The sequence below is a fragment of the Aequorivita sinensis genome (assembly GCF_006346335.1).
Lineage (GTDB): Bacteria > Bacteroidota > Bacteroidia > Flavobacteriales > Flavobacteriaceae > Aequorivita > Aequorivita sinensis.
Genome location: NZ_VDMC01000008.1, coordinates 57,672 through 143,137, shown reverse-complemented (window position 1 = coordinate 143,137; position 85,466 = coordinate 57,672). Strand labels below are relative to the sequence as shown.

At 35.0% G+C, this 85,466-nt stretch carries 78 protein-coding genes, 1 tRNA gene, 1 pseudogene and 1 riboswitch (1 of these 81 only partly in view); of the genes and pseudogenes, 34 read left to right on the top strand and 46 right to left on the bottom strand.

From position 1 onward, the window contains the following. Positions 1 to 201 precede the first annotated feature (201 nt). Positions 202 to 274, bottom strand: a tRNA-Phe gene (locus FHP04_RS10205). Positions 275 to 420: 146 nt separating this feature from the next. On the opposite strand from FHP04_RS10205, the gene FHP04_RS10200 reads away from it, so the two are divergent. The 18 genes from FHP04_RS10200 (at position 421) to FHP04_RS10115 (ending at position 16,114) form a co-directional block, all read left to right on the top strand. Then, positions 421 to 1,164 (top strand): type III pantothenate kinase, encoded by a 744-nt coding sequence (locus FHP04_RS10200; protein WP_139856002.1) that lies wholly within the window; start codon positions 421 to 423, stop codon positions 1,162 to 1,164. Then, entirely contained in the window at positions 1,149 to 2,390 is a 1,242-nt protein-coding gene (locus tag FHP04_RS10195) for a porin family protein (RefSeq protein WP_139856001.1), read from the top strand. The genes FHP04_RS10200 and FHP04_RS10195 overlap by 16 nt, the downstream gene beginning before the upstream one ends. A gap of 18 nt (positions 2,391 to 2,408) precedes the next feature. Continuing rightward, positions 2,409 to 3,773, top strand: coding sequence for a tetratricopeptide repeat protein (locus FHP04_RS10190; RefSeq protein WP_139856000.1), 1,365 nt, complete (start codon positions 2,409 to 2,411; stop codon positions 3,771 to 3,773). 2 nt (positions 3,774 to 3,775) lie between these two features. Continuing rightward, on the top strand, positions 3,776 to 4,351 hold the full coding sequence (gene lptC / locus FHP04_RS10185) for an LPS export ABC transporter periplasmic protein LptC (RefSeq protein WP_139855999.1): 576 nt from the start codon (positions 3,776 to 3,778) through the stop codon (positions 4,349 to 4,351). After that, the gene (locus tag FHP04_RS10180) at positions 4,341 to 4,535 is read left to right on the top strand and encodes a hypothetical protein (RefSeq protein WP_139855998.1); all 195 of its coding nucleotides are present in this window, start codon (positions 4,341 to 4,343) and stop codon (positions 4,533 to 4,535) included. Before lptC ends, FHP04_RS10180 begins: the two co-directional genes overlap by 11 nt. 66 nt (positions 4,536 to 4,601) lie before the next feature. Continuing rightward, entirely contained in the window at positions 4,602 to 5,855 is a 1,254-nt protein-coding gene (locus FHP04_RS10175) for a hemolysin family protein (RefSeq protein WP_139855997.1), read from the top strand. Between the two features lie 87 nt (positions 5,856 to 5,942). Then, complete coding sequence (locus FHP04_RS10170; protein ID WP_139855996.1) at positions 5,943 to 8,057, top strand: peptidylprolyl isomerase; 2,115 nt, start codon at positions 5,943 to 5,945, stop codon at positions 8,055 to 8,057. 138 nt (positions 8,058 to 8,195) lie between these two features. Next, positions 8,196 to 9,101, top strand: coding sequence for a tryptophan 2,3-dioxygenase family protein (locus FHP04_RS10165; RefSeq protein ID WP_139855995.1), 906 nt, complete (start codon positions 8,196 to 8,198; stop codon positions 9,099 to 9,101). 77 nt (positions 9,102 to 9,178) lie between these two features. Further along, entirely contained in the window at positions 9,179 to 9,535 is a 357-nt protein-coding gene (locus FHP04_RS10160) for a DUF488 domain-containing protein (protein WP_179951781.1), read from the top strand. Between the two features lie 24 nt (positions 9,536 to 9,559). Then, a complete protein-coding gene (locus FHP04_RS10155) occupies positions 9,560 to 10,315 on the top strand; it encodes a DUF481 domain-containing protein (protein WP_139855994.1) in 756 nt (251 codons plus the stop codon). 106 nt (positions 10,316 to 10,421) lie between these two features. Beyond that, a complete protein-coding gene (locus FHP04_RS10150) occupies positions 10,422 to 10,760 on the top strand; it encodes an arsenosugar biosynthesis-associated peroxidase-like protein (RefSeq protein ID WP_139855993.1) in 339 nt (112 codons plus the stop codon). Positions 10,761 to 10,808: 48 nt separating this feature from the next. Continuing rightward, positions 10,809 to 11,888 carry an arsenosugar biosynthesis radical SAM (seleno)protein ArsS gene (gene arsS, locus FHP04_RS10145; RefSeq protein WP_139855992.1) on the top strand — a complete coding sequence of 360 codons (1,080 nt, stop codon included), beginning with the start codon at positions 10,809 to 10,811 and terminating at the stop codon, positions 11,886 to 11,888. Between the two features lie 3 nt (positions 11,889 to 11,891). Continuing rightward, the gene (locus FHP04_RS10140; RefSeq protein ID WP_246051412.1) at positions 11,892 to 12,428 is read left to right on the top strand and encodes a rhodanese-like domain-containing protein; all 537 of its coding nucleotides are present in this window, start codon (positions 11,892 to 11,894) and stop codon (positions 12,426 to 12,428) included. A gap of 40 nt (positions 12,429 to 12,468) precedes the next feature. Then, complete coding sequence (locus FHP04_RS10135; RefSeq protein WP_139855991.1) at positions 12,469 to 12,648, top strand: hypothetical protein; 180 nt, start codon at positions 12,469 to 12,471, stop codon at positions 12,646 to 12,648. A gap of 31 nt (positions 12,649 to 12,679) precedes the next feature. After that, on the top strand, positions 12,680 to 13,372 hold the full coding sequence (locus FHP04_RS10130) for a TIGR04282 family arsenosugar biosynthesis glycosyltransferase (protein WP_139855990.1): 693 nt from the start codon (positions 12,680 to 12,682) through the stop codon (positions 13,370 to 13,372). A gap of 22 nt (positions 13,373 to 13,394) precedes the next feature. Continuing rightward, positions 13,395 to 14,213 carry a purine-nucleoside phosphorylase gene (locus FHP04_RS10125; RefSeq protein WP_139855989.1) on the top strand — a complete coding sequence of 273 codons (819 nt, stop codon included), beginning with the start codon at positions 13,395 to 13,397 and terminating at the stop codon, positions 14,211 to 14,213. A gap of 413 nt (positions 14,214 to 14,626) precedes the next feature. Further along, on the top strand, positions 14,627 to 15,178 hold the full coding sequence (locus FHP04_RS10120) for a transposase (protein WP_139855988.1): 552 nt from the start codon (positions 14,627 to 14,629) through the stop codon (positions 15,176 to 15,178). A 54-nt stretch (positions 15,179 to 15,232) separates the two neighbouring features. After that, positions 15,233 to 16,114, top strand: a complete 882-nt coding sequence (locus FHP04_RS10115) for a sterol desaturase family protein (RefSeq protein WP_139855987.1) — start codon at positions 15,233 to 15,235, stop codon at positions 16,112 to 16,114. Positions 16,115 to 16,136: 22 nt separating this feature from the next. Here FHP04_RS10115 and gldC read toward each other — a convergent pair whose 3' ends face one another. Further along, positions 16,137 to 16,478: a gliding motility protein GldC gene (gene gldC, locus FHP04_RS10110; protein WP_139855986.1), complete on the bottom strand. Its 342-nt coding sequence runs from the start codon at positions 16,476 to 16,478 to the stop codon at positions 16,137 to 16,139. Continuing rightward, a complete protein-coding gene (gene gldB / locus FHP04_RS10105) occupies positions 16,478 to 17,434 on the bottom strand; it encodes a gliding motility lipoprotein GldB (protein WP_449369357.1) in 957 nt (318 codons plus the stop codon). The genes gldC and gldB overlap by 1 nt, the downstream gene beginning before the upstream one ends. 195 nt (positions 17,435 to 17,629) lie before the next feature. Here gldB and nadE point away from each other — a divergent pair, with 195 nt between their 5' ends. Beyond that, positions 17,630 to 18,418, top strand: a complete 789-nt coding sequence (nadE, locus tag FHP04_RS10100; protein WP_139855984.1) for an NAD(+) synthase — start codon at positions 17,630 to 17,632, stop codon at positions 18,416 to 18,418. Positions 18,419 to 18,550: 132 nt separating this feature from the next. Here the strand turns inward: nadE and dnaG are convergent, their stop codons facing one another. The 5 genes from dnaG to FHP04_RS10075 all read right to left on the bottom strand — a co-directional run bounded on the left by dnaG (position 18,551) and on the right by FHP04_RS10075 (position 24,490). Further along, complete coding sequence (dnaG, locus tag FHP04_RS10095; RefSeq protein WP_139855983.1) at positions 18,551 to 20,509, bottom strand: DNA primase; 1,959 nt, start codon at positions 20,507 to 20,509, stop codon at positions 18,551 to 18,553. A 180-nt stretch (positions 20,510 to 20,689) separates the two neighbouring features. Continuing rightward, positions 20,690 to 21,766: a hypothetical protein gene (locus tag FHP04_RS10090; protein WP_139855982.1), complete on the bottom strand. Its 1,077-nt coding sequence runs from the start codon at positions 21,764 to 21,766 to the stop codon at positions 20,690 to 20,692. Between the two features lie 159 nt (positions 21,767 to 21,925). Then, positions 21,926 to 22,705: a hypothetical protein gene (locus tag FHP04_RS10085; RefSeq protein WP_139855981.1), complete on the bottom strand. Its 780-nt coding sequence runs from the start codon at positions 22,703 to 22,705 to the stop codon at positions 21,926 to 21,928. Then, a complete protein-coding gene (locus tag FHP04_RS10080; protein ID WP_139855980.1) occupies positions 22,692 to 23,258 on the bottom strand; it encodes an RNA polymerase sigma factor in 567 nt (188 codons plus the stop codon). The genes FHP04_RS10085 and FHP04_RS10080 overlap by 14 nt, the downstream gene beginning before the upstream one ends. 254 nt (positions 23,259 to 23,512) lie before the next feature. After that, the gene (locus tag FHP04_RS10075; RefSeq protein ID WP_139855979.1) at positions 23,513 to 24,490 is read right to left on the bottom strand and encodes a polyprenyl synthetase family protein; all 978 of its coding nucleotides are present in this window, start codon (positions 24,488 to 24,490) and stop codon (positions 23,513 to 23,515) included. A gap of 166 nt (positions 24,491 to 24,656) precedes the next feature. Here FHP04_RS10075 and FHP04_RS10070 point away from each other — a divergent pair, with 166 nt between their 5' ends. Further along, complete coding sequence (locus FHP04_RS10070) at positions 24,657 to 25,094, top strand: T9SS type A sorting domain-containing protein (protein ID WP_262710115.1); 438 nt, start codon at positions 24,657 to 24,659, stop codon at positions 25,092 to 25,094. 51 nt (positions 25,095 to 25,145) lie between these two features. On the opposite strand, the gene rlmN is transcribed toward FHP04_RS10070, so the two are convergent. The 11 genes from rlmN to FHP04_RS10015 all read right to left on the bottom strand — a co-directional run bounded on the left by rlmN (position 25,146) and on the right by FHP04_RS10015 (position 37,828). Further along, positions 25,146 to 26,186 (bottom strand): 23S rRNA (adenine(2503)-C(2))-methyltransferase RlmN, encoded by a 1,041-nt coding sequence (rlmN, locus tag FHP04_RS10065; protein ID WP_139855977.1) that lies wholly within the window; start codon positions 26,184 to 26,186, stop codon positions 25,146 to 25,148. An 85-nt stretch (positions 26,187 to 26,271) separates the two neighbouring features. Continuing rightward, positions 26,272 to 27,930: a T9SS type A sorting domain-containing protein gene (locus FHP04_RS10060; protein ID WP_139855976.1), complete on the bottom strand. Its 1,659-nt coding sequence runs from the start codon at positions 27,928 to 27,930 to the stop codon at positions 26,272 to 26,274. A 221-nt stretch (positions 27,931 to 28,151) separates the two neighbouring features. Beyond that, positions 28,152 to 29,201: a tRNA preQ1(34) S-adenosylmethionine ribosyltransferase-isomerase QueA gene (queA, locus tag FHP04_RS10055; protein ID WP_139855975.1), complete on the bottom strand. Its 1,050-nt coding sequence runs from the start codon at positions 29,199 to 29,201 to the stop codon at positions 28,152 to 28,154. Positions 29,202 to 29,417: 216 nt separating this feature from the next. Beyond that, a complete protein-coding gene (locus FHP04_RS10050; RefSeq protein WP_139855974.1) occupies positions 29,418 to 30,683 on the bottom strand; it encodes a 3-phosphoshikimate 1-carboxyvinyltransferase in 1,266 nt (421 codons plus the stop codon). Next, a complete protein-coding gene (locus FHP04_RS10045) occupies positions 30,683 to 30,922 on the bottom strand; it encodes a hypothetical protein (RefSeq protein WP_139855973.1) in 240 nt (79 codons plus the stop codon). Before FHP04_RS10045 ends, FHP04_RS10050 begins: the two co-directional genes overlap by 1 nt. Continuing rightward, a complete protein-coding gene (locus tag FHP04_RS10040) occupies positions 30,923 to 31,249 on the bottom strand; it encodes a nucleotide pyrophosphohydrolase (protein WP_139855972.1) in 327 nt (108 codons plus the stop codon). Further along, positions 31,249 to 33,267, bottom strand: a complete 2,019-nt coding sequence (locus FHP04_RS10035; RefSeq protein ID WP_139855971.1) for a transglutaminase domain-containing protein — start codon at positions 33,265 to 33,267, stop codon at positions 31,249 to 31,251. Before FHP04_RS10035 ends, FHP04_RS10040 begins: the two co-directional genes overlap by 1 nt. A gap of 13 nt (positions 33,268 to 33,280) precedes the next feature. Beyond that, positions 33,281 to 35,182: a DUF3857 domain-containing protein gene (locus FHP04_RS10030; protein WP_139855970.1), complete on the bottom strand. Its 1,902-nt coding sequence runs from the start codon at positions 35,180 to 35,182 to the stop codon at positions 33,281 to 33,283. Between the two features lie 61 nt (positions 35,183 to 35,243). Next, positions 35,244 to 35,696, bottom strand: coding sequence for a D-aminoacyl-tRNA deacylase (gene dtd, locus FHP04_RS10025; protein WP_139855969.1), 453 nt, complete (start codon positions 35,694 to 35,696; stop codon positions 35,244 to 35,246). A 30-nt stretch (positions 35,697 to 35,726) separates the two neighbouring features. Beyond that, the gene (gene rsgA / locus FHP04_RS10020; protein ID WP_139855968.1) at positions 35,727 to 36,680 is read right to left on the bottom strand and encodes a ribosome small subunit-dependent GTPase A; all 954 of its coding nucleotides are present in this window, start codon (positions 36,678 to 36,680) and stop codon (positions 35,727 to 35,729) included. Positions 36,681 to 36,745: 65 nt separating this feature from the next. Continuing rightward, complete coding sequence (locus FHP04_RS10015; protein WP_139855967.1) at positions 36,746 to 37,828, bottom strand: bifunctional 3-deoxy-7-phosphoheptulonate synthase/chorismate mutase type II; 1,083 nt, start codon at positions 37,826 to 37,828, stop codon at positions 36,746 to 36,748. A 412-nt stretch (positions 37,829 to 38,240) separates the two neighbouring features. Here FHP04_RS10015 and gldA point away from each other — a divergent pair, with 412 nt between their 5' ends. Beyond that, positions 38,241 to 39,140, top strand: coding sequence for a gliding motility-associated ABC transporter ATP-binding subunit GldA (gene gldA / locus FHP04_RS10010; RefSeq protein WP_139855966.1), 900 nt, complete (start codon positions 38,241 to 38,243; stop codon positions 39,138 to 39,140). On the opposite strand, the gene FHP04_RS10005 is transcribed toward gldA, so the two are convergent. The 7 genes and pseudogenes from FHP04_RS10005 to FHP04_RS09975 all read right to left on the bottom strand — a co-directional run bounded on the left by FHP04_RS10005 (position 39,127) and on the right by FHP04_RS09975 (position 46,134). Further along, positions 39,127 to 39,876 (bottom strand): head GIN domain-containing protein, encoded by a 750-nt coding sequence (locus FHP04_RS10005; RefSeq protein ID WP_139855965.1) that lies wholly within the window; start codon positions 39,874 to 39,876, stop codon positions 39,127 to 39,129. The genes gldA and FHP04_RS10005 overlap by 14 nt on opposite strands. Positions 39,877 to 39,887: 11 nt before the next feature. Next, a complete protein-coding gene (locus FHP04_RS10000; protein WP_139855964.1) occupies positions 39,888 to 40,997 on the bottom strand; it encodes an acyloxyacyl hydrolase in 1,110 nt (369 codons plus the stop codon). Between the two features lie 129 nt (positions 40,998 to 41,126). After that, positions 41,127 to 42,068, bottom strand: a complete 942-nt coding sequence (locus FHP04_RS09995) for a pyridoxal-phosphate dependent enzyme (RefSeq protein WP_139855963.1) — start codon at positions 42,066 to 42,068, stop codon at positions 41,127 to 41,129. Between the two features lie 38 nt (positions 42,069 to 42,106). Then, positions 42,107 to 42,541, bottom strand: a complete 435-nt coding sequence (locus FHP04_RS09990; protein WP_139855962.1) for an OsmC family protein — start codon at positions 42,539 to 42,541, stop codon at positions 42,107 to 42,109. A gap of 119 nt (positions 42,542 to 42,660) precedes the next feature. After that, positions 42,661 to 43,740, bottom strand: a pseudogene (locus FHP04_RS09985) (aspartate kinase); the annotation flags it as partial. Between the two features lie 94 nt (positions 43,741 to 43,834). Further along, positions 43,835 to 44,809, bottom strand: a complete 975-nt coding sequence (locus tag FHP04_RS09980) for an alpha/beta fold hydrolase (protein WP_139855960.1) — start codon at positions 44,807 to 44,809, stop codon at positions 43,835 to 43,837. Positions 44,810 to 44,838: 29 nt separating this feature from the next. Beyond that, positions 44,839 to 46,134: an O-acetylhomoserine aminocarboxypropyltransferase/cysteine synthase family protein gene (locus tag FHP04_RS09975; RefSeq protein WP_139855959.1), complete on the bottom strand. Its 1,296-nt coding sequence runs from the start codon at positions 46,132 to 46,134 to the stop codon at positions 44,839 to 44,841. 116 nt (positions 46,135 to 46,250) lie between these two features. After that, a riboswitch (SAM riboswitch) is annotated at positions 46,251 to 46,369 on the bottom strand. Between the two features lie 357 nt (positions 46,370 to 46,726). Here FHP04_RS09975 and metK point away from each other — a divergent pair. Beyond that, a complete protein-coding gene (gene metK, locus FHP04_RS09970) occupies positions 46,727 to 47,983 on the top strand; it encodes a methionine adenosyltransferase (protein ID WP_139855958.1) in 1,257 nt (418 codons plus the stop codon). Positions 47,984 to 48,135: 152 nt separating this feature from the next. Here metK and FHP04_RS09965 read toward each other — a convergent pair whose 3' ends face one another. From FHP04_RS09965 to alaS, 8 genes are all read right to left on the bottom strand, one after another. Continuing rightward, the gene (locus tag FHP04_RS09965; protein WP_139855957.1) at positions 48,136 to 49,680 is read right to left on the bottom strand and encodes a M20/M25/M40 family metallo-hydrolase; all 1,545 of its coding nucleotides are present in this window, start codon (positions 49,678 to 49,680) and stop codon (positions 48,136 to 48,138) included. 146 nt (positions 49,681 to 49,826) lie between these two features. Continuing rightward, positions 49,827 to 50,474, bottom strand: a complete 648-nt coding sequence (locus FHP04_RS09960; RefSeq protein ID WP_139855956.1) for a response regulator — start codon at positions 50,472 to 50,474, stop codon at positions 49,827 to 49,829. Positions 50,475 to 50,555: 81 nt separating this feature from the next. Further along, complete coding sequence (locus FHP04_RS09955; protein ID WP_139855955.1) at positions 50,556 to 52,457, bottom strand: tetratricopeptide repeat-containing sensor histidine kinase; 1,902 nt, start codon at positions 52,455 to 52,457, stop codon at positions 50,556 to 50,558. Continuing rightward, positions 52,454 to 52,762 (bottom strand): hypothetical protein, encoded by a 309-nt coding sequence (locus FHP04_RS09950; RefSeq protein ID WP_139855954.1) that lies wholly within the window; start codon positions 52,760 to 52,762, stop codon positions 52,454 to 52,456. Before FHP04_RS09950 ends, FHP04_RS09955 begins: the two co-directional genes overlap by 4 nt. Before the next feature lie 111 nt (positions 52,763 to 52,873). After that, positions 52,874 to 54,742 carry an outer membrane protein assembly factor BamB family protein gene (locus tag FHP04_RS09945; protein ID WP_139855953.1) on the bottom strand — a complete coding sequence of 623 codons (1,869 nt, stop codon included), beginning with the start codon at positions 54,740 to 54,742 and terminating at the stop codon, positions 52,874 to 52,876. 193 nt (positions 54,743 to 54,935) lie between these two features. Next, a complete protein-coding gene (locus FHP04_RS09940) occupies positions 54,936 to 55,460 on the bottom strand; it encodes a hypothetical protein (RefSeq protein ID WP_139855952.1) in 525 nt (174 codons plus the stop codon). A 133-nt stretch (positions 55,461 to 55,593) separates the two neighbouring features. Then, on the bottom strand, positions 55,594 to 56,589 hold the full coding sequence (locus tag FHP04_RS09935) for a GSCFA domain-containing protein (protein ID WP_139855951.1): 996 nt from the start codon (positions 56,587 to 56,589) through the stop codon (positions 55,594 to 55,596). Positions 56,590 to 56,674: 85 nt separating this feature from the next. Beyond that, positions 56,675 to 59,287, bottom strand: coding sequence for an alanine--tRNA ligase (alaS, locus tag FHP04_RS09930; RefSeq protein WP_139855950.1), 2,613 nt, complete (start codon positions 59,285 to 59,287; stop codon positions 56,675 to 56,677). Positions 59,288 to 59,499: 212 nt separating this feature from the next. On the opposite strand from alaS, the gene FHP04_RS09925 reads away from it, so the two are divergent. From FHP04_RS09925 to FHP04_RS09905, 5 genes are all read left to right on the top strand, one after another. Then, on the top strand, positions 59,500 to 60,477 hold the full coding sequence (locus FHP04_RS09925) for a M23 family metallopeptidase (protein ID WP_139855949.1): 978 nt from the start codon (positions 59,500 to 59,502) through the stop codon (positions 60,475 to 60,477). A 48-nt stretch (positions 60,478 to 60,525) separates the two neighbouring features. Then, positions 60,526 to 60,855 (top strand): MerR family transcriptional regulator, encoded by a 330-nt coding sequence (locus tag FHP04_RS09920; protein WP_139855948.1) that lies wholly within the window; start codon positions 60,526 to 60,528, stop codon positions 60,853 to 60,855. A gap of 14 nt (positions 60,856 to 60,869) precedes the next feature. After that, positions 60,870 to 61,475 (top strand): LemA family protein, encoded by a 606-nt coding sequence (locus FHP04_RS09915; RefSeq protein WP_139855947.1) that lies wholly within the window; start codon positions 60,870 to 60,872, stop codon positions 61,473 to 61,475. A 101-nt stretch (positions 61,476 to 61,576) separates the two neighbouring features. Next, positions 61,577 to 62,038 carry a TPM domain-containing protein gene (locus FHP04_RS09910; protein WP_139855946.1) on the top strand — a complete coding sequence of 154 codons (462 nt, stop codon included), beginning with the start codon at positions 61,577 to 61,579 and terminating at the stop codon, positions 62,036 to 62,038. An 18-nt stretch (positions 62,039 to 62,056) separates the two neighbouring features. After that, a complete protein-coding gene (locus FHP04_RS09905) occupies positions 62,057 to 62,851 on the top strand; it encodes a TPM domain-containing protein (protein ID WP_139855945.1) in 795 nt (264 codons plus the stop codon). A gap of 67 nt (positions 62,852 to 62,918) precedes the next feature. Here the strand turns inward: FHP04_RS09905 and FHP04_RS09900 are convergent, their stop codons facing one another. Continuing rightward, entirely contained in the window at positions 62,919 to 63,878 is a 960-nt protein-coding gene (locus FHP04_RS09900; protein ID WP_139855944.1) for a YheT family hydrolase, read from the bottom strand. Positions 63,879 to 64,223: 345 nt separating this feature from the next. Here FHP04_RS09900 and FHP04_RS09895 point away from each other — a divergent pair, with 345 nt between their 5' ends. After that, positions 64,224 to 64,568: a hypothetical protein gene (locus FHP04_RS09895; RefSeq protein WP_139855943.1), complete on the top strand. Its 345-nt coding sequence runs from the start codon at positions 64,224 to 64,226 to the stop codon at positions 64,566 to 64,568. 56 nt (positions 64,569 to 64,624) lie between these two features. Here FHP04_RS09895 and FHP04_RS09890 read toward each other — a convergent pair whose 3' ends face one another. The 6 genes from FHP04_RS09890 to FHP04_RS09865 all read right to left on the bottom strand — a co-directional run bounded on the left by FHP04_RS09890 (position 64,625) and on the right by FHP04_RS09865 (position 70,626). Continuing rightward, positions 64,625 to 65,842: a bifunctional folylpolyglutamate synthase/dihydrofolate synthase gene (locus FHP04_RS09890; protein WP_139855942.1), complete on the bottom strand. Its 1,218-nt coding sequence runs from the start codon at positions 65,840 to 65,842 to the stop codon at positions 64,625 to 64,627. 114 nt (positions 65,843 to 65,956) lie between these two features. Continuing rightward, positions 65,957 to 66,775 carry an energy transducer TonB gene (locus tag FHP04_RS09885; protein WP_139855941.1) on the bottom strand — a complete coding sequence of 273 codons (819 nt, stop codon included), beginning with the start codon at positions 66,773 to 66,775 and terminating at the stop codon, positions 65,957 to 65,959. 95 nt (positions 66,776 to 66,870) lie between these two features. Continuing rightward, complete coding sequence (locus tag FHP04_RS09880) at positions 66,871 to 67,263, bottom strand: ExbD/TolR family protein (protein ID WP_139855940.1); 393 nt, start codon at positions 67,261 to 67,263, stop codon at positions 66,871 to 66,873. Further along, a complete protein-coding gene (locus FHP04_RS09875; RefSeq protein WP_139855939.1) occupies positions 67,263 to 67,982 on the bottom strand; it encodes a MotA/TolQ/ExbB proton channel family protein in 720 nt (239 codons plus the stop codon). The genes FHP04_RS09880 and FHP04_RS09875 overlap by 1 nt, the downstream gene beginning before the upstream one ends. Positions 67,983 to 68,148: 166 nt before the next feature. Beyond that, positions 68,149 to 69,375: a Glu/Leu/Phe/Val dehydrogenase dimerization domain-containing protein gene (locus FHP04_RS09870; RefSeq protein WP_139855938.1), complete on the bottom strand. Its 1,227-nt coding sequence runs from the start codon at positions 69,373 to 69,375 to the stop codon at positions 68,149 to 68,151. Between the two features lie 129 nt (positions 69,376 to 69,504). Continuing rightward, complete coding sequence (locus tag FHP04_RS09865) at positions 69,505 to 70,626, bottom strand: anhydro-N-acetylmuramic acid kinase (protein ID WP_139855937.1); 1,122 nt, start codon at positions 70,624 to 70,626, stop codon at positions 69,505 to 69,507. Between the two features lie 241 nt (positions 70,627 to 70,867). On the opposite strand from FHP04_RS09865, the gene FHP04_RS09860 reads away from it, so the two are divergent. Beyond that, positions 70,868 to 72,010: an acyl-CoA dehydrogenase gene (locus FHP04_RS09860; protein ID WP_139855936.1), complete on the top strand. Its 1,143-nt coding sequence runs from the start codon at positions 70,868 to 70,870 to the stop codon at positions 72,008 to 72,010. 242 nt (positions 72,011 to 72,252) lie between these two features. On the opposite strand, the gene FHP04_RS09855 is transcribed toward FHP04_RS09860, so the two are convergent. Continuing rightward, positions 72,253 to 74,136 (bottom strand): putative porin, encoded by a 1,884-nt coding sequence (locus FHP04_RS09855; RefSeq protein WP_139855935.1) that lies wholly within the window; start codon positions 74,134 to 74,136, stop codon positions 72,253 to 72,255. Between the two features lie 617 nt (positions 74,137 to 74,753). On the opposite strand from FHP04_RS09855, the gene FHP04_RS09850 reads away from it, so the two are divergent. The 3 genes from FHP04_RS09850 (at position 74,754) to FHP04_RS09840 (ending at position 80,416) form a co-directional block, all read left to right on the top strand. Continuing rightward, entirely contained in the window at positions 74,754 to 75,353 is a 600-nt protein-coding gene (locus FHP04_RS09850; protein WP_139856009.1) for a ribonuclease HII, read from the top strand. Between the two features lie 112 nt (positions 75,354 to 75,465). Further along, entirely contained in the window at positions 75,466 to 77,907 is a 2,442-nt protein-coding gene (locus tag FHP04_RS09845) for a hypothetical protein (RefSeq protein WP_139855934.1), read from the top strand. A gap of 235 nt (positions 77,908 to 78,142) precedes the next feature. After that, positions 78,143 to 80,416: a zinc-dependent metalloprotease gene (locus tag FHP04_RS09840; protein WP_139855933.1), complete on the top strand. Its 2,274-nt coding sequence runs from the start codon at positions 78,143 to 78,145 to the stop codon at positions 80,414 to 80,416. Positions 80,417 to 80,513: 97 nt separating this feature from the next. On the opposite strand, the gene FHP04_RS09835 is transcribed toward FHP04_RS09840, so the two are convergent. The 3 genes from FHP04_RS09835 to FHP04_RS09825 all read right to left on the bottom strand — a co-directional run bounded on the left by FHP04_RS09835 (position 80,514) and on the right by FHP04_RS09825 (position 82,109). Beyond that, on the bottom strand, positions 80,514 to 81,053 hold the full coding sequence (locus FHP04_RS09835) for a hypothetical protein (RefSeq protein ID WP_139855932.1): 540 nt from the start codon (positions 81,051 to 81,053) through the stop codon (positions 80,514 to 80,516). Positions 81,054 to 81,203: 150 nt separating this feature from the next. Further along, on the bottom strand, positions 81,204 to 81,944 hold the full coding sequence (locus tag FHP04_RS09830; protein ID WP_139855931.1) for a hypothetical protein: 741 nt from the start codon (positions 81,942 to 81,944) through the stop codon (positions 81,204 to 81,206). 6 nt (positions 81,945 to 81,950) lie between these two features. Then, on the bottom strand, positions 81,951 to 82,109 hold the full coding sequence (locus FHP04_RS09825; protein ID WP_139855930.1) for a YqaE/Pmp3 family membrane protein: 159 nt from the start codon (positions 82,107 to 82,109) through the stop codon (positions 81,951 to 81,953). Between the two features lie 218 nt (positions 82,110 to 82,327). Between FHP04_RS09825 and lysS the strand changes: the two genes are divergently transcribed. Beyond that, a complete protein-coding gene (gene lysS, locus FHP04_RS09820) occupies positions 82,328 to 84,019 on the top strand; it encodes a lysine--tRNA ligase (protein ID WP_139855929.1) in 1,692 nt (563 codons plus the stop codon). 107 nt (positions 84,020 to 84,126) lie between these two features. Continuing rightward, on the top strand, positions 84,127 to 84,783 hold the full coding sequence (locus tag FHP04_RS09815) for a YczE/YyaS/YitT family protein (protein ID WP_139855928.1): 657 nt from the start codon (positions 84,127 to 84,129) through the stop codon (positions 84,781 to 84,783). A 40-nt stretch (positions 84,784 to 84,823) separates the two neighbouring features. On the opposite strand, the gene der is transcribed toward FHP04_RS09815, so the two are convergent. After that, positions 84,824 to 85,466, bottom strand: the 3' end of a protein-coding gene (der, locus tag FHP04_RS09810) for a ribosome biogenesis GTPase Der (RefSeq protein WP_139856008.1). The gene runs 665 nt beyond the window's last position; only the last 643 of its 1,308 coding nucleotides appear in the window; its start codon lies off the right edge, out of view — the gene reads right to left on this strand; it ends in the stop codon at positions 84,824 to 84,826.

Below are 85,466 nucleotides of genomic sequence, written 5' to 3'. Positions count from 1 at the left end.
TGCAAAGATAAAAGCATTTAGGGCACAATTTAGAGGAGTGAAAAACGTAGAATTCTTTCTGTATAGATTAACAACGATTTTTGCATAAACACAACAATTGTTCTTGATCCAGCTATATACTATGTATATAAGTACGTTTATTAAAAATTAGAATTACTATATAAAACAAAAAACCCGAAACTTGCGTTTCGGGTTTTTAAGTGGTGCCTCCAAGAATCGAACTAGGGACACACGGATTTTCAGTCCGTTGCTCTACCAACTGAGCTAAGGCACCATTGTTTGAGACGGCAAATATAAAGCATATTTCGATTTCACAAAACTTTATTTGAAAAAAATATTGATTTTTTTTCTCTCTATTTAATATGTCCTTAACAATAAGTTAATTAGCATGTGTGTACTTTTACCCACTTAATAATGATTATGAATCTTGTAATTGATGTAGGAAACACTTCAATAAAGTTCGGAGTGTTTGATTTGGAGGCAATTAAGTGGAAAACGACTAGTAACGAGGATAGTTTTCTTAAAACCTTGGATGAAATTTCAAAAACATTTCCTTCTATTAAAAATTGTATTATATCATCTGTCGCTAATCTTTCAAAGGAACATTTATCTAAATTAGAAGAGAGTTTTGATGTTTTAAGTTTAAATCATCAAACAAAAGTTCCATTCAATAATAGATATGCTACACCTCAAACTTTGGGTATAGATCGTATAGCCTTAATAAGCGCAGCATCTTTTCAGTATAAAAATAAAAACGTATTGGTGATCGACGCTGGTACTTGCATCACTTATGATTTTATTAATTCAGAAAATGAATATCTAGGCGGCGCCATTTCACCAGGAATCACAATGCGCTATAAATCGCTACATACGTTTACAGATAAACTTCCGTTATTAGAAAAAGCCCATCCAAATTCATATATAGGAAACAACACTGCTAACTCTATACATTCGGGCATAGTGAATGCTGTTTTGTTCGAAATTGAGGGTTATATAGCTGAGTATAAAAAGGAATACGAGAATTTAACAGTTATTTTAACAGGAGGAGACACACATTTTTTGCGAGATAGTATAAAAAATGACATCTTTGCCAACTCAAATTTTTTATTGGAGGGATTGAACCATATTTTAGAATATAACAAACATTCATGTTTAGAAAAATAGTAATTGGTTTATTTTTGCTAATAGCCGGCTCTACAATGCTAGCTCAAGAAGGAACCACCTCGCCATATTCTTTTTATGGAATAGGATCGTTGAAATTTCGCGGAACTGCCGAAAACAGATCAATGGGGGGAATCGGTGTCTTCACAGATAGCATTCATATAAACTTACAGAATCCTGCGGGATATGCGGGACTACGCTTAGTGAACTTTTCAGTAGGCGCGAGCCATAAAGCTCAAAAGCAAAAAAGCGACACTGGTAGCCAAAACACTTCATCTACGTCATTAGATTATTTAGCTATGGGAATTCCTATGGGTAAATTCGGAATGGGATTTGGACTTCTACCTTACACTGCAGTTGGATATGACTTTTATTCGGAAGTACCAGACGGACTTACAGAATACTCAGGAAGCGGTGGTTTAAATAAAGTATTCCTTTCTTTAGCATATCAAGTTACACCTGAATTTAGTTTAGGAGTAGATGCTAACTACAATTTCGGAAAGATAGAAAACACTGCAACTACTCAGAAATCTGATTTACAATACGGAACTCAAATTTACAATAGCTCAGACTTATTAGGTTTCAGCTTTAATTTTGGTGCCCTGTATAAGAAAATGATTACAGACAAGCTTGAATTAACAGGTTCTGTAACGTATTCTCCTGGTACAAGTTTTAATTCAGAAAACTTTAGAAGAATAGGAACTGTAAACATCTCCCCTGTTGGGATAATTCCTATTGATGAAAGAGAAGTTGCTGTAGCGGATACCGACTTTACTTTCCCCTCACAATTAACTTTAGGAGCAGGATTAAGCAAACCTAAATATTGGGGAATTGGTGTTGAATACACCAACCAACAAACTAGCAATTTCTCAAATCGCACTTTTACCATAGATCAAGTAACTTACAAAAATGCATCTAAATTTAAATTAGGTGGATATTATATTCCTAATTACAATTCATTTGGAAACTACTTTGACAGAGTGGTTTACAGAGCTGGAGCACGTTTTGAACAGACAGGTTTAGCTGTAAATGGTCAGGACATAAACGAGTTTGGCATATCTTTTGGGTTAGGACTACCTGTAGGTCGATTATTCTCTAACATGAACTTAGGGTTTGAAATTGGCAAACGCGGAACCACCGACTTTGGATTGATACAAGAAAACTTTTTTAATACATATTTGAGTTTCTCACTAAATGACCGTTGGTTCGAAAAAAGATTATACGATTAATACAATAACAGCAATTCCATGAAAACTAAATTCATTTTACTATTTACCATTGTCTTATTAGCAACTTCAGCAAAAACATTTGCTCAAGCTCCTGATGATTGTGCAATTACCTTATCATACTTTACCGAGCCGGCTAGAATTAAAAATTACGAAGCCGCACTTCCTTATTACGAACAATTAATTAAAGAATGTCCAAACTACCATATCGCTACTTACCAATATGGTGTAAAAATGTTTGAATATTTTATTGATGAAAAAGGTGATAAAAGTAAAGTAAAAGACCTTATTCAAGCTTGGGAATTGAGGCTTGAAAACTTCCCTGCTAAAACTAAGGAAGGAGATGTTCTTTCTACTATCGCACAGTTAAAGTACGACAACAACATTGGAACTAAAAAGGAACAATTTAACGCTTTTGACACTGCTTTTAACAAGCACCCAGAAGATTTTACTAGTGGAAAGAGCTTGTACACTTACTTCTCTTTAGCTGTAGATTTACACAATTCAGGAGAAAAAGAACTTCAAGAAATATTTGATCTTTACGACCAAGTAACTGCTAAAATTGATTCTCAAAAAAACTCACTAGCTGAAAAACTTACTGTTTTATTAAACAAAGCTGAAAGCGGAACAGCGCTTACTAGCAAAGAAGAACGTGCTAAAGCTGTTTACGAAAACAACTTAAGTGTTTATACAACTGTAGAAGAAAGTGTAAATGGTAAATTAGGTCAGCTAGCTGATTGCCCTAACTTAATTCCACTTTACGAAAAAGATTACGAAGAGAAGAAAAACGATATCGATTGGATTAAGTCTGCAAGTAACAGATTGGATGCAAAAGATTGTGATAGCCCACTTTCAAACAAGTTAGCTGTTCGTCTTCACGAATTAGAGCCAAGTTCAACATCTGCTTACCTATTAGGAAAGCAAGCTGAAGCTGAAGGAAAGTCATCTAAAGCATTAGAGTACTTCAACCAAGCTGCTGATCTTGAAAAAGACAACTCTAAGAAAGCGCGTATCTACTACAGTATCGCTGAAAACTACCGTAAGAAAGGAAGTTTTGGTACTGCAAGAAACTACTACAACAAAATGTTAGAAGCTAAGCCATCTGCTGGTATTGCTTATTACAAAATTGGAGCTATGTACGCAGACAGCGCAAACGGATGTGGAACTACTGTATTCGAAAAGAGAGCTATGTACTGGTTAGCTGCCGATATGATGGATAAAGCTGCACGTGTTGATGGAACTATCGCTGGCAACGCTAGAGCTGCTGCAAGTAGCTACAGAGGACGTGCTCCACAAAAAAGTGATATCTTTAGCGAAGGAATGGCTGGAAAAACAGTTACCTTTAACTGCTGGGTTGGCGGTAGCGTTAGGGTTCCTAACTTATAAGAATGATCACAAGTATAAATATTGTTAAAAGCGTGATGGCCATAATTATGGTCATCACGCTTTTTGCATGTGAAAGCAATTATAAAAACGTAAAAAAACTCACACTTTCTGATGGCGCCCCTATCGCAGAAGGTGAAGGAATAAATTTTAAATACACAGATTCCGGCAAACTTATTACCAACCTTTTAGCAGAAAAACTACTAGATTTTTCAAACCAAAAATTTCCTTACAAAGAATTTCCAAATGGAATTGAAGTTAGATTTTGGGATAAGGAAGGTAAAAAAAGTACGGTGAATTCTGATTACGCTATTCAATACGACGGAACTGGATTAGTAGATTTGCGTGAAAATGTGGTAATTGTTACAGCAGATAGTGTTATACTTAAAGCTCAACAGCTTTATTGGGATCAAAAAAATCAATGGGTATTTACAGATCAACCCTACCAAATAAAATTCAAGGACGGCTCCTATAATAACGGAGGAAGATTTGATGGAAATCAAGACTTCACAATTTTTTCTTCACGAAAAAACGAAGGCGTCCAATTAATCGATAAAAATAAAACTGAAGATGTTAAGTAAAGCTTACTTGTTTTTTGAATACGCATACCTTGCCGTTGCATTGTTTTTTATATACGAAACCGTAAACAATTGGAGTGACGACAGAAGCCGTGCCTATTTATATTTGTTTTTCGCTGTAGTTGCAATTGGAATGTTTTTCTTTAAAAGAAACTTCAGGAAAAAGATGAATAACCAAGACAAATAATTCATTTTAAAATTACAAACTTGTAATTTTGAATATTGAATTTTAAATTCTGACCTTGAATAACCTATGGATTATAGCATTATAATAATTTTTACAATGTTAATTCTCTCCGCATTTTTTTCGGGGATGGAAATAGCCTACGTTTCTTCCAATAAAATCCATATCGAAATTGAAAAAAAGCAAAACAACTTTTTAGCTGGAGTTTTAAAAAAAATAACAAAACGCCCTTCAAAGTTTATTGCTACAATGCTAGTAGGAAACAATATTGCTCTAGTTATATATGGTTTCTATATGGGTGATTTACTCATGAATTATATTCCGCTCGCTGGATTTAGCGGTTTATTAATTCAAACCATTATATCAACATTAGTTATTTTAATGACTGCGGAGTTTCTTCCGAAGGTATTTTTTCAAATCTACGCCAACAACTTGGTGAAAATATTCGCGGTGCCCGCCTATTTTTTCTACGTTGTTTTTTCATTAATCTCAGAATTTATAATCTGGATTTCAGACCTAGTTTTAAAATTCGTTTTTAAAACCGAAGGAGATACTGTTCAATTAAGCTTTAGTAAATTAGAGTTAGGAAATTATATTTCTGAACAAATGGATATTGCCGAAACCAAAGAAGAAATGGATTCGGAAATTCAAATTTTTCAAAACGCACTAGACTTTTCTGAAGTTAAATCTAGAGAAGCTATGATTCCAAGAACTGAAATTGTAGCCGTTGATATTGATACATCCCCAAAAGAATTAGCTAAAATTTTTACTGAAACTGGGTTTTCTAAGATTTTAATTTACAAAGAAAACATAGACGACATTTTGGGCTATGTACACTCCTTCGAACTTTTCAAAAAGCCATCGACAATTAAAAAGGTATTGATGCCTGTGATTTTTGTTCCTGAAACTATGCTCATTAAAGACGTGCTTGCCGTTCTTAGCAAAAAAAGAAAAAGTATAGCAGTTGTAATTGACGAATATGGTGGAACAAGCGGAATTATTACTGTAGAAGATATTATTGAAGAACTTTTTGGCGACATTGAAGATGAACACGATAGCATCGCTTTAATCGAAGAAAAACTCGGAGAAGACCACTACAAATTCTCTGCACGATTAGAAGTAGATTACATAAATGAAAATTATGACTTAAATCTAAATGAAAGTGAAAACTACGAAACATTAGGCGGTTTGATAGTTAATTTCACCGAAGAGATTCCCGATAAAGGGGAAACCGTAGAGATAGATAATCACCTTTTCACTATACTAGAAGTATCTAGCACCAAGATAGAACTAGTGGAAGTTAGAAACATAGGCGAAGATTAGAAATTAAATAATCACCACTTTTTTCAATTTAGTTTTTATTAATGAGTTGAAAATGCTATTTTCGCCACCTATAAATTTGAACATCAAATGGCAATCTTAAACAGCATTAGAAAAAGAGGGATATTTCTTATCCTTATTATCGCATTGGCACTTTTCGCCTTTATTTTAAGCGATATTATATCAAAAGGAAGTACAGGACCTAAAGGTCAAGATACCATTGCAACGGTAAATGGTAACGAAATTCCAAGACAAAGCTTCATGGAGCAAGTAGAGGCAACCCAACGTAATATGGGACCTAATGCAAACGCTACACAAGCTATGAATATGGTTTGGGATCGTGAGTTACGCCGTGTAATAATGGAAGAACAAATTGAGAAAGTAGGTATTACTGCAGAAAAAGCTCAAATTGATAATGCTTTAAAAACTGCTTTAGCAAATAACCCTACATTCTTAAATGAGGCAGGACAAGTTGATGACGCTAAAATTCAAGAATATATTGCCAGCATTAAAGCTTCATCACCTCAAATGTATGCACAATGGCTAACATTCGAAGAGAACATAGCTAACAGTGTAGTTCAAACTACCTACAACAATATGATCATGGGCGGATTACGCGCTACTATTGCTGAAGCTGAACAAGAATACCATTATAAAAACGATAATTTAAATCTTCAGTATGTTTTAGTGCCTTACACTAAAATTGCTGACGAAGAAGTTAAAGTGTCTGAAGATGAGATTAAAAAATATGTGTCAGCTCACGCTAACGACTATAAGGTAGATGCTCAAGCAGATATCCAATATGTATTTTACGAAGAAACTCCTTCGGAATCTGATTCTGAAGAAGCTAAGGCTGGAATCACTTCTTTATTAAACGACAAAGTTGAGTTCAACCAAGACACAAAATCTAACGATACTATTCCTGGTTTTAGAAACACTAACGATTACGAAGAATTTGTAAACGCAAATTCAGACATTCCTTTCTTTGACCAATGGTTATTCAAAAAAGATCTTCCTGCATCAGAGGCAGAAAACTTAATAAACCTTAACAAAGGTGATGTTTACGGACCATTTAAAGTAGATAACTCTCTTTACCTAACAAAAGTTTTAGACACTAAGCAAATGCCAGACTCTACTGAGTCTAAGCACATCTTAATTAGATATGTTGGTACAATGCGTGCTCCAGAAACAATCACTAAAACTAAAGAAGAAGCTAGAAGATTAGCAGACAGCCTTTTAAGTGTTGTTAAAAGAGACAAATCTAAATTTGCTGAACTTGCTGAAGAATTTTCTGATGATGGGTCTGCAGATAACGGAGGGGATTTAGGAAACTCTACTCCAGGTAGAATGGTTCCTCCATTTGACGAGTTTATTTTCAACAACCCAACAGGAACTGTAGGTTTAGTAGAAACAGATTTCGGTTTCCACATTGTTGAAGTTGGAAAGCAATCAGCTGCTAAAAAAGCTCTTAAACTTGCAACGGTTGTAAAAGCTGTAGAGCCTTCAGAAAAAACAATAAACAACGTATTTTCTGACGCTTCCAAATTTGAGCTTGCTGCAAAAGACGGTGACTTTAACGAATTAGCTAAAGCTAGTAACCTTGAAGTAAAACCAGTAAATAAATTAGGTAAAATGGATTCTAATATCCCTGGTATCGGAGATAACAGATCAATTATCAACTGGGCTTTTGAAAAAGACACTAAGGTTGGTGACACAAAACGTTTCAGTGTACCAAACGGATATGTAATCGCTCAGGTTTCACGTAAGAACGAAAAAGGATTAATGAGTGTTGCAGATGCTTCTAGTAGAGTTATTCCAATTTTACGCAACGAGAAAAAAGCGAAAATGATTCGTGAGTCAATTACTGGTACTACTTTAGACGAAATTGCTAAAAGTCAAGGAGTAATTGTTCAAACTGCAACAGGTGTAAATATGGCTGCTCCAACAATTGGTGCAAGCAGAGAACCTAAAGCTGTAGGAATTGCTTTTGGTACTAAACCTGGTGAAACTACTGCATTGATAGATGGAAACAAAGGTGTTTACAAAATAAAAGTAACTGCCTTCAACCCTGCTCCAAAAATGGAATCATATGCAAATTATGCAAACCAAATGAGCAATCAAGCTGTACCTGGTGCTCAGAACGCAGTTTATAACGCACTTAAAAAGAAAGCAGAAATTGAAGATAACCGCGCTAACTTTTACTAGTCGCTAACTTCACATAAACTTTAAAAGCCCTGTTGCAATTTTTTGTAACAGGGCTTTTCTTTAAAAAGCATTTTTTAACAAACCATACTATAAAAATTCTTTATTTTTAAAAAAAAGAAAAAGACACATCTAATCATCATGGATAATAAAGAACTTATTGAAGCCCTTGTAGAAAAATACACCAATCTTGGTGAAAATCCTGAAACATACCTAAAAGGATTGCTACAAGCCAAACCAATTAATTATTGGGATTATATACAAGTAGACACATTGCTATCGCTGCAAAAAACTAGAACTGATTATAAAGACGAAGAGATTTTTGTAATGTATCATCAAGTAACAGAGCTTACTTTAAAAATGATGATACACGAAATCAAACAACTTTCAGAAGGTGAAAATCTTTCAGAAGATATTTGGATTACAAAACTAGATAGACTAAAAAGATACACAAGGATGCTTATCACCTCTTTCGATATTATGAAAGAAGGAATGAGCTATGAAGACTATAACATCTTCAGATCTACACTTACACCTGCTAGCGGATTCCAAAGTGCTTCCTTTCGCTATCTAGAACTATACAGCACTAAACTTGAAAATTTGGTGAATAGCAAGGGGCAAGAAAGATTACCTGAAAACCCGACTTTAGACGATTATTTTGAAAATCTATATTGGAAAGATGCTGGATATAATAGGAAAACAGGCAAAAAGACATTAACCCTTATCCAATTTATAGAAAAATACGAAGATGATTTTAAATCTTTAGCCAAGAAACTAAAAGGTAAAACTCTTGAAGAAAGAGTGATGCAAATGGACAACCCTTCTGATGAGCTAAAGGAAAAACTAAAACAGTTTGACCATTTTTACAATGTAGCTTGGCCATTAGTTCATTTGGATACTGCACAACATTATTTAGATAGTAAAGGTGAAAATAAGGCCGCTACTGGTGGTTCGGAATGGAAAAAATACCTGCATCCAAAATACCAGCAGCGTAAATTTTTCCCTAACCTTTGGTCTAAAGAAGAACTTGCTTCTTGGGGTGAATAACTTGGGTTGTTAACCAACAATGAGTTGGTAAAGGACAATAGTGAGGTTTGATAATGGGATACAAAAACTTATAGCTTGTGGAAATTCAAATTAAAAGAATTTATGAAGAAGCATCTAAGGATGATGGCTATAGGGTTTTAGTAGACCGTATATGGCCTAGAGGCGTAAGTAAAGAAGAAGCAAAACTTGACAAATGGATGAAGGAAATTGCTCCATCCTCAGATCTTCGAAAATGGTTCAATCATAAAGTAGAACGCTTTAATGACTTTTCAAAAAAATACAACGAAGAACTTGAAAAGCATACAGATTTGGTAACTGAGCTTCTTCAAAAAAGTGAGAAAAATAAACTTACTCTTTTGTTTGGCGCTAAGGACACAAAACACAATCAAGCAATTGTATTAAAGAAGCACCTTGAAAATAAAGTAGACAAATAATCGTAACCAATTACTTTCTTGACTATGAAGTATATTTTATTACCCTTATTCCTTCTATTATCTTTCAATATAAGCGCCCAAGTTATAAATGCCGAATCCTTTAGAAGAGTTACAGACACATCTGGATTTTCAGGTTCAACTAGTTTAGACTTTGCTTTAAAACGTGATGTTAATGACAAGCTGAGTATAAAGAATAACATTCACGTACAATACAAAATGAATCGACATTTAGTCCTTCTTAAAAATGAAATAGAATTTCAAAGAATTGAAGGTGATAAATTTGAAAACAGAGGTATTCAACATCTTCGCTATAACTACAAGCTTCTCCCAAACATAACCTGGGAAGTTTTTGGTCAAGGTCAATACAATAAAGTTTCTAAAATCGACTTTCGCGGCCTTGTAGGAACGGGACCGCGTTTCAAACTAACACAGCTAGAAGACTATAAATTCTATTTAGGAACTTTACTGATGTATGAACACGAAAAACGAGATGACATTCTAAATCCAATTAAAGAAGGGATAAGAGGTTCTGTTTACTTTTCCTTTAGTCTTTATCCTCAAGACTACCTAACCGTAATTAGCACTACCTATTACCAACCTATGCTAAAAAGTATAACAGACGATTATAGAGTTTCCTCTCAAACATCATTATTGGTTCATCTCTTCAAAAATTTTAGTTTTAAAACCACCTACACTTTTAATTACGATGAGATACCTGCCGAAGGAATCCCAAATTCCCAATACGAACTAACAACAGGGGTAGTTTATTCTTTCGATTAAAAGATTTGAAACTTTAGTTAACATCTATCGTTTTCAAAAACTACTTATCTATATTTACATTAAATGAAGATTCTACCATCTTCAAATACATAAATTTTATAATAAAATGGCTTCAGATAATTATTACGACCCTAAGGATTTAAGAAAATTTGGTAAAATCACTGAATGGAGCGAAGAGCTTGGTGAGAAATTTTTTGAATACTACGGAAAAGTTTTTGAAGAAGGCGCGCTTACCGCTCGTGAAAAGGCTTTAATAGCGCTAGCAGTTGCACATACAGAACAGTGCCCTTACTGCATCGATGCCTATACTAAAGACAGCCTTCAACGAGGTGTTACTAAAGAAGAAATGATGGAAGCCGTACACGTTGGCGCAGCAATAAAAAGCGGTGCAACACTTGTCCACGGCGTAATGATGATGAATAAAGTAAATAAGTTAGACGGATAAATTTCAACGACTACTGATTCTTTTATAGGAATTCAATTAAAACATTCTATGCTGAAAGAGAAAAAGAAAAAAAAACAACAATCACTTCACAAACGCAATAGTGATCTTGCTGTAGCGAATAAACAACTCGAAAAACTCTCCAATGGTATTTTTGCTAATGGAGAACTTCCTACTTTTTCTGAAAAAATAAACGAAACAAATCAATTTCCGCTACGACCAAAAGGTTTAGAAATTCTACAAATCAATGTTGGTTATATGTGTAATCAGGTTTGCGAACATTGTCATGTAGATGCAGGGCCAGACAGAAAGGAAATAATGACGCGGGAAACTATGGAGCAGTGTTTGGATGTAATAAAAAACACGGGAGCACATACCTTAGACCTCACCGGTGGAGCGCCAGAAATGAACCCTAATTTTCGCTGGTTTGTAGAAGAAGCTAGCAAAGTTGGTATTAAAGATTTTATAGTAAGAAGTAATCTTACTATTATCCGAGCCAATAAAAAATATCACGATTTACCTGAATTTTTTAAAAAACACAATGTTCACATTATAAGCAGCATGCCACATTGGACGCGTGGCAAAACCGACAAGCAACGTGGAGAAGGCGTATTCGACCAATCTATAAAAGCGCTACAAGAACTCAATGCTGTAGGCTATGGAATGCCAAATAGCGAATTACGGTTAGATTTAGTTTATAATCCTAGTGGAGCGTTTCTTCCTAGCAATCAAGCTAGCATGGAAAAAGATTTTAAAAAAGCACTACTTGAAGATTTTAATATCCAGTTTCATAACCTATTTGCGATTACAAACTTGCCCATTTCAAGGTTCCTCGATTACTTAATAGCTTCGGATAACTATGAAGATTATATGTATTCATTAGTAGATGCATACAATCCCGCTGCTGTTAAAAACGTAATGTGTAGGAATACCATTTCTATCAGTTGGGACGGATTTTTGTATGACTGTGATTTCAACCAAATGTTAGAATTAAAGGTAGCTAGCAAAATCCAACACATCTCTGAATACAATGAGGAAATACTTAACAACAGAAACATTGTAATTTCTCAGCATTGTTATGGATGTACAGCTGGTGCAGGAAGTAGTTGCCAAGGTACAGTTACTGAATAAATAATGAAACAGTTAAGCACAGGTGTTAGTTTATTTATGAAAAGTTTCATTTTCGTATTTTTCCTCTTCGGATTTAGTCTTGCAAGCGGTCAAACTCAAAAAAGTTTAGATATTCTATTGCAACAAAACAACTCAGGTAGTATCCCCTATATTTCTGTTGAGGAACTACAGAGTTTATTAATAGAAAACTCAGTAGTTATTTTAGATACACGAGAAGCAAATGAATTTAATGTAAGTCACATAACTTCAGCAAAAAACATCGGTTTTGAAAAGTTTTCATCGGAAGATAAGCTTCTTCAAAATTTAGATAGAGATACACAGATAGTTGTTTATTGTTCGGTTGGAATACGTTCTGAAAGAATTGGTGAAAAATTAAAAGATGTAGGCTTTTCAAATGTAAAAAACCTTTATGGTGGAATCTTTGAATGGAAAAATAAAGGCTATTCGGTTCTTGATTCTAAAGGGAATGAAACCGAAAATATCCACACATTTTCTAGACGTTGGAGTCATTATTTAAAAACTGGCAATCCTGTTTACTAAATCTTAAACATCACAGGATTTATATTATAATTGAATAAAAATGAAATCAAATAAAAACGTTTTATTATTAATTGGAGCTTTTATTCTATTAGGCATCAATTTAGGAATGGTGAATTGGAACAGTTTTGCTTCGGAACAAAATCTTGCGGCTGGCTTTGGAATTATCATAAGTTTGCTTATTATTTCCCTTCAGTTTAAAAAAATAAAAAAGCAGAATTAAGCTGATAAAAAACTATTTTGACTACTGACAAATGGCAATAATTAACCCAAATACTTCAGACGATGCCAATAGTATGGCTGCCGATTTTCACTTCCCTACTTCTAAAAGTGCATTGATTATTTTTACCCGAAATCCAGAATTAGGAAAGGTAAAAACACGCTTAGCTAAAACAATTGGGGATGAAAATGCTTTGGAAATCTATAAGTTTCTTTTAAAGCACACTGCTGAAATTACTGAAAATTTAAATGTAGATAAATTCGTTTTTTATTCAGAAAATATTCATCGAAACGATTTATGGAATCCAGATATCTTTAGAAAAAAACTGCAATCTGGAAATGAATTAGGAGAGCGGATGAAAAATGCTTTTTCAGATGTATTTTCAATGGGTTATGAAAGCGTAATTATTATTGGAAGCGATATGTTTGACATGGGTACTCAAGATTTAGAAACAGCTTTTGTATCACTGCAAACATCACCCTATGTTATTGGCCCTGCCTCTGATGGTGGCTATTACCTATTAGGAATGAAACAACTCAACACCAAAGTTTTTGAAAATAAAATTTGGGGTACTGATAGTGTTTTAAAATCAACGTTAAACGATTTAAGACAATTTAAGTACACCTTATTAGATGAAAAAAATGATATTGATTACTACGAGGATATAAAAGATGTAGAAGCTTTTCAGCAATTTTTACCACCTCATTTAGATAGTAATTTTATTTAAACAGTCAATAAAAAGTAACGATATGAGCGTATCAAAATTTATAAAAGAAGCGGCAGAATACCTTCAAAATCGCGGATTTGAAAAACCAGAAATAGGAATAATACTAGGTACTGGTCTCGGGAAAATAGTTGAGAAAATAGATATAATTACCGAAGTTAGCTACAATCACATTCCTAACTTCCCCACTGCGACTGTAGAGTTTCACAAAGGAAAATTAATTTACGGCACACTAGAAGGCAAAAAAATCGTAGTAATGCAGGGTAGATTTCATGTTTATGAAGGCTATACACTTCGCGATGTAACTTTCCCTGTAAGAGTTATGCATCTTTTAGGAATTAAGCGCCTTTTGGTAAGCAATGCAGCGGGAGCAATTAATCTCAACTTCAACAAAGGAGAAATAATGCTTATAGACGATCATATTAATTTACAAGGTGATTCTCCCCTAGCCTTTAGAGGTGTAGAAAAAATGGGCGAACGTTTTGTAGATATGAGCGCCCCTTATGATGCAGAAATGAATAAAATTATTGAACAAGTTGCTACAGACAACAACATAACGCTTCACAAGGGCGTTTACGCCAGCGTTGTAGGCCCGCAACTTGAAACCCGAGCAGAATATCGCTATTTAAAAATTATTGGCGCAGATGCCGTTGGAATGAGTACTGTGCCAGAAATAATTGTTGCAAACCATTTACAACTTCCAGTTTCGGCCATTTCAGTCTTAACAGACGAATGTGATCCAGACAATCTAAAACCAGTCAACATTCCAGATATTATTGCTGCTGCCAACAAAGCAGAACCAGATATGATAACATTATTTACTGAGTTAATTAAGCAGTTGTAAGTTGAAGTGCGATACCTATTCGAGACCTGTCAGGTTCAAACACGCAAAACATGTTGAATTCACATCCAATTCAGGAACCAATATAATTACTTAGTTTAGTGAGTTCAACAAAATATTGTATATCACAATCCAGACCTGTCAGGTTTCAAAAACCTGACAGGTCTAAACATCCAAAATATTTTGAATTTGCAGCCAAAACAAAATCTTACATAATAACTAAATTTAGCAAACTCAATAAAAAAATTTAATTCAAACACCAAACCTTACAGGTTTCAAAAACCTGTCAGGTTTAAACACGCAAAACTTATTGGGTTTGCATCTAATACAGAACCCGATATAATTAATTAATTTAGTAAGTTCAACAGTAAATTGTATTTCACAATCTAGACCTGTCAGGTTTCAACACGTAAAATATGGATTTTTTAGAAGAAACATATTTCTATCACATCTTCAATCGCGGGAATAATAAACAAGATATTTTTAAAGAAGATGAAAACTATTATTATTTTTTAAAATTAGTTAGAAAATACATTCTTCCTATTGCAGATATCTATTGCTATTGCCTTCTCAAAAACCATTTTCACTTACTAATTCAAATTAAAGAAAACGCAGAAAAACCATCTCAAGCTTTTTCAAATATGTTCAATGCATATTCAAAAGCATTCAATAAAAAATATGAAAGAGTTGGGAGTTTATTTCAACGACCATTTAAAAGAATAAGAATTTCTGAAGAAAAATATTTAAAGCAATTAATATTATACATCCATTTAAATCCTGAAAACCACAGAATTATTGATAATTTTGAAAATTATAAATTCAGCTCATATAATTCAATAATCTCCCCAAAACCAACAGCTTTAAAAAGAACAGAGGTTATTGATTTTTTCAACGATATTGAAAATTTCAAACTTATACACAGACAAAGAAAACCAATAAACGAAAATTTAGATTTTATAATAGAATAAACCAATTTCAAACCTTTTTCGCTTTAGAAAACTGTCAGCTTTCGTAGATAAACAATGGAAAAATACATAGAAATATTCAAGAATTCTTACTACGGATACTTTAATTATTTGTGGAAGGAAATCACTCATTTTCATTGGGAAAACTACTTCTACGGACTTATCCTTGTCTCCTTAATAGTTTGGGCATTGGAGTTACTTTTCCCTTGGAGAAAAGATCAGAAAATCTTCAGAAAAGATTTTTGGATGGACACATTCTATATGTTCTTCAACTTTTTCTTATTAAATCTGATTGTTCTTATTTTTCTTTCAAATGCAACCGCTGAGCTTTTTAATGATTTACTGAGTTTAATAGGGTTAAAGATTTCAGATTTTCAGCTTCTAGATTTAAATGCACTCCCATTCGGACTCGGCCTGCTTGTATTCTTTTTAATTACAGATTTTGTACAGTGGAATACGCATCGTTTACTTCATTACTCTCCATTCCTTTGGAACTTTCATAAAGTACACCATTCAATAAAAGAAATGGGATTTGCAGGACATCTGCGATATCATTGGATGGAACCCATAGTGTATAAGTCTCTACTATATATTCCTCTAGCAGTTATTGGTGGTTTTGATGTACAATCTGTAGCAATTGTACATTTTTCTGCTCTTACTATTGGGCATTTAAACCACGCAAACCTAGGCTGGGATTACGGTGTGTTAAAATATATTTTCAACAATCCAAAAATGCACATTTGGCATCACGCAAAAGAACTGCCAGAAAATCACCAATACGGTGTAAATTTTGGAATCAGTTTAAGTTTATGGGACTACCTATTTAAAACCAGTCACGTACCCCACGATGGTAGAGATATTGAATTAGGTTTTGAAGGAGACGAAGAATTCCCAAAAGATTTTATAAAGCAAACCATATACCCTGCAAAAACAAAGTAAGGTTTGCCTTATAAACTAAATCTTATTTTGTTTTTTTAAGCTCTAATTTTTCTGCAAAATAATCGCAGAAGTCACGCATTGTATCGCTCATTTTGTCATCGTTTGTAGCACGTTGAAAAGTATCAGCCATGGCGGTTAACGTTTGATGGAAGAAAATTTTCATCTCATCCATTGGCATCTCTTTTGTCCATAGGTCGATACGCAAAGACTCTTTGTTTTTATGATCCCAAACCGACAGCATTACAGCTTTCGATTCTTCATTTGTAACTCCGCCGTCTTCGGCTGTCCAATGTATAGTTTCAGGGATTTTATTTTCGTCTAAACCAACGTTTAGTCTTATTTCAGAATTGTGTTTTACAGCCATTATTTCTTTGGTTTGTATTTTGAATTATTAAATATTTCGTCAGCATCGGTAATCATTAATTGCTGAACAGTTGTATCATTATTATCCATATATGCGCGCACTATTTGCCAGCCGATATATCGTCCTAACATTCCTGGAGAGTCATTATCTATTTCTAAATAAAACTTAGAAAAAGGAGCCGGATTAATAAATCGTGCACCTAGTCTTTGATCGGTACTATAGAGCAATTCATTTTCTACAAAATAACGCCACATATAGAGTTCATTTTCCTCAGACCATTGTATTTCTTCTTCAGAATACCCCATTTTATCAGCATCTGAAGTTTTTGGAAGCCATACATCTTTTAAATATTGCATTTTTCCATAGTAAATAATTTGTCCTAAGAATGTGGAATTAGAAGGTGGCTTAATATATTCTCTTGAATAAACTTCAGCTACATCTTGAATGAGCTGTGAAGGCTTCATTTCCTTTTTAATATATTTATCAATCCCTCCATAAAACTCGTGCTCAGTACCTAAATAATTGTCTAATGCAAGAACTAACATGCTATCGGCAAGAATAACTTTATTTCTGTAGTCTACATCGGAAGTTACTGTAACGACCAAGGGAGTCGAAAACTGTGGGAAATAATATTTTATATGCTGAAATAACGGAATGATATCGTCTTCTATAAGTTGAGCTTCTGGAAAAACCTTAAAAACCTCATCTTCCAATTGATTTTGAAGGGTATCGGTTAATTTTTGTACCCAAATGCTATCGTGATATTGCACTGGGAAAAACTCCGGAAAACGCTGCTTTAAAACTGGTAAATCGGCAGGCGAGGCATCGGCAAACTCCTTGTCGAAACGTACAATTTGTACATCCATCGGGATTTGTTGAATTTCCTTTTCTAACTTACTATCGCTATTACACGAAAACAAAAGAACTCCAAAAAGAAGTAGAAAAATATATCGCATAGAATTAAAAATGTTTCTATTGGTTAACGCCATTGATTTTAATTAATTTTACCTTTATCAACTTTTTGACGTGCAAAGGTACCTTATTGTTGAATGAGTTTAAAAGTTTAGGGTTTAAAAGTTTTATGTAGTTACACCTCTGCTAAGGAAATAAATAGGCCTTAAATCAATATAAATTTTATAAATATCAAAAAAATGCAAACCGAGAAAGTAATCGAATATATCGTAAGTTGGCTAAAAGACTATGCCGTAAATTCAAAAACTGATGGTTTTGTGTTAGGTATAAGCGGCGGAATTGATTCTGCTGTTGTTTCAACATTATGTGCAAAAACAGGTTTGCCGACACTTTGTGTAGAATTACCTATTCATCAGGCTCCAAATCAAGTGAGTCGTGGGAGAGAGCACATCCAGTTTCTAAAAGATAATTATTCAAATGTTAGTAATACCGAGGTAAATCTAACTTCAGTATTTGAGGAATTCAAAAAAGAAGTTCCCCAAACTGAAGACGATAGTTTCCTCGATCTTTCCCTAGCAAACACTAGAGCGAGGTTAAGAATGACTACGCTTTACTATTTTGCAGGCTTACATCGTTATTTAGTTGCTGGCACGGGAAATAAAATTGAAGATTTTGGTGTAGGATTTTACACTAAATACGGTGATGGTGGTGTAGATTTAAGCCCTATTGCAGATTTGATGAAAAGCGAAGTTTACAAGCTTGGCGAAGTTTTAAATATTCCAGATTCTATAATGAAAGCCGCTCCTACCGATGGTTTGTTTGGGGATAGCAGATCCGATGAAGACCAACTAGGTGCAAGTTATGATGAATTGGAATGGGCAATGAAAATGACAGAGGCAGGAAAATCTAGTGCCGATTTTAACGGAAGAGAAAAAACTGTATACGATATTTATACGCGATTAAATCGTGCCAACAAACATAAAATGGTTCCGATTCCAGTGTGTGAAATTCCAAAAGAGTTACTCTAAAGTTTTTTTAATATAGCATTCGATATTCTTAGAAATAATCAGAAGACACTATATATTCAACTACATTATATCAATTTATTGATTCTCAAACTTGAGTTGTATTCGGAAATGAAATCGATAAATTAAATGTGCTTACACTACCCTATTCAATTTATTTGAAAGCACTTTTTTAAGGGTAAGATAATCCACGATTTCCTGTAAACTTGACTCTTTTTCAGGGTTATCATTATCCTTCATCATTTCTGATAAGTCATTTATCTTTTGAGAAACTAAATGACGTCGTAAATTTAAGATGGTCTCACTTACAATTTGGGCAATGGTTTTATCTTTTCCTTTTACATAAATCTCCATTCGCTCCCAATTGTGAAGCTCATAGCGTTCCTCTTCCATCAATACATGCGTTACAGCGGTTGCAAGTTCTGGTTCTAAATCGTTAATAAAGGTTTCTGCTTTGGCTTCAGGGTTTTGATTAAACCGATTTACTACTTCATAATATATCTTTTTAAACTCAGGATTTGTGAATTCAATTTCGTCATCCTGTAAGTCAAGATAAATTTTTTCATACACTCGAGCTTTATGGATTTCAGGTTTTAAAGAAATTTCTCCTTTTTCATCAGCTTCAAGTATTAAATCTTCAAAATCTTCTTCAACATTGCCATACAGTAGAAGAAGTTGGATGATTTTTTGCTCCAATTCAAATTGAACATCTATTTTCTTGGCTTTTTTCTCAGAGGAAACTACTTGAAATGCTTCCTGTTTTACATCAGCTTTTTTTGAAGAATCTTTTTTATCTTTTCGAAGTAATTGGGCTAAGGTATTAAACAGCACCTCTTCCGAAATATCCATGATACGCGAACACTCCTTAATATAAATTTCGCGTTTTATTACATCTGGAATTTTAGCAATACTGTTAACCATATCGTGTATGGTTTCAGATTTTTTAATCGGGTCGTTTTTAGCTTCTTTTGCTAATAATGAAGCTTTAAAAGTGATAAAGTCCTTAGAGTTTTCTTCCAGGTACAGGCTTAAGTCTTCCAGAGAATTTTTCCGTGAAAAGCTATCTGGATCTTCCCCTTCTGGAAAAGTACAGATTTTCACATTCATTCCCTGCTCCAAAATCAAATCTATCCCTCGTAAAGACGCGCGAAGTCCAGCGGCATCACCATCAAATAGAACCGTAATATTTTGAGTAAGCCTATTTATTAATCTAATTTGCTCTGGCGTTAAAGCAGTTCCAGAGGAAGAAACTACGTTGTGAATACCTGTTTGATGAAACTGAATTACATCGGTATATCCTTCTACTAAGTAGCAATTATCTTCTTTTGATATGCTTTGTTTTGCATTGAAAATCCCATAAAGAACTTTGCTCTTATGGTAAATGTCACTTTCAGGAGAGTTGAGATATTTTGCTGCTTTTTTATCTGAAGTTAAAATACGCCCTCCAAAACCAAGAGTACGCCCGCTCATGCTCAAAATCGGGAACATCACTCTTCCCTTAAAGCGATCGAATTGTTTTTCACCTTTTACAATAGACAAACCTGTTTTCTCAAGGAATTCAAGTTTATATCCTTTTTTAATTGCATGACTGGTAAATGCTTCCCAAGAATCTGGTGAGTAACCCAATTCAAATTTCTTAATCGTTTCATCGGTAAACCCTCTTTCTTTAAAGTATGAAAGTCCGATGGCTTTCCCTTCTTCGGTTTTTAATAAGGTATTATGAAAATAATTTTTAGCAAATTCACTAACTAAATAAAGACTTTCACGTTCGTTTGCTTGTTCTTTCTCTTCGCTAGATTGCTCGGTTTCTTCTATTTCAATTCCGTATTTCTTAGCTAGAAATTTTATTGCCTCAGGATAGGTAAAGTGTTCGTGTTCCATTAAAAACGACACCACATTTCCACCTTTTCCACTACTAAAATCTTTCCATATTTGCTTAACAGGACTAACCATAAAACTTGGTGAACGCTCATCTGTAAACGGACTAAGCCCTTTGTAGTTGCTACCAGATTTTTTCAATTGTACAAAATCGCCAATTACCTCCTCTACTCGAGCAGCTTCAAAAACATTATCTATAGTAGTTCTACTTATCAATTTATGGTGAATTAATAGTTTGTTGTTACCAATTTTGGATTTGTAAAAATAGGGATATTAAGAATGAAAAACCTAAGCCTTTACTATTTCAGTTAAAATAAAAAGAACCTACAAGGAGCCTCGCAAAAACCGGAGATACCTTGCAGGTTAATAAACAAACGAATAAAATGGAGATTTTGGCTACTCCAAATCAAGCCTTAGGCCCAATGAAACATTATGTTGATCCACAGCGTTATTTTTAAAGATGGTATTAAGGTCGTATTTAGCATAAATTGAAGTGGCCCCCCAACCTATATAAGCACTTAATCCATAAATAAAATTATTAGTGTTGTAATTAGCTTTCAATTTTTGTTTCTGATTTTCACCATCTTCTTCAAATTTAAGTTTTTGACGAGCACCTAAATTAATACCTCCGTAACCTCCAATCCCAAATTTGAACTGATCACGGGTTACATATCGAAAATAATCGTCGTGTTCAATCTTTTTGGAAGGTCCAAATTCAAAATGAATTGGAATTACTAGGTTGTCCATTCTAAATTTTGACTTTTTTAAATTTAGCGGATAGGTTTGAAGTTCCGTTTGTTCCCCAGTATCTACAAAAAGTCTGTTATCGGTTGGTTTAAGTCCGTTAAACTGAAATGCAAGACCATACCTAACTCGCAACCAATTAGAATTGTCGAAAACACGAGTTTTCCAAGTCCACCCTAATTCGGCAAATCGACTACCAGCAACTTTAAAATCTGAATCCTCCAAGGATTCTCCTGAAGTAACAACATTGTTTAGTCCAACCGCTATATAACCATCTGAAATTGTGCGTCTGTCATAAACCACTTTCTTTTCTTTACTTTTAACCGAAACCCCAAAAACCCGAGTGTTATTAGCATCTTCATTACCAAAACTGATAGCCACGTAGGCTTTATCTTCATTTTCTCCTAATTCCCCATTACGCTTGTACAATTCCATTTTATTGTCAACAATAGACAGTCGATTTTCTATATTTAATGCGTGTTTTTTAGCGGCGGCACTTTTTAAAATTTCGGCCTCAGCTTGATCGATGCTTCCTGTTTCAAGACGTTTATTAATATTTTCGACTTCAATTTTTAGAGCATTCTTTTCCTGTTGAACTATCTCTTTTTTAACACGAGAGAATTTTTCGACGACACTTAGTGAGTCCACTTGTTTTTCCTGAGCGTGTGAATAATTACTGGCAAGAAAAAACATAGTTAGGGCTGTTGAAATTGTGATTAATGATTTCATAATTGTTCGATTTTTGATTATTGATGAATGATTTTTTTTAGTCGGCAGTCTTTGGTTGGAAGACGATGGTTGGGGTAGTTTCACCTATTTAATAATGAAATTTGATTAAAATTTTAGAAATTTCAAGAACCTCTCGACTGCGCTCGAGGCATCACTTACTCAATCGTTTCTTTCAATAACTGCAGTTCTAATTTTTATAAAACCTTCGCCTAAAGCATCGAATACTTTATCGCGGAAACTCTTTTCTAGTTCCCATTCCACTTCCTGTAGCAAGGCAGTAGCATCTACTTTAGGTGTGTTGAGAATTTTTTGGGTTTGAATTTCACGGCGCGCTTTATTTAGCAGATCTTCAACTTCAGTTATACTTACCTCGTTATGGTTATGCTGTAATTCCTTTAGAGATGCAATTACCTCATCTACCTTGGCGTTAATAAGTTCTTCTTCCAACGACTTCTCCTTTTCGGTATTTGCAAGAACTTTAGTTTTATCAATTTCTTTATCAATTTCAGATTTTTTAGTACCCGTTGACAGAGGTGATTCTGGGCTTGACGTCTTTAAATTTGAATTTGAATTTGATTGCAATTTTTCTTTACCCTTATTTCCTTCAGGTTTGTTTACAACAGAATTATTTTGTGTAGAAACATATTTTTGAGCATCTTCACTATGCGGAATGATTTTTAAATCGTTATCAATTGTTTTTTCATCTCCACTTTCTGTTACAATTTCATCTTTAACTTCAATTGTATTAGTATAGAAAACTGAACTTAAAATGAGGATACCAATAACACTTGCCGCAACGTAATACCACAATACAGTTTTCTTTTGAGGTTGTTCTGCATCCAGCTTTACTTGTAGCTTATCCCAAGCCTTTTCAGAAGGCTTTAACTCCCTCGACTCTAACTTTTCACGAATATTATCTTCTAATTTATAAGGCGCCATAACTTAAGTTGTTTTGTTGTTTCACTAAATCTTGAAGCATTTTTCGAGCTTTAAAGAGCTGTGACTTTGATGTATTCTCACTTATTTGCAATAACTCTGCAATTTCCCCGTGTTTGTATCCTTCAACTGCATAAAGCACAAAAACAGTTTTATAGCCATCAGGAAGATTATCTATAATTTTCTGAATTTCATTAGTTTCCAACTCCGTTTTGATATAAGTTGAATGCTGGGTTGTATTATCAATTTCCTGTTCAGAAACAAAGTGTAATTTTTTGTCTTTCCGCAGTTGAGAAATACTTTCGTTTACCATAATTCTACGAATCCAACCTTCAAAACTTCCTTCATTATTATAGTTACATAAATGGGTAAAGACTTTAAAAAAACCTGAAAGCATTACCTCCTCAGCCAACTCGATATTTTTTAAATACTGTCTACAAACGCCTAACATTTTAGGGGCAAACATATCATACAGCTCTTTTTGAGCTCGGCGATCGCCATTACCTGCTTTGGCTATTAACTTTGAATAATTTTTATGTAATGAGATAATTTTCAAAATACGCTTCGCTGATTAGGGCTTCTATTTATATAGACGCAAGTTTTTGAGAAATGGTTGTCTGAGGAATGAAAAAGTTTTCTAACTTCAGCAATAGCGTACTGTAAGAAGCACAAAAAAAGAGCTAAATAAAAAGATTTGGTCGAGCCTGAAGCTTGATTATTAAAAAATCATCTTTAATTTGACTAAAGATTTTATTTAAAAATAAATATGAAAGTTTAATCGTTAGGCTACTGTTTTCTGAATACGAAATACTATTTCTTTCTATCAATAACGTAATTAACCATCAACTCTAGGGATTCTTTATAAGGAGAGTTTGGATAAGAATCTAAAAGCTGCAACGCCTCTTGCTGATAGTCTTTCATTCTAGTAACCGCATATTCAAGTCCGCCGTTGTTTTTCACGAAAGCGATCACTTCATTTACGCGCTTTTTGTCTTTATTGTGATTCTTTACTGAATTGATAAGCCATTTCTTATCCTTAGGTGAAGCATTATTTAGAGCGTAAATTAAAGGTAGTGTCATTTTCTGTTCCTTAATATCTATCCCTGTAGGTTTCCCGATATGTTCATTTCCGTAATCGAATAAATCATCTTTTATCTGAAACGCGGTTCCTATAAGTTCCCCAAATTTTCGCATTTTCTCTACCTCATCATCCTGAGCCATAACCGAGCGAGCACCCATTGCACAACAGGCGGCAATTAAAGTTGCTGTTTTCTGTCGGATAATTTCAAAGTAAACTTCTTCAGTGATATCGAGTTTACGTGCTTTTTCAATTTGAAGTAATTCGCCTTCACTCATTTCACGAACAGCGACAGAGATAATTTTAAGTAAATCGAAATCATTGTTATCAATAGAAAGTAACAAACCTTTGGAAAGGAGGTAATCCCCAACTAGTACGGCAATTTTATTTTTCCAAAGCGCATTTATGGAGAAAAATCCACGGCGGCGATTACTGTCGTCTACTACATCGTCGTGCACTAAGGTTGCTGTATGTATAAGTTCGATAACAGAAGCTCCACGATAAGTGCGTTCATTAACATTACCTTGCCCGGTCATTTTCGCGATAAGGAATACAAACATCGGTCTCATTTGTTTCCCTTTGCGATTTACTACATAATGTGTAATTCGATTTAGCAGAGAAACTTTTGAAGACATAGATTGTGAGAACTTTTTTTCAAAAAGCTCCATTTCCTTTTCAATCGGTAGTTTAATGCGCGAGACTATCTTCATAAAGCCCCAAAGATAGTTAAAAATGAATGATGATTTTCAAGTGAATTTAGCAGTGAATGATTTAAATAAATAAACATATATCCAATATTTAACACTGCTTTTAAAAGCCCATTCTCCTAACATTTCACATAAATCTTAATTAAATTGAGTTGGACCAAGTAGTGATATCAATGACCTAGGAGCTTCTAACGTTACTTTTACTGAAGTTTATGATGATCCAAATGATGCTGGAACTCAATACACTCGTACTTTAGATGTTTCAGAATTTACTGGTGAAACTATCTACGTTGCTTTTAGACATCACGATGTTACTGATATGGATTACATCTCTATAGACGATATAATGGTATCTGGAGTTTTAGCTGTAGGAACTAACGAATTTAAAGGATTCCAATATTCAGTTGCTAACAACACATTAAATCTTTCATCTAGCATTAAAATGAATAGCATTGCTCTTTACAATATGTTAGGACAGCAAGTTGTTTCTCAAAAATTAAACAACACTAATGAATCTGTAAACATTTCTGAATTACAATCAGGTGTTTACATTGCTACCATATCTATCGATGGAGCTAGCAAGTCATTTAAAATTGTAAAGAACTAATTTACATTTTAGCATAAATGGAAAAGAGCGGCCTATAGCCGCTCTTTTTATTTACTGTTTGTTCGCCAATTGTCCGCAGGCAGCATCAATATCTTTTCCTCTACTTCGTCTTACCGTAACAGGGATATAGTTGTGTTCTAAAGCCTCTATATAATCGTCGATAACGGTTGATGAAGCCTGTTGGAAATTCCCATCGTCAATCGGGTTGTATTCAATAATATTTACTTTACACGGCACATATTTACAGAAAGCCACAAGCGCCTGTATATCTTCCCATTTATCATTTATATCCTTCCAAACAATATATTCGTATGTAATTTTACGATTGGTTTTACTGTACCAATACTCTAGCGACTCTCTAAGGTCTTCTAAGGTGAAGCTTTTAGCAAATGGCATGATTTGCTCTCTGGTTTCTTGAACCGCAGAATGCAAAGAAACAGCAAGGTTGAATTTCACTTCATCATCAGCGAGCTTTTTAATCATTTTAGGTACTCCTGAGGTGGAAACGGTGATACGCTTAGGCGACATCCCTAAACCTTCGTCACTAGTGATCTTTTCAATTGATTCTAGCACGTTTTTATAGTTCATCAACGGTTCGCCCATTCCCATAAAAACAATGTTGGAAAGCGGTTTGTTATGATACAACCTACTCTCTCTATCTATAGTAACCACTTGATCGTAAATTTCATCTGGGTTTAGATTTCTCATTCGCTTTAACCTAGCGGTTGCACAAAACGAACAATCTAAACTGCACCCAACTTGCGAAGAAACACAAGCAGTAGTTCTGTTTTTAGTGGGTATCAACACAGATTCCACCACAAAGTCGTCAAACAGCTTTACGGCATTTTTTATAGTTCCATCACTACTTTTTTGAAAGTGATCGACTTTAATGTGATTTATAACGAAATTCTCGTTAAGATGTGCTCGCAGTTCTTTTGAAAGATTAGTCATATCGTCAAAACTATGACTTCCTTTACTCCATAACCATTCATAAACCTGCGTCCCACGGAAGGCTTTGTCGCCAATGCTAACAAAGAAATCTCTAAGTTCTTCTTTTGATAAGGCTCGTATATCTTTCTTCTGTTCTGTCATGCTGCAAAATTAGGGTTTTTAAAACAAAAAAGCCTCTTTTCCAAATTGGAAAAGAGGCTTTTGACTATATAGAAATTAGAGGAGGTTAGTGTTTAATTACAATCTTTTTTGTCATTGAATCGTTGTTGTCCTGGTTTACAAGGTAAAGAAAATAAATACCTTCCGATATATTATCTACTATTATTGTATTCATCGTATTCGATAATGATCCTGAGTTTATTTCTTGCCCTATTACATTAAACAACTGATATCTTAAATTAGGATAGCGATTGTTTAAAACTGTTAACGTAGTACTGGCAGGATTTGGGTAGATTAATAGTTTCCCCAAATCTTCAAAATCAGGTACATTAAGATTGTTTTGTAGAGTTTCTATACTTGTTTGTCCAGATTCAATTGGGTCTAACCAATCAACCAATCTAGTTTCAGGAGTTGTACCGGAATTCCAAGACACACCAAATCTACCATATAAATCGTAGCCGTTATTTGTTTCTAATCCTAAACAAGCTGATTCCCCAGCGTATAGCTGACCTATAATTTTACCGTTCTCATTAAATAATGGTGAACCTGAAGAGCCACTTTCCGTAGTTCCTATTTCCCAACCATTTCCAGACCCTTGAGACCCGCCTCCAATAATCCATGCTTTAGTTCCGTTGGCATCAATTTTTTGAGCCCCAGAATCGTCTCTACAAACTTTCATAATATCACCTTGAGGATGGTGTATCCCTACTTCAAACAATGGGTCGGTATCTAAATTATCCCAACCTGCAAAAGCAACGTCCCAAGAATTTGGAATGTCATCGTATAATTTCACAAGAGCAAAGTCGCTTAAGCTATTGTGGGCTTTTAATTCTGCACCACTTATGGTAAAGTTTGTTTGTATATCACTACTGTCTTCTCCAGTTCCACAAACAGGGTTTGGGCTTACCCAATTAAAACGCACAGTCCAAAAGGAAGGGTCACTATTATCAAGACAATGGTTAGCAGTAAGCAAATAAGGTGTTTTATCGTTTCGGGTGTTATTGATTAATGCAGACGAACATAACAATCCATTTCCAAGATTTAGTAAGGCAACAGATTTTTTTAATAAATCTTTTTTCTGATCGAAGTCATTACCAACTGAACAATTAACATCGTAATTACAATCGCCAGACTCATTTATTCCTCTAGAATTATTGAGCATAGTATTTATTGCAGTCATTCTGTATCCGTGAATCACACTCCTTAATTGAAGTTCAGGTTCTCCTTCTACGTTTGGAGGTTGGTAATATTCTATCCAAAGAATATCTCCTTCAACAAACCAAGTACCTATCCGGCCATCATCACGATTTTGATGACTAGTAAACGTTGAAGTTATATCGGTATGTTCATTATTAAAAAGTTGCAATCTAGAACCTGCAGGTAAATAAAACTTATCGAAATTCACGCTCAAATTTACCGCTTCTGAAGACTGAATCGTTGCCTGCCATATTTTACCTCCATTGGGTAATACAGTCCAAAGACCGTTATGTTGCATATCTAATCTAACAGGAATTTCAATACCATATCGCCAAGGCATGCTTTTATCTTGATCGTTTACCTTGTCTTCTCTATTTATAGTTTCAAAATCTATAGCAGGCAACTCTACTATACTGGGTGTGGATTCCATATTCAATCCCCAACTAACAGGTAGCGGTTCTCCATTACCTTGTGAAAAGGCGTAAAGAAAGGTGAAGCATAAAATGAAGAAAAGAGTAGTTTTTTTCATTCAAATATCCGGTTAGTCTTAAATAGAAGAGACTAAGGTAATTTTTTATTTCCACATTTGAAAACCAAAGACTTACAAATACGCTGTACTAACTTTAATTATTTGCAAAATATTCAAGATATCCCACAATCATGGTGATAGGATTAGGATAATATTTAAAAATTAGGAATAAAAAAAATCCCGATTTTAGGTCGGGATTTTTCTGATATCTTAAACAGTTATTAGATGATTAACATTGCATCACCATAAGAGTAGAAGTTATATTTTTCTTTAATTGCTTCCGCATAAGCTTCTTTAAGGAAATCGTGACCAGCAAAAGCTGCAGCCATCATCATTAAAGTAGATTTTGGAGTGTGGAAATTCGTAATCATCGCATTTGCTATACTGAAATCATAAGGAGGGAAAATAAACTTATTTGTCCATCCACTATATGGATTTAAGCGGAAGTTTGATGAAACAGAACTTTCTAAAGCTCGCATAGCAGTAGTACCTACAGCACAAACACGTTTTTTACGCTCTAGACCTGCATTAACTATATCTGCTGTTTCTTGACTGATACTCATTTCTTCTGAGTCCATTTTGTGCTTAGAAAGGTCTTCAACTTCAACAGAACTAAAAGTACCTAAACCAACGTGTAAAGTAACTTCAGCCATATTCACACCCTTAATTTCTAAACGCTTTAAAAGGTGTTTTGAAAAGTGTAATCCTGCAGTTGGAGCAGCAACAGCACCCTCAACTTTTGCGAATATCGTTTGGTAACGCTCAGCATCTTCTGGCTCAACTTCTCTCTTTATGTATTTTGGAAGTGGTGTTTCCCCTAATTCAGTTAATTTATTTCTGAATTCTTCATAAGATCCGTCAAAAAGAAAACGAAGTGTTCTACCGCGACTTGTAGTATTATCAATAACTTCAGCTACAAGAGTTTCATCATCACCGAAATAAAGTTTATTTCCAATTCTAATCTTTCTAGCTGGATCTACTAAAACATCCCAAAGACGCGTTTCTGAATTTAATTCTCTAAGAAGAAAAACTTCAATACGCGCTCCTGTTTTTTCTTTATTCCCGAATAATCTCGCTGGGAATACTTTAGTGTTATTTGTTACTAACACATCGTCTTCCTCAAAATAATCGATTAAATCTTTAAATAATTTATGCTCAATAGTTCTCGCTTTTCTGTCGAGTACCATCAATCTAGATTCGTCACGGTTTTCTGCAGGATATTCTGCTAATAATTCTGGTGGAAGTTCAAAATTGTAATGTGATAGTTTCATTCCCATAATGCGTCTTGTCTTAAGGTTTTTAAAAGGTTGCAAATATACAACCTCAAGATAGGCGTTGTCAAGTAATTAGCACTTTATTTTGATTACACCCTATGTTTGCTAGGCTTGCAGAGAGTCGTAAAAAGGTTTATTTGTTAAATGATTGCCAATATTATGGGTGCTAAAAAATCTAAAATTTTTATTTAGCAAGAAAACTTCAAATGCCATTTATGGAATTAAAGCTAAATCAATTCCAAATTTTTGTAAGTCATTCCAAAAATTTGGGTAAGATTTTGATACAACCTCTGCATTATTAATTGTGAGATTAGTCTTTAAAAATAATGGTGCAAATGCCATCGCCATTCTATGGTCTTGATAGGTTTCTATTACAGCATTCGTTTTTATTGAAGTAGCACGCTTTAGTGTTAATGAGTTTTCATCTACTTCTACTGTTGCACCTAACTTTTCTAGCTCAGTTTTTAAGGCTAAAAGTCTATCTGTTTCTTTGATTTTTAAGGTGTGTAGTCCTGTTAGTTTACAAGCAATTCCCAATCCAAAACAGCTTACCGAAATTGTTTGAGCTAAATCTGGGGTGTTTGATAAATCGAAGCTTAAACAATCTGGCAATCGAGTTTCAATTTTCGAAATTGTTATAGATTTCTCTACATCATTAAATACGGTTTTAACGCCCAATGCGCGATAAATTTCATCCAAAGCTGCATCGCCTTGTATACTGCCTTGTATATAACTCTTTAAAACTATCTTATTTATAGCATTTACCCCCGAAAGTGCAACTAAGCTATAAAAATATGAAGCAGAGCTCCAATCAGATTCTACAACTAGAGATATATCTTGAATGTTTTTTGTTGAAGAAATAGTTATTTCATTTTTGTTGAATTGGGCCTTTACACCTATTCTCGTCATCAATGAAAGTGTCATTTCTATATAAGGAAGTGAAGTGGTTTTTCCTTCTAATTTAACATTCAATCCATTTTGAAGCATGGGCGCCACCAGCATTAATGCCGATATATACTGACTGCTAACGTTAGATTGAATTGACACATTGGTTTTCTGAAGATTTCTTCCTTTAATCTTTAAAGGAGGAAAACCATCATTTTTAAGATATTCTATCTCAGCCCCTATGCTTCTAAGCGCATCTACAAGAATTGCTATAGGGCGTTCTTGCATTCGCTTACTTCCGGTGAGTGTGATTTCGGCACCTTCTTTTACAGCAAAATAAGCTGTAAGAAATCTCATTGCCGTACCTGCATGATGTACATCTACTTCTCCATTACCAACTTGAAGTCCTTTTTTAAGCACCTCAGTATCGTCACTATCTGAGAGATTTTCAATTGAAATATTATGAAACTGCGCTTGAAGAATCAACAATCTATTCGATTCGCTTTTAGAGCCACTAATATTAATTTCAACAGAATTATTACTCGTCTGTATGCCGCGAGTGTGAAAACTTCCTGATTCTAGGACAGCCTTCATTATCTTTGTTCTTTCTCTTTAATCTTTGCTCTAAATTTTCCGAAGGTTACAAAGAAACCATACACAAAGCCCGCACCGAGAAGTGTAAGCATAAACACCAACGGATTTCTTTCGGTAAAATAAGCCATGTCAAAACCTTCTATTGCCCACTTAATTAAAGCAAACAAAATAGCAAAGGACACTGCTAATGATATTACCGATTTCCAAAAACCTTTGGTGTTTATTACTTTCTTAAACATTTACTTTAATTTTTCGTTGTTGTGGTGCCTATCGTGATCGCGCTTTGTCTTAATATCTAGTTTTTTATTAAAAGCTTCTTCAAGATTTACGCCTGTTTGATTTGCAAGACAAAGCACTACAAAAATAACATCTGCTAGCTCCTCGCCCAAGTCTTTATTTTTATCGCTTTCCTTTTCGCTTTGCTCCCCATATCGACGGGCAATAATTCTAGCTACTTCCCCTACCTCTTCAGTAAGTTGAGCCATATTAGTAAGCTCGTTAAAATAACGAACACCATGTTCTTTTATCCAAACATCTACTGCTTTTTGTGCGTTTTTTATATCCATTATGCTTTTGAAAGTACTACTTTTTCGTTTTCTTTTGCTATTAAAAGTTCAAAGAATTTTTTTAAGTTCCCATAATCTTCCGCTGCGATATACGATTGATTTATTGCAAATTCAACCGATAGCTGAAGTTTGTTTCCTGCCTGTGAAATTAAATAACGATAAGTGCCTTGGTTTTCACCTAAATTATAAACCACATTTTCAGGTAGCGACTCAACATTATAACCTTCTGGCAGCGATATAGTAACAATATATCTATCCTTAATCGGATATCCAAAATCTATTGGATACAAGCGAGTTTCAGTTTTAAAAGGAGTTTCTTCTGTAGCTAAAAATACCATAGGCGAAAAATAAAGTTTTCCTGCAACATCTTCTACTAAGTCCATAGCTTCAAAATCGTATTTTAGAGATACCGGAGCACCAGGGGAAGCTAAATTTTCGAACTCTAAGTTAGCTAATTCTGCTGGAGTTAAATCTTTTTCTATTTTTTTTCGCTGTGCATCTTCATTTAAACTTTTAAAATCTGAGCGGTATTTAAATGCATAATTTCCAGTAAATCTACTTTGGTTTTTTCCAGTAAGCATTAAATCTGGAGTAATTTCAGCAGCTATCATCGTACTTTTTACAGCAGGAATCATCGAGCTTAACGATACCCAACTCGAAGTTCCATCTTTCTTTACAACACGACCTTTCCAATTTTGAATACTAGACTTTAAAACACCTATTTCAGCATCTTTATTTGTCGCATCTAACAATAATATTCCTTGAGGAAGTTGTACCCCAGCAATTACATAGTTAAAACCATTACGCGTAGGAAAAAGTGGAATTCCATGTGATTTTGTACTAACCAACACTGGATTGGCTTCCAAATTCGCGTGGCGAAGCATAGCCACCAACATTAGATTAATATCGGCTGCATTTCCTGAGCCCTTTTTATAAGCATCTCTAACTCCTTCATTGGTATAATAACCATTGTAGCCATTCCAAGTCATTTTATTTAATACGAAAGAAAAAATACGTCCAATTTTTTCTTCAGAAGAACTAACCCCTTGAAGAATATTGTTTAAGTCTTTTTCAAAATAGTTTTTACGTTCTAATTCAGCTCCAAATAAATCTACTCTATATATACTTTTTGAAACATCTTCCCAATTTGTAGCATAGGTTTTTAACGGCGAACCAGGAAAGTCTATGTAACTCATCTCAAACTGTAAGGCTGTGGTGTAATTGTTTAAGTTACCTACAAACGCTTCTTCTTTTAAAGCAGGTACATTATCGATATCTACACTGTATGTATCTTCTTTAAACTTTACCTCACGAGTGGTAGTCTCAGGAATTCCACTACCACTTAATGGTCTTAAATCTCTAGTTGTTTGACGGAATGTGATAGATCTTTCTCTAGTAACTTTATCTACTTTATATGGCACCCACCCTCTTTGGTGTGTTTTATAAATGAAATATTCTGGAGTTTTGAAAACCATATTCACCTTCTCTATCGGAATTGTTTCCTGAAATCTAAACTCATCTATATTAAAAATAAATGGTGAATTAATAGTGTATTTATACTCTATTACAGCACCTTCGCGAACAGCTGGCATTGTGATTTTTGTCTGAGTTAGGTACTTAGAAGTTTCTTCTTCAAAAATTCCATCTTTTCGAAGTTTTTCGTCTTGAACCTTTCCATTTTCGTCCAAGTAATACGTGTTTCCTCTCAGTCCTAGCAGTTTGTCTTCCCCTTCACCCTTGTACAAATTAATTTCGGCGTTTGCCCAATCAAAACCTTCTTTGTTGTAAATCTTTACTCTTTCGAAGTAATCGGTAACCATATACCATCCGGAATCTTGATTGTATTGAAATTCGGTTTTTACTTCTCGATACAACACTGCAGCGTTTGCAGAAGGATCTGTAGGGTGTTCTTTTTGAAGTAATTCTTCTTTAGAAACCTTTCCAAATCTATAGTCTTGCGCTACTGAAATATTCAAAAAGCACATAGTAATTATTACTGAAAGTAGATTAGTTTTCATAAGTGGTAGTTAGTTATTGAACGTTTTGTTTTAAAAGAATTTTGGTTTTATCAAGCCTCGCAATAGATCTTAAAAAATCACGATATTCTTCATATTCATTTGGAGGATACTCTCCTTCTTCAATACGAAGCTTTCGACTGTATATTAATTTATTTTCATCGGTTTCATTGAAGCTAACTTCGTATTTCCCAAATTTGGTTTCCAAAGCCAAATCTTCTGGCAGGCCGTCAATGCTGAAATTTTCTGGAAGAGCTACTTCAACAGTATCCACATCAACAAATCCGTGACGGATAAATAGGTTTTGTTTCCTATCATCAATTCGTGGAGGTATGTATTTATTTTGATTGAAAATATTTGGACAAAAGAGAAAATCTTCTCCAACTGGGTTGGCATAATTTGGAACTGAAACTTCAATATTTTCAGTAAAAATCACTTCTTCTCTATCATTTTTAAATTTAATGTCATCTACAGTAAACCCATTTACATAACTCCATCTCTTTTTGTAAAATCTATCTATATCTTCTTGTTTTTGTTTTGGAAGAAGATACTTGCTGTCGTATTGCATCCCTTCAGAAACACCTTTAAAATGCGCAGTAACATTCCCTTGAGCATCTACTGTAAGATTAGTGAAGTTGGTCTGTAAGTTTTCTTGAGTTGTATACGTTTTGGTACGAGTAACTTTTCCTCCTTCAGGAGTCATTATTAATACATCTCGATTATCTGTAAAATCTCCTAAATAACCATAAGGTGTATCTTGACTTGTGCATTCTAACCAAGTATAACCATCATCTTTAGGAATGGCGAGTATAGCGTGATTAAACCAAGGCGTGGCAAAGTTTTCTTCAATCTCCATTATGTTCTCCCCTGCATTTACTAAGGTATAATATGAAGGCACACCTACCACTTCAAGAAGAGATTTTGTATACATCGTCAGCGCTTTACAATCGCCATAACTTAACTTATCTACATCCGAAGCAGGCATAGGTTTCCATCCACCAATACCTATTTGAATGCTTACATAACGAACTTTATCTTGTACAAATTGGTATATTTTTCTTGCTTTTCCTTCGTTTGTAGTTTCGTTTGCTACTAAACTTCTAACCTTTGCTTTTGTTCCTTCGGGAAGATCACTTACATCGGCAAGGAGCTTATTATCCAACCAACTACCAAATTTTTGCCAGTTCTCACTTGTTCCGGCTGTACCTTTTAATTTAAAATTTTGCAACGCAACCATAACGTGAGGCAATATGCTTCTACTCGATGGGCTGTGTTCTTCCAGGCGAACTGCCTTCAAGTTCACAGCTGTAAAAGTAAGTTCGTTGTCGGTATCTGAAATTGAAATATCAAAATCTTCAATATTTCTTGCGCTGTAGTTTGGCTTATTTAATGGATTGTATTTAATCGTAAACACACTCTTTTGAGTGCTTTCAGCATATCCACCTAAGGGTTGCCAAGGCTGTATAAAAGCAGAGTCGCCACTTTCGGCTTCACTTTCATAAACTACTATATAAGGGTAGGTAGTAGGCGTGTAATTTAAATAAAGCACACGGTCGTCACTATAAATACTTATCCCAGTTCGACTTACATCGTTAAAATCTTTCTTTTTAAAACTGGCAATTTCTTTCCCAAAAGCGTTGTATATCCAAACTCTAATGTTTTTTACCTTAGAATTGTCGTCGTAGTATTCATAAAGGTTGGTATCGCCATTGCCCATTTTATTTAAAACGGCAATAACACGGCGCTTCGTTGTTTTAACTGTATTAATATTAGTAACATCTAAGGCAACACTCTCGTCTATTAACACACTATTAGAATATTCCAACAATTCCTTATTAATAGAGGCTATTGAAAAATCGTTTTGGGCGAATGTTATAGCTGTGCAAAGAAGTAATACAAGGCAGGTAATTTTTTTCATAATCGGCTTTACAGCGGACCAATATATGAAACTTATAAAAGTTAAAAAAAGGTTAAAGGAATTATTCTCTGTTTTTTGAATCAATCCAAATTGTAACAGGCCCGTCGTTTATTAAACAAATATCCATCATCGCGCCGAAACTTCCAGTTTTAACACTCTTATTAGTGATATTTTCTAACTGCAGAATAAATTCTTCATACAGGGGAATTGCAATTTCGGGCCTAGCTGCTTTTATAAACGATGGGCGGTTTCCTTTTTTTGTACTTGCGTGAAGTGTAAATTGGCTTACTACTAAACACTCACCTTCAACATCTTGCACAGAGAGATTCATAGCGTCGTTTTCATCCGAAAAAATCCTCATTTTAGCTATTTTACCAGCCAACCAATCTATGTCTTCTTGAGTATCCTCAGCTTCTATTCCTATTAAAATAAGCAAACCTTGATTGATTTCAGAATAAATTTTTCCTTCAATGGTAACTGATGCTTTTTTAACCCTTTGAATTAATGCACGCATTATGATTTAATACTTTTTGTAATTGAATATTTACTTTTCGTTGTTATAAATATCTTTTCGGAAGTGTTCTTCTTCGCCTTCTAAAATTTGCAGATAACTTTTATATCGAGACCAGGCTATTTCCTCTGTTTCTAATGCCTCTTTTACAGCACAATGGGGTTCTTCTAAGTGAAGACAGTTGTTAAACTTGCAATGCTCTTTTAATTCAAAAAACTCGGGAAAGTAGTCTCCTAATTCTTCTTTATCAATTTCTACCACACCAAAGCCTTTAATGCCGGGAGTATCAATAATCTGCCCGCCAAAAGAAAGGTCGAACATTTCAGCAAAAGTTGTAGTATGTTGTCCTTGTAAGTGCTGTTCAGAAATTTTTGAAGTTTTTAAATCTAATCCAGGCTCAATTGCATTTACCAAAGTAGACTTCCCAACACCACTATGCCCTGAAAACATTGTTACCTTGTCTTTCATTATGGCTTTTACCTTATCGATATTCTTGCCTGTAGTGGCTGAAATACCAATACATTCGTAACCAATATTTCGATATACTGCTGCTAGGTATTTTATTTCAAGCAATTCGTCTTCGTTGTACGTATCAACTTTATTAAAAAGAAGTACAGCGTTAATATGATAAGCTTCTGCCGTAACTAAAAATCGATCTATAAAAGTGGTAAACGTTGGTGGGTTGTTAAGGGTTATTAGTAAAAACGCAACATCGATATTTGATGCAATAATGTGTGTTTGCTTTGAAAGGTTAACCGATTTACGAATGATATAGTTTTCACGCTCTTCAATATGCTTTATCACACCTACCGTTTCATCTCCTTTGTTATCCACATCAAACAATACGTGATCGCCTACCGCTACAGGGTTTGTGCTTTTTATCCCGCCAATGCGAAATTTCCCTTTAATACGACAATCGTAAAAAGTACCATCTTCTGCCTTAACAGAATACCAACTTCCGGTAGATTTATAAACTATGCCTTTCATTATAATTCATTGATTCAATGTTTAGTATTCAAGATTTACGAAAATACTCAATAATTTTTACGACTCTATTCATTAATCACCTTTTTCTGATGGTTAATAGATTCTTGATGAATAGCTTTATATATTTTTAAAATAAATTCTTCACTAAGGTTGTTTTCTTCTCCTTCTAAAATCATTTTTCCTAAAATCTCATTCCATCGCTTTGTTTGCAGAATGGCTACATTGTTTTTCTTTTTCAACAAGCCAATTTTATCGGCAATTCTCATACGATTCCCTAGAGAATCGATTAATTGACGGTCTATTACATCTATTTGTGTACGTAGTGTTGCTAGCTTGTTGTTAAACTCAACGGCATCACCTTCTTGTTTTCGAATTCTAAGATCGACCGTCATCTTATCTAAGGTTGCTGGCGTAATCTGTTGTGCAGCATCACTCCAAGCATTATCAGGGTCGTAATGCGTTTCAACCATTAAGCCATCGTAGTTTAAATCTAAAGCTGTTTGGCAAAGTTCAAAAATGATATCCCTTCGTCCTGCAATATGCGAAGGATCTAATATTAAGGGTAAATCTGGAAATTTATTTTGAAGGTCAATAGGGATTTGCCATTCGGGATTGTTTCTATAGCGAGTTTTCTCATAAGTTGAAAATCCACGATGAATTACCCCAAGTTTCTTTACGTCTGATGCGTAAAATCGCTCAACAGCGCCTAACCATAAGGCTAAGTCTGGGTTAACGGGATTCTTTACCAAAACAATTTTATCGGTTCCTTTTAAAGCATCAGCAATTTCCTGAACAATAAAAGGTGAAACAGTTGTTCTTGCTCCTACCCAAAGTATATCTACATCGTGTTTTAACGCTAGATCTACGTGATTGGCATTTGCTACCTCGGTAGCAGTTATTAAACCTGTTTCTTGTTTTGCCTTTTGAAGCCACTTTAATCCTAAAGCGCCAACGCCTTCAAAGTTTCCAGGTCTTGTACGAGGCTTCCAAATTCCTGCACGTAATACCGTGGCGTCAGTTTGTTTTAACTGATGCGCTATTTTCAAAACTTGTTCTTCTGTTTCTGCACTACAAGGTCCTGCAATCACCAAAGGATGAGAGAGCTCCATAGCGCTCAACCAATTGCGCAATGATTTAGTGTTTTCCATATACTAAACTTTAAATTCTAATAGGGTTTTTGTACCTCCAAACAAAACATTTGCAAAGTAAACACATTACAATGTTTTAAAGATAATTAGCCACCTATAATATTAGTTATCTTGATATTAAACTGTTATTATTTCTTTTAAACAAAAAAAGTCCCAGAAATTTTCCGGGACTTTAAATGTTTTATAATACAATTAACTACACAACCATCCCGCTCCTATTTTATAAAATAGAATTGCCAAAGGTTATTGAAGTTAAAAATCGTATTCATCTTGTAATAATATTGTGCTAAGATAAACATTTATGTATTGTTAAAAAGTCTTAATTTGCCATTTTATTAAACTCTTTGAAAATTTCTACAATCTAAAAAGTTTAAATGCGTTCATTGTGTAACTTTGCTCAACTTATTTCAATATGTCTATTAAAGTAGAAAATATAACCAAAACCTACGGCGAACAAAAAGCGCTGAACAATGTTACATTTTCAGTAGAAAAAGGTGAAATTGTTGGTTTTCTTGGCCCTAATGGTGCTGGAAAATCTACAATGATGAAGATTTTAACCACCTATCTTCCTGCTTCGGAAGGTGTTGCAATTGTAAATGATTTTGAAGTATCTAAAGACGATATTTCGGTTAAAAAGAGTGTAGGATACTTGCCTGAGCACAACCCTCTTTATTTAGATATGTACGTTAGGGAATACCTTCTTTTTAATGCAGGTATATATAATATTCCAAAATCTCAAGTTGAAAGTGTTATTGAAAAAACCGGGCTTACCCCTGAAGCAAATAAAAAAATTGGACAACTTTCAAAAGGATACAGACAACGTGTTGGATTAGCAAATGCACTGCTTCACGATCCAGATGTTTTAATACTTGACGAACCTACAACCGGTTTAGACCCTAACCAGTTGATTGAAATACGTCAGCTAATTAAAAACGTTGGAGAACATAAAACAGTGCTGCTTTCTACCCATATTATGCAGGAAGTGGAAGCTATTTGCGACCGTGTGATTATTATAAATAAAGGAGAAATTGTTTTAGACAAGAAACTCGCCGACCTTAAAAAGAACAAGCAACAAATTATTGAAGTAGAATTCGACTATCGTGTTGAAGATGTTGCCTTACAACAACTTCCCAAAATTGATAAGGTTGAGAACTCTATAGGTTTTGTATATCAGCTATACTTCAATACCGAACAAGATATGCGAGGAAAAGTTTTTGATTTTGCGCACGACAATGGCTTAAAAATCCTTCAACTGCATCAGAAAAACACAACCTTAGAAAAGCTGTTTACCGAACTTACTACTCAAAAATAAGTCTACCACGATATAACTCTTCAACTTCCACTACAGGAGGTTTATTTTTAGATATAATATCGCCTAAACCGACAATTTTTCCTTTAATTGATTGTTGAGGGTTTACCACCATCGGTCCCGTACTTCGGTGATATACATTTAAATTTTGAACTACTAAGTCTTCTGAATAAATTCTACAATCACTAGCATATAATCCAAAACTAGCATTTGTAGCTTTTCCACTTAAGTAAAACTTAGAAAGCCCATTTGCCGAAACTGTTAGGTTTTCTACCTCTAGATTAATTTTAAAATCGCCATTCGTATGATACTCATCTTCCATCCCAAAATCTTCCGAAAGCAAACTCAATTTGGGATATCTCAAAACACCAATGCTCTCAGTTAAATACCCCGTACTACTGCGAATTTCAGTAAGATTTGGAGAGGTTACAAATATTTTTGTCAGGCCGTAATCTCGAACTAGATTACAGGAATTGTGATTATAAATTTTGAGCACACCATCCACAACTGAAACCTCAACATCGCTTAACAAGTTTTCACCTGTTTCCACCACAACTTTTTGCTCTTCCCCTTGCTGTACGATAAGTTTTGCTCGCTGAGCAACTAGAACTTTGGTAAACTCGGGAACACCAACTTCAGTTTGTATTATATCTCCAGCGGTTTGCATACAGTCCCAACCAGAATCTGAATTGCAACTAACCGTTAGTAACACTATTAATAGATATGCTATTTTCTTCATTTTTTTCGTACTTAAAGCCTATACCCAATTCCAAATTCAACAGCTTCGGCCTTTGCCCAATGTGCGTGCAATGTTATTGCCGCAAACACCTTATCGTCAAAGAAATATCGTTTTAATCCTAATCGATTATAAACCCTATTTTCAAACTCATAAGGCCAGTAAACATAATACCCTAACTGACTTACAAAAGCAACTTTATTAAAACGCCATTCGTGACCAATAAAAGCCCCAACACGCTTATAATCTTCATCCCCAGACAGGCCGTCTTCAGGATAGGCTATTGAACGATATTTAATCAATTCTTTTAAAAACATTGAAAAGTAAATATCAACACCTGCTGTAAAGGTGCTTTTATAATTAATCCTTTTATCTACGAATGCTGAAATTACATAGAAAGGCTCCTGACCTAAACCTATTACATCACTTTCGTTTATACCAGTTCTAAAAGCAAGGTTATATTTGAATTTTTCGGCATAAGTTCTACTAAGGGAATCTTCTTTTTTAATATACTTGGGAAATTCTTTGTAATCTAATTGATAGCTCAAACCTGCGTTTAATGCAAAGGTGTTGGTACTATTATTAGGTGCTTTTAAATTTGCATTACTGTAGTGAATGAGTGTGAAACCTGCGTGGAAACCTAGACCTTTCCAAATATTTTCACGCACAAAATTTCCTTTCAAAAAAGTTGAACTTAGCAAATGGCTTCCGTAGGCACTGTTGTTATAGTTTGTATCGGGGTTAAAAGGATCTGAGGCATAAGCAACTCCTTGTCCTACACGTAACATTAAATGTCTGTTTAAAAAATACCAATTAAAATGGCCGTAAACACCTACAGCTTTGCCTAAAAATTCGTTGTGAAGATTTTGATGCGCTAACGTAAACCCCCAGTCTGGATAGTTATATCTACGCTCCCATTCATTAAAACCATAAGTTTTTCGATTAAAAGAAAGTATAAAACCCGTGGGATGACCCGTAATTACATGCTGAATATCGGAATTGTGTTCTAAAATAGTTCCGTAGAAAAAATCCGCTTCTAAGGAAACAGGCTTCAACTCTTTTTCTTGAGAAAAAAATGGAAGACTAATTAAAAGAACAGTAAATTTTAAAAGAAAATGCTTCATATTTTTTTTATCGGCGATAAAGATAAACTAAACTATAAACATTGAATTAGAGCATTTCTTTTCTTTTTCTCGCTTCTACCTTTACCGTTCACCCCTAAGCTTTTACAGAATATTAATTTGAAATAAAATTTAGAATGGTAAATTTTTTAAATCCACATTTCCCCCTGAAATAATAATTCCAATTTTCTTATTCTGAAATCTTTGTCTCTCGCGAAGCAGAGCAGCTAAAGCCACAGCACTAGAAGGTTCTACAACAATTTTTAAACGCTCCCAAATGAGTTTCATTGCTGAATTTATTTCGGTTTCTTCAACTCTGATTATTTCTGAAACCAAATTTTTAATAATACGAAAATTAACATCCCCAAGAGATGTTTTAAGTCCGTCGGCGATGGTGTTTGTGGTTTTGTTGGACTCTATTTTTCCTGTTTGAAGACTTCGGAAAGCATCATCTACTTCAAAAGGTTCTCCACCAATTGTTTTACAATTCTTTCCGAAATATTTTACTGCAACAGAAGCACCTGCAATTAATCCTCCGCCCCCAACTGGCGCAAACAGATAATCTAAATTCGGATGCGTTTTTAACAATTCTAAAGCTGATGTCGCATTCCCGAGGATTACATTTTTATCGTTTGAAGGATGGATAAAAGTTGCCGCAGTTTCATTTTGAATCCTCTCCGCTTCCTGCTCTCTGGCCATTGGTGTTGATTCAGATTCTGTGATGATTCCGCCATAACCTTTAACGGCCTCCTTTTTCACTTGGGGTGCGTTTTTAGGCATTACAATATATGCTTTAACTCCCAAGTTTTTTGCAGCTAAGGACAAAGCTTGTGCAAAATTTCCTGATGAATGCGTTACAACTCCTGCCCTTCTCTGAGCTTCAGAAAGCTGAAGGATAGCGTTTACGGCACCACGCATTTTAAATGCACCCATTCGCTGAAAATTTTCACATTTGAAATATATTTCAGCACCTGAAAATTCATTTAAAAAAGAAGATTTTAACACAGGTGTATTGTGAACGTATGGCTTCACACGTTCATAAGCCTCTTCTACTTCACGCTGAGATGGAATCATTTAAATGGAAATTAGATATAACCTAATACAAGTTTAGCTTAACCCTCTAGAATATTTAAATTCTTTCCATTTAACTCAATGCTATAAGTCACTTTTACCGAAGCCTCCATAGTTATTGAAACTGAACAATATTTCTCGAAGCTTAATTTTGCTGCGCGAACTGCTTTAGCTTCATCAATATCACCTTCCAAATAAAGTGTTACGTGAATAGCTTTAAATGGTTTTGCCTCACGAACTTCTTCGCGTTGACCTTCTACTTCCATTTTATAAGAAGTAATTTCTTGTCTTTGTTTTTTTAATATTGAAATAACATCAATGGCACTACATCCTCCAACACCCATTAATAAAAGTTCCATAGGACTAGCTCCTTTGGAAGCCTCATCTGTTTTGTTGTCTATATAAACCGGAACTCCAGAATTTCCTTTTGCTTCAAATAAAAACTTATCGTTTTTACGCTCTAAATTTACTTTCATAATTATAAGTTTTCTTTTATTACTAATGCTTAAAACGGTAAGAAAAAACGCCTAGTACCATTTTTGTGTTTTTAGTTTTAGGTCTAGCTTCTTACAACGCAGCCGTCTTAAATCTTTTTTTAATCTTTATCACTTATTCTCAAAATATCTCCAAAAACACCACGAGCAGTAACAGCTGCACCAGCTCCGGCGCCTTGAATTACAATTGGATTATCACCGTAACTCTCTGTGTATATTTCAAAAATTGAATCGCTTCCTTTTAAAGCACCTAACATGCTATTTTTAGAAACACTTACTAAACTTACATTTAAAAGAGCTCCCGTTTCCTTAGACAAATCGCCGTGCAAATCTGCTACATATCGAAAAACAAAGTCCTTGGACTGGTTTTTCTTTTTAATTTGAAACGGAACATCCAACTCTTTCAATCTTCCCAAAAACTCTTCTTTTGAAACGTTCCGTAAATCCTTAGGAATTAAATTCTGAATTGTAATATCTTTCAATTCATTGTGCAAATCCAATTCACGCGCCAAGATAAGCAATTTCCTTCCAACGTCATTACCACAAAGGTCTTCCCTCGGGTCAGGCTCAGTATATCCTTTATCAATTGCCGATCTTAAAACTGAACTAAAAGTTCTATCAGACTCTGAAAACGTGTTGAATATATAACTTAAGGAACCAGAAAACACACCTCGAATACGAGTGATATTTTCTCCTGAAAGATGTAATAGTTTGATGGTATCTATCAATGGAAGTCCAGCTCCAACATTTGTTTCATATAAATAATGACGCTTTTTTGCAGTTAACTTTTTTCGAAGATTTTGGTAAAACTTCAAGTTTAAAGTATTGGCAATCTTATTTGAAGATACCAAGTGAAAACCATTTACAACAAAGGTTTCATAATTATGCACAAATTCAGCATCAGCCGTGTTATCAACTAAAATCAGATTTTGAAGATTGTGGTTTTTTGCAAAGGAAGTAACATCCTCTACGCAAAATTTTTGTCCAAATTCCTGTTTTTCTTCCAACCAGTTTTCATTTAAACCCTTTTGCTTAATCAAAACTGTTTTTGAATTTGCAACTGCGAAAATATTCAAATCTAAATCGCGCCTTCTAGATATTTCTTCCTTAGAGGATATGATTTGGTCTATTAAATGGCGACCAACATTGCCATGTCCGAAAATGGCAATATTTATTTTCTTCTTTTTTATATTATTTAAATCTATAAGGTTCGACACCTCGTTATCTAATATTTGAATGCTCATAATTTTTTGTTTTATTAATTTCTTGCCTGTTTTACAGCAAGTCTTCTGAATTAAAGATGGGGTTCAGAATTTCCGCCAATTGTTCGTATTCTATTAAAAAAGCATCGTGTCCGTGAATAGAATTTATTTCAGAAAAATGCACTTTACTTTTTTTAGTTTTTAATAAAGAATACGTCTGTTTTATTTCTTCATTTAAATAAAATCCGTCGCTATCTATTCCAACCAAATGAATACCTCCTTCAATTGTTGAAGCTAATTGTAAAAACTCATCTTCAGATTGTAAACCGCCAGTCATCAATAAATGATTCATCAACTTATAGGCTTGTAAATGAAAGCGGTTTTGCAACGTATTACCGTGATGAAGCAACCAACTTTCTACATTATACAATGGAGCAATTTCATTTAAACTTCTATTAAATTTTTGTTTAAGAGACTGTGGAGTTCTGTAAAATGTCATCGCGTGAATGCGTGCATCGTGAACAGGATTTTCTGAATTATTTAATAGTTGCTTTTGCACTCTGCATTGTGCAATTACCCAATCGGTAGCTTTCCAATCGGTAGCAATAGGGATTAACTTCTGAAATAATGCAGGTTTTAAAACTGCCATTTGCCATAAAATACTTCCTCCTAATGAACCTCCGATTCCAGCAAATACTGATGAAATTTTAAGTTGTTCTAATCCGTTTATAAACCAATTAGCAACATCGTAGTTTGTGATGACTTCATAATTTTTAATGAGATAACCGTCGTATCCATTCCCTGGAATATTGAATGAAAGAATGGTGTATTTATTAGTATTTATACATTTTTCAGGACCAATTAAAGCTTTCCACCAACCGTTTTCACCACATACATTACTGTTTCCTGTTAGCGCGTGAGTTACCAAAACAATTGGAGCTGAGCCTAATTCCCTCCCAAAAACCTCATAGGTTAAGGGAAGGTTCTTTAAGCACAAACCGCTTTGTGTGGTGTATTCTTTTATTTTTAGCTGTGTGATTTGAGACATTATCTTAGCTGTAAGAAGATTATTTTTATTTAAACCAATTGCTCTTTAAAAACTTCCTGAAACGCTTGTTCTAAATCAGCTTTTAAATCTTCTATATTTTCCAATCCCACGGAAAGTCTAATTAAATCTTGAGACACCCCAGATGAGGCTTGGTCTACTTCATTTAGTTGTTGGTGAGTGGTACTTGCAGGATGTATAATTAAAGATTTTGTATCGCCAATATTTGCTAAAAGTGAAAAAACTTTTACGCTATCAACTACTTTTTTAGCACTTTCATATCCGCCTTCTACACCAAAAGTTACAAGTCCGCTTTGCCCTTCTGGAAGATACCTTTGAGCTAAATTATAATACTTGTTATCTTCCAAACCTGGGTAATTTACCCAAGCTACTTCCTTTCTATTTTGTAACCATTTCGCAAAATTCAGTGCATTTTCACTGTGTTTTTTTATTCTGATTTCTAAGGTTTCTAATCCTTGTAAAATTTGAAAAGCGCTAAACGGACTTAAAGCTGCACCAAAATCGCGAAGACCTTCCAGGCGAACCTTGGCAATAAAAGCAGCTTCTTTTAAAACATCAGCGTAAATCAATCCGTGGTATCCTGCAGATGGCTCAGTAAATTCAGGGAATTTACCATTAGTCCAATCAAAATTCCCAGCGTCGATTATAACCCCTCCGAGAGTTGTCCCGTTTCCGTTTATGTATTTTGTAAGTGAATGGATTACAATGTTTGCTCCGTATTCAATAGGTCGCAATAAGGCTGGGGAAGCAACGGTATTATCAACAATCAACGGGATTTTATTCTCTTTTGCTTCAGCGGCAATAGCTTCTATATCAAGAACATCTAATTTGGGATTTCCAATCGATTCGATAAATATAACTCTCGTATTTTCCTTAACGGCATTTCCAAAATTTTCAGGATTAGAAGCATCTACAAAAGTTGTTGTAATGCCTAACCGCGTTAAAGTAACATTCAGCAAGTTGAAAGTTCCGCCATACAAACTGCTAGATGCTACTATATGATCGCCAGCACGAAGCAGCGTCAACAATGCTGTTGATACAGCAGCTGCACCAGAAGCTGTTGTAACTGCACCAATACCGCCTTCCAAAGCTGCTAATCGTTTTTCCAATACATCGCAAGTTGGGTTGTTAAGACGAGAATAAATATATCCTGCATCGGAGAGATTAAAAAGATTCGCCGCATGGTCTGTATCTCTAAAAACGTAGCTGGAGGTTTGGTAAATTGGGACTGCTCTAGTTCCACCATTTGCGGTTACGTCGTGTCCTGCGTGCAACAAATTTGTTGCGAAATTGTGTTTTGTACTCATTTTTCTAATTTTTTGAGTTAATAAATAGATTAAACCAATCCCGAAATAAATTCGGGACAATAGAAAAATGTTAAAAAGAATAAATGAAAAGCAGCTTCAGAAAAGAAACTGACTTATCGTTATCTATCATCAATCCTAATAATTCAGGATAGTTGTAGAATGTAGCACCTTCATTCCGGAGAAAGGGTTGCTAAGGCGTCATAGGGTCTATTCCCTCGGCCTTTCTTGATAACATTTCAATAAAAGTTTGAACTTTGTGTGTGCAAATATAGGGTCGGAAAAAATTAATAACCTAATTTTTTGTCAAAAATTTTTAAAACAAATCTTCAGTTCATTTTAATTCTATACTTTTGCAGCAGATAATTTAAGAGGAAAGATTTGACTGATTGCAACCTCCCTAAAAAATGCTAAAGGCAGTGAGAACTTCCCAAGGTCGCGACCCGTCAAATCTTTTTTTAAATAAATGACTTAAGACTATAAAATATAGGACTTTAGGCTATTCACATAAATGTATGTCATAAGCCATTAGGCAAGTCTTAAAACATTTTATTCTAGGTCGTTTTTAATGTTTTTTAAAAATTTAATACAGATTATGGCTTATTTATTTACATCAGAAAGCGTTTCTGAAGGACATCCAGACAAAGTTGCAGATCAAATTAGTGATGCGCTTTTAGATAATTTTTTAGCTTTCGACCCAGAAAGTAAAGTTGCTTGTGAAACCTTAGTTACCACCGGTCAGGTTGTTCTTGCTGGAGAAGTAAAAAGCAATACTTATCTAGATGTACAAACGATTGCCCGTGATGTAATTAATAAAATTGGTTACACTAAAGGCGCGTATCAATTTAGTGGGGATTCATGTGGGGTAATTTCATTAATTCACGAACAATCTCAAGATATTAACCAAGGTGTAGATCGCGAAAATAAAGAGGAACAAGGTGCTGGAGACCAAGGAATGATGTTTGGCTATGCTACCAAAGAAACAGAGAATTATATGCCTTTGGCATTGGATATCTCACACAAAATAATGTATGAATTGGCAGCGCTTAGAAGAGAAGAGGACGAAATAAAGTATTTGCGTCCCGATTCAAAAAGCCAGGTTACAATTGAATACAGCGATGACAATATTCCACAAAAAATTGTTACAATTGTTGTTTCTACACAGCACGACGACTTTGATGAGGACGACAAGGTTATGCTTAAAAAAATTGAAAATGACGTAAAGAAAATTCTTATTCCTCGCGTTAAGAAGCAATTCCCTGAGCACGTTCAAAAATTATTTAACGATGATATTACTTATCATATTAATCCAACTGGAAAATTCGTGATTGGTGGACCACACGGAGATACAGGCTTAACAGGAAGAAAAATAATCGTTGATACTTACGGTGGAAAAGGTGCTCACGGTGGTGGTGCTTTTAGCGGAAAAGACCCAAGTAAAGTTGATAGAAGTGCAGCTTATGCGGCCAGACATATTGCTAAAAACCTTGTTGCTGCAGGTGTAGCTGATGAGATTTTGGTACAGGTAAGTTATGCTATTGGTGTAGTAGAACCTACTTCAATTTTAGTAAACACTTACAACTCTAAAAACGTAAATCTTACTGATGGTGAGATTGCTAAAGAAGTGGCAAAGATTTTTGACATGCGCCCAGCTGCAATTGAAAAAAGATTAAAACTTAGAGAGCCTATTTATTCTGAAACGGCTGCTTATGGACATATGGGAAGAACTCCTCAAACCATCACTAAAACTTTTGAAAGCCCATACAACGGAAAAGTAGAAAAAGAAGTTGAGCTTTTCACTTGGGAAAAATTGGAATATGTCGATAAAGTAAAAAAAGCTTTTAACATTTAACAAAGTCAGGTTGAGCTCTTCGACTTGGCTCAGGATAAACTAAAGTCGAAACCTATTACATTTATAGTTCTCAATTCTATAAAAATAAAAAAATCCCAAATTCCAATTGAATACTTTGGAATATGGGATTTTTTACTTGGTGCATTTAAGGTTTACATTCCTCCTTTTCTTTCTGGAGTTCTTGGCGTAGGCCACTTTTGTTGCTCGCCAGTTCGTTTATTAATTGGAAGGTTTATTTGCTCTCTAGAGGTAAACTCTGGATCTTCCGAAGCTTTATAAGCCATGATTGCAGCTAGAATAGCATTGTGTTGCACATCGTCAAAAACAATTTTATCGTAGGTATCTAAGTTGGTGTGCCAAGTATAGTTCCAATAACTCCAGCTTAAAGAGCTCAAATTAAAAGCAGGTGCACCCGCAGCTACAAAACTAGCATTGTCTGAACCTCCACTTGACGGCCATCCTGGAAAAGTTGTTTCAATATGCTTGCTAATAGTGTCTGGTACTGCAGCTAACCAACGGGAAATATAATCGTAAGAGTGTAAGAATCCTGCTCCGTTAATTTTAACAGCTCTCCCTGTACCGTTATCTTGATTAAAAGCTGCTTGCATATTTTTTACGATTTCTGGATTATCAGCAACAAAGGCAGAAGATCCGTTTAGTCCTTGCTCTTCACTTCCCCAATGCCCAGCTAGAATTGTGCGTTTAGGATTTGGGTACACTTTTTTCAAAATACGCATTGCTTCCATCATTACAAGAGTTCCAGTACCGTTGTCTGTAGCACCTGTTCCTCCATCCCACGAATCAAAATGAGCAGAAAGAATTACATATTCGTCGGGCTTTTCAGTTCCTTTAATTTCAGCAATAGTGTTGAAAGCAGGAGCTACACCTAAGTCTTTAGATTGTGCTATTATATTTATTTTAGGTTTATCACCATGCTCAACCATTCTATATAACATAGTGTAATCCTCCAATTGAATATCTACAGTTGGTATTTTCTTAGTACGCGCCGAAAAAATTTTGTTAGCGCCAAAACCTTTAGACCAATAGCTATCTATAATTCCAGCTGCACCTGCATCTTCTAATGCAGAAATAATACTTCTTCGGTTGTAACCAGTTCTACTAATATTTTCATTCCAAGCCTTAGTTTGAGCTTCTCTTTCATTTTTCATTTTTTCAAAAGACTCTGGAGTTGCCCATTCTTCCCAGTTGTAATCAGGTCTTCCTGTGCTCTGTTTCATTGCAATCATCACAAACTTACCTTTTGCATTAGGAAGCCATTTTTGAAATGATATAGAATCTTTTACTTCTGGAAGAATAATACATTCAGCAGTAACACCTTTTTTTGATGTTCCAGGATTCCAAGCTAATTGAGTTCCGTTTAAAGATTGTACTCTAGGGTGAACCATATCTATATGAGTAATACCTCGCTCCCAAGCTTTCCATTCACCATACTGTTGATTCTCGGCAGATATTCCCCAAGATTTGTACTTTGCAACCGCCCAATCGTGTGCTTTTTGCATTTGTGGGGTTCCCACCAATCGCGGACCAATGTCGTCCATTAATTCGTGACCAAGAGTTTCTAGTTGTGAGTTTTCGTAAGCCTCCTTTAAAATGTTATCAATTACAGGATCTTTCTCTTGTGCAGAGATTGTAAAGGTTGCCGACATTAAAAAGGCAAGCGTCAATAGTTTTTTCATAATGAGGGGTTTGTGTTCGGTATCAAATTTTAAATGTAAAAGCTAAAACTACAATATATTTTATATTAAGAAAAGTTTTACAAACAAACCACAGAAATAGAAAATGCCCGATTCTAAGTATTAAATGATAGGGAAGGTCTAAAGTATTAAATAATATTGTGGTTTCTCGCTTTTTGGACAGCTTCAATCTTACTGTGTACCTGAAGTTTTTTGTAGATATTTTCAATATGTTTTCGCACAGTGCTAGGCGATAAAAAAAGATGCTCTGCAATTACAGTATAAGTCAAACCCTTACTTAATTGATCTAAAACCTCAACCTCACGAGCGGACAAGGAGATTTGTTCTTTATCTCTTAGGTTTTGAATATCGATAGGATTTCGAAGTAGTTTTAGAGTTTTCATAGCTATAGAAGGAGTCATAGCTGCACCTCCATTTAGTGTTTCAAAAATACCTTCGTATAAATCTTTGGGGTTAATTTCTTTCAGCAAATATCCATCGGCACCTGCTTTTATAGCGTTGAAAATATGTTCGTCATTGTCAAAGGCAGTTAGCATAATTATTTTGATATGCGGATATTTCTGCTTTACCATTTGGGTGGTCTCTATACCGTTTAAAACAGGCATTTCAATATCCATCAATATTAAATCGAGATTGTGGTTTTCCTGTAGTTTTGTAAGCAGCTCACTGCCATTTAACGAGGTGTGCTTCACCGAAACATCTTCAAAAAAAGATAATTTTTCCTTTATGGCATGAATAAGGAAGGAGTTATCGTCAACAATAGCGAGTTTCAACATTATATTTTCGGTTAGTCGTTTAAAGATAATGAATTTAGCTCAAAAAAGACAACCGTAAAATAGGGCATTTGCCGTATTAATTTATCCTTCTGTAAATGGTTTTGCCAACCTCAGCAAAATAGAAGTTCCATTTTTAGAGGTTTGAACTTCAAGTGTACCATCAATCTCCCGGGCGCGTTTTTTCATATTATTAAGGCCGTTGCCCATATCGATTGTCTCGAGATTAAATCCTTTGCCGTTATCGGCAATCTCAATTTGGTACTGCTCACCTTCTTTTGAAATATTTACCTCGATTTCGTCGGCAAGGGCATATTTCAATGAATTGTTTACCGCCTCTTGAATGATTCTGTAAATATTCATTCCTTCAACAGACGAGAACACATGTGTTTCGTCAACACTTTCTTCAATGTTAAATGAGAACTCGGTATTTTCCGATGCATTTTTTGCTTGCTCAATAAAGTTTGCTATTCGCGCTTGTAAATCCTCAAAAGTTATTCTCTCTTTGTTCATCGCCCAAATGGTATCGCGGAGTTCATAAATGGTCTGGGAGGTAAAGACGCTAATAGCGCTAAGTTTGTTGCCAAGTTTTTCACCAATATCTGTAAAGCCGAATTTTAGGTTGTCAATACTAGATATGATGAAAGTGAGCTGTGCTCCAATATTGTCGTGAAGGTCTCGAGAAATACGCAAACGCTGTTCTTGCAGTTTATTCTGGGTTTCAATTTTTGCCAAAGCCGTTTTTAACTCACTTTCCTTTTGAAGTTGGTGGTTTTTAAGTTTCTGCTGATTATAGAGTAAATAGCCCAGCAGCCCGAGAACCAAAGCTAGGCCGAGACTGCCGAAAATAAAAGTATTTTTTCGGCGTACCTCCATTTCCTTTTCTGCTAGTTGGGCACGTTGTTGTAGAATTTCATTTTGCTTTTTTTCGGCATCATATTTTACCTCCATTTCTTGCAACGTCTCCATATTGGATTTACTTAAAACACTATCCTTAAAGGCTACATATTTTTTATAATATTCAAAGGATGGTCCAATTTCTTTTTTAGCTGCATAGTAATCTGAATAATTTAGCAGGGACATCTCAATGTCCTCGGCGGTTTGACTTTGTCTCGCGAATTGATAGGCCGAATCCAAATAAACCTCAATCTCGTTCAATTCATTTTTGTCAAGCAAAACTTGAACAATATTGTTATAACTAGCACTTACTCCCGAAAAATTACCGATGGATTTTTCAATCATTGCAGATTTTTTAAAGTAATGCACCGCAGAATCTATCCTTCCAAGGTAATAATAGGCACCCCCAATATTGTTGACCGATTCAGCCATTCCTTTTTTATCATCCAAGGATTTCTCAATCGCAAAAGATTGTTTAAAATATAAAAGCGCCTCTTCGAATCGACCTTCAGATGCATGGATAATCGCTAAATTGTTTTTTGCTTCTGAAATACCTTTTTTGTCAGCAATTTTTTTGAAAAATATAAGCGCTTTTTCGTGATACTCTACGGCTTTTTCATTCATTTGTAACATGCTATAGACCATCCCTATATTATTATTCACCGTGGCCTGCTCTTTTTCTAAGCCCATCTTTTCGTAAATCCTATCGGCATAAATATAGTTTTCAAGAGCGTCTTCGTAATTGCCCAGTTTTCTATTTATTACCCCTAAGTTGTTTTGTGCCGAAGCTCTCACGAGAGAATCTGGACTGGCTTCGAAAGCCTCTTTAGACAATGACATCGCTAGTTCCAAAGCCCCCAAATCTCGCTGTACAATTCCTAGATTATTTTTAGTTTTTGCTATTTCAGGAATATACCTACCATCTTGGGCTAATCGTAATGCTTGATTTAAAATCTTTACAGCTTCCTGAGGGGATTGTTTATAGATTGAGATAGCATAATCGTTAAGACTATCGATTTTTTTTGGTTGCGCAAATAAGTTAGCTTCAATAAGTATTAAACCAACGAAGCAAAATAAAAATCTAATCATATTTTTAAAGTTATTTCGGGCTGAATAATTAAAGCCTGCTCTAAATTATGAATTAAAAAATTATAATTATCCAATTTTTTTGCCCGAAGATCAAGTTGGCTACTATGTAGCTCAATAGCTATATTTATTTTCTCCTTAATTTGTGAATGTATTTGCATAGCCATTTTGCGAACAATATAGTGCCACCATAACATTCCTGAAATAATTAGGGTAAGAATGGCAATAAAAAGAATTGTAAAATCTATTTCCATAGGATTTTTAATAAATAAAGATATATCTTCTTTTGAATCAAACGTATAGGGCATCCGCCTTATTTGCCATGTTCAAAATAATTTAACCCCATGGATTCCCATGGGGTTTCAAAACCTTGAACGCTCCTCACCTCGTCCGTGGTTAAAAAAAGTTTTTGATTCCGTTTACTTTTTAAGATCGTATGCGAAAATTGAATTATTATCTGCTTTATAATACAGCAAACCACCTATTTCATCCACTATATATTCCGGTTGCTTATTCTTTAATACAATTTCTTTTTCTTTAGCACCAGTATCTCTACAAACTTTCACCAAGCCAACACCATCGTCAAGTTTAGTAAGTATAAATTGCTCGTTTCTAGTTGCGGCGGTAGCTTTAAACCGTTTCAACATTTCTGCAACCGAAGCGCCACTTGCAGCAGCCATTCCTCCTGCCAATCTTGCATCGCTTTCAGATTCTTCATCATATCCTGCAAGCTTGTTCTGCATGGACGAATTTGCAGCAGCTACAGCCGTCGTAGCCGTAGCTACGGCTGCAACCCCAGCTAAAACTGCACCCATAGCACTTTTACCAGGTGCGCGATAATATTCGTGCCATTGCTTTTCGCCATCCCAATCTATTAATTGCATATTTTGATCGCTGGTTAATAAAATACCGCCATCACGAATCTCAACGTGTGAAGGATCTTCCTTGCCTTCAAAATTAGTTTCGGCTAAAATGCTAACATCACCAGAGGTTGCATCTACAGCGTACAAAGTTTCATCTGCGCTAATTAAATAGCGGTTGTTCCTTTTGTCGAGAGTTGAACTTACCGCTCCTGCTCTTTTATATTTAAGCGGTTTTTGCCAAACCTGCTCACCATTTTCCAGATTTACAATATTGGCGTCTTCCGAAGTAATATAGATCAATCCCTGTGGGGTATGCGCCATAGTTAAAATATTTTCTCCCGTCTTTAATGGTTTTTTAAAAAGCGTTTGTCCATCAAATGAAATCTTATTGATACCCCCTTGGTAAATTCCGAAGAGAATGCCGTCTTCCATTACATAAAAGTGCTGTACATAGCCTTTAGTTTTGGGTGCTTTATCCCAAAGATCTTCCCCATTTGCAGCACTTAAAAATGCAATATTGGATTCGTTTTTCGTTGCAAATATGCTGTTATTCCCCCCGTCACTTTGATTGCTAACTACTGCTATTCCGTTTGGTAGGATTTCAAAATTTACTACTTGCCCCTTTACCTTATGATCATCCTTCCAAAGTTCTGTTCCGTTTACACCCACCTTATGAATTCGGGTGTTTTTACCCTGATTTACACTTTCGAATGCATAAATTTCGTTCTCAGTAGCATCAGCTACCATCCAATTTATATTCTTCATATCATTTTGCCAAAGAGTTTCACCTGTCTGTGCTTTTTTTGCCAATAATCCTTTAGTTGTTGGAACAATAAGGTAATCTTTCAACAATAAAACAGATCCGCTCGGTTGCATTCCTGCACCCACAGAAACTTTTCCAGGTTCACCGAGATTAAAACGATAATCCTCCTTTCCACTATTTAAATCATAAACAGCCACAGCAGTTGCATATTTTTCATCTGCTCGGCGTTGCCCTGTAACCACTAATTTGTTCTGTGGCATTTTCACTTCACAACTATAAGCAACTTTCCAACCATTACTTTCGGTATTAAAAAGTACTTGTCCAGACATATAATCGATAACAGATTTTTTTGCAGTTAAATTAGCGAACCCACCTTGCGCAACTATAACGTATGGCGCATTTGGCACAAAAGTAAGTTCCTCGGGTTTTACACGTCCGTATTCGGTAAAATTAAACAACAGTTGGTTGCTACCTGGCTTAATCCCCACTAAACCATTATTAGTAGCAACAACCATTGTTCCACCTTGAGTTAATATCATATCATTTATCTTGGCACCTGTATCATATCTAAAATCAGGTTGCTCCGCCCTTTGCGCAATACCAGTGTTTAACGTTAGGAACAAAATGGCATAAAGCATGTAAAATTTTCTTGAGGTCTTCATAATATTTTGGTTATTAGTTTATTATTCAAATATGATCATGTCTGAGGGTAAAATCAATAAGGCAATTGACGTATTCCTAAGTAAGAAATAATTAGAGAGTAGGTTTATCCAGCGCAAGTAGTTTAATAAAAAAACCGAATACAAAACCTGCGTCTTGAAATCGGTTTAATCTGATAATAAGCTTTATAACACCCTAATTTACGGACATTTCAATGTTGAACTCGCCCTCTGTAACAGAAACAGATTGCGATAGATTATCTAAATTGTAGGCTGTGAAACTAAAGGTCCCCTTAGCAATGTTATTTTCAAAACTTGAAACTTTAATTTCGCCATTTGTAGGCTGCCCGTTACCAGTAGTATAAATGACAACCGTATTAGGGTCTGGGTTACTTGGGTCTGGCAAATAACTATACGTACCTATATTGGTAAAATTTAGATCGTAAGTTCCCACCCCATCAAAAGTTGTGATTACCATTTGTAAATTTTCCGAATCGGAAGTTCCTGCACTAATAGCAAAAACCTTAGTTGGACCAGATTGAGTAATCTCTCCGACAACAGTTCCGTTTAAGGAGTTAAAAGAATCTCCATCTACTTTGGCTTTAAAAGTTCCTGTTCCACCCGTTGGGTCTTGCCCCCCATCGTCGTCCTTGCTGCAAGAAGTTAAACTTATTGCTAGCACTGACATTAAGACTAAAAAAATCTTGTTGAATGTTTTCATAATTTTTGGTTTTAATTTCCAATTTGGAAGTTTAATTATTATAAAAACAAAATTGCATCTAAAAGAAACTCATATCAATAAGGCAATTGACGTATAATGAGATTTTGAATTAAGACGCGATATAGTAGAATTTTTAAAAATGGATGTGAGGAAATAGCTCTTTAACTGAAGAAATTTTCTGTTTGAGCTTTTCCAAAAATTGAAGATGCTCCTCACTTTCAGCGTTGAAAGGTTTGTGTAGTAGTCCACTTTGTATCACTGCTATTTCCCTTTGCAAGGATTGTGTTTCTGAAGAAATCCAAACTTTTGAAAACTTCTGCCAAATAATTTCAATGGCGGTTTTATTAGGGTGAAGCATATCTTCCGCATAAAACCTATAGTCACGGAGTTCATCCATCATAATTTCGAAAGATGGAAAGTAGAAGCTTCTCGACTCCGTTCGAGGTGACAAGGATTGGTGGATTGCGGAAATTAAATGTGCTTTGCTAATCGTGTTTTCAACAAAACCATCTTTTACATGCCTTACTGGAGAAACAGTAAACAACACGATGGTCTTGGGATTTACTTCCGAGATCTTATTTAGTATATTTTGAATACTTCCTGTTGTCTCTTCAACTGAAAGAAGTTCTTTTTTAAAATTTTTCTGTGGAAGTTTATGGCAGTTGGCTACAATTTCATGTTTAGCAACCGCATCTGAATCTGGGTTAATATTGGAGGACCAATCTCCCACATACTTATAAACCCAAGACGTACCTAAAGTGATAATAATATGGGTTGAATTTAAAACCGCGCTTCTTAAGTTCTGAAGCGCTGCATTAAGACTCTTCAAATACTCATCTTTACTTAGTGAATTCAATTCTGAATGCGCTTCAAAACATTTCCAAATGCCATTGTGGTGAAAAATATCTTCTTCTGAAAAAAGATTGTTTTCAATGGCACGCCTCACCAATTTCTCAAGTGAAACAACATTGAATATTATTCCAAATGGATTTTGAATATTTTGAAATTTAAAATAGTCGAACTTCGCCCCAATGTTTTCCGAAAAACAACTTCCTAACAGAAGAATTTTTGAAGAATAATCTATCTGATTTTCTTCAGGCGATAAGGGGATTTCGGTTTGAAGTTTCATGATATTTTAAAAACTTCTCCGCATACCTTGCGCCTTTGCAGTATAAAATTTACTGCAGAGACGCAGAGCACACAAAGTGATTATATTAATTCAGATAATCTATAGCTTTTTCTAAAGCCTCATCAATTCCGGCTGGATTTTTACCCCCTGCAGTTGCAAAGAATGCTTGACCACCCCCACCTCCTTGGATAAATTTTCCAAGCTCGCGCACAATCTTACCAGCATTCAAATCTTTTTCTGCAGCTAGTTCCTTTGAAATATAACAAGCTAGCAAGGCTTTACCGTCATTTTCTGCACCAAATACTAAAAATAAATTTTCAGACTCTCCGCCCATTTCAAAAGCCAAATCTTTCATTCCGCCTGCATCCAAATCTATCTTTTTCGCAAGGAAGTTGATGCCGTTTACTTCTTTTATTTCAGATTTTAAATCGCCTTTTAAATTCTTTGCCTTGTCTTTCAACAACTGCTGAATCTGTTTTTGCAGATTGCTGTTTTCTTCTTGTAAGTTTTCTACAGCCTTCACCGGATCTTTAGCGTTGTTCAGCGCTTTTTGAACTGATGCGAACGATTCACTTCTATCAATAAAATATTGTTTTGCAGCATCGCCAGTAATAGCTTCTATCCTTCTAATTCCAGATGCAACAGCCCCTTCTGAAGTAATAATAAAATGCCAAATATCGTTGGTGTTGCCAACGTGAGTTCCTCCACAAAGCTCCATCGATTTTCCAAACTTAATTGCGCGAACAGCATCGCCGTATTTCTCTCCAAAAAGTGCGATTGCACCTTCGTCTATAGCTTGTTGGTAAGGAATATTTCTTCTTTCTTCTAAAGCAATTCCTTCGCGAATTCTAGCATTCACAAAGTCTTCTACTTGCTTTAACTCTTCATCTGTCACCTTTGCGAAATGTGAGAAGTCAAATCGCAAGTTTCGGCTGTGAACCATACTCCCTTTTTGAGCGATATGGTCGCCTAATATATTTCTTAAGCCTTGATGAAGTAAGTGTGTTGCTGTGTGGTTGGAAGCAGTTCTAAAGCGTTGTTTCTCATCCACAACAGCCAAAAATGGATCTTCTATGGTACGCGGTAGTGTTTTTGAGAAATGTATAATTAAATTGTTCTCCTTTTTCGTATCAACAATATAAGTTACACCACCATCTGCAGCTTCTAAATATCCTTTATCACCCACTTGACCTCCACCTTCAGGATAAAATGGTGTTAGGTTGAAAACAAGCTGATACATTTCACCATCTTTCTTGCTTTCTACTTTGCGATATTTCGTAATTCTAACTCGAGTTTTTAAAGTATCGTAGCCTACAAATTCTTCAACTTCATCTTCTTCTAAAACAATCCAATCGCCAGTTTCAACTTTAGTTGCAGCACGAGAACGATCTTTTTGTTGTTGAAGCTCAGCATTAAATTCTTCTTCATTTAAAGAATATCCTCTTTCACGTAAAATAAGCGCGGTTAAATCTATCGGGAATCCGAAAGTATCATAAAGTTCGAAAGCCTTTTTACCAGAAATCTCCTTAGAATCTGCCGATTCAATTATATTTTCAAGTAAAACTAGTCCTTGGTCTAATGTTCTTAAAAACGATTGTTCTTCCTCGCGGATAACATTTGTCATTAAGTTCTTTTCAGAAACAAGTTCTGGGAAAGCTTCTCCCATTTGGTCTGTTAGTGTTGCCACCAACTTATAAATAAACGGTTCTTTTTTATCTAGGAAGGTAAAACCATAACGGATTGCTCTTCTTAAAATTCTTCGTATTACATAACCAGCTCCAGTATTACTTGGCAACTGCCCATCTGCAATAGAAAATGCAACTGCGCGAACGTGGTCTGCAATTACGCGAATTGCGATATCTTTTTTCTCGTCCTTTCCGTACTTAGTTTCAGTTATAGCTTCAATTTCACGAATAAGCGGAGTAAATACATCTGTGTCGTAATTACTAGTTTTATTTTGCAAAACCGTACATAAACGCTCGAAGCCCATTCCCGTGTCAACGTGTTGCGCAGCTAATTTTTCAAGACTTCCGTTTGCTTTTCTATTGAATTGCATAAAAACCAAGTTCCAAACCTCAACAACTTGTGGGTGGTCTTGGTTTACTAAGTCTTTTCCTGAAATTTTTGCTTTTTCTTCGGCAGATCGAATATCTACGTGAATCTCACTACAAGGTCCGCAAGGTCCTTGATCTCCCATTTCCCAGAAGTTATCCTTTTTGTTTCCATTTAGAATTCGATCTTCAGGAACAAACTGTTTCCAAAGATTATAAGCTTCAGTATCGCGCTCTAAGCCTTCGCTTTCGTCACCTTCAAAAATCGTTACGTAAAGAATGTCTTTGTCTATTTTATAGACTTCGGTTAAAAGTTCCCAAGCCCATTCGATTGCTTCTTTTTTAAAGTAATCTCCAAAACTCCAATTCCCCAACATCTCGAACATAGTATGGTGGTAAGTATCCATCCCCACTTCTTCAAGATCGTTGTGTTTTCCACTTACGCGAAGACATTTTTGTGTATCGGAAATACGGTTACTCTTTGGCTTACCATTGCCTAAAAAATATTCTTTAAACGGGGCCATCCCACTATTAATGAACATTAACGTTGGATCGTTTTTCACAACCATTGGTGCCGATGGAACTACAAGGTGTTCTTTCGACTTGAAAAACTCTAAAAATTTGGAACGTATTTCCTTTGACTTCATGTTTTGTTTTTATTTAATTCTGAAGGTCTTGTCTCATCTTTGGCCTAAACTTTTTAATTATCTTAAGATTTCAGATAAGATGTTTCAATTTATTATAAAATTATGCTAAAATTATTGGTTAGGCGCACTAGCAAACAATTTCTATATTTGTAAAAACGTTACCTTTACTTCGCGCTGACAATCAACGCGCAAAAATAGCAATTTTTTAACGCATGTCTAAGGTTAAATATTATTACGATAGCGAAACACTTTCGTATAAAAAAATAGAGAAGAAAAAAGGGAGAAAAATAAAAATCTTCGCTTTAAGTATTCTAGGGATGTTCTTGAGTGGTTTTATACTTCTCATCATTTACCTAAACCTTCCCTCGGTTCAAACTCCCAAAGAGTTGTCCTTACAGCGCGAGCTTCATAATATGCAATTGCAGTTCGAGCTTTTAAACAGAAAAATGGAGCAAGCACAAGCTGTTTTATCTGAGGTTGAAGAAAGAGACAACAATTTGTACCGTATATATTTTGAAGCAAACCCTATCCCAGAGGAACAGCGTAAAGCAGGTTTTGGAGGGATAAACCGATATAAAGATTTAGAAGGTTTTGATAATTCTAAGCTAATCATAAACTCTTCACGCAATTTAGATATCTTGACAAAACAAATCGTCATCCAATCTAAATCCTTAGATGAAATAGCTAAATTGGCTGAAGAAAAAGAAAAGTTATTAGAGGCAATTCCAGCAATTCAGCCGGTAAAAAACAAAGATTTAACTAGGATGGCTTCTGGATATGGCTATAGAACAGACCCATTTACAAAAGCACGTAAATTTCATTATGGTATGGATTTCACCGCACCAAGGGGAACTCCAATTTACGCAACAGGAAATGGAAGAATAGCACGCGCCGATAACACGGCAAGTGGCTACGGAAACCATATAGTAATAGACCACGGTTATGGATATGAAAGCCTATATGCGCACTTATACAAATACAATGTGAAAGTTGGGCAAAAAGTGCAGCGTGGTGATATTATCGGATTTGTAGGAAGTACTGGTAGAAGTCAGGCGCCACACTGCCATTATGAAGTGTTTAAAGACGGTGAACGCATTAACCCAATAAACTTTTATTATGGAAGTTTAACTGCGGAAGAATTTGCTGACATTTTGAGAAAATCACAAGAAGAAAACCAGTCTCTCGATTAATCTAACCCATTATACAACTTAAAACATTATTAACTCTTAAATTAAATAATGCACATAGACCTCCCAGAAAAAATGTATTACGGCATTGGCGAAGTTGCCAAAGCTTTTGATGTGAACACATCGTTAATACGGTTTTGGGAAAAGGAATTTGACGTTTTAAAACCGAAAAAAAACGCTAAAGGAAACAGAAAGTTCACACAAGAAGACATTAAGAATCTTGAACTTATCTATCATTTGGTTAAAGAGCGCGGATTTACTTTGGAGGGTGCAAAAATTCATTTAAAAGAAAATAAAAAGAAAACACTAGATCAATTTGAAATTATTCGCAAATTGGAATCGGTAAAAGCAGAACTAATTAAAATTAAAGAACAACTCTAAAAATCAACCTCATTATGAAAAAATGGTTACCAATAATTATAATCCTTGGTGGAATTCTATTGATTGGATTATACTTAGCAAAAGTAAATAACAAACTAGTAGTATTAGACGAAAAAGCTACTGCACAATGGTCTAACGTAGAGAGCTCATACCAACGAAGAGCAGACCTTATTCCTAACATCGTAAACACCGCTAAAGGATACGCCGAATTTGAGCAGGAAACTTTGATTAAAGTAACAGAAGCAAGAAGTAAAGCAACTTCTATAAACATCGACCCTTCTAACGTTACACCTGAGCAATTAGCACAGTTCCAACAAGCTCAACAAGGGCTTACTTCTGCTCTATCGCGTTTATTAGCCGTTTTTGAACGCTATCCAGACTTAAAGGCAAACGAAAACTTTAAGGAATTAATCAACGAGTTGGAACGTACAGAAAACAGAATTAACGTGGAGCGTAATAGATTTAACGAAGAGGCTAGATTGTTCAATACAGAGGTAAAACAGTTTCCAACAAAATTCTTTGCTGGCATCTTAGGTTTCAATGAAAAAGCCTACTTTAAAGCAGACGATGGAACCGAAAGCGCTCCTGAGGTGAATTTTGACTTCGGATCGGACAAATAAAAATCTTTTTTCTGAAATTACTTCGGCTTGGTTCAGCAGTTTAGATTGCTATTAATCACTATTTGCCGAAAATATTTCAGATAATTTAAACTAAGCAAAATATGTCTAGAGTAGAAGACTTTCTTACTTCAGAAGAAGAATCTGCAATTGTTGAAGCTATTCGCATAGCAGAAAAGAATACATCAGGTGAAATTAGGGTTCACCTTGAATCAAAATCGATATCTTCTGAAGAACCCCTTGAACACATTGATGCTTTTGATAGAGCTACTGAAGTGTTTGAAATGCTTAATATGCACAACACTAAAGAAAGTAATGGAGTGTTAATTTACGTAGCTGTAGAAGACCGCACATTAGTAATTATGGGCGACAAAGGCATCAATGACGTTGTTGGTCAAAACTTTTGGGAAGGCACTAAAGACGTAATCATTAATCACTTTAAAAATGGTGATATGAAACAAGGTTTAGTAGATGGAATTTTAAAAGCTGGACAACAGCTGAAAAAACATTTCCCTTATAAAAAAGATGATAAAAACGAACTTCCAGACGACATCTCTGTAGGATAGTTTGTAAAAAAAATATTAATGATTAGAATTCAGAAATATTCCACAATTCTCGTATTTTTCATTGCTTGGCTTATCTCTGGAAATGTATTGGCGCAATACGAAATTCCGCCTAAGCCTGCAGTTGAAACTTCGGTTTACGATTATATAAATCTTCTAACGCCATCCCAAAAATCGGCGTTAGAAAGTAAGTTAATTCGTTATGCTGACTCAACTTCTACCCAGATTGTTTGTATTATTATTGGTTCTACTAATGGTGAGGATATTTCCATGCTTGGTGCCGAATGGGGACAAAAATGGGGTATCGGTCAGAAGGGTGAGGATAATGGAATTTTAATAACGCTAGCCAAAGACGATCGAAGAGTAGATATTAATACCGGGTATGGAATAGAATATCGTGTAACCGATTTAATGGCTGAGCGAATCATTAATCGAATTATCATCCCAAATTTTAAAGCTGGCGACTACTACGCTGGTCTTGATCAAGGTAGTGATGCCATTTTTGCAGCTTTAAAAGGTGAGTTTAAAGAAGACCGTGATTTTGGAAAAAAGGATGCTGCTCCTATTCCATTTTTTCTAATCTTCCTATTTATCATCATTATAATCGCCCTAATGAATAAAGGTGGTCGTGGAGGTCGTGGTGGCGGACGTGGAACCCTATTAGATATTATCGTGCTAAGTAGTCTTGGCCGTGGAGGTTTTGGAGGTGGCGGTGGTAGCTTTGGAGGCGGCGGAAGTTTCGGTGGCGGAGGCGGCTTTGGCGGCGGCTTCGGTGGCGGTGGCTTTGGCGGTGGTGGTGCTAGCGGTGGTTGGTAATCTCAAAAATTCATTCACCAAAATTAAGATCAGAAATTTCTATCTAAATCCAATCGTACCGATCTTATCATGTATTGTTCTTAAAGAACTCAAAAGCGCGAACTACAGAATAGGGATGCTTTGAAATTTTTAAAGGGAAAGCACAATGCCCTCCGTGATGAGGAGTTTCTAGATATAGATATTTATGCTGCTCAGCCATAGCAATAGGATGATCTTCCTTGCCTAAAATAGGATCGTCCCAAGCGTTTATAACTAACACTGGTATATTTATGCCATCAGTAGAATATGCAGGAGAAGCTTTTTTATAATAGTCGCCAAGATCTGTATATCCACCGTGTACAGGAACGATAAACCTATCGATTACATCTTCAAAACTTTTAATGTTTTTAGATATTTCTTTTGAAATCAAACTTGGAAATTGAACGGATTTCTGCTGAATTTTTCCTCTTATCTTTCGAATAAAACGGCTTAAATAAATTTTGCTTATTCCTCCCTGAATTTTCTCAGCACTAGATTTTAATTGAAAAGGTGCAGAAATAGCCACGGCAGCTTTTATTTTCTCAGAAACTTCCTTTCTACCCAGATAATTCAGTATCTGATCGCCTCCTAATGAAAAGCCCACTAGAAAAACTTCTTCAATATTCTGTGCTAAAACGTAATTTATAACTGCTTCCAAATCTCCTATAGACCCATGATGGTATAAGTTGGGAAGTAAATTCATTTCTCCTCCACAACTGCGATTATTCCAAGCAAAGACTGAGTATCCTTTTTCTATAAAAAAGTTAGCACAGGCGTTATTGTAGTTTTTCTTTGAATCGCCTTCTAACCCGTGACACAGTATAATTGCTTTTTTAGATGTTTGCATTACATAATCTAAAAGTAGAAAATCGCCATCTGTCAAGAACAATCGTTTTCGCTGATATTCTGGCGATTCCAATTTTCTAATGATTCCAGAATAAATAGTAGATATATGCCCATTTTGGAAAATGAAGTCCGTTTCATAAGAAGAATTACTTATATAAGGCATAACAACAATCTCTTATTAGTTAATACTTGCTTTCCTTAAAGATAAGCGTTATTTATATTTATATATGGCGTGGGAGTAAAGAATATTGCACCTATCACTATCAGCCTTATCTGTCAACTACTGAGTATATTAAATATTGAGATTAGGTCCTAAAGAAAAACACTTTTAAAGCTTATAGAAACTTAGAGATTTCACCGCATTTCTAAGTATTATAAGTTGGCTTATTTAGCATGAAACACTTTATGTAAAGAAAAATAAAAAGTATTAGTTAATTTTGGCGTAATAATTGTTCTATTATAAACAGAATATACTATTTTAGTAACTTTAAAATTAAAAATAAAAAAGATGAAAAATTTATTTACAATAATTGCGTTTGCAGCTACTATGCTTTTTGGTATTCAAAACATATCAGCACAGTCTTTATCTGTTGACAAAAACAGACCTGAAGTAATTGCAAAAGCAGAAACTGCTGAATTAACTGAAACTTTAAACCTAAACGGGGAACAAAGTAGAACGATTTTCAGAGCTCTTGTTGCTAAAGAAATAAACTACCAAAAGCATATTGAGGGTAAAGATGCAACAGACGCAAATGTAATCGCAAATAAGAAAAAATTTGACTCTTCATTAGATGATATTATGAAGAAAACCTTAACCGAGGAGCAATACGCTAAATGGAACAAAAACAAATAATTAGTGATTATAATTATAGTTGCAAAACCCTTTCTCTTTAAGATGAAAGGGTTTTTTTATACCACTTCCGCAACTACAAAAGTACTTCCTCCTATAAAAATCAAATCGTCTTTTAAAGCTGCAGTTTTCGCTGCTTCAAAAGCGCTATTCACAGAAAAATAGTCATCGCCTTTTAGTCCAAAACCTCTTGCTTGTGATAAAAGTAATGAGGCATCTAAACCACGTGGAATATTTGGTTTGCAGAAATAGTAAGTAGCATTTACAGGAAATAGTGGAAGCACAGATTCCAAATCTTTATCGTTAACCACTCCCAAAACTATATGAAGATTTTGATAATCTTCGTTTTGCAATTGTTTAAGAACTAGTTTTAAACCTTCCTTGTTGTGACCTGTATCACAAATTACTTTTGGGCTTTTATTCAAAATTTGCCAGCGCCCCATTAGGCCAGTATTTTTGACGGTATTTAAAAGTCCGTTTTGAATATTTTCTTCAGAAATCTCCCAACCTCTGTTTTGTAGAATCTTCAATGCACTTAAAACAGTTTTAATGTTTTTCTGCTGATAAATTCCCTTTAAATCTGAAAAATAGTTAGACGAGTCTATTGCCTCGGCAAATTCTATTGCAGAATTTTTCTCTACAGCAATTCTTCTAAAAACATTTTCAGTTTCTGAAACAGCCTCACCAATTACTACTGGAATATTTTCTTTAATAATTCCTGCCTTTTCAAAAGCGACTTTTTCTAGAGTATCCCCTAAGAACTTTGTATGGTCTAAACCAATATTTGTAATCACAGAAACCTCTGGAGAAATAATGTTTGTACTATCTAGCCTACCTCCCATTCCTACTTCAATAATAGCTATATCGACCTCCTCCTCTCTAAAATAGTCAAAAGCCAAACCTACCGTCATTTCAAAGAATGACAGTTGATTGCTTTCGAAATACGGTTTATGCCTTTGTACAAATCCTGAAACATATTCTTCAGGTATCATATTACCGTTAATCTTAATTCGCTCTCTAAAATCCTTTAAGTGAGGCGAAGTATATAATCCCGTTTTATAACCAGCCTCCTGAAATACAGAAGCAATCATATGACTTGTACTGCCTTTTCCATTCGTTCCAGCCACATGTACGCTCTTAAAGCTCTTTTCTGGATTGTTTAAATAATTGGCAAGGGTAATTGTGGCAGACAAATCTGCTTTATAGGCAGACTGCCCTACTCTTTGATACATTGGCAATTGGTTAAAAAGCCATGCTATGGTTTCAGAATAATTGATAAGACAGAGATTTAAAAATGAATAAAAAAATTAAGCCTTTATAAATGCATTTTTATTGCACTAATAAAGGCTTAAAGATAACTATAAATGAAGTTTTTTTAGAATCTAAATGATCTATTCAGACAGACTAAATCTGTAAATGATTTTCCCTACTTGTTTTGCAGGTGCTTTATCGTCTGCATTAAATTTTGTTGCTAGTGCAGCACGTCTAGCAGGCTCTATAAGACAGCGAGAGTTGTTGGTTGTTCCACGTACTCCAGGAGTAGCGTTTATTACTTTTCCACTTCTATCCACCTCTATACTAACTACTACCGTTCCAGCCTCGTTACAGTCTTGTACAAACTTTTCTTTGTTAAGTGCTTTTCTTCCTCCTAACATATAATTTCCATCCCCATCTAGGCCTTTCCCTGTTCCGTAATAAGAGCTTGCATTAGGATCACCATCTGGGCTTCCTTTATCTCCAGGCTTTCCATCGTTCCCTTCGCCACCTTGTGCAGTGCCATCACTTTTAGGTCCATTTAAGATGCTTGATAGTGCATCAGTAGTTGACTTGTCTGGTTTTGGATCTGGTTTTTTTACCTCTTTTTTAGGTTCTTCTTTTACTGGAGTCTGGGTTTGTTCTTTCTTCGGCTTCTCCTTTTTAATAATTGGAGCGTCTTCCGTATCTTGCGTAACTACCTCTTCTCGTATTTCAGTTTTAGGCTGAGAAACGGGTTCGGGAGTAGTGTTTTTAGGTGCAGACTGAATTCTATCTACAGGCTGTACTTCCCCACTTCCAGTTTCAGTTGTTCCAAAATTAATTGCAATTCCTTGCTCTAGTGGTGGGTCGAGATACTTCATACCCACATAAAACAATAGAATTAAAATAATCACATGCACGATTACCGTGATGATCATACTTTTACGTTTATGTTCTGTATCTAAAAGTTTCATGCTTCGATTTCGCTTAGTAACCGAGATTAGGGTTTGTAGTAAAAATTATTTTAATAGTAAGCAGACCGCTTACTTCAATAGGACAATGTTCACTTTTAATTAGGTCTTACAGCAAGGACTACCTTAAACTTATTTCTATTTGCAATATCCATTACAAATACAGCGTCTTCAATAGGCACCCCTTCTTCGGCTCGCAAGATAATTGTTGGTTCATCTTGACCTGCAAGAACTTTTTTTAGTTCATTTTCAATACTATACTCGCTTACACGCTCCTTATCTACATAATAGGCTCCATCTTTTGTAATACTTACGGAAGCTTTTTGCACATTAGAAGTTTTTCCTTTTGCCTTAGGTAAAATTAAATCTAAAGCATCTGGTGTAATAGCAGGCGAAGTAAGCAAGAAAAAAACTAATAACAGAAATACTATATCTGTCATTGAGCTCATGCTAAATTCGGCACTAACTTTATTTCTTCCTCTTAAATTCATTATACAGGTTCGTTTAACATGTCTAGAAAATCTACTGCAGTGGCTTCCATTTGGTGAACCACTTTATCTGTACGCACTACTAAATGGTTGTAACCCATATAGGCAATAATACCTACTATTAATCCTGCTACTGTAGTTGTCATCGCTGTATAAATACCTTCAGCCAAAGCTCCCATTTCTGCTTGACCACTACTTGTTGCAAGTTGGTGGAAAGCTAAAACCATACCAATTACAGTTCCTAAGAAACCAATCATAGGTGCAGCACCAGCAATAGTTGCTAAAACACTTACGTTTTTCTCTAATTTGTAAACTTCTAAACGTCCAGCATTTTCAATTGCCGTGTTTATGTCTTCCAAAGGACTACCAATTCTAGAAATTCCTTTTTCAGTTAGGTGTGAAACTGGTGTATTGTTTTGAGCACACAAAACTTTTGCAGCTTGAATATTACCCGAGCTAACATTATCTTTAATCTGATTCATAAAGTTGTTATCCATTTTAGACGCCGCTTTGATTGCAAAAAGACGTTCAAAATAAATGTAAACTGCCACAAAGAGAAGGATAAACAGTACACCTATAATTATTTGCCCTGCAACGCCTCCGTTTAACAACAGATCCATTATTGATAAAGTTTTCTCTTGAGCTTCGACTGGTATGCCTTCAGCGATGGAATCGGTATCTTGTGCTATATCAGCACCCTCTTGAATAAAGAAGTTTAACATAAATAAAGTTTTGTTTTAGTGAATAACGGAAATTAATTATAGAAATTGTTATAAGTTATGAAATATAATTTTTCAAAATAAGAAGAAGTTTAATGCAAAAAAATACAGCCCAATTGCACCAATTAATTTCAAAACAGAAAACTTCTTCCTATCTCTACTTAGTAAATTATAATAACTCTTTTAAAGCAATTTCGAAAGCTGTTTTACTAATATTCGTCTTTGAGTTATTTTTGTCGAATGTATTCTGAATTGCTTTTTTAATAGTATTTGAAATATCATTAAATATAGCTTCATCAGTCATTTCAACTTTGCCTTCCATAAAATATGCGAATGCACGTGCCATTCCACAGTTACTAATAAAATCTGGAATTAAACTGATACGCTCATCTGTGTATTCCATAATTGAACCAAAGAAAATTTCTTTATCAGCAAAAGGAACGTTTGCTCCACAGCTAATTACCTCAAGACCAGTATCAATCATTTGAGAAATTTGCTCTTTAGTAATTAACCTTGAAGCAGCACAAGGCGCGAAAATTTCGGCCTCGAGATTCCAAATTTTTTCATCTATTTCATCAAAAGAAAGCATATTATCTGCTACTAAGGCGTTTCCATTTTTATTAAGGAAAAGCTGCCTTACCTCTTCTAGAGAATAACCATCCTTATTGATGATTCCACCATCGCGGTCGATAATACCCACAATTTTGGCACCCATTTGCGCAAGGTAATACGCTGCAGCAGAACCTACATTTCCAAAACCTTGAACTATTGCACGTTTTCCTTTTACCTCACCACCATAAATTCCGTAGTAGTGCTTAATAGCTTCAGCAACGCCAAAACCAGTAACCATATCGGCTACTTTATAATCTCTTGATACATCTGGGCAATACTCCAAACTTTCCAATGTTTTGCTTACACCATTTCTCAACTGACCAATTCGGTTAATTTTTTCGGCTTCTGAAGGTGCAAAATGCCCATTAAACACCCCTTCCTGTGGATGCCATAAACCGCTTTGTTCAGTAAATGGTATTACTTCAGTTTTCTGATCTACATTCATATCACCACCAGTACCATAGTATCCTTTCAATAACGGAGAAACAGCTTTAAACCATCTTTCTAAAACTCCTTTTTTACGAGGATCGGCAGGATCAAAATTAATTCCAGATTTGGCACCTCCAATTGCAGGTCCCGAAACTGAAAATTTTACTTCCATAGTTTTAGCAAGAGAAAGTACTTCATTCATATCAAGTCCTTTTCTCATTCTAGTTCCACCACCAGCAGCTCCACCTCGCAATGAGTTGATTACCGTCCAACCTTCGGCTTCTGTTTCAGGGTCTTTCCAATGGAATACAATTTCAGGATCTTTTTCTTCGTACTTTTTAAGCAGTTCTTTCATTATTATATTTAGCATTAAAATTCTCCTTTGCGATTGCTTAGGAGAGTATTGACTATTTATTCATTTATACCATTTCGGCAAAAGCAAATATAAAACTTGTAAGAGTTTATAAGTGGATTTTAAGAAAAATTATGGAAGATAGATTTTTCCAGAAGAATGGTCCTTTGAAGCCCCGGTAACACTAGCTAAACAATTAACTTCGCCACGTAACTTCAAGACTCCCAAAAGCCCAAATATCAACGCTTCTTTATATTCAACAATTTCCGAAGTGGGAATTATAACATTAACAGTTGAAATCTGCTTTAATCTTTTAATCAAAAATGAATTATAAGCTCCGCCACCCGTAATTAATACTGAAGCATTGACATTGAATTGAGCCTTGAGTTGAACAGCAATATGTTCGGTAAAAGTTCGTAAAACATCCTTGGTTGAAATGTTAAACGAATCTATTAAAGGAAAGATACTTTCTTTCACCCACTCAAGTCCTAAAGATTTTGGAGGCTTTTCATAATAAAATGATAACGAATTTAACTGCTGAAGCAAAGTTTGATTTACCTCACCTGCTTCAGCAATTTTTCCTCCTTCGTCATACGCTTTACCAAGCTTTTCTGCATATTTATTTAATACGATATTCGCTGGACAAATATCAAAAGCAATTCTTTTATTACCTTCTTCATAAGAACAGTTAGCAAAACCTCCAAGATTTAAGCAATAGTCATAAGCTGAAAACAATAACCTATCGCCTATAGGAACCAAAGGTGCGCCTTGTCCGCCAAGGTTTACATCCTCCACTCGGAAATCGCAAACCACCGTCAATCCAAGTAATTTTGAAATATGAGGTAAATTTCCAATTTGTAATGTTATCCCTTTATCGGGTTGATGTAAGATCGTATGCCCGTGACTACACACCGCATCAATATCTTGAATATCGTGTTTTTCAATAAACTTTGTAATTTCTTCAGCAAGCTTTTCGGTGTACCTTAGGTTTAAAACCTCAAGTTTATCTTCAGAATAGTTTATTGCTTCTTGTAAATCGTTTTTCCAACCTATAGAATACGGTACTGTTTCAGCTGCACGAATATGGAAATTCCAGGAGTTGCCTTCAACATCACCCTGAGATTGATCTAAAATCTGAAGCGAAGTAGGAATATCTTTATTTATTGAGACATTTAATTCTAATTCCACCAAATCTATCCCATCCAAGGATGTGCCGCTCATTACACCAATAATACGATAAGTTTCTTTTGTCAAAATTTGAAGAATATTTTAAATTTAAATATACCAATGATGATACTAAAAATTTCATATTAAGAGAACCAAATTCTAAATAAAATTCAGATAAGATAAATATCGACAGAATTTTGCTCTAATCTATTGAAAAGTAGCGTTTGATGTTTCTTTATAAATTAGGAATTGTCTTTTTGGAATTTACATTTTATAAGTATCTTTGCCCTTTCTTATAAAAACACAATTTTCACTTATAATAAGCCCTATGGATTTCAGTCTATCCGAAGAACATTTAATGATTCGCGACGCAGCTCGTGATTTTGCACGCACCGAACTTTTACCAGGTGTAATAGAACGTGATAACCAACAAAAATTCCCTGCTGAGCAAGTTAAAAAAATGGGCGAACTCGGTTTCTTAGGAATGATGGTAGATCCAAAATACGGTGGAGGCGGAATGGATACTGTTTCATACGTTCTTGTTATGGAAGAGTTGAGCAAAATTGATGCTTCTTGCTCTGTAATTGTTTCAGTAAATAACTCATTAGTTTGTTATGGTCTTGAAAAATTTGGAACTGAAGAGCAAAAACAAAAATACTTAACCAAGCTAGCTACTGGTGAAAAACTTGGCGCTTTCTGTTTAAGCGAACCAGAAGCAGGTAGCGATGCTACATCTCAGCGTACTACAGCAATAGATAAAGGTGACCACTACGTATTAAACGGAACAAAAAACTGGATTACCAATGGTGGGTCTGCAGATTTCTATTTAGTAATCGCTCAAACTGATAAAGAGAAAAAACACAAAGGAATCAATGCTTTCATAGTTGAAAAAGGCTGGGAAGGTTTTGAAGTTGGTCCTAAAGAAGATAAATTAGGAATTAGAGGTAGTGATACTCACTCTTTAATTTTTAACGATGTAAAAGTGCCAAAGGAAAATAGAATTGGCGAAGATGGTTTCGGTTTTAAATTTGCCATGAAAACACTTTCTGGAGGTCGTATTGGTATCGCTTCTCAGGCCTTAGGAATTGCATCTGGTGCTTACGATTTAGCTCGTGAGTATTCTAAAGTACGTAAAGCTTTTGGTACAGAAATTTGTAACCATCAAGCTATCGCATTTAAATTAGCTGATATGCACACTAGCATTGAAGCTGCTCGCCATTTAGTAATGAAAGCTGCTTGGGATAAAGATCAAGGAAACAACTACGATATGAGCGGTGCAATGGCTAAACTTTACGCTAGTCAAGTTGCAATGGACGTTACTGTTGAGGCAGTTCAAGTTCACGGTGGAAACGGTTACGTAAAAGAATACCACGTAGAGCGTTTAATGCGTGATGCAAAAATTACACAGATATACGAAGGTACTTCAGAAATACAGAAAATTGTTATTTCTAGAGGATTGTTACAAGACTAGATTGAAACATCTATTTTAAGCAAAATACTTTCTTAGATATTATAAAACCCTTGAAAATTCAAGGGTTTTTTTATGTCTTAATGTTTTATAAATTACAATGTGATAGACAGCTTGGGTAATTACAAAGCAATATCCCAACACTCAAATTATATCGAAAACCAATCAAAGTTTATATTTCACTAGTCGCTTGATTTCAATTTGTGTGAAAAACATAAATAAAAAACAGCATTGAAGTCCTGAAACTATAAAAAGAAATTCCAAACCAATCCAAAGCGCAATACTGCATCGCGATAAGGTTGTCTTGGTGCGGCAAAGTGATCGTTATTCCCGCCAAATAAGGAGGTAAGGTTTTCGTACACGAAATAAATACGGGTTTGCCTAATTTTAGCGTTAAAAAATACATCTACCAATGGATACCCTCCGAGTTTCTGATCGTTCTGCACGTAAAATTCAGCAAGCACAGGATCGTAAGCATTCATATTATATTCGGTAAAATACTTGAACGTAACCCCTGTTTGCATAAACAACGCACGTTTAAACCAATGGTCTTGATAGTATAGTGAGTTTCTAGTAATTAATTGAGGCACGTTAAACACATTATCTCCATTAAAAACCTGCTGATACATTATTGTATTTTCCAAAGCAAAAACCCCAAATGTAAATTCTTTTTGTGCTTTTATTTTAAGGTAATCTACACGCTCAGAAGCTTGTATTGGCGACGGAGTACTGTCGTTTTCTCTAATTCCAAAATAGGTGTAATCGTCAATACCCGTATAGCTCACAGAAGCATTTCCAAACCTCTTGGTGTTTATCTCAAACTTTAGCTCTTGCGTTTTTACATTGTTCAAATTGGTTTTCCAGTTGTAATTTTGGTAATCACTTTGATATAATTGAAAATTAAAATTTGGAGCTACAGAGTGAGTTGTTATAGTTGCCTTCGCATTGTACTCTTCATTTAAGTCGTATGAGGCAGCGGCTTGCAGGTAATTTGCATCAAAATCTCCAGCCATATTAATTGCTCCTTTTCCTGATAATTTAAACCCGCGATATTCCTTTTCGTATGCTGCTCCAGCTTCTATAATATTTCCTTTAATCCTGTTTGTAATTCTATTTTCATCGAGAATTAAAACCGAATTATACCCGTAATTAAAATCGTTATAACCTGCCCAAGCAGTAATTTTCCCCAACAATGAACTGTTATAGTCGGCGTAAGCTTTTACATTAAAATCTTCTAGCTTTGTTTTTGTGTACAAATCGGCATTTTCATACGACGGACCAAAGGTACTAAAGGGGGTGTCCTGCTTGTACTCAAAAAACTTATCCTCATAGCTTAACACGTTTCCGATTGTTAAAACAGAATAATTTGTACTATCGCGCTGGCTGAGTAGTTCATAATAATGATCTGCGTAAAAACGAAGCCCTTCTAGTTTGTTTTCAGCATCTTCAAAATTTACATCCAATCTACCTCGATCGCTAAACTCAGGGTCACCATTTATAAATAATCGCAGTGAATTATCTGTTAAACCACCATTTTCTTGATTCATTAAATCCTGTGCTGCAACGTGAGCCCGAATGACATATCGGTTGTTTTTTGTACGGTAATTGGAAGTAAAAAGAAAGTTTCCTGTACTCGTTAATATATTTTGATATTTTCCAAGCGATCGCACTCCTTTATAACCAATAGAAAAGTTAAACTGCGGTGAGGTATTTACCGTGAAAAAAGCATCTAATTGCTGCCCTTGATTATAAGCTGTTTTAAAATACAACTCGGTAAACGGTGTAGGCACATTAAAATAGTTTACTTCTTCAATTTCCTTATAGTTAAAATGTCTCGCTTGCGCTGCAAAAAGTGGCTTTAAGTTTAATTTATCAAAGGAATACGCTAGTGAATTATAGGTTTGACCCACGTTGGAAAACTGTAATAATTCAAAATTATCTCTTCTCAAATAATTGAATTTGTATTTCTTATAAATACTAAGTGTGGTATCTACATAAGTAGTATCTCTATCGTGAGAAATGATTTTATAAAAATCTATTGGAGGTTTCTCCTTTTTGGGAGTGTTATTTTGCGAATACACAGTTCCCGAAGCGAACAATATAAGAAGTAGCAATAGGAGTCTTTTCATCTTCGAGATAACTTTTGGGCAAAGGTAATTTATTTTTAATTGAAAGAGAACTGGTAAAAATTTCAAATAACAATATCCAAATTTCAAATAAACTCCAGAAATGAAAAGTCAAAATTTCAATTGAAAAGGGTGATTGGTAAAATTTTGGAATTTTAATAACATTTTAATTAAAGTAGGTATATTAAGTTTAGTATTAATGAATAATATGATAACTATTATAATTGATTAATGTAAATATAATTGTTCATTTTTTTTCATTGCCAAAAAAAACGAACCAAAAAAAGTCTAGGCAGAACAAAACTTTACTAAAAATTTCCCTCGTTACGGCGTAAACTAAAGGTTCACTTAAATTTACACACTATATCTAATAGTTTTTAAACTGTTAGAATTAAAATAATTTTAGCGGTTGGCGCAAGTTTGCTTAATCCTCCACTCACATCATTTTTTCGTAAAATTTTGCTAAGCCATAGAATAGCATTCAAAATTTGAAATTTTTAACAAACAACCCACTTAAAATGACATAGAGAAGAATTTTGAAATTTTGGAATTTGGATTTTAAATATTTGGTGTTTTTTAATTAGCCGGATTTATAAAATTTAATGAGATTTGTATTTAGTATGCTTAAACTAAAAATAAACAACAATCTTCTAGAATGCGGCACCGATGAGGCTGGCCGCGGCTGTTTGGCTGGACCTGTAACGGCGGCGGCTGTAATTCTTCCCGACGATTTCCAGCATCCTTATTTAACAGACAGCAAGCAACTTTCAGAAAAGAAAAGATTAGAACTAAGAGCTATTATTGAAAAAGAAGCTATTTGCTACTCTGTAGTACATATTATGATGGATGAAATTGATAAAATAAACATCCTAAATGCTTCTATTTTAGGAATGCATCGAGCGATAGCAGGTCTATCTACACCTCCTGAATTTATTGCGGTTGACGGAAACAAGTTTAAACCTTTTAACGATACGCCATTTGAATGTGTAGTAAAAGGAGATGGGAAATATTTGCATATTGCAGCAGCTTCTATTTTAGCAAAAACCCATCGCGATGAGTTTATGCATGAAATCCACGAAAAATTTCCGCAGTACAACTGGAAGAAAAACAAAGGATATCCAACCAAGGAGCACCGGGAAGCTATTCGCGAATTAGGAAGTTCAATTTTTCACAGGAAAAGCTTTAAACTCCTACCCGACCCAACTTTATTAGATTTATAAATTATCTCCTTAATAATAGTGTATCAATTATGGAGGAGAACTGTTGACAACCCGTCAATAAACTATTTAAACAATATGCTAAACGATTGCATTACATTGCTATTTTTGTTTTATGGGAAAAATTAATAGAAATTTATTCGCGGTTTTACTTTTCATCCCAATCCTTTTGGGAGTCTTTGCAAGTTGTGATAACTCACCTTCAAAAACAGGAACACTAATGGATTTTGTTCCAGAAAATGCCGCTGTAGTTTTTAAGATCTCAAATTTCGAAAACTTACAGGCAGATATAGAAAATAGTGCACTGCTTTCTAAGTTCGAAAACACCGAAATCTATTCTTATTTCACTAAAAAGGATAAAATACTTAAAAACCTTCACCCAACTTCTCAGAGTCTTTTAAGTATAAATAAAATTAACGATTCTGTTTCTGCTTATACTTTTATCACAAAACACACAGATAAACTATTTCAGTTAGATTCTGTTAAAAACAAATCTGTTGAAACTTTAACGTTAGATAAAAAGTCATTTCAAAGGGTTTCAATTGATGAAAACACAGCCTATTCAACGATTATTGATAGTGTATTAGTTGTTTCGTCGTCCCAACAAATTATACAGGACATTTTAAATGGGAAGACCGAGGGTGATGCCACCTTTAAAAAAGTGTTTAATTTACCATCCTCCAACGATTTTACAGCCTTACTGCGCGGCAAAAAAGAGGCTATAAATGACTCAACAAAAATAAATTTCACATCTTGGAGCGCTTTAGACATTAACTTTTCTTCAGAGAATTTTACAGCAACTGGAATAAGCATGGCTACAGACACTATTCCTCAACTGCTTAATATTTTTGAAGGTCAGATACCACAACAAAATGACGTTGCGCTGTTAATCCCTTCGGATGCAAAAAGTGCTTTAAGCTTTACCTTTAACGACGCAGAAAGTATCCAAGAAAAAATTCGCCATTATAAAGGTGATACAAAACCTATACAAACTACTGGTATATTCGGGTCGGTAAGTGAGGCAGGGATAATCGAACTTAAACAAGAATCTGCAATTTTCATAAAAAGCATTGACGCCTTATTAACTAGCGATGCATTAGCCCGCTTTGTTACTTCAAAAAGTTCATTTCGTGAAGTTGAAATTAAAAGTTTTAGCGAGCCAAAATTGTTTAGAGAAACCTTCTCACCGCTTATCAATTCTGAAAAAGCTAACTATGTATTTCAGTTGGATAATTTTTTCGTTTTTACAGAAAGTGAAATTTCTGCGCAACAGATTATCAGTGATTATCAAAACAACAATACATTAAAAAACACATCATATTTTGAAAACACTATTGTAGATTTAAGCACCGCTTCTTCATTGTTAGTTTTAAAATTACAAGGAGATTTATCTGAGTCGCTATCTCTGTTTTTTGAAAATGACAATACTTTTAAGAAAATTTCATTTGAAAAGTTTCCACTAGCAGCTATACAGTTTAGCTACGATCGCAATTTCGCTCACGTTACTTTAAGCTGCAAAGAAGTAGGTGGCAATGTAAAAAAATCGTCAGAAAAAGTTTCAGAAAAATTCAATGTAAAACTTGAAAACACGATTTTAAATGCTCCGAAACTCGTTAAAACCAAGAATGGAGAAAGTAAAATTGTGGTACAGGATATTACGAATAAACTTTACTTCATTTCTGAAAGCGGGAAAATTCTTTGGTCAAAAAACCTAGATTCTGCAATACTCGGCGAAGTTGAAGAAGTTTCCATTTCAGGAAACAAACACATTGCGTTTACCACTAAGAGTGCTTTCTACCTATTAGATAGAAATGGAAAAGATTCAAAATCGTTTCCTATAAAGTTTAAAGATGAGGTAACACAACCCCTTTCAGTGTTTGACTACGACAACAATGGAAATTATCGTTTTGTAGTTATTCAGGACAAGGAAGTGCTTATGTACGATAAAAACGCAAAACTTGTTACAGGCTTTGGTTTTAAGAAAGCGAAAAGCTCGATAGTACAATCGCCAATTCACATTAGAATGGGAAGTAAGGATTATATCGTAATCGCAGAAGAAAACGGTAGTTTAAATATTTTAAGTCGCGTTGGGAAATCTAGGGTTTCAGTTTCTAAAAAATTCAATTTTTCAAGTATTCCAATTGCTGAAGAGGACAACACTTTTGTGGTAATTACAAAAGAAAACACTAAAGAAAGAATCACTCCAGACGGTAAAGTGTCATCTTTAAAATTAGATGTTGGTGCTAATTATTGGTTTACAATTTCTGGAAACACAAAGGCTACTCTGGACGATAATTTACTGCGTATAAATGGCAAGCTAGCAGAATTGCCATTGGGAATCTACACACAACCTCAGCTTTATAAGATAAACAGAAATTACTACACTTCCATAACCGAAACTCAAGAGAAAAAGGTTTATGTTTTTGATGAAAATGGAAAACTTCAAAATGGGTTTCCTGTTTATGGAACATCAGAAGCGAGTTTAAGTCAAGGAAAACGAACTACAAACCTAGTGGTTAAAGGGGATGCAGATTCTGTAATAATGTATTCGATGTAAAAATTAGTGCGTTAGTTCTACAGTTTTTTCTCAAATAATTTTTAAGATGTACGGCTTTATAAGGCTATATTCATATAATTATTGGAATACTTGAGTAGAGAATAAAAGGTCGTTTTGAGCTGAATACCAATATTTATCTACTAAACTCAATACATAACCTCTTAAATTTTCCTTAAATCTATTAAAGGTTTCTTATATTTACAATTCTAAACATTCATAAAAATTATACCTAAAAATGAAAAAAAGTACTTTTAAACCACTACTGGTTTTAATCATTGCTTTATTTAGCTTTGGATTAAGTGCCCAGAACAATTCGTTGTGGACGAAAGCCCGCAACACAGACACAGAGTCTCTGCAGAAAGAATTTCGCAGAACTATGCCTGCAGAATACAGCCTATACAAATTAAATACTCCATCGCTAAGATCTGCATTAGCACAAGCTCCAGCTAGAAATACTGGAAATTCAAATGTAATTATAAAGCTTCCTTCAAATAACGGCGAACTTCAAAGCTTCCGCGTTTATGAAGCTTCAGTTATGTCTCCTGAATTACAAAACAGATACCGAAACATTCGTTCGTACACTGCAAAAGGTATTGACGACCCAACTGCTGTAGCGCGTTTTAGTGTATCAGACTTAGGATTACACGGTATGATTTCTTCTGGTAATCATTCTACTGTTTACATCGATCCGTTTACACAAAACAAAGATTTTTACATTTCTTACAATCTTAACCAACTTCCTTCTAACCCAGAAAGTTTTGAGTGTTTAGTTGAAGAAGCTGTAGGACCAGAGCCAAATTATAATGAAAGAAATGCCAATGATGGTATGTTAAGAACTTTCAGACTAGCGGTTGCAACAACGGGTGAGTATTCTCAATTTCATTTAAATGACCAAGGAATACCTGCTTCAGCTACAGACGAAGTTAAAAAGGCCGCTGTTCTTGCTGCTATTAACGTAACAATGACACGTGTTAATGGTATTTACGAAAGAGATTTATCGCTTACAATGATTTTAGTACCAAACAATACTGACATTATTTACTTAGACGCTGCAAGTGATCCATTTACAAATAACAATGCAGGAATACTTATCAACCAAAGTCAGACTGTGATTGATGCTGAAATTGGTCCTACAAATTACGATATCGGACATACCTTTAGTACAGGTGCTGGTGGTTTAGCTCAGCTAAGATCTCCATGTACTCCTAACAAAGCTCGTGGTGTAACAGGTACAAACAGTCCAAAAGGGGATGCTTATGATGTTGACTATGTATCACACGAAATGGGTCACCAATATGGAGCTAACCATACTTTTAATAATTCTTGTAATGGTAACCGTAATAACAGTACAGCTGTAGAACCAGGTAGTGGATCTACAATTATGGCTTATGCTGGTATTTGTAACCCTAACGTACAGAGTAGAAGTGACGATTATTTCCATGCAAGAAGTATCCAAGAAATGTGGATAAATATTTCTTCTGGTGTTGGTCAATGTGGTGTACAAACACCAACAGGAAACCAACCTCCTGTGGCAGATGCAGGTCCTGGACGTACAATTCCAAAGTCTACTCCATTTATATTAATGGGTACGGCTTCAGATCCTGATGGCGATGCACTTACTCATACTTGGGAACAAATGAACACTGAAATTGCTCCTATGCCACCAAGAAATACTTCAATTGGCGGACCAGCATTTAGATCGGAAGAGCCTTCAGATTCACCTGATAGATTTATGCCAAGAATTAATTTTGTTCTTTCTGGTGACCTTGGTGGAAACAATCCTCCAACAGCAAACAGATGGGAAGCAGTTCCTGCTGTAGGTAGAAACATGAACTTTAGATATACTGTTAGAGATAACGCTGCCGGTGGTGGAGCTACAGCAAGTGACAATACTTTTGTTACTGTTGATGGAAATAGTGGGCCATTTAAAGTAACTTCTCAGTCAGACCCTAATAACCCAATTAACTGGACTACACAAAGTACTGAAGTTATTACTTGGGATGTTGCAAATAGTGATGCGGCTCCAGTAAACTGCTCTAATGTTGATATTAAATTCTCAACTGATGGAGGTTTTACTTATCCAATTACTATTGCTCTTAATGTACCTAACACTGGAAGCGCAACTATTAACGTACCTAACGTAAACACAAACAATGGTAGAGTTATGGTTATGGCTTCTGATAATATTTTCTACTCTATTAACGATACTAAAATTATCGTAGAAGGAACTGTAGGTACTGAAGACTTCTCATTCGAGAACTTCTCAGTATACCCTAACCCATCTAGTGGAGTATTCAACTTAAGCTTTACTCCTAATTCTAGTGAAAACATAGAAGTATCGCTTTACGACTTAAGAGGTAGAATTATCAATCAGTTTATCTATGACGATGTTAATACTTCTGGAGTATTTAACAAGCAATTAGACTACAACTATATTGATAGTGGAATGTACTTCCTAGTGGTTAAAAACGGAAACAAAACTGCTACTAAGAAATTGATGAAAAATTAATTCTTAATCAAGCTTTTTAAACCATAAAAAATGGCCGTCTAAATATAGGCGGCCATTTTAATTTTATAGATATTCTGTATTAAAGTAAACGTAAGATTTAGTCGAATTTTATCATTTCAGAAATATGTCTCACTACCTGGGAGGTTTTATTTACATTAAAAATCAAATCAAATACAAGCCCTTCTTCGCTAACATCAACTAATAGTTTACCATCTGTTACTGGGTAATATCCCGCTTCTCCTTTACAGAAACAATGTTTTCCATAATATAAGTTTACATCAGCTAAAGCCGCATTTTCCTTTTTAAGATTTGTAGCTGCCTGCGGAATTTCGAAGTGGATAGTTTCCGAATAATTTCCATCTACCGTTCCCTCTGGTCCCTCTCTAAAGTAAGTGTATTCAACCACCATCGCATCCCCTTCTATCATTTCAGGGTATAAGGAACCTGTGCCGTCGTCCAGAATAGTTAACTTTTTATTCTTATATACTTCAATACCACAAGTACCATCGTCAGGACATCCAGAATTCTTATTTATAGTCTCTTCCATAGTATTTGTGTTAGTAATAACCGAATCGGTTTGTGTCGTTTTACAGGCGCCAACCATTAATAAAGGCAGCATGTATATTAGCAATTTCATAATTAAGTAATTTAAGGTTAGTGTTTGATTTATTGATTTTAAACCGTCTATACTTGAAATATACAAATACCAAACCAAATATTAAGCACAAAAGTGTTAAGGCTATATTTTACAGCTCCCGAAAAAATAGTTTGAAGAATTATTATGGGCTTACTTTTCCAGTTCTATTTCCAAGTCTAATAAATCTGGATTTTTAAAGTATTCTATAAAAGATTCCTTCAAAATCACTGTTTTTTGGTCTGCGGAAAAAGTTGCTTTAGGATTTGAAGCTTTTTTAATTTTTCTAGGGAAAGTGTAGTTCAACGTATACTTAGAACTACTTAAAAATGCTTCGGTATTTTTTAAGCTATCTACTTCTTTTTTATGACTTGCCTCATCTTTAATATAAGCGTCGCGCTTAAACACACCATTATTAAAGGTGTAAAGCACGCCAATACTCTCTTCTGAAGATTCTTTTTTCTTTCCTTCCGAAGAATTTGAATTTAAGTTTGGCGCCATATTACCCACCTGGCCTAAGCCCTCGTGAATATTATTTGCCTCACTTATATCTTTAAAATTTGTTGCAATATTATAAACCATTTCAGAGGCATCAGAATCTATTTTAATTCCGATGTTATAGTTTTCTAAGGCTTTTAATTTTTTTTGTTCAGAGGCTGAAAGCGTAGCGATACTATCTTTTTTCTCCTCCAAAAATTGCCTTATATGCACTATGGTATCAAGTTTCACAGGTACCGAATCTCCCATTGCTCCTGCACTAAAAGCCATCATCTCACTTAGATTAACTTCAACGCTTAAATTTCCAGAACCATCTTCGTTCATAACAAGTGTTTCTGAAAATTGACAACTCACAAATGAGATAGCTAACAGGCCTAGAATAATTAATTTTTTCATAAGTGTTTATTTATTAGGATTGTTTAATATAATTAAGGCAGCTATCACACCTGGAATCCAACCCAAAAGGGTTAGTATCAGAACTATTAAAACAGATCCACATCCTTTGTCTATAACGGATAGTGGTGGGAAAATAATTGCAAGTAAGACTCTCCAAAAACTCATAAAACAAATCTACGTTTTTTTTTGAATAATGAAGTTTAATTTAATTCGAATTCGTTTGCCCTGAAATTTTTGGCAATTTCACCCAATACATTTCATTTTATTAGAAATAATCACAACGAATAAAACCTTCAAAATATCACTATTCATTTGACAATTCTCTTCTCTTATTTCACATTTCATTTCCCTATCTTTGCAAATTCATTTTTTACATAAAATATATGCAACTTTCTGAACTAGAAATCATCCGTAGAGACAAATTAAAGCAGCTGCGAGAAATGGGAATCAACCCTTACCCTGCAGAACTATACCCAGTTACCGAAACCTCTAAAAAGATAAAGGAAAACTTTGAAGAAGGTAAAAAGGTGGTTGTTGCTGGAAGACTTATGTCTAGACGAATTCAAGGAAAAGCATCCTTCGCCGAACTTCAAGACGCTGAAGGTCGTATTCAAGTGTATTTTAACAGAGATGAAATTTGTACAGGCGAAGACAAAACGCTTTACAATGACGTTTATAAAAAATTATTAGATATAGGGGACTTTATCGGGATTGAAGGCGAGCTTTTTAAAACTCAAGTTGGTGAAAAAACCATAATGGTAAAAGATTTCACTCTTTTAAGCAAGGCTTTAAAACCACTACCTCAACCTCGTATTGATGCCGATGGTAAAGTACACGATGCCTTTACCGATCCAGAGCAACGTTACCGCCAACGTTACGCCGACTTAGTTGTAAACCCACACGTGAAGGAAATTTTTATAAAACGCACTAAGCTCTTTAATGCTATGCGTGATTTCTTTAATGAGCGTGGCTATTTTGAAGTTGAAACTCCAATTTTACAACCTATTCCAGGTGGTGCTGCTGCGAGACCTTTCGTAACGCATCACAATTCGCTTGACATTCCTTTGTATATGCGAATTGCAAACGAATTATACCTAAAAAGATTGATTGTAGGTGGTTTTGATGGAGTGTATGAATTCTCAAAAAACTTCAGAAATGAAGGGATGGACAGAACGCATAATCCAGAGTTTACTGCAATGGAAATTTACGTTTCCTACAAGGACTACAACTGGATGATGGACTTCTGTGAGCAATTGCTAGAGCACTGTGCTATGGAAGTTAATGGCACAACTGAAGCTACTTTCGGAGAACATAAAATCGACTTTAAAGCACCTTACCCAAGAGTTACAATGGCAGATGCTATTAAAAAATTCACAGGGTTTGACATTACTGGAAAAACTGAAGATGAAATTCGTCAGGCTGCAATAGACCTAGATGTACCAATAGATAACACTATGGGGAAAGGTAAATTAATCGATGAGATTTTTGGCGAAAAGTGTGAAGGTAACTTTATACAGCCAACCTTCATTACAGATTACCCTAAAGAAATGAGCCCGTTGTGTAAAGAACACCGCGATAATCCAGAACTAACTGAACGTTTTGAATTAATGGTTTGTGGAAAAGAAATTGCAAATGCCTATAGCGAGCTTAACGACCCTATAGACCAACGCGAACGTTTTGAAGCCCAATTAAAACTTGCGGATAGAGGTGACGATGAAGCAACAGCATTTATAGACTTTGACTTCTTAAGAGCTCTTGAATACGGAATGCCTCCTACAAGTGGAATGGGAATTGGTATGGACCGATTGATTATGTTTTTAACAAATAACGCTTCAATTCAAGAAGTTCTTTTCTTCCCGCAAATGCGTCCGGAAAAAAAGAAAGTTGAAATGAGCGAAGATGAAAAAGCCGTTTTCAATCTTTTAAAAGCTAATTCTCCAATTGACCTAGAAGAACTGAAAACACAAAGTGGTTTAAGCAATAAGAAATGGGACAAAGCCATTAAAGGTCTTACAAAAAGTAAGATTTCTAAAGTTGAAAAAACAGACGCAGGTTTAACTGTTTCTTTACTATAAGTTGAAAATTTGAAATTTTATAAAAGGGAGGCTCCATTTTGGATGCATCCCTTTTTTATTTCAGCAATTTAAACTACAAGTCTACACTTTTCTATTAGTAATTCAATATGAAAGAACAACCTAAAACTACTCCCCTACAAAACATCATCCGCTATGTATTTTACTTTAGCGGCTTAGTATGTTTTGGTCTTGGTGCTGCTTTTTCAATTAAAGTTCAGTACCTAGGTTTGCACCCCTGGGATGTGTTGAACGTAGCCCTTTACAATCAACTTGGACTAACTATTGGAACTTGGAGTATTATTGTAGGTTTAGCTTTAATTGGGGTATCACTAGTAGTCAGTAAGAAATACGTAAATATCGGTACATTTTTAAATGCCTTGTTAATTGGCCCCATAATGGATTTCTTTTTATGGCTAGATATTTTACCTAACGCAAGTAACACTTGGACAGATTACTTAATTCTATTAGTAGGGATTGTACTTATAGGAATAGGAGGCGGTTTATATGTTTCTGGTGGAGTAGGCGCAGGACCGCGCGACGGCTTCATGCTATCAATATCTGAACGCTTGCGATGGTCTATTAGCAAAGCTAGAATCTTGGTAGAAAGTATTGTACTAGTTATAGGGTATTTCTTAGGAGGACCTGTTTTTTGGGTGACTTTTATCTACACCTTCCTATTAAGCCCTATTTTTCAATATTCTCTTAAGTTCTTCAGTAGTTTGCGATTAAAGCTAGATAAAAAAATAAAGGTTCACTCTACTTGAACAAACCTTTATTTGTAATTGATTTCTATTAAAAAGAATATTATTTCTTTCTGAAGTAAATAGTAATTGGCACTCCATTAAAATCGAAGTTTTCTCGAAGTTTATTTTCTATAAAGCGCTTGTATGGATCTTTTACATACTGAGGCAGATTACAGAAGAAAACAAAACTAGGATATGGAGTAGGCAATTGCATACAGAACTTAATTTTTACATATTTTGCTTTGTATGCTGGTGGCGGATAATTCTGAATTATCGGTAGCATCACCTCGTTTAGCTCGCTAGTTTTAATTTTTTTGCTTCGGTTATTGTAAACCTCAACAGCTGTTTCAATAGCCTTGTAAATTCGTTGTTTCGTAAGTACTGAAATAAATACAATCGGCACATCTACAAAAGGTTCTATTTGCTGACGGATATACTTTTCGTAATCCTTAACACTACTTGTGTCTTTATCTTCAACTAAATCCCATTTGTTAGCAAGAATCACAATTCCTTTATTGTTTCGCTGTGCCAACCAAAAAATATTTTCAACTTGGCCGTCAAACCCTCTTGTGGCATCAAATACAAGAATAATGACATCGCAATGCTCGATAGCACGAACACTTCGCATTACAGAATAAAACTCTAAGTCTTCTTTTACCTTGCTCTTCTTACGAATTCCCGCAGTGTCGACTAAGTTAAATTCA

Coding starts and splice junctions, on each gene's coding strand:
- FHP04_RS09850 (WP_139856009.1), top strand. CDS start 74,754: ATGCTTAAACTAAAAATAAACAACAATCTTCTAGAATGCGGCACCGAT.
- nadE (WP_139855984.1), top strand. CDS start 17,630: ATGCAAACCGAGAAAGTAATCGAATATATCGTAAGTTGGCTAAAAGAC.
- FHP04_RS09885 (WP_139855941.1), bottom strand. CDS start 66,775: ATGAAACTTTTAGATACAGAACATAAACGTAAAAGTATGATCATCACG.
- FHP04_RS10165 (WP_139855995.1), top strand. CDS start 8,196: ATGGATAATAAAGAACTTATTGAAGCCCTTGTAGAAAAATACACCAAT.
- FHP04_RS10190 (WP_139856000.1), top strand. CDS start 2,409: ATGAAAACTAAATTCATTTTACTATTTACCATTGTCTTATTAGCAACT.
- alaS (WP_139855950.1), bottom strand. CDS start 59,287: ATGAAGTCAAAGGAAATACGTTCCAAATTTTTAGAGTTTTTCAAGTCG.
- FHP04_RS09870 (WP_139855938.1), bottom strand. CDS start 69,375: ATGAAAGAACTGCTTAAAAAGTACGAAGAAAAAGATCCTGAAATTGTA.
- FHP04_RS10030 (WP_139855970.1), bottom strand. CDS start 35,182: ATGAAAAAAATTACCTGCCTTGTATTACTTCTTTGCACAGCTATAACA.
- FHP04_RS10000 (WP_139855964.1), bottom strand. CDS start 40,997: ATGAAGCATTTTCTTTTAAAATTTACTGTTCTTTTAATTAGTCTTCCA.
- FHP04_RS09995 (WP_139855963.1), bottom strand. CDS start 42,068: ATGATTCCATCTCAGCGTGAAGTAGAAGAGGCTTATGAACGTGTGAAG.
- FHP04_RS09830 (WP_139855931.1), bottom strand. CDS start 81,944: ATGAAAAAATTAATTATTCTAGGCCTGTTAGCTATCTCATTTGTGAGT.
- FHP04_RS09835 (WP_139855932.1), bottom strand. CDS start 81,053: ATGAAATTGCTAATATACATGCTGCCTTTATTAATGGTTGGCGCCTGT.
- FHP04_RS09990 (WP_139855962.1), bottom strand. CDS start 42,541: ATGAAAGTAAATTTAGAGCGTAAAAACGATAAGTTTTTATTTGAAGCA.
- FHP04_RS09840 (WP_139855933.1), top strand. CDS start 78,143: ATGAAAAAAAGTACTTTTAAACCACTACTGGTTTTAATCATTGCTTTA.
- FHP04_RS09900 (WP_139855944.1), bottom strand. CDS start 63,878: ATGCCTTATATAAGTAATTCTTCTTATGAAACGGACTTCATTTTCCAA.
- FHP04_RS10135 (WP_139855991.1), top strand. CDS start 12,469: ATGAAATCAAATAAAAACGTTTTATTATTAATTGGAGCTTTTATTCTA.
- FHP04_RS10090 (WP_139855982.1), bottom strand. CDS start 21,766: ATGAAATCATTAATCACAATTTCAACAGCCCTAACTATGTTTTTTCTT.
- FHP04_RS09910 (WP_139855946.1), top strand. CDS start 61,577: ATGTCTAGAGTAGAAGACTTTCTTACTTCAGAAGAAGAATCTGCAATT.
- gldA (WP_139855966.1), top strand. CDS start 38,241: ATGTCTATTAAAGTAGAAAATATAACCAAAACCTACGGCGAACAAAAA.
- rsgA (WP_139855968.1), bottom strand. CDS start 36,680: ATGAAAGGCATAGTTTATAAATCTACCGGAAGTTGGTATTCTGTTAAG.
- metK (WP_139855958.1), top strand. CDS start 46,727: ATGGCTTATTTATTTACATCAGAAAGCGTTTCTGAAGGACATCCAGAC.
- FHP04_RS09935 (WP_139855951.1), bottom strand. CDS start 56,589: ATGAAACTTCAAACCGAAATCCCCTTATCGCCTGAAGAAAATCAGATA.
- FHP04_RS10200 (WP_139856002.1), top strand. CDS start 421: ATGAATCTTGTAATTGATGTAGGAAACACTTCAATAAAGTTCGGAGTG.
- FHP04_RS09945 (WP_139855953.1), bottom strand. CDS start 54,742: ATGAAGACCTCAAGAAAATTTTACATGCTTTATGCCATTTTGTTCCTA.
- FHP04_RS10005 (WP_139855965.1), bottom strand. CDS start 39,876: ATGAAGAAAATAGCATATCTATTAATAGTGTTACTAACGGTTAGTTGC.
- FHP04_RS09880 (WP_139855940.1), bottom strand. CDS start 67,263: ATGAATTTAAGAGGAAGAAATAAAGTTAGTGCCGAATTTAGCATGAGC.
- FHP04_RS10155 (WP_139855994.1), top strand. CDS start 9,560: ATGAAGTATATTTTATTACCCTTATTCCTTCTATTATCTTTCAATATA.
- FHP04_RS09965 (WP_139855957.1), bottom strand. CDS start 49,680: ATGAAAAAACTATTGACGCTTGCCTTTTTAATGTCGGCAACCTTTACA.
- FHP04_RS09825 (WP_139855930.1), bottom strand. CDS start 82,109: ATGAGTTTTTGGAGAGTCTTACTTGCAATTATTTTCCCACCACTATCC.
- rlmN (WP_139855977.1), bottom strand. CDS start 26,186: ATGACAGAACAGAAGAAAGATATACGAGCCTTATCAAAAGAAGAACTT.
- queA (WP_139855975.1), bottom strand. CDS start 29,201: ATGAAACTATCACATTACAATTTTGAACTTCCACCAGAATTATTAGCA.
- lysS (WP_139855929.1), top strand. CDS start 82,328: ATGCAACTTTCTGAACTAGAAATCATCCGTAGAGACAAATTAAAGCAG.
- FHP04_RS10060 (WP_139855976.1), bottom strand. CDS start 27,930: ATGAAAAAAACTACTCTTTTCTTCATTTTATGCTTCACCTTTCTTTAC.
- FHP04_RS10115 (WP_139855987.1), top strand. CDS start 15,233: ATGGAAAAATACATAGAAATATTCAAGAATTCTTACTACGGATACTTT.
- lptC (WP_139855999.1), top strand. CDS start 3,776: ATGATCACAAGTATAAATATTGTTAAAAGCGTGATGGCCATAATTATG.
- FHP04_RS10140 (WP_246051412.1), top strand. CDS start 11,892: ATGAAACAGTTAAGCACAGGTGTTAGTTTATTTATGAAAAGTTTCATT.
- FHP04_RS09815 (WP_139855928.1), top strand. CDS start 84,127: ATGAAAGAACAACCTAAAACTACTCCCCTACAAAACATCATCCGCTAT.
- FHP04_RS10040 (WP_139855972.1), bottom strand. CDS start 31,249: ATGGATATAAAAAACGCACAAAAAGCAGTAGATGTTTGGATAAAAGAA.
- FHP04_RS10075 (WP_139855979.1), bottom strand. CDS start 24,490: ATGAAGATAGTCTCGCGCATTAAACTACCGATTGAAAAGGAAATGGAG.
- FHP04_RS10150 (WP_139855993.1), top strand. CDS start 10,422: ATGGCTTCAGATAATTATTACGACCCTAAGGATTTAAGAAAATTTGGT.
- FHP04_RS09975 (WP_139855959.1), bottom strand. CDS start 46,134: ATGAGTACAAAACACAATTTCGCAACAAATTTGTTGCACGCAGGACAC.
- gldB (WP_449369357.1), bottom strand. CDS start 17,434: ATGCGATATATTTTTCTACTTCTTTTTGGAGTTCTTTTGTTTTCGTGT.
- FHP04_RS09860 (WP_139855936.1), top strand. CDS start 70,868: ATGGATTTCAGTCTATCCGAAGAACATTTAATGATTCGCGACGCAGCT.
- arsS (WP_139855992.1), top strand. CDS start 10,809: ATGCTGAAAGAGAAAAAGAAAAAAAAACAACAATCACTTCACAAACGC.
- FHP04_RS09915 (WP_139855947.1), top strand. CDS start 60,870: ATGAAAAAATGGTTACCAATAATTATAATCCTTGGTGGAATTCTATTG.
- FHP04_RS09845 (WP_139855934.1), top strand. CDS start 75,466: ATGGGAAAAATTAATAGAAATTTATTCGCGGTTTTACTTTTCATCCCA.
- FHP04_RS10125 (WP_139855989.1), top strand. CDS start 13,395: ATGAGCGTATCAAAATTTATAAAAGAAGCGGCAGAATACCTTCAAAAT.
- FHP04_RS10050 (WP_139855974.1), bottom strand. CDS start 30,683: ATGAAGGCTGTCCTAGAATCAGGAAGTTTTCACACTCGCGGCATACAG.
- gldC (WP_139855986.1), bottom strand. CDS start 16,478: ATGGCTGTAAAACACAATTCTGAAATAAGACTAAACGTTGGTTTAGAC.
- FHP04_RS10175 (WP_139855997.1), top strand. CDS start 4,602: ATGGATTATAGCATTATAATAATTTTTACAATGTTAATTCTCTCCGCA.
- FHP04_RS09920 (WP_139855948.1), top strand. CDS start 60,526: ATGCACATAGACCTCCCAGAAAAAATGTATTACGGCATTGGCGAAGTT.
- FHP04_RS10195 (WP_139856001.1), top strand. CDS start 1,149: ATGTTTAGAAAAATAGTAATTGGTTTATTTTTGCTAATAGCCGGCTCT.
- FHP04_RS09940 (WP_139855952.1), bottom strand. CDS start 55,460: ATGAAAACATTCAACAAGATTTTTTTAGTCTTAATGTCAGTGCTAGCA.
- dtd (WP_139855969.1), bottom strand. CDS start 35,696: ATGCGTGCATTAATTCAAAGGGTTAAAAAAGCATCAGTTACCATTGAA.
- FHP04_RS10045 (WP_139855973.1), bottom strand. CDS start 30,922: ATGTTTAAGAAAGTAATAAACACCAAAGGTTTTTGGAAATCGGTAATA.
- FHP04_RS09955 (WP_139855955.1), bottom strand. CDS start 52,457: ATGATTAGATTTTTATTTTGCTTCGTTGGTTTAATACTTATTGAAGCT.
- FHP04_RS09960 (WP_139855956.1), bottom strand. CDS start 50,474: ATGTTGAAACTCGCTATTGTTGACGATAACTCCTTCCTTATTCATGCC.
- FHP04_RS10170 (WP_139855996.1), top strand. CDS start 5,943: ATGGCAATCTTAAACAGCATTAGAAAAAGAGGGATATTTCTTATCCTT.
- FHP04_RS10085 (WP_139855981.1), bottom strand. CDS start 22,705: ATGGCGCCTTATAAATTAGAAGATAATATTCGTGAAAAGTTAGAGTCG.
- FHP04_RS09925 (WP_139855949.1), top strand. CDS start 59,500: ATGTCTAAGGTTAAATATTATTACGATAGCGAAACACTTTCGTATAAA.
- FHP04_RS10120 (WP_139855988.1), top strand. CDS start 14,627: ATGGATTTTTTAGAAGAAACATATTTCTATCACATCTTCAATCGCGGG.
- FHP04_RS09950 (WP_139855954.1), bottom strand. CDS start 52,762: ATGCCCTATACGTTTGATTCAAAAGAAGATATATCTTTATTTATTAAA.
- FHP04_RS09855 (WP_139855935.1), bottom strand. CDS start 74,136: ATGAAAAGACTCCTATTGCTACTTCTTATATTGTTCGCTTCGGGAACT.
- FHP04_RS09980 (WP_139855960.1), bottom strand. CDS start 44,809: ATGTCTCAAATCACACAGCTAAAAATAAAAGAATACACCACACAAAGC.
- FHP04_RS10130 (WP_139855990.1), top strand. CDS start 12,680: ATGGCAATAATTAACCCAAATACTTCAGACGATGCCAATAGTATGGCT.
- FHP04_RS09875 (WP_139855939.1), bottom strand. CDS start 67,982: ATGTTAAACTTCTTTATTCAAGAGGGTGCTGATATAGCACAAGATACC.
- FHP04_RS10180 (WP_139855998.1), top strand. CDS start 4,341: ATGTTAAGTAAAGCTTACTTGTTTTTTGAATACGCATACCTTGCCGTT.
- FHP04_RS09905 (WP_139855945.1), top strand. CDS start 62,057: ATGATTAGAATTCAGAAATATTCCACAATTCTCGTATTTTTCATTGCT.
- FHP04_RS10015 (WP_139855967.1), bottom strand. CDS start 37,828: ATGGAAAACACTAAATCATTGCGCAATTGGTTGAGCGCTATGGAGCTC.
- FHP04_RS10035 (WP_139855971.1), bottom strand. CDS start 33,267: ATGAAAACTAATCTACTTTCAGTAATAATTACTATGTGCTTTTTGAAT.
- FHP04_RS09895 (WP_139855943.1), top strand. CDS start 64,224: ATGAAAAATTTATTTACAATAATTGCGTTTGCAGCTACTATGCTTTTT.